We start from the raw sequence: 83,056 nt of genomic DNA on the forward strand, positions 1-83,056 counted from the left end.
TTCTGGGCCATACGCCACCACCGCCCTCTCGACTCGGATTCCTTGCGGCCTGAACAATCGCAAGTGTCCGGCGAGGGGCGGCTTTGTAAAGCCGGTTGTCCCCACCCGCATAGCGGGTGGTTTCTGATGCGGCGCGCTGCGCGCCCCGCACAGGCTAAAGCCTTTAACAAAAGAGCCCCGCTACCGTAATGGCAGCGGGGCTCTGTAAGCTATGAGCGATATCGCTTAGAGCTTGATGTCGATGTCGACGCCAGCGGGGAGGTCGAGACGCATGAGCGAATCAACGGTGCCCGAGGTGGGGTCGAGGATGTCGATGAGGCGCTTGTGGGTGCGCATCTCGAACTGCTCACGGGAGTCCTTGTTCACGTGCGGCGAGCGGATAACCGTGTACAGGTTGCGCTCGGTGGGCAGGGGGACAGGACCGGAAACGCGAGCACCGGTCTTCTGAGCGGTCTCGACGATGAGCTTCGCGGACTGATCGACGACCTCGTGATCATAGCCCTTGAGGCGAATGCGGATCTTCTGGGTAGCCAACTTAAACCTCCAAAGAGTGCGAGAGATGTTCTCGCGGATTACGTAACAGGGAGCTCGAACTTAGGCGTTCTTGCTCATGACCTCGTCCACGATGGACTTGGGCGCGGGCTCATAAGAGTCGAACTGCATCGTGTAGGATGCACGGCCCTGGGTCTGGGAGCGAAGGTCGGTAGCGTAACCGAACATCTCGCCCAGCGGCACCTTGGCACGGATGAGCTTGCTGTTCTTGCGATCCTCCATGCCCTCGATCTTGCCGCGGCGACCGGAGAGGTTGCCCATAACGTCGCCCATGTACTGCTCGGGGGTCTCGACCTCGACAGCCATGATCGGCTCGAGCAGCTGCGGATCGGACTTCTTGAGAGCGTCCTTGATAGCCATGGAACCGGCGATCTTGAAGGCGGCCTCGGAGGAGTCGACCTCGTGGTAAGAACCGTCGAACAGGGTGACCTTAACGTCGAGGACCGGGAAGCCGGCGATAACACCGGTGTTCAGGGCCTCCTGGATGCCCTTGTCGATGGACGGGATGTACTCCTTGGGCACGACGCCGCCGACGATAGCGTTGACGAACTCGTAGCCGAAGCCCTCCTCCATCTTCTCGAGCTTGATGACGGCGTGGCCGTACTGACCGCGACCGCCGGACTGACGGACGAACTTGCCCTCAGCCTTCTCGACGTCGTGACCGGCGGTCTCGCGGTAGGCAACCTGGGGCTTACCGACGTTAGCGTCAACCTTGAACTCGCGGAGCAGACGGTCGACGATGATCTCGAGGTGCAGCTCGCCCATGCCGGCGATGATGGTCTGGCCGGTCTCGTGGTTGGTGGACACCTGGAAGGTCGGGTCCTCCTCGGCGAGCTTGGTCAGAGCCAGGGACATCTTGTCCTGCTCGGCCTTGGTCTTGGGCTCGATGGCAACGTCGATAACGGGCTTAGCGAACTCGATCTTCTCGAGGACGATCTCCTTGCCCTCGGCGCACAGGGTGTCACCGGTGGTGGAGTTCTTGAAGCCGACGCAAGCGACGATGTCGCCGGCGGCAGCGTCGTCACGGTCGATACGCTCGGCGGCGTTCATCTCGAGGATGCGGCCGAGACGCTCGCGCTGACCGTTGGAAGCGTTGACAACGTAGGAGCCGGACTCGGCGCGGCCGGAGTAAACGCGGACGTAGGTGAGCTTACCGACGAATGGGTCGGTCATGATCTTGAAGACCAGGCCGGAGAAAGGCTCGTCGAAGGAAGGATGACGCTGGATCTCCTCGCCGGTGTCCGGATCGGTACCGGTGACGGCCTCAACGTCGAGCGGGCTGGGCAGGTAGTCGACGACAGCGTCGAGCAGCTCCTGAACGCCCTTGTTCTTGTAGGCGGAGCCCACGAAGACGAGGTTGAGCTCGTTGGCCAGAACGCCCTTGCGCAGAGCAGCCTTGAGCTCCTCGACGGTGAAGTCCTCCTCCATGAGGATCTTCTCCATGAGCTCGTCGTCAAAGCTGGCAGCAGCGTCGAGGAGCTCCTCGCGCTTGGTGGCAGCGATGTCGGCAAACTCAGCCGGGATCTCGTCCATCGGCTCGGGGTAGGTCATGCCCTTCTCGTCGGCCTTGAAGTCCCATGCAGTCATGGTAACGAGGTCGATGACGCCCCAGAAGTTGTCCTCGGCGCCCATCGGGACCTGAGCGGCCACGGCGTTGGCGTCGAGACGATCCTTCATGGTCTCGATAGCGTTGAAGAAGTCAGCGCCCACGCGGTCATACTTGTTGATGAAGGCGATGCGGGGGACGTTGAAGGTAGAAGCCTGACGCCAAACGGTCTCAGACTGGGGCTGAACGCCAGCAACGGCGTCGAAGACGGCGACAGCGCCATCGAGGACGCGCAGGCAGCGCTCGACCTCGGCGGTGAAGTCAACGTGGCCCGGGGTGTCGATGATCTGGATGCGGTAGTCCTTACCGTCCTTGTTCCAGAAGCACGTGGTAGCAGCGGAGGTAATGGTTACGCCGCGCTCCTGCTCCTGAACCATCCAGTCCATGGTGGCAGCGCCCTCATGGACCTCACCGATCTTGTGGGTCTTGCCGGTGTAGTAAAGAATACGCTCGGTCGTGGTGGTCTTACCGGCATCGATGTGGGCCATGATGCCGATGTTACGGGTATCGGAAAGCTTGTACTTAGGCTTAGCCATGTTAGTTCCTTACCTTAACTTACCAACGATAGTGAGAGAACGCGCGGTTGGCCTCGGCCATCTTGAAGACGTCCTCACGCTTCTTGACGGAAGCGCCAAGACCGTTGGAGGCGTCGAGGATCTCGTTAGCGAGACGCTCGGCCATGGTCTTCTCCTTGCGAGCGCGGGAGAAGTTGACGATCCAGCGGATGCCCAGAGCGGTGGAACGACGGGAGTTGACCTCCATCGGGACCTGATAGGTAGCGCCACCGACACGCTTGGGCTTAACCTCGAGCGTGGGCTTGACGTTGTCCATAGCCTTCTTGAAGGTAGCGAGAGCGTCGCCACCCTCGGACTTCTCGGCAACGATCTCGAAAGCGGTGTAAACGATGCGCTCAGCGGTGGCCTTCTTGCCGTCAAGAAGGACCTTGTTGATGAGCTGAGTCACCAGGCGGTTGTTGTAAACGGCGTCAGGCTGAACCTCACGACGATTAGCTGCTGCACGACGCGGCATGTGAAATCTCCTTAAGTGTCTACCGTGCGGCGCTCAAGACGGCACACGGCGAAAGTATCAAAACGTTATCTGGCTTATTTGGCCTTGGGGCGCTTAGCACCGTACTTGGAACGGGCCTGCAGACGGTTCTGGACCGGAGCAGCGTCGTAGGCGCCACGGATGACGTGATAACGGACACCAGGGAGGTCACGGACACGACCGCCGCGGACGAGCACGATGGAGTGCTCCTGCAGGTTGTGGCCCTCACCCGGGATGTAAGCAGTAACTTCGATGCCGTTGACAAGGCGAACACGGGCAACCTTACGAAGAGCCGAGTTCGGCTTCTTGGGGCTCGTGGTGAAGACGCGGGTGCACACGCCGCGCTTCTGGGAGTTGTGCTGCAGAGCAGCGTTCTTGGACTTCTTGGGCACGGAACGACGGCCCTGGCGAACCAGCTGGTTAATAGTAGGCAAAGCGTACTCCTTCTCGAATGATTCCAGCTTTCTGTAAAGTGCAACGGCTTGAATCGAGGGGTCAGCATCCCCCTACGAAACACGCAGTTCGATAGGATACGTGGCGTTAGCTGTGCCGTCAACAGACCACGCCGCCGGGCGTATCCCAAAATAGCTATATTTCCGCAAAGCCTCCATAAAAGGAATCCCCCGCCTGTGCGCAAGTGCCCATTCCAGCCGTCCATGTAACGCAAAAATGGCCGCTTCCTCTAGCAGGAAGCGGCCTCAGACCTTACGAATAGACGATGGTAAAGGGTACTTCTGTTTCGGTCTCTCCTGTTGATGTGTACCTCGTGCCCTCAAGGGTTACCGAGACCACTTGATTGACATTGATCAGCTTTGTCGGAACCGAGATGTTCTCCCCGCTATTGCGCGTCAGCGAAAAATAGGAATTGTACGCGCCTGCAGCATCGTCTTCGATAATCTGCTCCGATCCATCCTTGTAGGTAACGGTCAACTTTTTCGTGACTGCGTCAATGCCCAGATCATCGATGTGCGTCTGGATGGAAAACGGGCTGATCTCGAGAGGCGAGTCACCGGAGCGGAGTTCCTTTGTATCGACATACGCTCCAATATTGAACTCGGGTGTCGACGCCTCAAACTGCCTCGCACTCTCACCTTCACCCTCGGTCCAGTGGATATTCCAGGTGACCGCATGTTGAAAATCTCGCTCGCGATCCATAGCGGCAAAGTACATCGTACCATTAATGACCGTGTCGCTTGATGTGTCTTTATCAATGGTGCAGCGTGTATCAGCCCATTCCTCGCCGAAGTTCATGCTGGGTGTACTGACGCCCCCTTCTTCTTCACCATAGAGAACAAGTTCGCCAAGCTCTGCCGCCGGCTTGTAGTAGTTAACGCCATTCGGATTGGACAATGTAAACGTCACAGCACCGCAACCGTTCTCGTCGATTGCCATCTCATGAATGTCGAGCGTATAGCCGTTGCCCTCGACGGACAGATTGACCTTCTGGACTGCACCCTCCAGGCTTTGGGGCGCGATACCATCACCAAACTCTCTGGTGTAGGTATATTTCGTCCCCGACGAGCCGCCATTTGTCCAGGTAACGGACTCTCCGTTGCCATGGTTTCCCCAGGCAGAGGCAAAATAACTGGAATTGACAACAGCGTAGGCGACCCCTCCGGTCGCCAGCACTCCGGCAAGACATCCGATTACGGCAACATACAGAGGCTTCGCGTGACCCTTTCGGCGAAGCGGCTCGCCAGCAGCGGCATAAAGAACACGGTCAGCAAGATCGCTATCGGCTTGGACGGACTCGAAGGCCTGCTTGATCTGGTTGGATTTCACGGTCGCCCTCCTCTAGGATGAACTTGAGCTTCGATCTGCCGCGAGCTAAACGCGTTCGAACGGTCGCGGCTGGCACATGCAGTAACTCGGCAATTTCTGAAGTCGAGAAGCCCAGATAGTAATAGAGCACGATAGGAATACGGAATCGCTCCGGAAGTCGCATAACGTCTGACAGGACCGCCTTGGTCTCCTCCTGCGCCGTCGAAAGCGAATCGGCCAGATTCTCAATATCCTCCACGCGCCTCCACGGCTTTCGAAAGAGAGATTTACATTCATTGATCGTGACCCGGATAAGCCATCGACGAAGATGCTCCCAGTTTTCAAATTGCGCGTCGCTTTTGAGCAACTTAAGAAAGACGTCTTGAGCGACATCGTCGGCGTCAGCGCGATCACGCAGATACGTCAATGCGATCCGAAACACGACATCCCGGTGGTCTTCGACCGCCTGTCTAAAAGCTTGTTCTTCCATAATCACCTCCCGGTGACATTAATGGTTCTTGATGGGGCCCTCACCATAGATACGCTTTGACCGAGTGAAATGTTTCAAATCCAAGCAGGAAAAACCTACCAAAAAATAAATCCGTCACTTTTTGGCAAGGGATCAACGAAACGCAACAGGTTGAACATACGCAAGCGAGCGGCCCTCAGAGCGTACAAGGTGGCATGAAAAAGGCAGGGCATTGACCTTTTGGTCATGCCCTGCCTTTTGAATGACAGATTGTAGCTCTGGGGGCCGCGCAGCGACGGAGATTGCCGCCGTTCGTTAGAACGGCGGAACTAGTTACTCCTCGTCGTTGTCCTTGGCCTCTTCGGCGTCGTCGGTGTCTACGAGCTGGTTGAGTAGCTCGTCGAGGGAAGCCATGTCCTCGTTGATGGCACCGTTGGCGGGAGCCTTCTTGTCGTCGATCGGGGCGCCCAGGAGCTCCTCGTCGGCGTCGGCGTGATGCGTCGGCGTGGCGGAGGTGCCCAGCAGGATGTCGTCCGGACCGTCGGGGCTAAAGACCATCTGCAGCAGCTGCGAGAGGTCTTCCTCGTCGGCAACGTCGTCGTTGTTCTCGAGGATGTAGAGCAGGTCGTGGGCCTCCAGGCCGTCACGGAGCTCCTCGATCGCCTTGGCACCGATGCCATCGATGCGCAGCAGATCCTCCTCGGACTTGCCGACCAGGTCGCCGACCGTCTCGATGCCGACCTCGCTGAACTTGTTGGTCCAGCGCTGCGACACGCCCAGGTCGTCGAACAGGTACAGGCGAGCCTTCTCAGCAGAGATGGTGTGGCCGTTGCGGGTGAACGAACCGTCAGCACCGCCGAACTCGTCGTAGCCGACCCAGTCGAGCTGCTGCGGAAGCTGCTCGTCCAGGTCCTTGAGCTCCACAGGAGCCCACTCGGGCAGCGACTTGGCGTTGGGCGAAGCCGGACCATCGATGTCCACGTAGCCGTCGGCCGTGCGATACGTCAGCTTGGCGTTGGCGTACGGCTTGAGGCCGGTACCAGCCGGGATCTTCTTACCGACGATAACGTTGGACTTAAGGTCGAGCAGGTGGTCGACCTTGCCCTCAATAGCAGCCTCGGTAAGGACGCCGGCGGTACGGATGAACGAAGCGCTCGACAGCCAGGAGTCGATGTTGGACGCGACCTTGAGCGTACCCAGGATGACGGGCTCGGCCACGGGAGCCTGACCGCCCAGACGGGCAACGCGCTCGACCTCGTCAGCGAACTCGTAGCGGTCGACGTACTGACCAAGCAGGTACTTGGAGTCGCCGGGGTTGGTGATCTGAACGCGACGCAGCATCTGACGTGCGAGCACCTCGATGTGCTTGTCGTTCAGGTCGACGCCTTGGCTGGTGTAGACGTCCTTGACGCTCTCGACGAAGGTGTGCATCGTCGACTCGATGTCGGTCAGCTTGCGCAGGTTACGGAAGTTGACGAAGCCCTTGGTGATCTGGTCGCCGGCGCGAACCTCGCAGCCGTCCTCGATCTCGGGCATAAAGCGCACCGATGCGGGGACGCGGCGCTCGTCAAGGACACGGGTGTGGTCCTCGGAGTCGGTGAGCGTCAGCACGTACTCGGACTTCTCGGGCTTAATCGAGAGGTGGCCGGAATACGGAGCCAGCTCGGCCTCGCGACCCAAGATCTTCTCGTTGACGTTGCCGACGATATCGAACATACGGCTGACCGTAGGCAGACCCTGCGTAATATCGTCGACGCCAGCGACGCCGCCGGAGTGAATGGTACGCATCGTAAGCTGCGTACCGGGCTCGCCGATGGACTGGGCGGCAATAATGCCGACGGCAGTACCGATGGCGACCGGACGACGGGTGGAAAGATCCCAGCCGTAGCACTTCTGGCACACGCCGTACTTGGAGCGGCAGGTGAGCAGCGCGCGGAGCTTGACCTTCTTGAGGCCGGCATCGACCATCTTCTGGATGTCGGCGACCTTCTCGATGTAGCCGTCCTGCTCAAAGAGCACGGTGCCATCGGGAGCCACGACGTCCTCGATGAAGCAACGGCCGACGAGGTCGGTGTTGAGGTCGGTGGTGCCGGGGATGATGAGGTTGTAGGTGACGCCCTCGTGCGTACCGCAGTCCTCCTCGCGGACGATGACGTCCTGGGCCACGTCGACCAGACGACGGGTCAGGTAACCAGAGTCCGAGGTGTGGGATGCGGTATCGACCAGGCCCTTACGGGCGCCGTAGGTCGAAATGAAGTACTCGAGCGGCAGCAGGCCCTCGCGGAAGTTCGCCTTAATGGGGAGGTCGATCGTCTCGCCGGACATGTCTGCCATCAGGCCACGCATGCCGCCGAGCTGACGCAGCTGGGTCTTAGAACCACGGGCGCCGGAGTCGGCCATCATGTACAGCGGGTTCTCCTCGTCGAACATGTCGAGCATGAGCGCTGCAACCTTATCGGTACAAGCGGTCCACTCGTTAACGACTTCGATGTGGCGCTCCGTCTCGTTGATGAAGCCCTCTTCGAAGTACTCGTTGATCTGGTCGACGTTGGCCTGGGCGCGGTCGAGCAGCTCCTGCTTCTCGGCAGGGATGAGAGCGTCCCACACCGAGATGGTGAGGCCGGCGCGGGTAGCGTAGTGGAAGCCGGAGTACTTGATGGCGTCGAGGATCGGGCCGACCTTGGCCTCGGGGTAACGATCGCAGCAGTCCGCAACCAGCTTGGCCACGTCGCCCTTGACCATCTTGTAGTTCATGAACTCGTAGTCTTCGGGCAGGCACTGGCGGTTGAAGATGATGCGGCCGATAGAGGTCTCGAAGCGCGCGGTCTTGTTGCCGGTGACGTCGTAGTCGACGAACTCGTTCTTGCCGTTCTTGACGCGGAAGATACGGGTGCCATCCTCGTTGATGACGTTGGCGTTCTCGGCGGACACGCGGACCTGAATCTTGGCCTGCATATCGACCTCGGAGCGACAGTCATAGGCGTGCAGCGCGTCGTCGAAGCTCGAGAACACGTGGTTCTCGCCCGGCAGACCGTCGCGGACCTGGGTCAGATAGTACACACCGATGATCATGTCCTGCGAGGGAATGTTGACCGGCTTGCCGGATGCCGGCGAGCGCAGGTTGTTCGCAGAGAGCATGAGCACGCGAGCCTCGGCCTGAGCCTGGCTGGACAGCGGCACGTGGACAGACATCTGGTCGCCGTCGAAGTCGGCGTTGAAGGGCGAGCAGACCAGCGGGTGCAGGTGGATAGCCTTGCCCTCGACCAGCACCGGCTCAAAGGCCTGGATGGACAGACGGTGCAGGGTCGGTGCGCGGTTGAGCAGCACGACGCGACCGTCGATGACCTCTTCGAGGATGTCCCACACAAAAGTGGCACCACGGTCGATAGCGCGCTTGGCGCCCTTGATGTTCTCGACCTTGCCAAGCTCGACCAGGCGCTTCATGACGAAGGGCTTGAAGAGCTCCAGCGCCATGGTCTTGGGCAGACCGCACTGGTGCAGCAGCAGCTTGGGGTCGGTAACGATTACCGAACGGCCAGAGTAGTCAACACGCTTGCCCAGCAGGTTCTGACGGAAACGACCCTGCTTGCCCTTGAGGGCCTCGGCGAGCGACTTGAGCGGGCGACCGCCACGGCCAGAGACCGGGCGACCACGACGGCCGTTGTCGAACAGGGCGTCCACGGACTCCTGGAGCATGCGCTTCTCGTTGTTCACAATGATTGCGGGGGCGTCCAGGTCGAGGAGGCGCTTGAGTCGGTTGTTACGGTTGATCACGCGACGGTACAGGTCGTTGAGGTCGGACGCGGCGAAGCGGCCGCCGTCGAGCTGGACCATCGGGCGCAGATCGGGCGGAATGACCGGGATGACGTCCAGGATCATGTTCGCGGGGCTGTTGCCACCCTTCAGGAAGGCGTCAACGACCTCGAGGCGCTTAACGGCCTTCTCGCGCTTCTGCTTCTGGGAGTCCTCGTCGGCGATGATGGCCTTGAGCTTCTCGGCCTCGGAAGGAAGGTCGATGGCAGCGAGCAGGTCGCGGACGGCCTCGGCACCCATGCCACCCTTAAAGTACATGGAGTAGTAGCGGGTCATCTCGCGGAACAGCGGCTCATCGGAGATGAGGTCGCGCTCGGTGAGCTTCATGAAGGCGTTGAAGGCGTCCGTGCGGAGCTGCTTCTCGTCCTTGCACTCTTCCTCAATGTCGACGATGCCAGAGGCGATCTCCTCGGGGGTCAGCGGCTCCTCGTCGGAGAACTCGTCAAAGTTCTCGGGGTCGCCCTGCTCCTTGAGGGACTCAATCTGGCGGGCGCACTCGGCATCGATCTCTTCCAGATCGGCGGCGAGCTCCTCGCGCAGGTCGTCGGCGTCGGCCTCGCGAGCCTCGTAGTCAACCTCGGTGATGATGTAGCTGGCAAAGTACAGAACCTTCTCGAGGTCCTTGGACTTGATGTCGAGCATACGGCTCATCGGGAAGCTCGTGGGGCTCTTGAAGTACCAGATGTGGGACACGGGAGCGGCGAGCTCGATGTGGCCCATGCGGTCGCGACGCACCTTGGCCGAGGTGACCTCGACGCCGCAGCGCTCGCAGACGATGCCCTTAAAGCGGATGCCCTTGTACTTGCCGCAGGAGCACTCCCAGTCCTTGGCGGGACCGAAGATCTTCTCGCAGAACAGGCCGTCCTTCTCGGGCTTGAGGGTACGGTAATTGATGGTCTCCGGCTTCTTGACCTCGCCGTGCGACCAGGAACGGATCTGGTCGGCGGAGGCAAGGGAGATCTTTACCGAGTCAAAATCAGTAGCTTCGAAATCTGCCACAGTCAACTACTCCTTATCAGTGGTCGTGGCGGCGACAGCCTCGGGTGCCTCGGCGGTCTCGGCATCCTCGGCCTCGACGTCGGCGTCAACGCCGGCGAGCGCAGCCAGGTCGTCGAGAGCAGAGGTCTCCTCGGCGGTCACAGGGGCGGAGGCGTCCTCGTCAGCATCGTGCATGGGCTCGATGTCCAGTGCGAGGGAGCGGATCTCCTTGACGAGAACCTTGAAGGACTCGGGGATACCCGGGACCGGAACATTCTCGCCCTTGACGATGGACTCGTAGGTCTTGACGCGGCCCACGGTATCGTCGGACTTGACGGTCAGGATCTCCTGCAGGACGTTGGAAGCACCGTATGCGTACAGTGCCCAAACTTCCATCTCGCCGAAGCGCTGGCCGCCGAACTGGGCCTTGCCGCCCAGAGGCTGCTGGGTAACCAGACTGTAAGGGCCGGTCGAACGGGCGTGGATCTTGTCGTCGACCATGTGGCCGAGCTTGAGGATGTAGGACGTACCCACGGTAATGGGCTCGCGGAACTCCTCGCCGGTGCGGCCGTCGAACAGACGGGTCTTGCCGCGCTCGTCAAGCTGGGTGACGAACTCGGGGCGCATGTGATCGCCAAAGGCAGCGGTGGCCTTGTTGAGCATGTTCTTGTTGGCACGACGGATGACCTCGGCGATCTCGTCCTCCTTGGCGCCGTCGAAGACGGGCGTCGCGGTGAAGAACGGACCAGGGACGTACTTGTCGGAGTCGGCCTGCTCGGTATCCCAACCGCAGGCAGCAGCCCAGCCAAGGTGGCACTCGAGCAGCTGGCCGACGTTCATACGCGAAGGAACGCCCAGCGGGTTGAGGATAACGTCGATCGGGGTACCGTCAGCCATGTAGGGCATGTCCTCGACCGGCAGAACGTTACAAATAACACCCTTGTTGCCGTGGCGGCCGGCGATCTTATCGCCCTGCTGGATCTTACGACGCTGGGCGACGTAGACGCGCACCTGCTCGTTGACGCCGGGGGCCAGGTCGTCGCCGTTCTCGCGGCTAAAGCGGACGACGTCGATAACGCGGCCGTAAGCGCCGTGAGGCATCTTAAGGGAAGTGTCGCGAACGTCGTGAGCCTTGGCACCGAAGATGGCGCGCAGCAGGCGCTCCTCGGCGGTCAGAGCGCTCTCGCCCTTAGGCGTGACCTTGCCGACCAGGATGTCGCCAGGGCCGACCTCGGCGCCGATGCGGATGATGCCGTCCTCGTCGAGGTTGGCAAGCATGTCCTCGGAGAGGTTCGGGATCTCGCGGGTAATCTCCTCGGGGCCGAGCTTGGTGTCGCGGGCGTCGATCTCGTGGCGGGTGATGTTGATGGTCGTCAGCAGGTCCTCGGCCACCAGGCGCTCGGACACGACGATACCGTCCTCGTAGTTGAAGCCTTCCCACGGCATGTAGGCCACGGTGAGGTTCTGGCCCAGTGCGAGCTCGCCGTGATCGGTCGAAGGACCGTCGGCCAGAGGCTCGCCCTGCTCAACGGTGTCACCGACGCGCACGAGCGGACGGTGGTTGATGCAGGTGGACTGGTTGGAGCGCTGGTACTTGGCCAGGTGATACTCGTCCATGCCGCCGGCATGCTTGACGATAATCTTGGCGGCGTCGGCAAAGATAACCTCGCCGGCGTTCTTGGCCAGGGTGACCTCGCCGGAGTCCAGAGCGGCGCGACGCTCCATGCCGGTACCGACATAGGGAGCGGCGGGGTGAACCAGCGGCACGGCCTGACGCTGCATGTTAGCGCCCATCAGCGTACGCTTGGCGTCGTCGTGCTCAAGGAACGGAATCAGCGTGGCTGCGACGGAGAGCATCTGACGCGGCGAGACGTCCATGTAGTCGACGTCCTCGACGGGCACGTCGGCGGGAGCGCCGAAGGAGCCGTCGAAGTCGCGGGTACGGGCGATCACGGTGTGCGGGCGGACAAGCTTGCCCTCGGCATCGGTCGTGATGAACTCGTTGGTCTTGGGATCGAGCGGCGTGTTGGCCGGCGCGATGACGTGCTTCTCTTCCTCGTCAGCGGTCATCCAGTCGATCTGGTCGGTGGCAACGCCGTTCTCGACGCGACGGAACGGGGCCTCGATGAAGCCGTACTCGTTGACGCGGGCGTAGAGTGCGAGCGAGCCGATCAGGCCGATGTTGGGGCCTTCGGGGGTCTCGATCGGGCACATGCGGCTGTAGTGCGAGTTGTGAACGTCGCGGACGGCCGTCGGCACGTTGGTGCGGCGGCTGGAGCCCGACTTGTGGCCGGCAAGACCGCCAGGGCCGAGTGCGGACAGACGACGCTTGTGGGTCAGACCGGTCAGGGGGTTCGCCTGGTCCATGAACTGCGAGAGCTGCGAGGAACCGAAGAACTCCTTGATGGAGGCCACGATCGGACGGATGTTGATGAGCGACTGCGGGGTGATCTCGTCGATGTCCTGGGAGCTCATGCGCTCACGGACGACGCGCTCCATACGGCTCATGCCGATACGGAACTGGTTGGCGACGAGCTCGCCGACGGTGCGGATGCGGCGGTTGCCAAAGTGGTCGATGTCGTCGACCTTGAAGCCCTGCTCGCCGGCAGCGAGGGACAGCAGGTAGCGCAGCGTAGCGACGATATCCTCGTCGGTGAGCACCGTGACCTCTTCCTCGGTGGTGAGGTTGAGCTTCTTGTTGACCTTGTAGCGACCGACGCGGGCCAGATCGTAGCGCTGCGGGTTAAAGAGCAGGCCCTCGAGCAGGCTGCGGGAAGCATCCACGGTGGGAGGCTCGCCCGGGCGCAGGCGACGGTAGATCTCGATGAGGGCATCCTCGCGGGTAAGGGCGGTGTCGCGCTCGAGGGTGCGCTTAATCACATCGGAGTTGCCGAGCAGCTCGATGATATCGTCGTTGGTGACGGCGATGCCAAGGGCGCGCAGGAACATCGTGGCGCTCTGCTTGCGCTTACGGTCGATGGAGACCATGAGCTGGTCGCGCTTGTCGACCTCAAACTCAAGCCAGGCACCGCGGGACGGGATAATCTGGGCCTTGTAGATCTGCTTGCCCGAATCCATCTCGGAGCTGTAGTACACGCCCGGGGAGCGGACGAGCTGCGAGACGACGATACGCTCGGTACCGTTGATGATAAAGGTGCCCTGATCGGTCATCATGGGGAAGTCGCCCATAAAGACGAGCTGCTCCTTGATCTCGCCGGTCTCCTTGTTGGTGAGACGAACGTCGGTCAGAAGCGGGGCCTGATAGGTCATGTCCTTCTCGCGGCACTCCTCGACGGTGTGCGCGGGGTCGCCGAACTGATGCTCGCCGAAGGTAACCTCGAGAACATGGTTCTGGCTCTGGATGGGGCTGGATTCCTTGAACGCCTCACGAAGGCCCTCGTCCTTAAAACGCTCAAAGGATTCCCTTTGAACAGAGATAAGGTTGGGGAGCTCCATGGCCTCCGGGATTTTCCCGAAGCTGACGCGCTTGCGCTCAGTGGCAGTGTATGCGTAGGTCACCAGGTTTTTCCTCCTTCACGGAAATGCTCGGTGGGTTGGCGAGGCATGGCTTCGCCAGTTATCGCAACCTAATAGTTTATCAGGTACCGACCGTTGGGCAAGAAAAGCCTTGACGCGATTGAGTTTTTGGAGTAGCAAAGTTTTTCGACAGAAAACACGCAGGTAGATGTATGTGTATCGAACATCTGTTCATATATTTTCTGTGAACAGAGAGCCGGCAATCGCAGCTCTTATAAAAAACGGGCGCGAACCGAGGTCCACGCCCGTAAATGTCGGTGCCCGAAGGCTTACTTGCGCATCAATCCGCCGCGCTCGTCGATGGCGTCCCAGAAGGCATCGGCAAAGCGGGGGTCGTTTGCAGCCATGAGGGCGTTAGTGGCCATCCAACCAGAGGGAGTGCCGGTGTCGTAGCCCGACAGCGGGTCGATGACGACGGCATACATGGCCTCGCGGTCGAGCGAACGGGCCATGGCGTCGGTGAGCTGGATCTCGCCGCCCTTGCCGGCCTGCTGATCTGCCAGCAGGTCCATGACCAGCGGGCTCAGCAGGTAGCGACCGACGATGTACAGGTTGGACGGAGCAGCCTCGGGAGCGGGCTTCTCAACCAGACCGCCGATACGCCAAACAGCGCCCGGCTCGGCATCGGCAACGTCCTCGGCGCCCTCGAGCGAACCGACGCGCTCGCCGGCGATAACACCGTAGCGGCTGACTTCCTCGGGCGAGCAAGCAGCGACGGCGATAACCGAAGCGCCACCGTGCTCCTTGGAAACGGCGAGCATCTTGTCGCAGATATCGCGGTTAGGCACAACGTAGTCGCCCAGAAGAACCAGGAAGTTCTCCCCTGCCACGGCGTCGGCAGCAGAGCGAATAGCATGGCCGAGGCCCTTGGGCTCGTACTGATAACGGAAGTCGACCGGCATACCGCCAGCGTGGGCGACAGCATCGGCATAGGCGTTCTTGCCGCGCTCGCGCAGCAGGTTCTCGAGCGAACGGTCGGGCTGGAAGTAGTTCAGTAGCTCGGGCTTACCGGGAGAAGTAACGATGATGGCATCGTCGACCTCCTCGGGCTCGAGCGCCTCCTCGACGACGTACTGAATGACGGGCTTGTCGAGCACCGGCAGCATCTCTTTGGGCGTGCACTTGGTGCCAGGCAGAAAACGCGTGCCAAGACCGGCGGCGGGGATGATTGCCTTCATGTTATTCAAAGATCCTTTCGCAGGCGCAAAAGCGCCCCATGCGTGCGGCACACAGCCGCAGACCAAATTGCGATACCCAAGCATCTTACCGCTGGAACTATATGTCGCTACAAGGCAGAGACAATTCTTCAGCAGGTCAACGCAAATTATTGCTCGAATGGTGCAATTTTATTGCCCAACGGCAGGGCACCCGATACGACGCAAATCACAGAACATGGCAGTTTGAGCAACCGATGCCGAGGGACCGAAAAACAAAAAAGACGGGGCTCGCAATGCGAACCCCGTCTGCAAAGAAATCTGGCGAGAAAGCCTGATTACTTGAGGGTGACAGCAGCGCCAGCAGCCTCGAGCTTCTCCTTGGCAGCCTCGGCGTCCTCCTTCTTGGCACCCTCGAGAACAGCCTTGGGAGCGCCCTCGACGACCTCCTTGGCCTCCTTCAGGCCAAGGTTGGTGAGCTCACGGACGGCCTTGATGACCTGGATCTTGTTGTCGCCGAAGCCCTCGAGCACGACGTCAAACTCGGTCTTCTCCTCGGCCTCAGCAGCGCCAGCAGCGGGAGCGGCGACAACAGCGGCAGGAGCAGCGGCGGAAACGCCGAAGGTGTCCTCGATAGCCTTAACGAGCTCGGAAGCCTCGAGAAGGGTCATTTCCTTAAGAGCATCGATGATCTCATCGGTGGTAAGCTTAGCCATTTCTAAGTCCTTTCGGTTTCCGTGCGGATGCACGGAGATCAGTTAAAACACGGCGCGAATGCGCCAGGGGTGCGGCGTTGCCGCCGCGGGTGAAAACAGCAACTAGGCTGCCTTCTGCTCGGAGACCTGCTGGATCGAACGAGCGAGACCAGAGGAAACGCCGTTGACGCAGACAGCGATGTCGCGAGCGAAACCGGAGATGAGGCCGGCGATCTGGCCGAGAAGCTGATCCTTGGTGGGCAGCTCGGCGATAGCCTTAACATCATCAGCGGAAACGGCCTTGCCGTCGGAGATACCGCCCTTGATCTCAAGGACGCCCTTGGACTTAGCGGAGAAGTCCTTAAGGGCCTTAGCGGCCTCGACCGGCTCGGTCTCGTAGAACACATAAGCGACGGGGCCCGCGAGGATCTCGTCGATCTCGGGCTGCTCCTGGTTCTTGAGAGCGATCTTGACCAGGTTGTTCTTGTAGACCTTCATCTCGGCGCCGCACTCGCGAAGCTGATGACGCAGCTCCTGAGCCTGCTTAACCGTCAGACCGTTGTAGTTGACGACGAACAGACCGGCGTTCTCGGCGATACGGGACTCGATCTCTGCAACCTTGTCGATTTTGTACTGCTGGGGCATGAATTACACCTCCTCGAATTCTTTCCGGGCACGGTCCGCCACAAGGACGTGACGGGGGCATGTCCAAAAAGAAAGCCCCCGCGCTGCATGAGCGACGGGGGCGAGAAGACATATCTACTCGACCACCTCGGCTGGCGGGATATCCCATTAAGCTCGCGGGCGATGCCCGTTTGCACCGGCTGTCTCTGGCAGCGGATTCGTGCGTGAACCGAAAGTATTATGGCGGGGACCCCGGCGTCGGTCAACGGGCGCGAGGATTCGTACACAAACCCTGCATACGCTCCGGTCCGAGGGGCCGGGTTGAGATTTTCGCTCGGTCAAGTCCTGGCTCGCACGAAGAGCACATTAAGTGCTCTTCGGCTCGTGCGGAATCTACGAAAATCTCAACCCGGCCCCTCGGACCGGAGCTGCGGTAACTTTGCTGCGAATCCTCGTGTCCGTTGAGCGACGTGCCCCACTCATAATGCTTGGGTCGGTGGGCTGATGTGTTGCATCCCTGAGGGCTAAAAGGTTGAAATGAAGGTGGACAGGCGGTGGAGGCCTTCGTCTAGGTCTTTGTCGGAGACGCAGTAGCTTAGGCGGATATGACCTTCGGTGCCGAAGCAGTCGCCCGGGACTAGGGCTACGTTTGCCTCTTCGATGGCTTTGATGCAGAAGTCTTCGCTGGTTAGGCCGAACTTTTTGATGCTCGGGAAAGTGTAGAAGGCTCCTGCGGGCTCTACTACGTCGAGGCCCATGGCGTTTAAGGCTGCGAGTACGCGTTCGCGGCGGGCTCGGTAGACTTTGAGCATGGGGGTTGGGTCGACGGTCAGGGCTCGGGCTGCGGCGTCCATCTCGAAGGAGACGGCACTCGATACGAGGTATTGGTGAGCTTTGCCGATCTCGGCGATGACGGGGGCTGCCGCTGCGAGCCAGCCCAAGCGCCAACCGGTCATGGCCCATGGCTTCGAGAAGCTCTCGATGACCACCGTCTGCTCGCGTAGCTCCGGGTGGCGCTGGGCAAAGCGCTCGTAGTCACCCACATAGACCAGACGGTTGTATACGTCGTCGCAGACCACGTAGATGCCCGCCTGCTCCGCTACGCGCGCCACGGCGTTGAGCGATGCCGCGTTGAGAATGCAGCCCGTGGGATTGTTGGGCGAGCAGATAACGATGGCCTTGGTCGCCGGGGTCACACAGGCGCGAAGCGCATCCTCGTCAATCTGAAATTGCGCAGGCCCCGTATCCAAAAAGACCGCTTTGGCGTGATTGGCCACAACGATGCTCTCGTACAGGCCAAAGGCCGGCGTGGGAATAATGACCTCGTCGCCGGGGTTGAGCATAGCCATAAATGTTGCCGACAGGGCCTCGGTCGCGCCGTCGGTCAGGATGACCTCGTCGGCCGAAAACATAAGGCCCGCGTCCCCCATGTAGGCAGATAACGCCTCACGCAGGGCGGGGCGACCGTTGTTGGGCGGATAGTGCGTGTCGCCGCGGTCCAACGAAGCAGTCACCTCGGCGCTAATCACATCGGGCGTGGGAAAATCGGGCTCACCTAGCGCGAGCGCGATGCACCCCGGATGCTGGGCGGCGAGCGCGTTGATCCGGCGGATACCGGAGGGCTTAAGCGTGGCAAGCGAGGTGTTCATGGGCAGACGCATGACGTTCCTTTCGTAAGGGTTGCACTAGGATAGCGCGGCGGGACGCCGCCGGACGGTGTAACCTAAACGGAAACCAACCGGAAAGAAGGCGGCATGGAGACGACCGCACGCGGCGATGTACCAAAAACGCTGCAAACCATTGCGTATATCAGTATTCCCAAGAGCGCCGATCTTGAGTTTTTGCTCTGGGACCTGCAGGATGCCATCGCCGCCTATGCACAGATTTCCGGCACCGCACTCCCCCATCCAGTCGACTTGGAGGCGGATGATGCCGGCAGCGTTGCCGGTACCGCCGATGGCATTGTGTTCGCCGTTGAAGATGCACCCAATGATGAAGCGATGGCGCCCATTGAGCAGGTGCTCGACCGCTTTGGCGGCGCAGGGACGCGTGCCTACGTTGTTGTCCAGGCCGACATCGGCGGCCTGGAGCGAGCACACGGGCTCGTCGTGCGTCTGCGAGCGGCGTGCGACCTTCGTGGGCTGTCATGGTGCGGCGGCGTTGTCGCCTGTACCGGCAGCGGCTTCGCGGCGCTTCGTCACTCACCGCGCATGGGACTCTTGCGGCGACCGTTTTCGGAAGCGATGGACAAGCTCGTAGGCGCCGTTCGTATGGGCTGTTCGGTTGAGCATGCGCAGCGACTTGGTGGTGGTAATGCCGAGGACGTCGACGCCGACGGCATGATTTGCACCGAGCCAGCCGTGCCCGCGCCGATCTGGCGAGGCGTTCTGAAACGTCTGGGCGCCCACGCTCAAACAAAAATCTAAATTAAATAACAGCCCAGTCAACGGCTTCACTCCAACGCTCGACAAGCCGCTCCAAACGCCACGCCGCGTTGGCAGGGCTCGTCGACGGCAGCACGATGGCAGCTAGCCCCGTCCGCTCTTGTAGATAGCGTTTGTAGAGCCGCCCGGCCGCGCCGCCGTTGCAGATAACGACCTCAATCGGCGTGACATCGGTAATGCGCTCGATATGTGCCGGCACAACGTTGCGAATGCTCGCGTCGCTTGAGCCCTTGATGTCACAGCTCTCGATCACGTCCCACAGGGCCACACCGCCGTTGAGCAGCATAGCCCGCTTGGCAGCAACCGAGGCGTCGAGCGTCGCAGGCTCGCCGCTCGCCAAAGCGTCTCCCTCGTTGGGCGGCACGGGCACACCGAGGCACGCGGCCATCACGCGCCAAAAGCGGTTCTGGGAATTACCGTAATAGAAGGTGTTGGCGCGCGAGAGCACCGAGGGAAACGACCCCAGCACCAAAACGCGCGAGCGCCGGTCGAACACGGGCTCAAACCCATGCTCAATATGTTGATAGCCCTCGTCAGACACAGGCATGGGCTAGGCTCTCAGCAGATAACGCACCTCATAGGGCGCAAGTTCAAGGGAGCCCGGCAGCTCGACCGTGGGTGCATCGTCGGCAAGCAGGTCGACGAAGGAGCCGTTGAGTTCGCCGGCTCCAAAGGTATAGGGCTCGTTCACGGCATTGACCGCCATGAGCACCGTCGCATCGTCGTAGGCGCGCTCGAACAGCAGCTGCTTGTTCTGGATCACCACGTTGCGATAGGCACCATAGTTGAGGGCACGGGCCGCCGCGTCGTCTGCCGAGCGCAGGTGCGCGAGCTGCTTGATGAAGGCCGTCAGCTCGTTGGGCGCAGGCTCATCGAGCGCAGGTCGCAGCGCCCAGTCGCCATCGGGGCCACCCTTTTCGCCAGGAATCCCCCACTCGCTGCCATAGTAGACGCACGGAATGCCCGGCATGCCAAAGAGCATGCCATAAGCGGGGCGCAGACAGGACTTGTCGGTAAGGATGCTCGCCAGGCGCGGCACATCGTGGTTGTCGACAAACGACAGCAGATGCTTGCCGCGATAAATGCACCACGGGTCACCGCCAAACTGGCGATGCAGCGAGTGGGCGATCTCGAACATATTGACCGAGTTAAAGCTGGAGTACAGGCCCTTGTAGCACTCGTAGTTGGTGCAGGAGTCGAGCATCTCGTCGTTGACGATCTGATTGTAGTCGCCGTGGAGCGTCTCGCCGATGAGCACAAAGCCGGGCTTGAGCTCACGGGTAAAGGAGTGTAGGCGGCGTATAAAGTCGCAGTCAAGCATATAGGCAACGTCCAGGCGCAGGCCGTCGACGCCAAAGACGTCGGCCCAACGGCGCACGGACTCGAGCAGGTAATCGACCACAGCGGGATTTTGCAGGTTGAGCTTCACAAGCTCAAAATGGCCTTCCCAGCCCTCGTACCAAAAGCCGTCGCCATAGCAAGAATCGCCGTCAAAGCTAATGTGGAACCAGTCCTTGTAGGGCGAGTCCCACTTGCGCTCCTGCACATCGCGGAAGGCCCAAAAACCGCGGCCGACGTGGTTGAAGACGGCATCGAGCACCACGCGGATACCATGGGCATGCAGCGTGTCGCATACGGCGGCAAAGTCGGCGTCCCCACCCAGGCGGCGGTCGATGTGGCGCAGGCTGCGTGTATCGTAGCCGTGACTATCAGATTCGAGCAGCGGGTTGATGAGCACAGTGCCAACGCCGAGTTCCTGCAGGTAGTCGGCCCATTGGGCAATCTTCATGATGGGCGCATCGGGGTTTGGCGCGGCGTTGACAGCCTGGGCGAGCTCATCCTCGACAACGGGCGCGGCGTTTTCGCGCGGAGCTCCGCAAAAGCCCAGCGGATAGATCTGATAGAACGTCGTCTCGTATGCCCACATAGCAACCTCCCGGTAAGCTCAACACAACGACATCCATTGTATGCCCAGCAGGGTGGCTAATTTGCGATGAGAGACGTGGCTAGGCGACGGGCTTTGCGCGGCGTATGGCCGGGAACAGCACCGTAATGGCGAGGATAACGCCCACGACGGTAATCGCCCCGCCCGCGAAGCCAATCCAGGAGATACCGGGACCCGAAACCACGGCGCCGCCGATCGCGGTGCCCGTGCCGATGCCGAGGTTAAACAGGCCCGAGAAGATCGACATGGCGACGGCCGACGAATCCGCCGGCGTGTACTTGATGAGCTCGGCCTGAAACGCCACGTTAAAGGCCGTGGAGCAGCAGCCCCATAGCGCGCAAACAGCGAGAACGGCGACGAGCGACGGTGCAACCGGACCCATGAGCAGCAGAGCCACAGGCACGCCGGAGAGTGTGATAGCCAAGAACGGAAAGCGATGGCCATCGAACAGTCGGCCGAACAGCCAGCTTCCGAGCAGACCGGAGCAGCCAAACGCCGTCAGCGTCATGGTGATGGCGCTTGCGTCGACATGGGCGACCTGCGCCAGGAAGGGCTCGATATAGCTGTAACCCGCGTAGTAGCCGGTCGCCATAAAGACCGTGACCGCGTAGAGCGCGATGAGGAACGGGCTCTTGAGCAGCTCGGGCAGCTGTTTGACGGTAAAGCGCTCGCCCGCCGGCATGACCGGGAACACCGCTGCCTGGTACACCACCGCGACGGCAGAAAAAGCTCCGACCACGGCAAACGTCATACGCCAGCCCACGGCCAGGCCGATGGCGCGACCGAGGGGCAGGCCGAAGATCTGCGCGATGGACGAGCCCGTGGCGATCATGCTGATGGCGAGCGCCCCATGGCGGGTGTCGACCAGGCGCGAAGCCATGATCGAGGCGACCGACCAGAACACGGCATGCGCGCAGGCGACCACCAGACGCGCGCAAACCAAAATAGGATAGGTGGGCGCCAAGGCGGACAAGAACTGGCCGAGCGAAAACACGGCCAAAACGCCCAGCAGCATCCGCTTGAACTCAAAGCGCGAGGCAAACACCATGAGTGGCAGCGACAGCAGCATGACACCCCAGGCGTAGACCGAAATCATGATGCCTGCCTGGGCCTCGGTGAGCGAGAACGATGCGGCAATATCAGTCAGAAGGCCAATGGGCATGAACTCCGACGTGTTGAATACGAACGCGCAGCAGGCGAGCCCGATAAGCGGGAGCCACTGCTTGAGCGAGATGCCATCTTGTCTTGCCTGAGTCATGTAGGAAACCTCTCCGATTGTCTTGGGCGGTGGGCGATTATATAGCAACGGCCCCGCATCCGTCAGTACAGATGCAGGGCCGCAATCAACTCAATACACAGAGGTTGCGCCGTCAATAAATAGCTAAGCCAACCCCAGCAATATGCCCGCCGAATGCACGACAAACGCCACGATCCAGGCGACCGTCACCTGAAACGCGAATACAGCCACGGCATAGCGCGCGCCCAACTCGCTCTTGACGGCGCCGATGGACGCCACGCAAGGCGGGTACAGCAGCGTAAAGACCAAGAACACGTAGGCGGTAAACGGCGAAAACATGGTCGACAGCGCCGCGGGCGACGTTGCGCCCAAAAGCACCGTGAGCGTCGAGATGACGCTCTCCTTGGCAATGAGTCCGGTGACGAGCGCCGTCGAGGCGCGCCAGTCGCCAAAGCCGAGCGGCGCCAGCACCGGCGCGATGATGCTGCCGAGGCCCGCAAGCAGGCTTTGCGACTGGTCGGCGACCACATTAAAGCGGATATCGAACGTCTGAAGGAACCAGATGACCACCGTAGCGGCAAAGATAATGGTAAAGGCCTTGGTAATAAAGTCCTTGGCCTTATCCCATGCCAGCATCACCGTCGTCTTGATGCTCGGCAGGCGGTAGTTGGGAAGCTCCATGATAAACGGCACCGGGTCGCCCTTAAATGCCGTGCGGTTGAGCACCAAAGCCGCGATGCAACCGATCGCAATGCCAATCAGATAGAGCGAGACCATGGCGGGAACCGTCGCCTGTGGGAAAAACGCCCCGCACAGCAGACCGTAGACCGGCAACTTGGCCGAGCAACTCATAAACGGCGTGAGCATGACGGTCATCTTGCGGTCGTGCTCGGACGGCAGCGTGCGCGTCGACATGATGGCCGGCACGGTGCAGCCAAAACCGACGAGCATGGGCACAAAGCTGCGGCCCGACAGGCCAAAGCGGCGCAACACCTTATCCATGACAAAGGCAACGCGTGCCATGTAGCCCGAGTCTTCCAGAATGGAGAGGAACAAAAAGAGCACGACGATAATCGGCAGGAAGGTCAGCACGCTGCCCACGCCCGTAAGCACGCCGTCGACAGCCAGCGAGCGCACCACGTCGTTGGTGCCGAACGCCTTGAGACCCGCATCGGCCGAGGCGATGATGGCAGCGATGCCGTCCTCCATGAGTCCCTGCAACGCCGCGCCGATCACGCCAAACGTCAGCCAAAAGACGAGGCCCATGATCACCAGGAACGCCGGAATGGCTGTGTAACGACCTGTCAGGATGCGGTCAATCTTGACGGAGCGCACGTGCTCGCGGCTCTCGTGCGGCTTTACGACGCAGCGCCCGCACACGTCGCCGATAAAGCCGAAGCGCATGTCGGCCAGCGCAGATAGACGGTCGGTGCCGGCCTCGCCCTCCATCTGGGTAATGATGTGCTCGATGGCGTCAAGCTCGTTGCGATCCAGATGAAGTGCCTCGGTCACCAGCTCGTCGCCCTCAACCAGCTTGGTCGCCGCAAAACGCACGGGAATGTGCGCCGTCGCGGCATGGTCCTCGATCAGGTTGGCAATGCCGTGGATGCAGCGATGCAGTGCACCGCCGTCTGGACCATCGGGCGCACAGAAGTCCAGGCGACCGGGGCGCTCACGGAACCGCGCCACGTGCAAGGCATGATCCACCAGCTCGCCGATACCCTCGTTGCGGGCAGCGCTAATGGGGACAACGGGCACGCCCAACAGGCTCTCGAGCAGGTTGACGTCCACGGCGCCGCCGTTGGCCGTCACCTCGTCCATCATGTTGAGCGCGATGACCATGGGACGATCGAGCTCCATAAGCTGCAGCGTCAGGTACAGGTTACGCTCGATGTTGGTGGCGTCGATGATGTCGATGATGGCGTCGGGGTTTTCGTCCAGGATGAATTGGCGGCTGACGATCTCTTCGCCCGTGTACGGCGACAACGAGTAAATACCGGGCAAGTCGGTAACGCTCGCCTCGGGGTGGTTACGGATAGTGCCGTCCTTGCGGTCGACCGTCACGCCGGGAAAGTTACCGACATGCTGGTTGGAGCCCGTCAGCTGGTTGAATAACGTGGTCTTGCCGCAGTTTTGGTTGCCGGCGAGGGCAAAGTGCAGCGGCGCGCCCTCGGGCACGGCCGTCTTTGCCGCACGGGGCGAATACGTCCCCTCGCCCAGGGCCGGATGCTCCGTCGTGCCGATTGCGGCGTTAGCGCGCGGACCCGTATCGGTGTCGTGAATACCCACAAGCTCGATGCGAGCGGCATCGTCCTTGCGCAGTGTCAACTCGTAGCCACGCAGGCGGATCTCGAGCGGGTCGCCCATGGGGGCGTACTTCATCATGGTGACTTCGGTGCCCGGCGTTAGGCCCATGTCCAAAATATGCTGTCGGAGTGCCTGATCGTCCGATGCCACCGATGCGACAACGGCGTCCTTTCCAATCTCGAGTGTATCGAGCTTCACGCGCTCATCCTTTCGTTAGACGCGGTTAACCGTTTACCGGGGCTAACCAACTCGTAACGACAAATGATAGCGCTCTGAACTATTTTATAAAGTCAAATACCGATGTTTACCTGCGCAAACTTTATGCGGTGCGCCCCGAAAGCTCTTTGCGCATACCGCTCAGCGAGATCGAAATGGAACCCGACCGCGCGGTAGCAGTGAGTCGATCACCCTCAACCGACCCCGTGCATGTAAAGGGCGCCTTGCCCATCAAGACGTGGGAGATAGTACCCGAGAGCTCAAAGAAATCGCACTCAGCGCGGGCACCCGAGAGAGCGATATTGAGACCCCTGACGTTTAGTACTGCCCTGAGCGCGCCGTTCACCCCATGTGAAAACGTCACCTCGCCGCGCTTGCTCCCCACCGGCGTCTGGGCCAAAACCACATACGTACCCTCAAGCATGGCTCCTCCTCTAAGCAGACTTTTTGAAACGGGCAAGTAGTCTACTTTTACATATGGCGCTCCAGGAAACGGAAGGCCAGGCGGATCCAAGGACGGACTGCCACCTGCTTGTCCTCGTTGTCGACCGCGGTGTTGGCGTTGCCGAGCGAAAGGCCGTGACCGCCCTGGTCAAAGACGTGCATCTCGCAAGCGACGCCCTCCTCGGCCATGCGCTGCGCAAACGGATAGACCTGTGCGATCGGCGCTGTCTTGTCGTCGGACACGCCCCACACAAAGGTCGGCGGCATCTGGCGCGAAACATGCGTGGTAGGGCAAATGTCGGTCAGGTGCTCATCGGTCGCCTCGCCGCCCGTCACCATCGACAGATAGTCGTTGAGCAAATCGCGCCCTGTCTTGCCACCCGTCTTGGGCACGCGCAGGTCGATGCGCGGGTCACGCGTCTGCATATCGCGCACATAGGCAAGGTCGAGCAACGGATAGCCCAGCACCACGGCGTCGGGACGAATGTCGTCCGGACGCGCCCCGGCAAGTGCCGCGAAGGGGCCGGTCTTCCACTGCGTTGCCAGCGAGGCGCAAATCATGCCGCCAGCAGAAAAGCCCACGACGCACACGCGCTTGGGATCGACATGCCACTCGTCGGCATTCGCACGCACCGTGGCGACCATCTTGGCAAGATCTGCCTGGGGGTGCGGAAAGCTCACGTCACCCGTAGAACTTGTGACATAGTTGAGCACAAAGGCCTGGTAACCGTGATCCAAAAACGCAAACGCCACGGGATCCTGCTCATGCGGAGCGATATGCGTAAACGCACCTCCGCCGCAGATAATCACGGCAGGGCGGCGGCCATTCGGTTTATCGGGCAGCGGTTCGGCACCCAAATACGTAAACGTCGCCGGATATTCCTCGGTCGGCTCCTCGCCCCACAGCGCATGGTTCTCGACAATCATATGTGCTCCCTTCGCGCAAATTAAGCGCCATTGTTTTTCGCCTTCAAGCGTACCCCACTTGAACCCGTGACGCAGAAACACGCCAGCAATAAGTTTCCCTTCAACTGATATATCACATAATCCCAGCTCAGAGGTATCGCTGAGCAGCGTAGAATAGGGGGTGTTGACCAAGCCGCGAAACAGATATGAAACGTTTCCGGCAAACCAAACGCGCGATATGCGCCTATTTAAGTTGGAGGCAACTATGGGTCTGCTCGATTCGCTTAAGTCCACCTTCACCTCGACCGGCGAGGCGTCCGTTCCGCCCGCAGCAAGCTTCGCCACCCGCGAAGGCGTCATCTATGCCCCCGTCAACGGCGTGCTCGTCAGCCTGGACGAGGTTCCCGACGAGACGATCGCCTCGGGCATGCTTGGCCAGGGCTATGGCATCGAGCCCATTACCGGCACCATCTATGCGCCCGCCAACGGCCGCATCGGCGCCACCACTGTCACCAACCACTCCATCGGCATGATTACCGAGGACGGTCTGCGCGTATTCATCCATGTTGGCCTGGGCACCGTGGAAATGAACGGCAAGGGTTTTGCCCGCTTTGTCGAGATGGGCGATGTGGTCAAGGCCGGCCAGCCGCTCATCAGCTTCGACCGCGACGCTATCAAGGCCGCCGGCCACGAGGACATCGTGACCGTCATCGTCTCCGAGCTCGATCGTCTTAAGAGCATCGACCATGTCGGCGAGTCTGGAACGCTTATCGGCGGCAACCCGCTCGTCAAGCTTGGCGACCCGCTGCTGGTTGCCAAGACCAAGTAGCCAGGCCCCGCGCCACACAGCCAAAAGGCACCTCGTCAAGCGCCCGCGACCATTTGGCCGCGGGCGCTTTTCGTTTGAAAAACCATCCCGCCAATGCCTTATCTGTATAGCCCAAATGAGCCGAGCTGCTAGAATATCGAACTGTATGGATAACTATCATTCAACCGCTATGGGAGGATACGTGAACCGCACCAAAATCGCGCAGCTCTACGCCGACGCCGAGTCGCTCGGCGGCCAGACTGTCACCGTCGCCGGCTGGGTCAAGTCCGTCCGCGACATGAAGAACTTTGGCTTTGTTACGCTCAACGACGGCAGTTGCTTCCGCGACCTGCAGGTCGTCATGAACCGCGAGGCACTCGACAACTACGACGAGATCGCCCATCAAAACGTCTCGGCCGCACTCATTTGCACCGGCACCGTCAAGCTGACGCCCGACGCGCCCCAGCCTTTCGAGCTTTCTGCCACCTCCATCGAGGTCGAGGGCGTCAGCGCCCCGGATTACCCGCTGCAGAAGAAGCGCGCGACCGTCGAGTTCCTGCGCACCCAGCAGCACCTGCGCCCGCGCACCAACCTGTTCCGCGCCGTGTTCCGCATCCGCTCTGTCGCGGCTGCAGCCATCCACCGCTTCTTCCAGGAGCAGGGCTTTGTCTACGTCAACACCCCCATCATCACCACGAGTGACTGCGAGGGCGCCGGCGAGATGTTCCGTGTGACCACGCTTGACCCCAAAAATCCGCCCCTCACCGAGTCCGGCGAGGTCGACTGGAGCCAGGACTTCTTTGGCAAGCATGCGAGCCTCACCGTGTCCGGCCAGCTCAATGCCGAGAACTTTGCCCTGGCCTTTGGCGACGTGTACACCTTTGGCCCCACCTTCCGCGCCGAAAACTCCAACACCACGCGCCACGCCGCCGAGTTTTGGATGATTGAGCCCGAGATGGCCTTTGCCGATCTGAACGACTACATGGATAACGCCGAGGCCATGCTCAAGTACGTCCTCAAGGACGTAATGGCCACCTGCCCCGACGAGCTCAACATGCTCAACAAGTTTGTGGACAAGGGTCTGATCGAGCGCCTGAACCACGTGGCAAACTCCGACTTTGCCCGTATTACCTACACCGAGGCCGTCGAAATTCTGGAGCAGGCCGTCGCCGCCGGTCACCAGTTTGATTACCCCGTCAGCTGGGGCATCGACCTGCAAACCGAGCACGAGCGTTTCCTGACCGAGGAACACTTTAAGCGACCGACTTTTGTGACCGACTACCCGGCCGAGATCAAGGCGTTCTACATGCGCATGAACGAGGACGGCAAGACCGTCGCCGCCGCCGACTGCCTGGTTCCCGGTATCGGCGAGATTATCGGCGGCTCCCAGCGCGAGGAGCGCCTGGACCTGCTCGAGGCCCGTATCAAGGACCTGGGTATGAATCCCGAGCAGTACAAGTACTATCTGGACCTGCGCCGCTATGGTTCCTGCAAGCACGCCGGCTACGGCTTGGGCTTCGAGCGCCTGGTCATGTACCTGACCGGCGTGGGCAACATCCGCGACGTCCTGCCGCACCCGCGCACCGTGGGCAACGCCGACTTCTAATCGTCGGACGCTAGCTCGCGTCGCCACACGCCAACGCTCATCGCACAAGCGTCTCTCGACATCGGTCGAGAGACGCTTTTTTCAACAGCATCCGTCAAGCTTTTGGCAAGTTTTTGGTCAGTTGGGCAGGGCTGTTGAAAACTCGACCCGCCGCTTGCCGACGGCTACCGACCGCCCAGGGCGTCCTGCACCCCTGGGAAAGCCCCGCGTCCTAGGCTCCATACCGTCGCCACCCAAAACGGAAAGGACGTGGGCGCCATGACCGAAACCGCTGTTGAAACTTACGAGACCACGACGAGGGGCGCCGCCTCGATGGCAGCCTATCGCGCCGTTCGTATCTTGCAACTATTAAGCGAAAACACCGGCGAGGACAAGGCCATGCTTTCCGATGAGTTGATCCGGCGCCTCGCCCATCCCGACGACCCCGCCCGCATGCCCATCTCGGCGGCGCGGCGCAGCATCTACACCGCCATCTCCGCACTTCGCCATGCCGGATACGAAATTGAGTACAAGCGCGGCGTGGGTTATCGGCTCTTGACCCGTCCGCTCACCGACGAAGAGATCATCCGGCTCCACGGCATGGTCATGCGCAACCGCTCTACACCCATCGCCATTCGAAAAAGCATGGCGCAGCACCTGGTTGCCATGGCGAGTGCCGACGTTCGCGGCTACCTCGATGCGCCCGAGCCTGCTCCAAGCGCAGACGGCAAATCCACCAAGGCCACACGCACGCCCGTCAAGCGCATCGATGCCTGCGAGCTCATCGAGCAGGCCATCGACCACGGAACCACGGTGAGTTTTGATATTTCGAGTGTCACGGCACGCGGAGAGGTCGAAGTGGCGCGGATGACACTCCGGCCCTTTGCCATCAAGCAACGAGACGGCATCTCGTATTTGCTGGGAACGGTCTATGACGCGCGAGGCGCCGATGACACGTTGCGTACCGTAGAGATCGGCCGCATGAGAAACGTCACCACACGTCTCCTCGACGGCAAGAAGCTCTTCGCCGCCCTGGACGAGGACGACGCCTCCTCCGCCGCATAAGACCCTCCGCCGCCCATTCGACTACCCGTACCGCCCATCCGATTCTGTATTAAAAAACCCGCCAGGCTGTTGTAAAAATGGACATCAGCGCTACTATAGTCCCACTTGCACTTTGTCCCAGTGCAGTGTTTCCAGCCATTTTTATACTGGGGGTAATGATATGAAGGACATCACCATCAGCCGCAGGAGCCTTCTGGTCTCCGCCGGCCTGCTCGCGCTCGCCCCGCTCGCCGGATGCGGCGGCAACTCTGGTTCCGGCTCCGCTGCCGCCGGTTCAGACTACACCATCGGCGTTCTGCAGCTCACCGAGCACTCCGCACTCGATGCCGCCAACGACGGCTTTGTCAAGGCCATCAAGAAGAGCGGTCTCAAGGTCAAGATCGACCAGAAGAACGCCCAGAACGACCAGTCCACGTGTAAGTCCATTGCCGACAAGTTTGTGGGCGACAACGTCAGCCTGATTTATGCCATCGCCACGCCCGCCGCGCAGGCTGCCGCCGGCGCCACGGCCGATATCCCCATCGTGGGCTGCGCCATCACCGACTACGCCGCCTCCGGCCTGGTCCAGGACAACGACAAGCCCGGGACCAACGTCACGGGCGCTTCCGACCTCACCCCGGTCGCCGAGCAACTCGAGATGATGCAGAAGGTCCTGCCCGACGTTAAAAAGGTCGGCCTGCTCTACTGCACCGCCGAGTCCAACTCCGACGTCCAGATCAAGGCCGCCAAGAAGGAGCTCGACAAGCTGGGCCTCGAGTACACCGACTTCACCGTCTCGAGCTCCAACGAGATTCAGTCCGTCGTCGAGTCTGCCGTGGGCAAGGTCGACGCGCTGTACTCCCCCACTGACAACACCATCGCCGCGGGCGCTTCGCAGGTCGGCCAGATCTGCAAGGAGAATAAGCTCCCCTTCGTGACCGGCGAGGAGGGTATGTGCATGGCCGGCGGCCTGTTCACCCTCTCCATCAACTACGAGGACCTGGGCTACGCCGCGGGCGAGATGGCCGTTAAGATCCTGAAGGGCGAGGCCAAGCCCGAGGATATGCCGATCAAGCACCTCTCGAGCAAGAACCTGGTCGTCGTCAAGAATGACGAGATGGCCGAGGCTTTGGGCATCGACCTCTCCGCTCTGGACGAGTAGCAGTATGCGCGGCGATGTGCCTAGGGCCCATACTCGCGCCGTTGCCGTGTTATTCAATATCTGAGCCACAGGGGCGAACGCCAAAGACCGGCGTTCGCCCTGCTTGTTTCGGATGAGGCAAAACATCCGTCCGCCACTCTATTATGCATTGTTACCGCTATCATGGTGACTCGCGTGTCCACCCTATCCTAGGAGGTATGAAGCATGCTCATTGCATTGCAGGGCGCCGTTTCGCAGGGTGTCCTCTGGGGCATTATGGTGCTCGGCGTGTTTATCACGTTCCGCCTGCTCGACATCCCCGATATGACCTGCGACGGCAGCTTTGCCCTCGGCGGCTGTGTTTGCGCCGTGCTCATCGTCAACAATAACGTCGACCCCTTGCTCGCCGTGCTGGCCGGCATGTGCGCCGGTGCCATTGCCGGCGCCGTCACGGGCATCTTGACCACCGTCTTTGAGATTCCCGCAATCCTCGCCGGAATCCTTACGCAGATCAGTCTGTGGTCCATCAACCTGCGCATCATGGGCAAATCCAACACGCCCATCCTTGCCAAGGGCACCATCTTCTCATCCGTCAGCCACATGACGGGCCTGCCGCAGTCCACCGTTGCCATCATCCTGGGCATTGTGCTGGCCGTGGCCATCGTCGCCATCCTGTACTGGTTCTTTGGCACCGAGATCGGCTCGGCGCTGCGTGCCACCGGCAACAACGAGTACATGATCCGCGCCCTGGGCGTCAACACCAACACCACCAAGATGATCGCCCTCGTGCTCTCCAACGCCCTCATCGGCCTCTCTGGCGCGCTTATCTGCCAGAGCCAAAAGTATGCCGACATTGGCATGGGTACCGGCGCCATCGTTATCGGTCTTGCCGCTATTGTTATCGGCGAGGTGCTCGGCCGCCTGCTGCCCGGCGGTCTCACGCAGTTTAGCGTCCGTCTTGCCTCCGCCGTCTTTGGCTCCGTGGTGTACTTCCTCATCCGCGCCATCGTGCTGCAGTTGGGCATGGACGCCAACGACATGAAGCTGCTCTCCGCCGTGATCGTCGCCGTGGCCCTGTGCGTGCCCGTGGTTTGGGAGCGCTATAAGCTCCGCAGCTCCTACACGAAGGGGGATGAGGCAGATGCTTAAGCTCTCGCACGTCAAGAAGACCTTTAACAAGGGCACCGTCACCGAGAAGCGCGCGCTTACCGGCGTCGACCTTACCCTCAATGATGGCGACTTTGTAACCGTGATCGGCGGCAACGGCGCCGGCAAGTCCACGCTGCTCAATATGATCGCCGGCGTGCATCCGCTCGATTCGGGTGTCATTGAGCTCGACGGCACCGATATCTCGCGTCTGAGCGAGTCGCAGCGCGCCAAGTACCTGGGCCGTGTGTTCCAGGACCCCATGCGCGGCACCGCAGCCGACATGCAGATTGCCGAGAATCTAGCCCTCGCCAAGCGCCGCGGCCAGCGTCGCGGTCTTTCGTGGGGCGTCACCAAGGCCGAGAAGGACGAGTACGTTGAGCTGCTCAAGCGCTTGGACCTTGGCCTGGACACACGCCTCAACGCCAAGGTCGGCCTGCTCTCAGGCGGCCAGCGCCAGGCACTCACCCTGCTGATGGCCACGCTCACCAAGCCGCGCCTGCTGCTGCTCGACGAGCACACCGCCGCACTCGACCCCAAGACGGCATCGAAGGTGCTCAATCTGACCGAGGAGATCGTCGACGAGAACCACCTGACCACGCTCATGGTCACGCATAACATGAACGACGCCATCCGTCTGGGCAACCGTCTGATCATGATGCACGAGGGCCATGTGATCTACAACGTGGCCGGCGACGAGAAAAAGTCGCTCACCGTCGCCGACCTGCTGCAGAAGTTCGAGGAGGTCTCGGGCGGCGAGCTCGCCAACGACCGCATGCTGCTGAGCTAAACCTGCCAAAAAGGGACAGGTTTATTTTGGCAGGTTTTATCTCGGCAAACGTCAAAACCGCCGCAAAGGAGCAGATACCTTTGCGGCGGTTTTCGCTAACCCCCATATCGAGCACAGAAGCCCGTCCGAATTTGATCGGACGGGCTTCTTGATGGGTATCATGGTTGGACGATCATTAGGAGGTTTCTCTACATGGAATTGTTTGAGCCGATTCTTCATTTCTTTGCACAACGATGGGTCCACAACATCATCTGGACAGGTATCTTGGCCATCGGCACCGCCGTTGCCGCCAAGGTCGCGTCCAAGACCCTGTACCACCTGCTCAACCGCGACGATAACCCACTCCCTTCATCAAGCATCTTCATCAACATCGCGCGCGCCGTCATTTGGATGATCGGCGGCAGCTTTATCCTCGACAACTGCTTTGGCATTAATGCAAACGCCCTCGTCGCCGCTCTTGGCGTCGGCGGCATCGCCATCTCGCTCGGCTTTCAGGACACGCTGTCAAACCTTATCGGTGGCATGCAGGTGACCTTTATGGGCATCATCAAACCCGGCGACAATATCGAGGTCGGCGGCGTGTCGGGCGTGGTCCAAGATATCACCTGGCGCCATACGGCCATCGAGGACGCCTGCGGGCAGACCATCATCGTCCCCAACTCAAATATCTCCAAGAACACGCTCGTGCACCTCATGCCCTTTGGGCGCGTTGCCGTGCCCGTTGCCGTAAAGGACACGTCCAAGTGGGCTTCACTGGACGCGCTGGCAGATGAGCTCACCGACGCCACCAAGGCCGCGGTGCTTCCCATCTCTGGCTTTGACAAGGAGCCCTACGTGCTCTTTAGCGAGATCGGCGACTTTGGCATCAAGGGCAAAATCATCTTTATCGTCAGCGACGATAGCACCACCTTCACGGCAGCCGACGCCTGCATCCGCGCCATCGCCCCCATCATCGCCTAAAACCACCGCAAAGGGGACAGGCACCATTGTGGTGGTTTCGCATCGTGGTACCATGGTTCATATCGTTGTTTAAACGACTAAGGGAGTAGACACCATGGAAGAGGCCTATCGTCAAGCACGCAAGCGCGGCGAGCAGGGACGCCGTCGCGCCATCAGCCAAAGCGAGCATCCATATCTTACGGACCTCGACAGCTTGGTCGCTCAGCTTCCCTGCGGGCAGCGCGAGAACATCGGCCTGCGGGACATTCCGCTCGAAATGGTCGTCGGCACGGTTACCAAAGGTCGCCAGTCCGCCTTTTCGTGTAACTTTATGCCGCTGCTCCCCTGGAATACCGAATTCGCCCGCAAATGGTCCAACCTCTACGATATCCAAATCTCCGAGGGCTACCGCGACCCCATCATCGTCACCGAGTTCATGCACCGCTTTTACGTCCAAGAGGGCAACAAGCGTGTCAGCGTCCTCAAATTCCTTGACGCTCCGACGGTTTCGGCCAAGGTGACGCGTCTGTACCCCGGTAAGTGGGATTCCGTCGAGAGCCGCCTGTACGGTGAGTTTTGCGCCTTTTGGTACGTATGCCCCCTGTACGAGATTGAGTTTTCGCGCGAGGGCAGCTACGAGATGCTTGCCAAAATGCTCGGCCAAGATCTTGTCGAAAAATGGCCTCAAAAGAAGGTCGACTACCTACGTCACACCTTCCTGCTCTTTAAGCGCGCCTATCTTCGCGCGGGCGGCGACCACTTGGACATTACGCCTGCCGATGCCATGCTCGTCTACCTCAACGTCTACAACCAGGACCGTCTGCTGGATACGCCGACGGATATCGTCGTCAACCGTCTGTGCAAGATTTGGCGCGAGCTTGTCATTGCCGGCAAAAGCGACGAGGACAAAGTCGATCTTGTCGAAGCGCCGCAGCCCAACGAGAAAGAGGGCGCACCGACAAAAGCTACCTCGGGCGTGCTCAACTTCTTTATGAGCAAGACCGTCTACTCCACTGCCAATCCCATGCGAATCGCCTTTATCCACGAGTTTCCCTGTGCCACGTCGAGCTGGGACAGCCTACACGACCAGGGCCGCCGGTATCTTGATGAGCACTTTGGCGGCATCGTGCGCACCGAGGCGTTCGAGGACTGCCACGATTCGGACGTGTTCTACGCCGCCGTCGAGACAGCCGTAAAGCACGGGGCGAACGTCATCTTCTCGACCTCACACCGGCTCATGGAATACACGCTCAGGGCGTCAGTCGAGTATCCCCAGGTGCGGTTCCTTAACTGCTCAATCGGCCTTCCCCACCAAAGCGTCCGCTCGTACTTTGGAAAGATGTACGAGGCCAAGTTCCTACTGGGCGCCCTTGCCGCCAGCATGGCCGACAACCACCGTATTGGCTACCATGCGTCGGTCTTCGCCTCGGGCGCGCTGAGCGAAATCAACGCCTTCGCTATCGGTGCCTCGCTGCTCGACCCTCGTGCGCAGATTATCCTCACTTGGGGAGATGTTCCCGCCGGCGGTCTTGCCGAAGCCATGTGTCGCGAGGGCGTGAGCGTCATGACCGGCGCCGATATGTCCAAGTCTCTCGAGGACCCCACCGCCTACGGGCTTCACCGTCTGGTAAACGGCAAGGAAGTTACCGGTATTGCTATGCCGGTATGGAACTGGGGCCGTTACTACGAACTCATCGTACGCAGCCTACTGCACGGCACATGGGACGAGACCGCCGATGACCAGCAGGTGCGCGCCGTCAACTACTGGTACGGTATGAGCTCCGGCGTCATCGATATTCGCTACGCTCCGGGCCTACCCTATCAGACGCGTAAACTTGTGCAGCTGCTTCGCAACGGCATTGTCGAGGGCTCCATCAACCCATTTGGCGGCGAGCTCCACAGCCAGGACGGCGTGGTTCAGATTGAGGGCTTCCCTCCCCTGCCGAGTACGCAGATTGTCGAGATGAACTGGCTGGCTGACAACGTTATAGGCTCGATTCCGCAGCTCGATAACGAGCCGGAGGTCCGTGCCCTATGAATATCCTAGCCATTGCCGATGTAGAGGAGCGCTGCCTGTGGGAATGTTTTCGCAAGGAGCGCTTTGAGGACGTTGACCTGATTCTATCCGCAGGCGACCTGGATCCGGACTATCTTGAGTTTTTGGTCACTGTCATCAACAAACCGCTTGTGTACGTTCGTGGCAACCACGACGACCGCTACGCGCGCCATGCACCGGGCGGGTGCATTTGTGTTGAGGACAGCGTATATGTGTACCGAGGTATTCGCATTGCGGGTCTGGGCGGTTCCATGCGCTACCGCGACGGCGCGAACATGTATACCGAGCGCGAGATGGCAAAACGCATGCGCAAGCTATCGCGAAAAATCGCACTGGTAGACGGATGCGATATTCTACTTACCCATGCACCCGTCGCAGGCATGGGCGACCTGGACGACCTGCCGCATCGAGGATTCGAGTGCTTTAATGCGGCTCTTGAGTCTTGGGGTCCCGACTATATGATTCACGGGCATGTGCACCAAAGCTACGGCCCCAACTTTCAACGCGAGCGCCAACACCCATGCGGAACGAAGATTGTCAACGCCTGCGGCTATACCAAGATCGAAATTGACGAGGCGCGCTACCCCACGCGCGGTTGGAAGGCCGCTTGGCTCAACTCGCAAACCATGCGCCGCGAGCTCAAACGCCACGAAGCAATCGTGTCTTCAACCGCCAGAACCCCCTGGTAACTGCCAACAACCACCACGAAGGGGATAGGCACCTTTATGGTGGTTTTGCTGACTCGTCCGACCTGTCCATCACGGTGCTTGTGTAATTAACGAGAACACTCATTGTTTTGTAAGGACGGCGCTCACGTGCCGTCTTTTTTTGTCAACTTATGCAGTCTCGACCGTGTTGTATGTAGAGGGACCTCGCGAGACGCCTTCCCTATATCCACCACGACCAATTGGAGGTGACACTATGCCTGCACGCCGTAACCGCAATAGCACGCTCCGATGCGATGCCGATCAGATCGAGCGGGAAGCAAAGCGCTTGGTCGACACGTATTCCGACCTCATCCTTCGATTGTGCTATTCGGCCCTTGGATCCGCTGACGACGCTCAAGACATCTGCCAGGACACGCTGATCAAGATTCTCCAACGCACTCAACCGTTCGACTCGCTCGAACACGAACGTGCTTGGGTGATCCGAGTCGCACTGAACGCATGTCGCGATATCGGCCGTACGCACGCGAATCACCCGGTTGTCGACCTCGATTCGCTCCCCGATTTCTGCGCACCCGTAACACATACCGAGCAAGAATTCGCGCAACGCGACTGCGCCATTCTTTCCGCTGTCACGGCCCTGCCTCAAGCACAGCGCATCGCCATCTTTTTGCACTACTACGCAGGCATGAGCATCAGGGAAATCGCAGACGCCGTTCACGCGACGCCAGCTGCAACCGCCCAGCACCTTAGCCGCGGACGTGCGTCACTTCGGCTTTCCTTGAAAGGAGACCACAATGACTACGAATTCGAATGACTATCGCCACGCCCTGGAGCACATTTCGTTTACCGATAATGCGAAGCAGCACATGGCAAACTCGATTGCTCAGTCCGTCGCCTCGAGCGATGCGGCGACCGCTCAAAGCAACTTTAATGGCACGCGACGCAAGCCGCGCATCGCCCGCCATCCCGTAAGAACAGTCGCTCGCATTGCCGCTGTAACGGCAGTCCTCGCTATCGTCATTGGAGGCGCTGGCACGGCTATGGCAACAGGCGTCCTGCCGCTTCCTTCTGACATGCTTTCCGACATCTTTGACGGACCTGCTTCTCAAACCGAGATCATCGACCGTATTGGCCGGCCCGTCGGTGCTAGCTGCTCCAACAACGGAGTCACCGTGACCGCCGACGCCATCATGGGCGACAAGGATATGGTTACCATCGCCTATACGCTTACGTTCGACGATCCCGCTGCCCTGAAAAAGCTTTCCGAGCCGGGCGAGAACGGAACTATCGCCGGAAGTGTCGATGGAAACGTATACGTTGATGGCGAGCATGGCGGCCAAGGCCAATCATGGCTCATTGACAAGAACCCCAATGACTCCAGCATTCAATACTTTGCACAGTTCAGCGTTGAATCACCCGGCCTTATGGGCAGGACCGTCCGCACGCATATCAACTCTCTCGTTGTGCCACGTGCTGGCAAAGAGCTTCCCGAGTATAAGAAAATACTTACGGGCCCATGGGATCTTAAGTTCCAGCTGAATTACGAAGATACATCCGTTACGATTCCCGCGCCCAAATCGGTCAACTTTAACGGCACCAAGGCGACGATTCAAGAGGCCACCGTATCCTGCGTTGGCGTTTCAGTCCGCTACAACATAGATCGTTCCATCGAACACGACAACAACAGCGGCAAGATGTCTCAAAACATGGAGGAGTCTATGGATGCCGTTGGCAACATACCCCTCATCGTGACGTTCAAAGACGGTCATGTTGAAGACGCAACCAGCCACAGCGGCTATTTCGCAAATAAACTGGATAACGGCACCACTGATGTCCACAAGACCTGGCCGTTCTCGCAAGTTTGTGACACAGACAAGATTGCAAGCGTACAAATTGGCGATACGGTCATTCCCATGAATTCGTAACGCTACGCGGCTCGTATATGCACCCGGTTCCGCACTTCGCGTCTAAAGATGCGCTGTCATCGAGCAGCGTGAGCGCAAGGCCGCCCGTATGGTCGGCTGGGAACACCTCGTTGCGCTAAAAACCACCACGAAGGGGACCGGCACCTTTGTGGTGGTTTTGCTGACTCGTCCGACCTGTCCCAACGGTTTGTCTCAATCTGTAACAGGTAGGGCCCAAATAATCGGTTAGCTGTTACAGATCGAGACAGACCACGGATGCTCGGCCGAAAATCTCAATCTGTAACAGGTAGGAACGATTTTGCCCCTTAGATGTTACAGATTGAGATATTTGACAGCTTGAATCGGCATCGCCTACAGCGCGGCGACGACCTTGTCGCCCATCGTCGTGGTGCCGAGGATCTTATCTGCCGGGGTGTTGACATCGGCGATGTCACGGGTGCGCCAGCCCTCGTCGAGCACGCGCGCCACGGCGCTCTCGATCCACGCGGCTTGCTCGCCCATGTCGAGCGCGTAGGTCAGCAGCATCGCCACCGACAAGATTTGAGCCAGCGGATTGGCCACGCCGAGCCCCGCGATGTCAGGAGCGCTGCCAGCGCTCGGCCCAAACAGCGATACGCCATCATCCAGCGAGGCAGAGGCAAGCATACCGAGCGATCCGGTAATCTGAGCCGCCTCATCGGACAGGATGTCGCCGAACATGTTCTCCGTCACCACGACGTCAAAGTCTGCCGGTCGACTGATGAGCTGCATGGCGGCGTTGTCGACGAGCAGGTCCTCAAGCTCCACGTCGGAGTACTCCTCGTCTTGCACGCGATGCACGATCTCGCGCCACATGCGGCTCGTCTCCAGCACGTTGCGCTTATCAACGCTCGTCACCTTGCCGCGACGTTTGCGCGCCGCCTCAAATGCCTGGTGCGCAATGCGCTCAATCTCGTACTCGCGATACTCCATCACGTCGACTGCACGCTGACCGGCCGCACCCGCAGCGCCCGCGCAGGTCACGGATGCGGGCGCCAAAGTCCCACGGCATGTTGTAGCCCATCGTATCGGGGATGTTCACGACCGTGGCACCGGCCTTTACGGCCGCCTCGATAATGCGCACCAGAAACTCCTGATCGGAGCGGCCGGCATCCTCGGCATAAAACTCAACATCGTCAACGAACTTGCGAGCATGTTTGACGGCATGGATCGCTCACTCAATTGCCCTTTCCTCAGTCATATGGAGCTTGTCGCGCAGGTGACTGGTGCTCACACCCAGCCCTGTATGGATACGGGGCCTCTGGGCCGTTTTGAGCGCCTCTGCAGCCACTTCGATATCCCTGTCGACAGCGCGCGTCAGGCCGCATACCGTGCATCGGTCGCCCGCAATCTTGCCAATCTCCTGTACGGAGCGAAAGTCACCAGGACTCGAGATGGGAAAGCCCGCCTCGATAACGTCCACGTTCATGCGCACCAGCTGGCGGGCGATGAAGAGCTTTTCCTCGGTATTCATGCTGGCGCCCGGCGACTGCTCACCGTCGCACAGGGTGGCGTCAAAGATTGTGATTTTGCGGCTTATATGTTCCTCCTGATTGACCGTTTTATGACAGATGGCTTTCAGGAGAGAGAGAAGGCCTAGAGATAGAAAAATACCCGTGTCGCTCATCACGCCTGAAAGCGGCAGACGATAGCGCACCCGGGTACAACAAATCGTTATAGCGAGATTACAACCCTAGCGCGCTATCCAATCTAGTAGCGCTAGGCCTAGGAGCTGTTGCGTGTTCTTAAACATGTTGGGCTCCCTTCGGCCTCGGGTAGTACTACATCGCGCTAAAGTACAACACAAGTAAAACCACCACAAGGGTGCCTGTCCCCTTCGTGGTGGTTTCGTTGACTCAAAAGCAAGAGACCCGGTCCTGCACGAGGCAGAACCGGGTCTCTTTAGCAATGCTTGCTTTGCTCAGGCAGTAACTGTTAGTTACTCACCCAGGAAGTCGCGCTGGATAGCGGGATCGACCTTGACGCCAGGGCCCATGGTGGAAGACACGGAGATGGACTTGACGTACTTGCCCTTAGCAGAAGAGGGCTTGACGCGCAGGATCTCGGTGTACAGGGCAGCGTAGTTCTCGACGAGCTGCTGCTCGGTGAAGGACTTCTTGCCCAGGGGCACGTGGCAGATGCCGTAGCGGTCGGCGCGGTACTCAACGCGGCCAGCCTTGAGCTCGGAGACCATCTTGGCGACGTCCATGGTCACGGTGCCGAGCTTGGGGTTCGGCATGAGGCCACGGGGACCAAGGATCTTACCGATGCGGCCAACCTTGGCCATCATGTTCGGCGTAGCGATAGCGGCGTCGAAGTTGATCTCGCCCTTCTGAATCTGGGCGACAAGCTCGTCGGAACCGATGATGTCGGCGCCGGCAGCCTCGGCCTCGCGGGCCTTCTCGCCCTCGGCGAAGACGGCAACACGAACGGTCTTGCCGGTGCCGTGGGGCAGGGAGATGGAACCACGGATGTTCTGGTCAGCCTTACGAGTATCGATGCCCAGACGGAAGTGGGCCTCGACGGTCTCGTCGAACTTGGCGGTGTCGAGCTCCTTGATGAGCTTGGCAGCCTGAAGGGGGGTGTAGAGCGTGGCGCGGTCGATCTTCTCGGCAGCGGCGTTATAGCTCTTACCATGCTTAGCCATGTGCATTACCTCCTGTGGTCAAACGGGCGTGAGCCCTCCCACATCGTATCGTGTGCCCTATTGCACACATATAACGCGCGCCCCGGTCGGAGCACGCGTCATTACCTAAAGAAATCGCTACTCAGCGATGGTGACGCCCATGGAACGGGCGGTACCGGCGATGATCTTCTTGGCGGCGTCAATGTCGTTGGCATTGAGGTCCGGCATCTTGATCTCGGCAATCTTGGTGAGCTGCTCCTGGGAAAGCTGACCAACCTTGTCGGCCTGGGGCTTAGCGGAACCAGACTTGAGGTTCAGCTCCTTCTTGATGAGATGAGCCGCCGGCGGGGTCTTGGTGATGAAGGAGAAGGACTTGTCCTCGTAGACAGAGATCTCAACGGGGATGATGTCGCCCTTCTTGTCCTGCGTCTCGGCGTTAAAGGCCTGGCAGAACTGCATGATGTTCACGCCAGCAGCGCCCAGGGCGGGGCCGACGGGAGGAGCGGGGTTAGCTGCACCAGCAGGAATCTGGAGCTTAATGACGTTGGCAACCTTCTTCTCAGCCATGGTCATTCCTTTCGAATCACGAGTGTGAAGTACTTGCTATATCGTAAGCACGCACGTGTTAGAAGCACTCCTGAGATGAGCAGTCACAGAAGAAGCACGCTCGCGCGAACGGACAAAAACTTAAGCGATGACAGCGACCTGGTTAAAGTCGAGCTCGACCGGCGTCTCGCGGCCAAAGATCATCAGCGTGACCTTGAGCTTGCCAGCCTCGGTGTTAACCTCGGAGACCTTGCCATCAAAGTCGGTAAGCGGGCCATCGGTGACGCGGACGGACGTGCCGACCTGAATATCAACCGAGGTGCGCTTGGGCGAATCGCCCTTACCGGGACGACGAGTCATCTTATTGTACTCGTCACGGGAAAGCGGAGCGGGCTTGCCGTTGCCGCCCAGGAAACCGGTGACGCCAGGCGTGTTACGAACGCACGTCCAAGCGTCGTCATCCATTTCCATGCGAACCAGGACATAACCCGGGAAGATCTTAGAATCCTTGGTCTCACGCTTGCCACCCTCTTTAATCTCGGTGACGCGCTCCATAGGAATCTCGATATCAAAGATACGGTCCTGCATGCCCATAGTCTCGATGCGATGCTCGAGATCGGACTTAACGCGGTTCTCGTATCCAGAGTAAGTGTGAACGACGTACCAACGCTTAGACATGGTTTAGCCCCTCAATCCAGAGAACAGAGCAAGAGCCTCGCCAAAGCCAGCATCGAGCAGAGCGATGACGACGCCGACGACGATCAGAGAAGCGCAAACGACGACCGAGTAGTTCACGAGCTCCTTCTTATCGGGCCACGTGACACGCTTCATCTCGGACTTCACCGAAGCGAAATACTTCTTGGTGCGGGCGAAGAAACCAGGCTTCTCGTTCTTCTTAGACTTCGCAGCCTTCTCGCTCTTCTTGGCAACGGCCTTCTTGGCCTCAACCTTGGAGTTGGCGGCAGCGTTGTTGGCAGGTGCCGGCTGCTGTGCCTTCTTCTTGTTCTTCTTGTTGGCCATTTGGGTTACCTCCGCGCAATGCGCTTATACATGAGTAAACCGTAAGCCCCCAATTGGGAGCTTACGGAATAATGACTGGCACGCCAGGAAGGACTCGAACCCTCAACACTCGGTTTTGGAGACCGATGCTCTACCAATTGAACTACTGGCGTATGTGACTAGAGACTAGCGAGTCTCTTTGTGCAGCGTGTGGTGACGGCACCAGGGGCAATACTTCTTGATCTCCATACGATCAGGCATGGTCGACTTGTTCTTGGTGGTCGTATAGTTGCGGCGCTTGCACTCAGTGCACGCAAGAGTAACTAGAGTACGCATGTATCCTGAACCTTTCATTTCCGCCCCGTACGGGCACGAGTTGTTACTTTATCAGCTCCACGTAAGTGCTGTCAATGAAAACCTCGAGTCAATTGGTTCTCGGTGGATCCATTCATATTTGGAACACATCAATGAAGCCATCGAGATCTAATCAATCCCTCGCGCTTGGCTTATGGGCGAGCTAAGCGCAATCGGCAGGGAATAAGCCCCGCGTAGAAAAGAACCCGGCACCCTATAAGTGCCGGGTTCTCTAAGTCAGCTATATCAAAGAGCTTATTTACTCAATGATCGTGGAGACGATGCCCGAACCGACGGTGTGGCCACCCTCGCGGATAGCGAAGCGCAGGCCCTCCTCCATGGCGATCGGGTGAATAAGGTCGCCCTCGATGGTGATGTGGTCACCAGGCATAGCCATCTCGGTGCCCTCGGGGAGCTTGACCGTACCGGTAACGTCGGTGGTACGGAAGTAGAACTGAGGACGATAACCATCGAAGAACGGGGTGTGACGGCCGCCCTCCTCCTTGGTCAGAACGTAAATCTCACCGGTGAACTTGGTGTGCGGGGTAACCGAACCGGGCTTGCAGAGAACCTGGCCGCGCTCGATGTCCTCGCGCTTGATGCCGCGGAGCAGCAGACCGACGTTGTCGCCAGCCTCGCAGAAGTCCATGGACTTACGGAACATCTCGATACCGGTAACGACGGTGTTCTGGGTATCCTTGATGCCGACGATCTCGACGGGCTCGTTGAGCTTAAGCTCACCGCGCTCGACACGGCCGGTAGCAACGGTACCACGGCCGGAGATGGTCATAACGTCCTCAACAGCCATCAGGAACGGAAGGTCGTTGTTACGAGCAGGCGTCGGGATGTACTCGTCGACAGCGTTCATGAGCTCGCGAATGGCGTCCATCCACTTGGCGTCGCCCTCGAGAGCGCCCAGAGCGGAACCACGGATGACGGGGATGTCGTCGCCGGGGAAATCGTACTCGGAGAGGAGCTCACGGGTCTCCATCTCGACGAGGTCGATGAGCTCGTCATCGTCGACCATGTCGCACTTGTTCAGGAAGACGACGATGTAGGGAACGCCGACCTGACGGGCGAGCAGGATGTGCTCGCGAGTCTGAGCCATGGGGCCGTCGGTAGCGGCGATGACCAGGATAGCGCCGTCCATCTGAGCAGCACCGGAGATCATGTTCTTGACGTAGTCAGCGTGGCCCGGGCAGTCAACGTGAGCGTAGTGACGGGCAGCAGTCTCGTACTCGACGTGGGAGACGGAGATCGTAATGCCGCGCTCGCGCTCCTCGGGAGCCTTGTCGATGTTCTCGAACGCAGTGAAGTCAGCCTTGCAGCCCTCGGTCTCGGAGAGAACCTTGGTGATGGCGGCGGTCAGCGTGGTCTTGCCGTGGTCGACGTGACCAATGGTGCCGATGTTAACATGCGGCTTAGTGCGCTCAAACTTTTCTTTGGCCATAAAGCCCTCCTCTAAACAGGTCGTCCCCGGACGGGACTTTGCCTTTATACCATAGTGGCCTCTCAACATACTATTGAGAAGCCACCGTGTTACCTATGGTAGCGGTGACTGGATTCGAACCAGTGACGCCACGGGTATGAACCGTGTGCTCTAACCAACTGAGCTACACCGCCGGATGGAGCCTGCAACCAGACTTGAACTGGTGACCTCTTCGTTACCAACGAAGTGCTCTACCGACTGAGCTATACAGGCACTTGACGGGTGGGAGCTATAGGATTCGAACCTATGTAGGCAGAGCCAACGGGTTTACAGCCCGTCCCCATTAACCACTCGGGCAAACTCCCAATCGTTCAAGTATTCGCAGGTCCTTTGGTCTTTTGGACCGCCGCCCCCGCGAACGAAAAAGATAATACGATGCAACCTTGGGGGCTGTCAACGAAAACCTCTAGATACACGGTGCCGGGCGTATCTATATACCTTTGACCTGCGGTTTTGCTGTGTTTGGATATGAAGGACGGTGAATTTGCATGTAGCGGTGACATTTCCCGAGGGAACACTTTGTCGTAGTGGAGTACGCTGGCTGGAACGAACTTCGATAACGACCCTCTTGCACTATTACACAGGTTGCAATCGGGCTTCCACGGCACGATCGAGCGTGGATAATCTCCCGCTTTTAGCGCGGCTCTAAGGCCAAAGTGGCAGATTTTCCACGCTCATTCTCCAGGCGGGAGAACTATAGAGCCGCAACTACTCGGGCCAGGCCAAAGTAGACCCATAGAGCGGCTCCCCCTTGGTGCAGGGGTAGCGACTCAAGTAACACGACGATAGCAAGTCGAAGAAATAAGTCATGGCGTATTTCGAATAAACGCCGAGTCGGTCAATTCCGTTTCCCGCATTACCAAGACGATATACACGGTCAAAAGACCTCGATTTGTCATCGTTGCTAAACGCAGTTATTAGAATCTTCCTGCCCGAACGGCAATCAAGATACTCACGCGCCTGTGACGCAAATAGCCCGGAGACCGATACGAGAATTATCAATGACTGCGAAGCGTCTCCCATGTTTTTCAATTCCGCGACGTTAGCCCCAGCAACTATGCGAACTATCTTGCCCGCATAAAACATTTCCTGCTGAAATCGTACGAGATTGGCGCTCACATTATTGGTGCACCAGATTTCAACGTTTTTATGGCCATCAATTTCGTCGGCAAGGTGCTTAATAGCAATATCGGACACGCCGCTTTCAACCTCAGCGAACATCTCGATCATGCGAACGTCGAGCTCTGCCCTGTACTCCTCGTAGCCAAATTCCTCCTCTCGATGGCTTAAGTCGCTTGGAAAGACTGATTGAGTAAATGATTCTTTCAAATCGCTAAGAGACTGGTAGCCCAATCGATTGCAGAAACGACGAACAGCGGAACGGGTCACGAATGCATCGCGGGTTATTGCGGCAACATTGATTTCGCTCGAACGCCTAATGTGAGCGACGAGATATCGAGCGATGGCGGCATCGTTTGACCCAAACTCGCTGTTGATGATGGAGCTAATGCGATTGAGCACATCGAAGTCATTGATATTCACGTGATCCCTCTTTCCGCTCTCCTCGAAATCATAGTTCATTTATTGAATCAAACAGCTTTGGTCGTTCTCCTATGATTCAAATCAGTTGACGTCATCTTAATCGTAATTCCGCCACACGTATCCACCGTGTTGAATGATGGAAAGGGGATTCATGGGCAACGTGAACAACATGCCGTTTCTCTGGGGTTCCGCCACGGCGTCTTATCAGTGCGAGGGTGCCTGGAACGAAGACGGCAAAGGCCTTGGCGAGTGGGATTTCTTTAGCCACACAAGCAATAAGAACATCAACCATGTTGACGGTGATGTATCTTGCGACTTCTACCATCGCTATGAAGAAGATATCCGCATGATGAAAGAAGGCGGACAAAACACCTATCGCTTCTCTCTTTCATGGAGTCGAATCATCCCCACGGGTATCGGCGAAGTGAATGAAGAGGGTATCGATTTTTATAATCGGGTCATTGATTGCTGCCTCGAAAATGGCATAGAGCCCAACGTTACGCTGTTCCATTACGATCTGCCATTCACGCTTGCTTGCAAAGGCGGATGGCTGAACAATGACATGGCAGAGTGGTTCTGCAAATACGCCAAGATTTGCTTTGAGCGCTTTGGAGACCGCGTCAAAATCTGGGCTACCGTTAACGAGCCGCATTTCTACAGCTACTGCGTAAACATGTTGGGCAACTATCCCCCCAATCGATCGCTCGACGTTCAGTCGTACATGCAGTTTCAGTACAACCTGATGCGCGCAAGCGCACTCGCAGTCCGAACATATCGTCAAATGGGCTACGACGGCATCATCGGCGCCGTCCACGATGGCGGCGTTGTCGAACTCGACCCGGCAACCGAGCACCCTGATGACGTATTTCGATACGCAGACTTTTTCGCCAATCGCATGATTCTGGCACCAGCGCTTCAGGGTCAACTGCCGCCAGAAATGGACGAAATCCTTGAAAAACTTGGCGTCTCGCTCTATCGATCCCCAAATGACGTAGAAGAATTCAGAGACGGTAAAGTCGATTTTATTGGACTCAACGTGTATTGCCGAGAGTATGTAACCGACTGGCACGGTGGAGAGCTTGCCGTTTCGGCGAACAATAAGGGCGGTTCGAGCAAAAAGGTCGAAGGAAAATGCATTGCGCCCTTGTTTGAAAGCGCCCGCGACAGCAATGTTCCCCGCAATAAATGGGGCCGCGAAATACTCCCAGGTTGCATGTATTCAACCATCATGGATGTCCACGAGCGCTATGACGCGCCCCGCATCTTTATTACGGAAAACGGACATGGCGCCTATGAGCAACCAGACGCAGACGGAATGGTCCACGATGATGACCGCATCGAGCTTCTGGGCCAGTTCATCGAGCACATGATGAGGGCCAAGCGCGACGGCGCGCGCGTTGAGGGCTACTACCTCTGGTCGACGATGGATCTGTATAGCTGGATCAACGGCTACGAAAAACGATACGGACTTGTCCATATCGACTTCGAAAACAATCTGGAGCGCACCCCCAAAAAGAGCTGGTATTGGTACCGAGACCTTATCTCGAAGTATCAGGAGCAGGAAGGTTAGGAGAAAGAGATGAAATATCAGGCAATGTCCGAAACAGTCCTAAAGGCTGTTGGCGGCAAAGAGAACATTACATCGGTAACTCATTGTGCGACGCGCCTTCGCATCGACGCACGAGACACCTCGATCATCGATCTCCAGCTCGCCAAATCGGCCGATCAGGCGCTCGGGGCAGTAGTCAGCGGTGGCCAGCTTCAGGTGATCATCGGCCCCAACGTCACCGAGGCTTACAACGACTTCCTCGACTTCGCGGGAATCGAAGTCGGCGGTGGCACGGTTGCCGACGATGCCCAAACCGCCAAAGACCTTGCAGAAGGCATTAAAAGCGGTAACACCGCCATGGGCTTGATTGAGAAATTCGGGAACGTCTCTGCACAGGTATTCATGCCCATCGTCCCGGCGCTCATCGTTGGCGGACTCATTCTTTCGATCAAGAATCTCCTGGTCAATTATTGCGGATTGAGCACCGATAGCGGAACCGCCCAGGTCCTGTTGGCGATCTTTAGCGCTTCGTTTAGCTTCTTGCCCGTTTATCTTGGTTATCAGCTCGCAGCCGTCATGAAGATGCAGCCCATCATGGGCGCATTGCTGGGCGCGATCATGATCAGCTCGTCCATTAGCGGTGCTGAGGGTCTCGACTTTCTTGGCATCCCCATCCCGACGAATGACTACTCGAGCACGGTGGTGCCAATCGTACTGGGCGTCGTGTTCATGTACTTCGTCGATCGCGGTCTTCAGAAAATCATTCCCGACGTTACCAAACTGTTCTTGAAGCCGCTGCTCACCATGATCATCGTCGTGCCCGTCGAGCTGATTATCCTTGGCCCCGCCGGCAGCATGATGGGCTACGCGCTGAGCGATGCCGTCACGTGGCTTATGGACAACGTGGCATTTATCGCCACTCCGATCCTGGCAGCCCTTAACCCCTATTTCGTCATGCTCGGTCTCGATAAGGCTTACATCGCAATCGAAGTTACGAGCCTGGCGCAGCTCGGTTGGGCACCCATTATCTTTGGATTCATCTCGAACCTCTGCATTGGCGGCACGAGCCTCGCCCTGGCAACTGCCATGAAGGGAAACAAAGAGAAGAGGGGTATGGTCACCACGGTTGCCGTCACCGCACTCTGTGGCGTAACCGAGCCCGCGTTCTACGGTTGCCTCATCGAGCGTCCCCGCCTGCTTGTCGGCACGGCAATCGGCGCGCTCTGCGCTGGACTCCCTGCAGGCATCTTTGTTCTGAAAGAGTATGTTGCGGGAGCATGCCCCGGCCTTCTTTCGGCACTCATCTTTATCGCTCCCGATGGGTCCATGGGCAACTTCGTGCTGGCATGCGTTGTCGCCATCATCGCCATCGTCGTCTCCTTCATCGCTGCACGCGTGATCATCAAGAAGAACCCCAGCTATATTGAGTAGATGCCCGCTGTTTGCATTGGGGACATCCTCGGCAGACCATTAGCAAGAACCCAAGAAGTTCCTTAGGAGCTCGATTAATCCATTCGGATTCCTGAGGCACAAACGACCCCGATTCCACAATGAAATCGGGGCCGTTGTTTCTAAAGCCGTCGATAGACAATCGGTGTTTACCTTAGCTCCCTATCCAAGTTAATTATCCACGCTCGTTCTCCGGTCGGGAGATTTTCTTCGCTCGCGTGTCCAGAAATCCACGCTCGAACAGGACCCCATGTCCGCACCCGCCCTTGTCTCGATCTGTAACAGCAAGAGGCCTATTCCGCTTCTACATGTTACAGATCAAGATATTCCTAAAACACCCTAAGTTTCATCTCAATCTGTAACAGTTAGATGCCGAATATCGGTCTTGGTGTTACAGATTTAGACAAACTGGAGGACGAGACAAACCAAAAACGGGATGGGCGCTAACCCGATGGCGCACCACCTAAATAGAAACGGGCCCTGTCCCATCAGGAACAGAGCCCGAAACTCTCATGGAGCCAGTGACAGGAATCGAACCTGCAACCCACTGATTACAAATCAGTTGCGCTACCGTTGCGCCACACTGGCACACTTGGCGCTTTCGCGCGAAGCCTGTTAAGGATAAAGGAATTGAAGACGGGGCGCAACAGGCCCTTCGACCGACCACATCTCAAAACTATTCGCCAGAACGAATAGTTTTATCCGTTCGCCAAAACCAAAAACTATTCGTTTTGGCGACGGCAACCCACAGTCCATTGATTACAAATCAACGGGCCGGCCAATTGGGAAACGGGTCTCTATGGATAATCCCCTACCGTCCGCGCAGGGCCTTAAGCTTGGCCAGGGCATCGGGACTCAGGCGGCTGCCCAGAGTCATCTTGATCTGCGGGGCCTCCTCGGCCTCGTGAACGTCGTTATCAATCTGTTTGATCTCGTCCACCAGCATACGGCTCGAGATGCGCGTGACGCCCTTCCCCATGACGACAGCCTGGATCGTGCCGTCACTCGATACCACGGAGCACGCGCGGCCTTCCTCGCGTGCCTCGATGCAGAGCTTCTGCACCACGGTATCGGCAGAGACGCCCGTCGGCGAGAACTCGATGCGCACGCCGCGGGCCGGTAGGTTGGGGCGCTCGTTGGAGATGTTGCCCGCGCCGTCGAACACGATCACGGCCTCGTAACGGCCCTGGGCAAACGCCGCGACATCGTTGATAAGCGCAGTACGAGCCATATCGTGGACGTCGCTGGAATATGGATCGTCGGAATGGTCGTAGACGAGCTTTTCGTAGCGCGGCGTGCAGTGAATCACGTTGTAGCCGTCGACCACCAGCAGCTCGGGCTTATTGGAGTGCACCGTCGAGACCGGATCGGCGATAGCCTGCGCAAACGCATTGCCGCCCACACCGTAGGTCGCGGCCGAGACAATCGGCTTGGCCGAGCCTTCGCCAAAGCGCTTGGCCTTGGACTTGGCGCGGTTCTTCTTGGACATGCGCTACTCCTCCCCCATGAGCTCGCCGGCGTTGCGGCGTAGCCACTCAAAGCACAGCGCCGTGGTCGCCTGGGCAACATTGAGGCTCTCGGTCATGCCGCGCTGGGGAAGCTTGGTCAAAAAGTCGCATTTCTCGAGCACCAGACGCGAGATGCCGTCGCCCTCGGAGCCCATGACGAGCGCTACGCGGCCCTCGAAGGGAGCATCCCAGCAACTACCTTCGGCGTGCTCGGAGGCACCGCCCGCCCAAAAGCCAGCGGCCTTAAGATCGTCGAGCGCACGGGCGATGTTGGGCACCTGTGCGATAGGCAGATGCATGACGGCGCCGGCTGAAGTCTTATAGCTACCCACGGTCACACCAGCGGCACGCTTGTTGGCGATGATGACGCCGGCCGCGCCCACAACCTCGGCAGAGCGCACGATCGCACCAAAGTTGCCATCGTCGGTCACATGGTCGAGCACGATGACGAGCGCAGGTCCGTCACCCGCGCGGTCGAGAATATCGGCAACATCGGCATAGGGGAAATTTCCCACCTCGAGCGCAATGCCCTGGTGAGCGCCATGGCTCGACAGCGCATCAAGCTGCGCGCGCGACACATACTTAATGCGGACACCCGCGGCGTTGAGGTCATCGACCAGACGAGACAAAGCAGCATCGCGCTCCCCGCCCTCGGCGATGAGCGCGCACTTGACGGGAAAGCCGGTGCGCAGGGCCTCGGCGGCAGCACGGCGACCTTCGATAAACTCGCCCTTGGGGACCTGAATGTTGTCGCGGTTGCGATCTCGCTGCGGACGCGCAGCCTGGGCTTGGGAGCGCTCGCGCTGGCCCTTGGAAGCGGCAGCGCGATCATTTCGGCGAATCGGGCGCGAGCCAGAAGCAGCCTGTTTGCCACCACGAGGCGCACGCTTGCGATTGTCGGCCATAAAGCGACCTCCTAAATACAACTATCAAACGAAACAAATAGACCGACCGCCCGAGGTGCGGCAGATTGCCTTGAAAGAGGAGGGCATAAACCTTGAGGTCATGCCCGACGATTGAAAGGCAAGGTGCCGTGGCTCGGGCGGTCGGCACGGGTTTTCCAAGTGTCCGAGATGGCCGTGAAAGAGGAGCGACGCGTACTTGAGTACGCGAGCGACGGTTTGAACGGCAAGGTCGGGTGCTTGGGAAACCCGCGGGGATTAGAGAGACTTAATACGGGTGCCAGCGGCAGTATCCTCAATGGTGAGGCCCAGGTCCTTGAGCTGGTCGCGGATGGCGTCGGCCAGATCCCAGTTCTTGGCGGCGCGGGCCTCGGCGCGGGCCTCGAGAATCTTGGCAGCGGCCTCGTCCACGTCGTCACCCGTGTAGGCAACCAAACCGGCGGCAACGCCCAGCAGGCCCAGCGGCAACTCGACCTTGGGCTCGGGGAGCTCAACGCCAAACGTATCGAGCAGCTCGACCAGCGTATCGGCGGCGGCAAGCGCGGCGGCCTTGTCGGCAGCGTCGCCCGCCTGCTCCAGGTACTGGTTGCACTCGGTTACAAAGCCAAAGACGGCACCCATGGCACCAGCGGTGTTAAAGTCGTCGTCCATGCACTCCTTAAAGGTGGCACGGGTCTCGGCGGACTTGGCGGCAAACGCCTCGGATGCTGCCTCATCGGCATCGGCCGTCGCATGGTTCGCGGCCCAGCGCAGGTTCTCGACCGTACCGGCGATACGCGTGAGCGAATTCTCGGCACCCTCCAGGCGCTCCCAAGAAAAGTCGAGCGGCGAGCGATAACTCGTCTGCAGCATCAGCAGACGCAGGGCCGCGGCAGAGTGCTGCTCGAGCACCTCGGCCAGCGTAAAGAAGTTGCCGAGCGACTTGGACATCTTCTCGCCGTCGACCAGCAGCATGCCCGTGTGCATCCAGGTGTTGGAGAAGCCCTGGTGCCAGGCGCAGGTGGCCTGGGCGCACTCGTTCTCGTGATGCGGGAAGGCAAGGTCGGAGCCGCCGCCATGAATGTCGATCGGGGTGCCCAGGTAGCGGTGCACCATGGCGGCGCACTCGGTGTGCCAACCGGGACGGCCCTCGCCCCAGGGGCTCGGCCAGCTGGGCTCGCCGGGCTTGGCGGCCTTCCACAGGGCAAAGTCGAGCGGGTCGTTCTTGTCCTCGTTCTCCTCGATGCGCGCGCCAACCATCAGATCGTCGATGTTGCGGCCCGAAACCTGACCATAGTTGGGATCGCTGCGCACGGCAAAGTACACGTCGCCGTTATCGGCGGCGTAGGCATGGCCCTGCTCGATAAGCGTCTTGATCATAGCGATCATGGGGCCGATCTCCTTGGTGGCGCGGGGGCGCACATCGGGATCGAGCACGTTGGCGGCACGCATGACGCCGATGAACTTGTCGGAGAACTCCGTCGCGACCTCGGCGGCCGTGCGGCCCTGCTCGTTGGCGCGCTTGATGATCTTGTCATCGACATCGGTGAGGTTCTGGGCGAACGTGACCTCGTAGCCGCTCGCGATGAGCCAGCGACGAATCACGTCAAAGCTGATGAACGTGCGAGCATTGCCGATGTGGATGTTGTCGTAGACCGTGGGGCCGCACACGTACATGCGAACCTTGCCGGACTCGATGGGCTGGAACTCTTCCTTTTTATGGGTAGCGCTGTTGTAGATACGCATTCGTTACTCCTTAACGGTTTTCTGTAGCAGGCAGACGGCCCAGGCGCCAATTCCCTCGCCCTGGCCTTCCCAACCGAGCTTTTCGGTCGTGGTGGCGGCGACGCCCACGTTTTCGACGTCGACACCCAGGGCATGGGCAAGGTTGGCGCGCATGGCATCGCGGTGCGGAGTGATCTTGGGTTGCTGGCAGGCAATGGTGCAATCGGCATCGACAAACTCAAAGCCAAGCTCGCGCGCATAGTCCATCACGCGAGCGAGCAGCACCATCGAATCGGCACCCTCGTAGGCGGGATCGGTGTCGGGGAATAGCTTGCCGATATCTCCCCCGCGGCAGGCGCCCAGAATGGCGTCGGCCAAGGCGTGCGCGAGCACATCGGCATCCGAGTGGCCCAGCAGGCCGCGCTCGTAGGGAATGTCAACCCCGCCGATGATACATCGACGCCCCTCCACCAAACGGTGGACGTCGTAGCCGTGGCCAATGCGCAGGTTACTGAACATGGGGAAGGTCCTCTCCCTCGGCCATGCGACCGAGCAGAATCGCGGTTACGGGACGCAGGTCCTCGGGCACCGTCACCTTAAGGTTATCGCGCGGGCTCTGGACACAGCGGACGCGCCCGCCCATGCGCTCGACCAGCGATGAATCGTCGGTGCCGATAAAGCCCTCGGCGATAGCAGCGGCGTGAGCGCGCTTCATGGCGTCGACGCTAAAGATCTGCGGCGTCTGCGCGGCCCAGTACAGCTCGCGCGGCGGCGTCTCGACGATGTTGTCGCCATCGACGATCTTGAGCGTGTCGATGGCAGGCTGGCCGCACACGACGCCGTCGAGGGCACGGTCGCTCACGAGCACGTCGATAGCGTGGTCGATAGCCTCGGTCGTAATGAGCGGACGGGCGCCATCGTGGATGGCGACGTATTCAAAGCCCGCCGGCACCGCGTGCACGCCTGCGCAGGTGGAATCCTGGCGAGCCTCGCCGGCATCGGCAAAGCTGATGGGCGTGTTATACGAATACGGGTCGATGGCCAGGCGGCGCATCTCGGCACGGCGCTCGGCAGGGCACACCACCACGATGTGGCCGACCTTGTTGCTACGATCGAACGCACGGATGGACCAGCTCATGAGCGGACGGCCCGCCACGTTAACGAGCTGCTTGCCGCCGGGATTTCCAAAGCGCTGGCCGCTGCCGCCGGCAACGACCACGGCGCATACGGGCGCCATTATGCGTTCCCCTGTTTGGTGCCCTTCATGCGGTACAGGGAGTCCGCAAGAATGGCAGGGTTGTTGACGCCAAAGTCGCCCAGGCGCTCCGGATCCTCGCTGATGTCATCCATGAGCTCCTGCAGCGAGCCGTACTCGTCGACGATCTTCTCGGCCACGCCGTCGCGCACGACGGACACGCGCGAAAGCGTGCGCAGGCCCAGCGGCGTCATGACGGAGTCCTCGTCCAGGTCGTCGTAACCCAGAACCGCCGCCACATGCTGTGGGTCGGACAGGTCCTTAGGCGTCATACGGCTCAGGTTGGCGCGGATCTTTTCGGCATTGGCCTCGGAGGAATCGCTCGCATAGTCGCGAATCATCAGGTCGTACTCGGTATCCATGCTGGAGCCGGCGAGCTGCTCGAGCTGCATCTGCACGAGCTTGCCCTGGTTGCCCAGCTTGACAATGCAATCCTTAAGCTCAGTCTTTGCCTGCTGCATGATCTCGAAACTCGAGAAAATGCCGGTGATGTCGGCGAGCGTAACGTAGTCATCGAGCTCGAGGGCCGTCAGGCGCAGCAGGGAGCGATCGAGCGACTGACGGGTAGTCTGGAGCGTGGCGACGAGCTGGTTGACCGAGCTCATGATGGTGGTGACGGGCTGGATCTCATAGCTCTTGCCGTGAACGTACACGTTGACGACGGCACGACGGGCCGAGACCGAGATCACGATGGCATCGGTGAGCACCGACATGCGAGCGGCAGTGCGGTGACGCATGCCCGTCTCGCTCGTGGCAAGTGAGGGATCGGGATTGAGGTGGAAGTTGGCGCGCAGGATCTGGGTGAGGTCGCCGTCGATGACGATGGCGCCGTCCATCTTGGAAAGCTCGAACAGGCGGTTCGAGGTAAACGAAATGTTGAGCGGGAAGCCGTCGTTACCAGCAGCGAGCACGTTTTCGGTGTCGCCGACGCAAATAAGAGCGCCCAGGTGACCAGCAATGATCATGTCGAGGGCGGTGCGGATCGGCTGGCCGGGGGCAGTCAGGCGAATAGCCTGTTCCATACGCTTTTGCAGCTCGTTCTTATCCAAGGCATCGCTCCCATCGTATACGCTCCATAAACGCCAAATAGTTTCTCACGGTTTGTCCCCGCAGCGCTTGCGAAATCCGATGCTTACAGAATGAGCGAACACCGCTGGGGTAGCCAAAAGAGCCCCAACCCAAATGAGCTGCTTATGTGGTAGCATCGGGGTTCACATGAATGAGGGAGTAGTCGCGTGACCGGGTTCGCCTCCGGTGGCGCGGTAAGTCAACACACTGGCCGATGCGGCCTGGCTTGCCTTAATGAACGAGACTCGTGGCTGTGCGCGCAACGCGTACGCCACGGGTCTTTTTTGTTACTCCCCCAAGAGGTACACGCGGGCCCGCCCGCAGAGAGAGAGCCAGACTATGGGACTCGCAGAGCTCGTGCTGCTCGCCGTTGGCCTTTCGATGGACGCCTTTGCCGTATCCATCTGCAAGGGCCTTGGCATGAAGAAGATCAACCTTAAAGTCGCCGCGGTGCTCGGCCTGTTCTTTGGCGGCTTTCAGGCCGGCATGCCCGTAATCGGATGGGCGCTTGGCAGTCAATTCATGGGCATCATCGGACCCATCGACCACTGGATCGCCTTTATTCTGCTCGCCTTCATCGGCGGCAAAACGCTGTGGGAGGCCTTTACCGAGGACGAGGACGAAGGCGACAACAAGAATGCCGAGAGGATTGACCTGGGCGAGTACCTAATCCTTGCCATCGCCACCTCGATTGATGCCCTAGCCGTAGGCATCTCGTTTGCGGCACTCTCGGTCGACATCGTTCCCGCCGTATCGCTTATCGGCGTCACAACGTTTATCTTCTCTGTCGCCGGCGTGGCGATTGGCCACACCTTTGGCGCACGCTACGAAAAACCCGCCACCATCGTGGGCGGCATCGTGCTCATCCTCATCGGACTTAAGATCTTGCTTGAGCATCTGGGGATTTTGGCGCTGTAACGCCAAACGCAATCGCTCAAAACTCAACGCCAGTACAAGGCCTCATGCAAAGTTTTGCATGAGGCCTTTTCGTGCAGACTTTTGCATGTCATACTGATATGCAAAAGTCTGCATGTTGGAGATCGCCATGGATACCCTTCCCATCACCACACCACGCCAAGCTGGCATCTATGTGCGTCAGGCACGCGAGTCGCAGGAAATCACCCGTGCGGCCCTCGCTAAAAAAGCCGGCGTTTCGGAGCGCCTGCTCGCATCGCTCGAGCTGGGAGACGCCACCGGCATTCGACTCGACAAGTTGCTGTCCGTCTTTAACGCACTCGGCATAGGTCTCTTTGCGCAAAGCGATAACGACTCCATCGCATCGCCCTCCGAACATCCGACGACGATAGCGGACCTCCCTATCGCGAACTCGAATGCCCTGCCAAAGCCAAGCGTAGGCAGACGACCCGCCCGACAAGGAACGCCATCTTCCTATGGTGCCCTGCTGGCCCAAATCGCAGCCGAGCAAGGCCTTTCCGACACTTCAGGCCTCTCCTTTGGCTGTAAGGTTGTGAAATAAATGGCAGAGATGGAGCTTGCGACCCTCATTTGTGGCGAAATCGCAGGCACTCTCCGGCAAGACGAGCATGGACTCTGCAGTTTTGTATACGCCCCAACCTATCGCGGAGCACCACTATCGCTTACAATACCGCTTTCCAATCGCACGTATGGCCATAACATCGTCCGCCCGTTCCTATTTGGCCTTTTGCCCGACAGCCAAGAGCAGCGTCGCGCTATTGCCGCCGAGCATGACGTTGCATCCAACAACCCCGTCGCCCTCTTGTGCCATATCGGTCTTGACTGCGCAGGGGCCGTTCAGTTTTGTCGAACCGATCAATTAGGCGCCGCCCGCGGCAGGGTCTCGGCATACCGCCCGCTTACCAATTCTCAAATCGCTCACAAGCTCAAAGCAATTCGCGATAACGAAAGAGAGACATGGATGGGCTCCAACGAAAGCTGGTCCCTGGGCGGCAACCAAGGCAAATTTGCACTAGCTTGGCATGATGGCCAATGGTGCGAATGTCTAGGGTCATCCCCCACTACCCATATCTTCAAAAATGGCGTCGTTGGGTTCAAACATCAGGCCTTAAACGAATTCGTCTGCATGAAAACGGCTCGGCGTGTTGGCATTCCAACTGCCAACGTCTCCTATTGCACATTTGAAGACGAAGCCGCACTCGTCGTTGAACGGTACGACAGAATGGTCAATAGCAGCGGAAATATCGAAAGGCTGCATCAGGAGGACTTTTGCCAGGCGCTCGGTGTATTGCCAAGCCAGAAATACACCGACGACGGAGGACCAACCACACGAGACATCCAAGAACGACTGATTAACACAGTCCCCCACCACATGAATCTTGTGCTTTTTACCTATATGTTGTTCTATAACGCCATTATCGGAGCGCCTGACGCACACGCTAAAAACTACTCGCTCATCCTAGGTAAAGGCACAAACGCAGCGCTCGCACCCATGTACGATGTCGCATCGGGCTTGGCGTACGAGCGTATGCGCCGCCGGGCGCGCCTTGCCATGAGCGTTGGCGGCGAAAATCGAGTGGGGCGCATCGGTCCAGGCGCTATCCGCCGATACCACGGTATGGGCGACCCCGCGCTGGAGGCGGCGCTCACCGATGCCGGGCTATCCGAGAAGTTTTGCTTTGCGACCATGATGGACCTCGCCTACGAGGTGCCCATTTGCATGGAAGAGATCATGGACGAATACGCCGACCTGCCCGGCATGGCGGACCTGCGCGAGCACATGCTCGGCCCCGTCCGCGAAAACTGCCAGCGCACCCTCGACCTCATCAAGGCGGATATGGGCTAGGCGCCAATCAATCCACATTTCTTAAAAGAAGAGGGGGGCACCCGTCGCAAAAGTTCGGATGCCCCCTCTCGTAATGTCATTTGCAATCCGCTAGCACGTGGCTCGAACTGCTGCTAGCGCGACCCTTACGCGGCAAGGCGCTTGAGGACGTCGATGAGCAGCTCGTAGAAGCGCTCGGCAGAAGCGAGCTCCATGCTCTCGTCCGGGGTGTGGACATCGGAGAGCGTCGGGCCCACGGCGATGGCGTCCAGGCCGTGCAGGGCCTCAGCAAACAGGCCGCACTCAAGGCCAGCGTGAATGGACTCGATGCGCAGCTCGGAGCCAAAGAGCTCGCGATAGCTCTCGACAAAAACGTCGCGGACCGGCGAATGCTCGGCATAGCTCCAGCCGGGATACTCGAACTCGAACTTGGCGTCGAAGCCCAAGACATCGGCCAGCGTCTGCAGGCGGTCCTTGAACTCGTTCTGCAGCGAGGTGATCGAGGAGCGCGGGGACAGCATGATCTTGACCTGGTCGTCGGAAGTGGCGACCACGCCGATGTTGGAGGAAACCTCGACGGAGCCGTCGGTGGCGACGTTGCGGCGAATCACGCCGTTAGGGGCAAGACGCAGGGCGCGGATGAGGGCAAGCGCGGACTTCTGATCCATGGCCTCGACCTCGGCGTCGTCGGCAATCTCGACGGTGCAGGTAAAGCCGGGGTCGAAGACCTCGAGCTCGGCGGTAACGTCGGCGATGATGCCACGGGCGATCTCGGCCGCGGCCTCGGCGGCAGCGTGGTCGGCGTAGACCAGAACAGCCTTGCACTCACGGTTGATGGCGTTGTCCTTGGTGCCGCCGTTAAAGCTCACGATGGCGGGCTCGCCGGCAACCATCAGGCGGTCGATGATGCGGGCCATGATGAGGTTGCCATTGCCGCGCTCCAGGTGGATATCGCTGCCGGAGTGACCGCCCAGAAGGCCGGAGATGTCGAGCGTGAGGGTGCTACCGGTCTTGTGCTCGCGCGCGATCGGGCAGGTGTAGGTAACGACGACGCCGCCGGCGCAGCTGACGGTGGCAACGCCCTCTTCCTCGGAGTCAAGGTTAATCATGGTACGGGCGCTAATCTGGGACTTGTCGAGCGTCTCGGCGCCGACCAGGCCAGTCTCCTCGTCGGTGGTGAACACACACTCGAGAGCCGGATGGGCAATCGAATCATCGTTGAGCACGGTAAGCATCAGAGCGACGGCGATACCGTTGTCGGCGCCCAGAGTGGTGCCATTAGCGGTGAGGACGCCGTCCTTGACGACCAGGTCGATACCGTCGGTCGTAAAGTCGTGCTCAACGGAACCCAACTTGTCGCACACCATGTCGATATGGCCCTGCAGCATCACGGTCGGGGCATTCTCGGCACCGGCAGATGCGGGCTTGCGAATGATGACGTTGTAGACCTCGTCCTGGTACACATCGAGGCCGCGCTCCTTGGCAAACGCAACCAGGAAATCGCTGATGCCCTTCTCGTTGCCAGACCCGCGGGGGGTCGCGCTGACCTCCTCAAAGAAATGGAACAGCTGGGCGGGCTCGTAGCCGGTGATCTTGTAATCCATGGTGCCTCCTTGGCGCAACTGGTTAGACAGTAAGACATGCGCCTTGTATATTCCCAGACTTTGCGTGCATAAACCAGTCGAAAACGCCGAGCGCCCTCGCATCATCGGCTAACGGTGGACCGTATAGCGTAACGGTCACAATCACCGCAGCTCTACAAATCGAGGCGCCCTTGCCAGAGCGCCTCGATTGAGCGTATCAAATTGTCGCCACGCCCTACAGCGCGCCGGAGCCAGCTTGCATCATACCGCCGGGGCCCGAGGTCACGCCACTACTCACAGGCGCAGCGTTTCCGGTGTGCGGCGCTGCCGGAGCGGTATCGCCACCGAGCGTGCCCGCCGGACGCGGTGCCGGGATCTCGCCCGTACCATGGCTAAAGACAAACTTGCCGTCGGCCACATCGCACAGGACGGTATCGCCACTGCCCCACTCGCCGGCCAGCAGCTCCTCGGACAACGGATCCTCAATGAGCTTTTGGATGGCGCGGCGCAGCGGACGCGCACCGTTGGTGAGGTCGGTGCCCTCGGCCACAATCTTGTCGTAGGCCGCATCGGTGAGCTTGATGTTCATGCCGTTGGCAATCAGGCGCTGGCGCAGGTCGTCCACCAGCAGGTGAGCGATCTTGGTCAGGTTCTCGCCCGAAAGCTTCTGGAACACCACGATGTCATCGATACGGTTGAGCAGCTCGGGGCGGAACAGGCGCTTGAGCTCGCCCATCGCACGGCCGCGGATCTCGCTCGACGTGAGACCCTGCTTGCCGGTGGTGCCAAAGCCCACGCTCGCATCCTGCGCGATCTCGCGGGCGCCCACGTTGGACGTCATGATAATCACGGTGTTGCGGAAATCGACCGTCTTGCCCTGGCTATCGGTCAGGCGGCCCTCCTCCAGCACCTGTAGCAGGATGTTGAAGATATCAGGGTGCGCCTTCTCGATCTCGTCGAACAGCACGACCGAGTACGGATGACGGCGAACAGCCTTGGTGAGCTGGCCGCCCTCGTCGTGACCCACGTAACCCGGAGGGCTACCGATAAGCTTGGAGACCTCGAACTCGCTGCCAAACTCCGACATGTCGAAGCTGATGAGCGCGTCCTTGCTGCCAAAGAGATACTCGGCGAGCGTCTTGGCAAGCTCGGTCTTGCCCGTGCCGGTGGGGCCCAGGAAGATAAAGCTGCCGCCGGGGCGGCGAGGGTCCTTGAGCGGCGAGCGGCTGCGGCGCACGGCCTTGGCAACGGCCTCGACGGCCTCGTCCTGGCCGATAATGCGGGTCTTGAGCACGCTTTCGGCCTGCAGCAGGCGACGGCTCTCGCTCTCGGTGAGCGAAGACACCGGCACGCCCGAGGTCACGGACACGATGTCGGCAATCTGGGAGATATCGATGGTGAGCGGACTGGCGTCGAGCTCGGCCGTCCAGGCAGCCTTGGCCTCGGCGAGTTCAATCTCGGCAGCCTTCTGCTGCTCGGTGATCTCGGCGGCCTTGTTCATGTCGTCGCTCTCGGTAGCCTCCTGTGCGGCAGCCTTGAGTTCCTCGATGCGATGCTCGGCCTCGCGCACCGGCTCGGGTGCGCGATTCGCGGCGATGCGAGCGCGGGCACCGGCCTCGTCAATGAGGTCGATGGCCTTATCGGGCAGGAAGCGATCCTGAATGTAGCGGTTGGAGAGGTTCGCAGCGGCCTCGATGGCACCCTGCGTGTAACGCACGTGGTGGTGCTCCTCGTAGCGCGGCTTGAGCGCAGTCAGGATCTTGACCGTGTCCTCGACGCTCGGCTCCTCGACATCGATGGTCTGGAAGCGACGCTCGAAGGCCGGGTCCTTGGTGAGGTACTTGCGGAATTCCTCGGCCGTGGTGGCGCCGATAATCTGGAAGGCACCGCGCGCGAGCACAGGCTTGAGCATGGAGCTCGCGTCGATGGAGCCCTCGGCAGAACCGGCACCGATGATGGTGTGCATCTCGTCGATAAACAGGATGACGTCGTCGGCTTCGGTTGCCTCCTGGATTACGTTCTTGAGGCGCTCCTCAAACTCACCGCGATACTTGGCGCCCGCCACGAGGCCCGGCAAGTCGAGCGTCCAGATGTTCTGGTTCATAAGGTTCTCGGGCACGTTGCCGGCTGCAATCTGCTGAGCCAGACCCTCGACGATGGCCGTCTTGCCCACGCCGGGGTCGCCCAGAATGAGTGGGTTGTTCTTGGTGCGGCGCGAAAGAATTTCCATCATACGCTGGACTTCCTTTTCGCGACCAATCACCGGATCGAGTTCGCCGTCGCGCGCCTTCTGCGTAAGGTTGGTCGCGAACTGCTTAAGCGTATCGGTGCCACTCCCCTTTTGCTGAGAGGCATCCGAGCCGCTAAAGAACGGCAGGCCCGCACCGGGACGCCCGGCACCGGCACCGGCGAGCGGACGCTTCTTGTCCTGGTCCTTGGCGGTGAGTTTCTCGATAGCCTTTTTGATGGAGGCGGACGACACGCCCAAGCGCATGAGGATGTCCATGGCCATGCCGTTGCCCTCTTCGACGATACCGATGAGCAAGTGCTCAGTCGACACGTAGGTCTGGTTGTTCTCACGCGCCACGCGGAATGAACGCTCCATCACGCTAATGACGAGCGGCGTAAAGGCGAGCTTGGCCGCCTCGGTCTCCTCACTGGGCCCGGGAACCGTGGTCTGGACCTCTTTGAGAGTATCCATGATGTCATCGTAGGAGATGTCGAGCGAACGCAGTGCCTCGGCGGCAATGCCCTCGTCCTCCTTGGCAAGCGCGAGCAGCAGGTGCTCGGTGCCCACCTTATTTGAGTGTAGATCGAGCGCCTCTTGCTTGGCCATGGACATGACCTTGCGCGCACGATCGGTAAAACGGTCTAACATGCTAGTTCCTCTTAGACGAGCTAGTTTTTTCAAACGCAAAGCGCCGCCCCGCGGCAGCGCTTTGGTCTCTTTACCCATATGGAGTATATGTTAACCGTTGGGACCTTTCCCGCCCGTAGCCGCGTGACAACGTCTACAAAAAAGGAATCGCTTCGGTCCGCTTGGCGGTTTGGTTTTGCGCTGCTGTCTAGCAGGCGGGCTCGGCGTCCATGCTCTCGGCAACGTCATTGACGGCATCGGCAACGGGAGCGCCAGGCATGTGCACGAGCTCCATATGCCGCTCTTCAAAGACGGTTCCCATGGGGAAGGCGCGGCGGAAGACAAAGCGAGCAACCGGACCAGCCACCAGCAGGTTCCAGGGCAGGGCCATGATAAAGTTGCGCGGAATGTTGACGAGCCACATCATCGGCAGCGCTTGCAGGTTTGCGAGCGGGCCGCCGGGCATGTGGAACAGGCCCTCGCACGCACCGTAGAGCGACATGATGATGACCATGGGAACGACCATGCAGGAGCTGACGGCGAGCGTCATGGCAAGAGGAGAGCTCTTGCCCGGCGTGACCAGGAATTTAAAGGCGAAACCCTTGGCAAGGGGGCTGGCGACGAACCAGTCGCAGCACATGGCAAAAACGTAGGCAACGGGGAAGCCGAGCCATGTGGCGGCAACAACCTCGCCGTTGATGGCCCCATGCTGCAGGGCAACGTTGTAGATGCTCATCCAGAGCACCATACAAAAGCACATGATAAAGGTGAACAGCAGGCTCTCTCGTTTGTTGATAGGCATAAAGGGCAGATTCCTCTCTGTATTGTGCCGCGGCACCACGCAACAAAAAAGGGCGGGCGAGATGGAGCTGTTGGGACTTCATCTCGCCCGCCCGTGGTACGTGCGTCTGCGACTACTTATGTGGTGAAACCAGCCTAGCACGAAACGCATGCGCTTCGTAAGCGTTGAGTTTATGAAGATGCAGGGCACCAATAATCCCCCGACCCCCTAAGTTGCGGTGGAATACGGACTGTTTTGGCCCTTTAAGCGGCAATTCAGTCCCTATTTCACCGCAACTCATTTGGTGCAAAGCAACCTGTCCCCCTTGCACCAATTAGCTGGTGTGGCGCCAGCGAGGGTCGGTGAGCGTACGCGCCACACCCAGGCCAACGGGCAAAAACGCCACGATGAGCACTGCACGCACAAACCAGCCGAGCATATTGACCGTGTCGAATGTGCACATGTAATACATCGAGCGATACAGATACAAGCCCGGCACCATAATGACAATCGATGGCACCGTGAGGGCGATACGTGGGTAGGTGAGCTTGATTTCGGCTAAGCTCGCGAGCAGCCCCGATACCAGCGCGCCAATAAACGCTGCCGCCTCGGGAGGCATACCTACGCTCAGGCCCAGGAAGGGAAACAGCGCCGGCGCATCGACGAGCGTAAGGCGCAAGGTATTGGACACGGCGCCGATCAGCCCAGCTGCCGCGGCCATCTTTACCGGGCTGTTGAACATCACCGAGAAGCCGAATACGCCAACGAAGCTCATCACCACGCGCAGGAGCGTAAGGGCAAGCGGCGAAAGGCCGAGCGGGGCAAAATCATCCGGTGCCAGCCCCACACACTCGGCAACCATCCAGCCCACAAGGGTCGCCATCACAATAATCGACACGGCATACGAAAGACGCTCAATGCCGCTTCGCATATCGAGCTTAGCGATGTCGAGGCCTGCCGTAATGAGGGGAAAGCCGGGAATCACAAAGAGCATGGCGCCGATATAGCCTTCTTGGTGCGACATTGCCCCCGGTACGACCTGGCCAAGGCCGAGCAATGCCAGCAGATACGAAACGCAAGCGAGCGCAACGCCAATCGTCAGCGCGCTAAACTGGCCAAGACCCTGCTTGAGAATATGAGAGCGAGCAAAGTTGCCAACACCAGCGCCTACGAATGCGCAGGCCATCTCGATAGGGCCGCCGCCGAGCAAAAAGACGAAGGCGCCGCAAGCACAAGCTGCCGCAAGGCCCTGTTGCCAGGGAGAGTAATCGGGTTTTGAACTCTCAACGGTCTTGAGCATCTCGTGGTATTCGTGCACGGTAAACCGGCGCCCATACGTCTCGATTTCCTTTAGGAAGCTCTCCATCATCCAAATGCGATGGGTATTGACTCCCGTTGTGGGCAGGCTGACAACCTCGTTAAAGCAGTGGCCATCTTCGATGCAGGTGCACTCAAACGACAGAAGACTTAAGTCAACGTGGACGGTGACACCGAGTACGGCGGCGACGCGATTCATGGTATCGCGTACACGCCAGGCACCCGTTCCGCTCGCGAGCATAAGCATACCGGTGCGGCAGATGATGGATGACTTATCGGTGAGCGGCGCATCGACGGCAAGCTCATCGCCTGCCGTCACGATCTGGTGCCAGTCTGTTTTCATATGGAGTGCGCCGGCACGAACACCGTGGTGCATGGGGGCTCTCGAAAGCAGCGAGTCAAGGCGCGAAGACTGTGGGGGCTCCGTTGATTCGTCCTCAACCTCATCAGTCTCTTCATCGACCAGATCAAATGAGTCAAGCGATGCCGGCTCGCGACGATCGATTAGCTCCTCATCCTCATCGTCAAAGTAATTAAACTGATCGAGCATGTCCTCTTCGATTGCACGCTCGCTCGCGTCGTCCATATAGACGCTCCCTTCCTACCGACTAACCCCCATCCTAGGCAGCGACGGCTAAAGGAAACATAAAAGAGACGGCTGCCATGCGAGCCATGTGCTCAATAGCCGTTGGGTAGTCGTTTAAGAACGTCCCCAATGACTATTGACGGCCAAGGCAACGCCGATGTATTGGCAACGTCAGCGAGCGGGCCGCATTTGAGACAAGGTGACGTGAAACGAAAGGGCGCTGACCTTCTGGTCGCGCCCTTGAAATTGAACGTCAGATTGTCCAAATGCGGCCCGCGCAGCGTCGGCCGGTCCGCCGTTCGGTAGAACGGCGGAACCAATTAGCACATCTTTGCGCCGGCGGGGATGGAAGCGTCGAGCTGAATCAGATTGAGGCGCTCCTCGCCCTCCTCCTCGTGAATAGCGCTGATGAGCATGCCGCAGCTGGGGATGCCCATCATCTTGCGCGGAGGAAGGTTGGTGATGGCGAGCAGGGTCTTGCCGACCAGGTCCTCGGGCTCATAGTATTCATGGATGCCGGAGAGGATGGTACGGTCGGTGCCGGTGCCGTCATCGAGCGTAAAGTTCAACAACTTCTTGGACTTCTTGACGGCTTCGCACGCCTTGACCTTCACGGCGCGGAAATCGCTCTTGGAGAAAGTATCAAAGTCGACGAACTCCTCAAACAGCGGCTCGACGGCGATCTTAGAGTAATCGAGCGTAGGCTTGAGCGGCTTGACGAACGGGCTTGCGGCGTTGCCGGCCTCGGCGGCCTTGGCGGCAGCAGCACCGGACTGGAAACCCTTCTCGGGCTTCATGTGCGGGAACAGCAGGACATCGCGGATGGAGGCCTGGTTGGTGAGCAGCATGACCACGCGGTCGATACCGATGCCGATGCCGCCCGCGGGAGGCATGCCGTACTCGAGGGCGCGCACGTAGTCCTCGTCGTACTCCATAGCCTCGTCGTCACCGCCAGCCTTCTCGGCCATCTGGGCGGCAAAGCGCTCGGCCTGGTCGACCGGGTCGTTGAGCTCGGAGAACGCGTTGGCGTACTCGTGACCGGCGATAACCAGCTCAAAGCGGTGCGTCAGGCGCGGGTCGTCCTCAAAACGTTTGGCGAGCGGGCTGACCTCGATGGGGTAATCGCACACGAAGGTCGGGTTGACGATGGTGTCCTCGCCCAGCTCATCGTAAATCTCGGCGATGATCTTGCCAGCAGTCCATTCGGGCTTGATCTCCAGGCCCTTCTCGCGCGCGGCGGCAGCAAGCTCCTCGACCGGCGTGTCGATGGTGACTTTCTTGCCGAGCACGTCAGAGACAATATCAGTCATGGGGCGGCTTGCCCACTCACCGGAAAGATCGATGGTCTGGCCCTGGTACTCGATGACCTCGGGGTTGCCGATGGCCTTGTTGGCAGCCTTGATGACACCCTGGGCAAGCGCCTTCATGCCCTCGAGATCGGAGAAGGCACGGTAGGCCTCCATCGTGGTGAACTCGGGGTTGTGGGTGAGGTCCATGCCCTCGTTGCGGAAGATGCGGCCGATCTCGAACACACGCTCAAAGCCGCCGACGATGCAGCGCTTGAGGTGCAGCTCGGTAGCAATGCGCAGATAGCACTCCTGGTCGAGCGCGTTGAAGTGCGTGATGAACGGCTTAGCTGTGGCGCCACCCTGGATAGTCTGCAGGATGGGGGTCTCGACTTCCATGTAGCCGTCGGACTCCATGAAGCGGCGGAAGGTGGAGAGAATCTGCGAACGCTTGCGGAAGGTCTCGCGGACATCGTCGTTGGCGATCAGGTCGACGTAGCGCTGACGATAACGGGTCTCCTTGTCAGAAAGACCGTGGAACTTCTCGGGCAGCGGACGAACGGCCTTGGCAAGCAGGGTCGCGCTTTTAGGGGCAACGGAGAGCTGACCGCGCTTGGTGCGCACAACCACGCCGGTCACGCCCAGGATGTCGCCCAGGTCGAGGGACTTGAGCGTATTCCAGGCAGCCTCGTCCATGTCGTTGATGCGGCAGAACAGCTGAATCTCGGCAGTCGCATCGCGCACGACGATGAACATGATCTTGCCCTGACCGCGCTTGGCGACCACACGGCCGGCGATCTTCACGACGTCCTCGGTGTCCTCGCCATCGGCAAGCTCGGCGTACTTAGCCTCGATATCGGCAACGTAGTCCTCAAGCTCAGAGTGCTCGGGATAGGGGTCCTGACCCGCCTCGAACAGGGCGGCGCGCTTGGCCAGGCGGGTGGCGCGCTCGTCGTTGAGCGTCGATGCCTGATCTGCGGCGTTCTGGTTCTCTGCCATAAGTTAGCTCCTCAAACTAAAACGCTCCCCAGGATTCGGTCCCAGGGAGCGAAAACATACCTTTACGCGGGACCGTGGTCTAGCGTGCAATCTTGGCGATGGTGTAGACGCGAGTCTTGCCGGAAGGCGTAACGACCTCGACGGAGTCGCCCTCGCCGTGACCGATGATGGCGTGGCCGACCGGAGACTCGTTGGAAATCTTGTGCTCGAGCGAGTTGGTCTCGGTGGTACCGACGAGCGTGACTTCCATGACCTCACCGTTGGGATCAATCAGAGAAACGGTGGAACCGATGGAGACGGTCAGATCGCCCGTGGTGGCAGCAACCTGAGCGTTGGCGAGGATGGCCTGGATCTCGGCAATACGAGCGGCGTTTTGGGCCTGCTTGTCCTTGGCGGCATCGTACTCGGAGTTCTCCGAAAGGTCGCCGAACGCGCGGGCTTCCTTGATGTCCTCGACGATCTCCTTGGCGTAATCGCCCTCACGCCAAGCGAGCTCCTCAACGAGCTTCTGGCGGCCCTCAGCGGTCAGTACGATTTGGCTTGCGTCCATACGGATATCTCCCCAACTCTGATCAAACAATCAACTGTCAACAAAACGAAAAAGACCGGCTAGCCTGCGGGCAAGCCGGTCAGGTGCTCACCCCAAAGGGATGGGACTACTCTGCGTCCGCGTCGCTGTCCTCTGCCTGCTTCTTCTTGGCAGCAGCGAGCTTGGCCTCGAGCTCAGCGATCTCCTTGTCCTCCTCGGACTGCTCGACCACGACCTCCTCGGCCTGCTTGGTCTCGGCCTTATCGTCGCCCTCCATACCCTCACGGATATTCTTGACGGTAGAGCCGAGGGACTTGCCGAGCTTCGGCAGGTTCTTGGGCCCGAAGATAATCAGGACAACGACGAGAATAATGATGAGCTCAGGAGCCCTCAGTCCAAACATGTAGACCTCCACAATACAGCGAGACAAGCTCGAATGAGTATACCGCGGGTATCGCGGTATCACAACAATAGCTAAAAAAAGGGACCGCAAGAAGCGGTCCCTCCTCATGCTCTGGTCGGGTTGACTGGATTTGAACCAGCGACCCCTGCGTCCCGAACGCAGTGCTCTACCAAACTGAGCCACAACCCGTTAGCTCGACTATAGTAACAAAGATTTTCGCCGCGTGCTAGAGAAAATTTTATTTCTTTGGCGCGTCGATTTGAACCGTGTTGGGAATGAGCTCCGTCGCGCAGGACCACCAGCCGTTTTGCTGGGCAGCGTCGGCAAGCCTTTCGGCCGTGGCGGCGGTGTCGCAAATGGCAAATGAGCAGGCACCCGATCCGCACACATCTACAGCAACGGTGCCGTCCTGTTTACGCAGCCAATCGAGAACCATTTGAATCTGCGGCTCCATCTGTGCGGAAATGGCACCCAGGTTGTTGTGGACGAGCGCGTAGGCCGCCTCTGCGTCTCCCGAGCGAAGGGCAGATGCGATCGCGCCGGGCTTGTCTGCAGGCACCGGGGCCTCGTCAAAACGTCGATAGGCTTCAATTGTCGAAACGCTTGCCTCGCGCGGCTTGACCAACACGCCGGGCGTTGCGGGCAGCGCGGGATACTCAGTTGCCAGCACGTCTCCCCCACCTACGTAGAACGCAGGGCTCGCGTGCAAAAAGAACGGGACGTCAGCACCAATACCCCGCGCAATGTCGTCGAGCGCGGGGTCGGTGCGATCAATTCCCCAGAGCTCCGCCAAGGCGACAATGACCGCGGCCGCATCCGTCGAGGGGCCGCCCAAGCCGGCGCACAATGGAATGCGCTTCTCAATCATCACGCAGATGTTTGCCTCGCGACCATAATGCTCGGCCATAGCAACCGCAGCCCGATACGCCGTATTCTTTTGCATGGGAAAATCTGATGCCGGAACCGTCTGGACGGTCAGCGCCTGCGCCGGCGCGACCGTCACGGAATCGGAAAGACCGACGGCTGCCATCAGGGAATCGACCCTGTGGTAGCCGCGGTCATCGCGCTCGGTATGAACCCCCAGGTAGAGGTTAATCTTTGCCGGCGCGGAAAGGGTCAGGGACCGATCGGTCACCGTTAGTGCTCCTCGAGCTGATTGCCGAGCGGGGTAAAGATATGCTCGCCGCTCTCGGGGTCGAACAGCTCGACCTGCCCGGTGAGGACATCGATATACTGGTAGGACTGACGCGACTTGCGGCCGCGACGTTCGTCAACCTCGACGATAAAGACGGCGGGGTGGACGCTCTTGATGGTGCCCATGCGCTCGACGACGCGGGTGCGGCCCATGTTGGCCTTCACCTTGACGCGATCGCCCACCATATCGGTCAGCTTCTCGTGGATGTCGTCGACGTGATTGACTTCCATCTCTTCCATGAACAGGGCCTCCAGAAGGTGCAATTCAAAAAGGGGATAATACCCCTAAGATAGACAAAACTCTAATACTATAGCACCCTGCTGCCGCCATATGCAAGTAGCTAAATAAACCCCGTCCCAAATACGTACCAGACGACAACCTCGCATGACCAGTTGTTACGCGGTTTGGTAAAACCGCGTAACCTAAAGGTTGTCCGTGTCCAAGACGATGGTGAATGGGCCGTCGTTGACCAAGTCGACTTTCATATCGGCGCCAAAGATGCCGTGCGCCACGTGTTCGACATCTTGACGAACGAGCGTCAGGAAGTACTCGTAGAGCTCGTTGGCAACATCGGGCGCGCCTGCATCGGTAAACGACGGACGGCGACCGTGGCGGCAGTCAGCGAACAGCGTGAACTGCGACACCACGAGCACCTCGCCGTCGACATCGGCAAGTGCCAGGTTGGTCTTGCCGTTCTCGTCCTCGTTGATGCGCAAGCCCCGGAGCTTGCCCCACAGCTTATCGGCCTCGGCGCGCGTGTCGCCGTGGCCCACGCCCAGCAGCACCAGATAGCCGCGCCCAATTTTGCCCACGCACTCGCCGTCGACCGTCACGCCGGCGTTGAGTACGCGCTGCACCACCGCACGCACGGCCTACTCCTCGCCCGTCAGTTTGGCGGATAGGTGCTCGAGCGCATGGAATCGATGGCTGATGGCGTTCTTCTCGTCCGCCGTCAGCTCGGCCATGGTCTTGCCCGGCGTGTCGACCGGCAGGAACAGCGGGTCATAGCCAAAGCCGTGATCGCCGCGGCCCTCGTGTGCGATAACGCCCTCGCAGGCGCCCTCGCCATAGGTGACCAGACCATCCGTGTCGATAAGCGCAACGACGCTCATAAAGCGCGCGGTGCGGTCCTCGTCCGCCACGCCTTCCAGGTTAACGAGAAGCTTGGCGTTGTTGGCGGCATCGTCTCCGTGCACGCCCGCATAGCGCGCGCTATACACGCCCGGCTCGCCGTCAAGCGCGTCGACGACCAAGCCCGAATCGTCGGCAATGGCCATGAGCCCCGTCTCTTCGACGGCAGCCTGCGCCTTGATGATGGCGTTCTCCAAAAACGTCGTGCCGTTTTCCTCGGGGTCCTCAAAATCGCCCAGCTGGCCGAGCGCCACAAAGCGAACCTCGGGCATGACCTTGCCCAAAATGGCCTCGATCTCGGTGAGCTTATGGGCATTGCCCGTTGCCACGACGATGGTCGCCGCCGGGTCGAGGGTGTCGATATCGATCTTCTCTAGTGCCATGACTGGCTTCCTTGTCTCTATAGCAATGCCGCCCAAGGGAAACTGGCCTCGAGCCCTCTCCCCTCCCTGGCGACAGAAACCTTATACTTCGACGTTTTCCCAGATAAAACCTACCAAAATTAACATCCCTTTTTGGCAGGTTAGGCGAGGGCTTGGCGCTGAAGCTCGATGAGCTCGGCAACGCCCTTGTCGCCCAGGTCGAGTAGGGCGTTGAGACGCTTACGGTCGAAGGGCGCCTGCTCGCCGGTACCCTGAAGTTCGATCATCTCGCCGGTGTCGGTGGCGACGAGGTTCATGTCGACTTCGGCGTGGCTGTCCTCGGAATAATCGAGGTCAAGCAGCGTATTGCCGTCGACAACGCCCATAGAGATGGCAGCCACCTGGCCGGTAAGCGGGATGCGCTCGATCTTGCCTGCCTCGACCCACATGGCGAGGGCGTCGTGCAGCGCCACCCAGGCGCCGGTAATGCTCGCCGTACGCGTACCGCCATCGGCCTGGATCACGTCGCAGTCGACGGTGACGGTGTACTCGCCGAGCGCCTTCATGTTGACGACGGTACGCAGGCTGCGACCAATGAGGCGCTCGATCTCCATGGAGCGGCCTTTGCGGTTGGCGTGCTCGCGCTTGCAGCGCTTGCCGGTCGATGCCGGCAGCATGGCGTACTCCGCCGTTACCCAACCGGCCTTGGCGCCCTTGCGCCAGCCCGGCACGCCCTCCTCGATGGTGGCAGCGCACAGCACGCGCGTATCGCCAAACTCGGCCAGGCACGAACCGTGGGCGTGCTTCATAACGCCGCGAGTAAGCTTGATGGGGCGCAGCTCATCGGCGGCGCGGCCGTTGGCGCGGTTAACCTGCATGTACTCCATAGAAATATCCTTTCGGCAAAAGATGTGGCGAAGGCTTTGGCGGCTGCCTTACATCTATTTCAGCTCATCGATATCGATATGTTCGATGCTCTTGAGCGGCTGACCAAAGATAAAGCTGCCCGCCACCGCAAACTCGGCAATGTTATCGGCCGTCGTGGCAAAACGATGCTGCGGCTCGGCGGCGTCGCCCGCCAGCTGCTCGCGGCGCGTGAGGATATCGGTCAGCTCGCGCGTGGTCTCCTCGGCGGAACTTACGACGCGCACCCCAGGCCCCAGCGCATGCCGGATAGGTCCCACCAACAGCGGAAAATGCGTACAGCCGAGCACCACGGTATCGATACCGTGGTCGCGCAGCGGCTCAACCGTGGCACCCACCAGCGCACGCACGGCAGGCGTATCGAAGATGTCCTCGTTCTCGAGCCACTGTTCCTGCAGATGTGCACCCGAGGCGAGCTCGTGTTCGACAACCTCGACAAAGCTCGAGGCAGGACAACCGTATACATCGACGCCGGCATCTAGATCCTGAATGGCGCGCGTGTAGGCGCCCGAGCGAATGGTGAGGTTGGTGGCGAGCACGCCCACGCGACGCGAACGGGTGCTGTTGATTGCCGCACGGGCACCCGGCGCGATCACGCCGATCACGGGAACGTCGAGCACCTGCTGGGCCAGACGCAAGGCCGCAGCTGTCGCCGTGTTGCAGGCGATGACCATAATCTTGACGTCGTGCTTCGACAGCCAACGGCCCGCCTGCAACGCAAACGAGCGCACCTCATCCTCGGTGCGCGTGCCGTAGGGGCAGCGTTTGGTGTCGCCGAAGTAGTAAACGGACTCATGCGGCAGCGCCGTCGCGATGGCGCGCGCAACCGTCAGACCGCCCAAACCAGAATCGAACACGCCAATCGGGCGCGTGTCGCCTGTCGGATTCTCGATATCGGACATTACCTCACCAGTCTCTCTCGAAAAGACATGTCCAAGTGCGGCGACGCCGCGCTACGAACGCGCCGCGACCAGCAGCTCTGCCGTCGCCGCCCAACCGTCGACAATTTTGCCGCGCGTAACGAAAGCGTTCTCGCAAGCAGCCAGGAACTCGGGCGCGCCGGCGCTCGTCAGGCCATTCTCGACCAGGCAGAACGTGCCCACGTGATCGGCCATGTAGAAGTCGGACTCGGAATCGCCGAGCGCGAGCGTCTCCTCGCGCTCAATCCCCAGGTGCTCGCAGAAGCGCGCGATGGCAACGCCCTTGTTGAGGCCGGCGGGATTGATGTTAAACGCGCGACCGTCCTCGACGCGATCGAGCTCGAGCGTCGTCGGCTTGGACAGATGCGTCAGGTGACCGTTACAGGCCCACACCAGGCCGCAGCCGGCCTCGTCCAGGATGGCCTGGACCTCATTGTCGGGCACATCGCCGCGCATGCCGACGGTGACCTCGCGGTACTTGTAGCCGGTCGACATGTCGTTGTGATACTCGATCTTGTGCGGCCAGCGGGCAAGAATCTTCTCGCACACGCCGGTCTGCTCGATCACCTGGTGCGGAGTAAGGCCGCAGGCGGGGTCGTAAGGCATGTCGCCAGTCAGATACTCCCAATCGTTGGCTTTGAGGTCGTACATGACCAGGCCGCCCATCTCACCGATGTAGGAGTTGAGGCCGAGCACGCGCGCATCCTCGTGGATCATTGTACGGTTGCGGCCCGAGGTGGGAACCACCTGAATACCAGCGCGGGCAAGTGCCACGACGGCCTCGACGAGTTTGGTCGAGGGGTTACCGTCGTTGTCGCGCAGCACGCACGAGCCGGGCGCGAGCATCGTGGCATCCAGGTCGGTAAAGACGTACTTGACCTTGGCCAAGCGCTCGCGCATCTCGCCCGAAAGCTCGGCAACGGTCGGCAGGGTGTTGTGGGACATGGTTACTCCGTTTACGTAGAAGGGTTTGGACTTGGACGGCATGTTTTGATTGAGGGAACACGCTTATGGCGACAGCGCACTCAGGGCGCCGCCGCCATCATGGTTCATTAGTCAAACTGGGTAACATCGATCAGGCGATTGGCCAGCGAAAGGTCGCTCTCGATGGGCACGAACTCGTCGCCCACGTGCATGAGCTCCTCGTCACCCTTTGCCAGCAGCAAGACAATGGTGGGAGCATCGGGGTTGACGTACTCCTCGCGCGCCGCCTTGAACGCCGCATGCACAGCGGCTTCGCGGTCGAGGATGATCTTGTTCGGCGTATCGTCGGGAACATGCTCGGCAAGCTCGCGACAGACCTTCATCGGGTCCTCGTGAGCCGGGTCCTCGTTGGCAAAGATCATCAGGTCGGAATATGGTGCGGCCTCGCGCGGAAGCTGCTCGCGGCGCTCCTGCGCCTTGCCGCCGGCAGCGCCAAACACTGCAATGACTGGACTAGCGGGAAACGCGCGCTTGACCGACGAGAAAAGCGAACGGAACGAAAGCTGGTTGTGCGCATAGTCAACGACGCAGATCACGCGGCCGTCCTTCGACTCCACGACCTCCATACGGCCCGGCACACGCAGTTTGGAGAGGCCCTTCTTGATAGCTTCGATACCGATGCCGATCTCGTGCGCAGCGGCGATAGCGACCAGCGCGTTTTCCACGTTAAAGTCGCCCGCGATGCCCAGCAGGACCTTCTCCCCCGCCTCGGACTCGTCGGCACACAGGCCATGCAGGTTAAACTCGATGTTAAAGCCGACCACGCGGACATCGCTTGCCCACAGGCTTGCCTCGGGATGCTCGACGCCAACGGTCACCAAGCGCTCGGCCGTCGACGCTGCCTCCAGCACACGGTCAACCTCTTCGGTGCCCAGATTCACCACGGCGGTCTTTGCCTGGTCAAAGATCCTGAGTTTGCTCTCAAAATAATCCTCAAACGTGGGGTGTTCGATCGGCGAGATGTGGTCACGCCCGATGTTGAGGAAGCACGCCACGTCAAACGGCAGATTCTCGACGCGTTGGTACTTGAGCGCCTGGCTCGAGACCTCCATGACCATGGACTGGCGACCGGACTCACGGCAGTTGGCGATATGGCGCCAGACCTCGGGGGCCTCTGGCGTGGTATTGGTGCTCTCGTAGCACTCGATACCATCGTCGGTACTCACCGAGCCGATCATGCCGCAGGACTCGCCCGCCGCTTTGATAATCGACTGGAGCATAAAAGCGGCCGTGGTCTTTCCCTTGGTACCGGTGATGCCCACGATCTTGACGTCGTGGTCGGGACGGTCGTAGACCTCCGGCGGCAACAGGGCCATGGCCGTGCGAACGCTATCAACAACCAGCATCGCAGCACCGCTCTCCTGCGCCAGCGGCTCCAGAGACTCGACCAGCGACTCTTCGCACACAAATGCGACGGCGCCCGCATCGAGCGCCATGCTCAAAAACGCGGGCTTAAAGGCAGCGCCTTTGCAAAAGAACACGTCACCTGCCGAGACCGCGCGCGAATCAAACGAGCAGCCGGTCACGGCACGCTCGTCAACCTGCTCTGATGCGCGCAGCTCGCCGCACACATCGAGAAGCTTGGCAAGCGTATCGACCGTGGTCACGGTCGCGGAATCCGAATGGTGCATCTTTCACCTTTCTCAGCCATTTGGCAGGGACGGTTTTTATAGTAACTGAAACGCACCCACGCAAAAACGGCTCCCGGAGGAGCCGTTACGCGCAGGCGTTCGTAAGCCGAGGCTAGGCAGCCTGAACAGCGGGCTGGTCCTCGTCGATAAAGAAGCGCTTGTACCACACCAGGAACACGAGCGGCGTATAGATCTTGCGCTGGAAATCGCCCTTGCCCGCAAAGTGCAGATCGAGCAGGTGCATGAGCTCGTCGGTATCGAAGAACTCGCTTGCCCACGGCGCGGTGAAGTACTCCTTGACATAGTCGTACCACTTTTGCTCGCGCAGCCAGTAGACAATCGGCACCGGGAAGCCCACCTTGGGACGGGTGGCCCACTCATCGGGCAGCGACTTGTTGGCAGCGTGGCGGAGTACCTGTTTGTTGCCGTTCTCGTTGATGCGGTAGCGGTCGGGAATGTGCTCGGCGAACTCCATGACTTTGCGGTCCAGGAAGGGCACGCGCAGCTCCAGCGAGTGCGCCATGCACATCTTGTCGGCCTTGAGCAGAATGTCGCCCGGAAGCCACATGTTCATGTCCAGGTACTGCTTCTTGACCAGCTCGGGCTGACCCTTCACGCGCGCATAGATGGGAGCGGCAAGCTCGAAGGCGCCATCGCCGGTGTTGTACTCGGGCTTGAGCACGCCGTCGACCTCGCGCTCCGGCCATACCAGAGCCTGTCCCAGGAACGACTTCTCAGGGATCTCGGCACCCTTGACCAGGAAGTTATGGCCCTTGAAGTACGGCATATGCAGCGCCAGGTTACCGAGCGCGCGACGGATGGGCAGCGGCACCATCTTTTTGTACTTGCGGACTGGGACCGTGTCCTCGTAGTAGGCGTAGCCGCCAAAGAGCTCGTCGGCGCCTTCACCCGAAAGCACGACGGTGACGTCCTTGCGGGCCATCTCGGCCAAGAACCACAGCGGCACGGAAGACAGGTTGGACTGCGGCTCGTCCATGTGATACTGGATGTCCTCGAGCGCACCGAAGAACTCGTCGGCGGTTATCATCTTGCGGACATTCTCGACGCCGAGCTTGTCAGAAAGTTCCTTGGCGTAGTTGGTCTCGTTGAAATCCTTGTAATCGAAGCCCACCGAGAAGGTCTTGTCGGGCATGAGACAAGCGGCGATATAGCTGGAGTCGACGCCGCCGGAGAGGAACGAAGCGACCTTAACATCAGCGATGCGATGGGCCTCGACGCTCTCGTGCACGACCTCGTCCAGCTCGTCGACGTACTCCTCGAACGGCTTCTCGACGGCAGAGTAATCGCAATCCCAATAGCGCTCGATGTTCATCTTGCCGGTCGGGATGTCTACGGTAAAGTAATGCGCCGGCGGCAGCTTGTAGACACCCTCGAAGAAAGTCTCCTCGGTTGCCGAATACTGCAGCGTCATGTACGGACGCAGGGCCTTTTTGTTGACCGCCTTGTGGAAGTGCGGGTAGTCCAGGAAGCTCTTGATCTCGGAGCCAAAGAGCACGCCCGGAGCGCCGTCGCCCGCATCGGCCATGGGATAGTAGTAGAGCGGCTTGATGCCAAAGATATCGCGGGCGCCAAAGAGCTTGTTCTTCTTCTTGTCCCAGATGACGAAGGCGTACATGCCGCGCAGGCGATCGAGTACGGCCTCGCCCCACTCCTCGTAGCCGTGCAGAAGGCTCTCGGTGTCGGCGCCGCAGTGGAACTTGTAGCCCTTGGCCTCGAGCTCGGAACGGAGTTCTTGGAAGTTGTAGATCTCGCCGTTGAAGACAATGACGACGCTACCGTCCTCGTTGGCCATAGGTTGGGCGCCAGCCTCGGTCAGGTCGAGGATCGACAGGCGGCGGAAGCCGAGGGCAACGCGGCCGTCGATAAACTGACCGCCCATGTCGGGACCACGATGGACGATGCGGTCCATCATCTTGGTGAGCACCTCGGATTGGTTATCCGTCCCACCGACAAAACCGACAAAACCGCACATATACTATCCCCTCTGCTGTTGCTGGGCATCAAATCGAATCAGTAGCTTTTGAGTATACCCGAGGGCGTAAAGAGGGGCGGAATGTTCAGGCAATCTCAACTGAATCAGCTCCGCTGTGACACGCGTCGGTTACCTTTAATGGATATGAGGTGAATGAGGCGATTGTTTTGCTATACTCTCTCCGCACGGGCGATTGGCGCAACGGTTAGCGCAGGTGCTTTACACGCACAAGGCTGGGGGTTCGAATCCCTCATCGCCCACCATTGAATTGGAAACGGTCCTCGCAAGGGGACCGTTTTTGTTTGGGCCCAGCGCATGGGGTTCGAACCCGCCAGGGTACGGAGCTGAGGAAACGCGCAAGCGTTTTCCAGCGCAGCACGCGAGGAGCGGAGCGGCGAAGCGGGGCGCGGGCGGCGCCGGCCGCACGCGGACATCCCTCATCGCCCACCACTGAATTGTTAGGCCTCCAGCGATGGAGGCCTTTCCTTTTTCAGGCCCAGCGCATGGGATTCGAACCCGCCAGCACGTCTGTCACAAAGGCCGTGGCCAAAAAATGGCAAAAATGAGTACTGCTACCTTGCTTACAACATATCAAAAGATAGTATTTGCTTAAGTTACGCAACATATGTCCATTATAAGGACTAACAATTGGATCAAAATCGTACATTCATCGCCATTTCGACTAGCTATCTGGCCTTATTAGTCCAAAATTGCTGCTACCAAATCGATAACAGTACTCATATTTGATGTTTTTTGACCAGCAGGTCTCCCCGCCTTAGCAAATCTAAGGCAAAACGGGCTCCAGACCGCTGAATCATGCCACATAGGGCACGTCCGCAGTCCGGAACCCGGTCAAAGTTAAGTTATTTCGCTGTGTTAGGCCAAAACGTCCGACAGGATCTCGATCAGACTGTCCACGTCGGATTCGTCGCAGACGAGCGGCGGCAGGAAACGCAGCGTATGGGCACCCGTAGCGTTAATCACGGCACCAGCCCCCAATGCACGGGCCACAACGTCGTGTGCATCACCCGCAGTATCGTCCAGATCGCAGCCGAGCATCAAGCCGCGGCCACGCACCTCGGTCACGTTCGGCAGCTTGGCGAGCTTTGCCTCCATATAGGCGCCTACCTTGGCAGCGTGGTCGGCATAATCGCCGCGCACGAGTGCGGAGAGCGTCGCGGCACACGCCGCGATGGCCAAGCAGCTACCGCCAAAGGTCGAGCCGTGGTCGCCCGGCTTAAACACGTCGGCAATCTCCTTCTTTGCCACGACGGCACCCATGGGCACGCCATCAGCAATGCCCTTGGCAAGGCTCATGATGTCGGGTTCCACGCCATAGGTTTGGAATGCAAACGGCTTGCCGGAGCGGAAGATGCCGCACTGGACCTCGTCGGCGATAAGCACGGCGCCCACTTCGTGTGCCAGGTCGCGCGCTGCCGCCATAAACTCCTCGGTCATGGGGTGCACACCGCTCTCGCCCTGGATCGGCTCGAGCATCACGGCACAAATTTCGCTCCCCAGCTGCTTAAAGATCGCACGCAGTTCATCGATATCGCTGGGCGTGCAGGCCACAAAGCCACCCGGCAGTGGGCGGAAACTATCCTGCAGCCAATCCTGCATGGTGGCGGCAATGGTCTCGAGCGTACGGCCGTGGAAGCCGCCGCGCATGCACACGATGGTGTTGCCGCCGTTACCGGCACGCTTGGCGTACAGGCGCGCGAGCTTCATCGAGCCCTCGTTGGCCTCGGCGCCGGAGTTGGCAAAGAAGGTCTCCCACACCTGCTCGTCCGCAGCCGGGGCACCAAGAGCAGCTGCCGTGGTCTCATCGCCGGCGGCAATGGCATCGGCAAGCACGCGCGCACCACCTGCGTCGTCGTTAGCAAGCTTGGACAGCAGCGCCGCGACCTGTCCGCGCTGCTCAATGTAGAAGTAATTGGAGACATGCATGAGCTTTTTGGTCTGTGCCTCAAGTGCCGAGAGCACAGCCAGGTTGCCATGACCTAGGCTGCACACGCCGATGCCGGCAAGAAAGTCGAGGTACTCACGGCCATCGTCGCCGGTGAGCTTCATGCCGTGACCCTCGACAAACTCGACCGGAGAGCGGCCAAAGGTATGCATAACGTAATGGGATTCAAGCGATTGCTGAGCTGCAAGTGACATGGGATACCTTTCGTTGGGCGCCAGACGGCGCGGGGCTATGGGTGTAGGAATGGGGCGGCTGCGGGTCAGCTAGACCGTCTGAAGCTTCTCGACCTCGTCAAGATTCTCGGTCAGACGCGCAGCAAACGTCGAAAGCGGATGCGGATGCGTATCGAACTCGTAAGCCGTCTCGGTGGAATGGATCACGGTGCCGACGCCGGCATCGGTCAGCAGCTCCAGCAGCAGCGAATGCGGCGTGGTGCCGTTGATGATGTGAGCGCGAAATACGCCGCCGGCAAGCGCATCGACGGCCGCACGCAGCTTGGGAATCATGCCCTTATCGACCTCGCCGCCGTAGAGCATTTCGTTAACCTCGTCGAGCGTTAGGTTGGAGATGAGTGAGTCTTTATCGCTAAAGTCCTTGTACAGGCCGTCGACGTCGGTCAAAAAGATCGCCTTATGCGCATGCAGCGCCGCCGCAACGGCACCGGCGGCGGTATCGGCGTTGATGTTGAAGAAACCGCCGTCCTCCCCCGCCGCGACGGTAGCGATGACGGGGATGTACTCGCTATCGAGCAGGCGCTCGATATAGTCGGTGTTGACGTGCGTGACCTTGCCTACGCGGCCGAGTTCGGGGTCGAGTGGCTCGGCGATGAGCGTGCCAGCATCGCTGCCCGACACGCCCACGGCCAGGTTGCCGTGGTGGTTGATGGCGACAACCAGCTCCTGGTTAACCTTGCCGCCCAGCACCTCGCGCACGATATCCATAGTCGCCGGCGTGGTCACGCGCTGGCCGTTCTTAAACTCGACGGGGATGTCATAGTGGCTCAGCGCCTCGTTGATAGCCTTGCCGCCGCCATGCACGATAACGGGGCGCATGCCGATGATCTTAAGCAGGACGATGTCGCTCATCACGTCGCGACGCAGCTGCTCGTCGACCATGGCGGCTCCGCCATATTTGATAACAACCGTCTTGCCGGTCAGGTTCTTAATCCACGGCAGCGCTTCGAACAGCAGCTGCGCGGTTGCTTCGTTGGATTCGCTCGAACGACAATCGCGTGCGAATTTCATAGTCTGCCTCGTCTTTCGTATCGTTATCGCGCCGTGCTCCGCTGTCCGCAATCGCGGCAAGATGCGCAGCGTGCCTGGAATCTAGGAACGGTAGTCGCCGTTGATGGAGATGTACTCATGCGTGAGGTCGCAGGTCCACACGGTCGTTGCCGCGTCGCCTGCGCCCAGGTCGGCCGAGATCACGATCTCGGGCGCCTCAAAACGTCGTAGAGCCTCGTCCTCGTCAAAGGGAACAGTCAGACCGTCGCGACAGACAGGCATGCCCATCATGTCGATGGAAACGTCTTCCTGATTAAACTTCACGCCGCACTTGCCAAGCGCCATGGCAACGCGGCCCCAGTTGCAGTCGTGGCCGGCGATGCAGGTCTTAACGAGCGGCGAGTTGGCAACGGCACGGGCGGCGATATCGGCCTCCTCGTCGTTAGCGGCGCCGGTAACGTTGACCGTAACAAGCTTGGATGCGCCCTCACCATCGGCGGCGATATTGCGCGCCAGGCTCTCGCACACCTCGTGCACGGCAAATGCCAACTCGTCAAAGGCATTGGAGCCCTCAACGATAGGCTCGGCATCTGCGGCAGCGGCGCCGGAGGCAAGCATGATGCAGGTGTCGTTGGTCGAGGTGTCGGAATCGACCGTTACCTTGTTAAAGGTCTGCTTGACGGTCGAGAGCAGCAGGGCATGAAGTGCCGCAGGCTCGACGGGAGCATCGGTGGTGATAACTGCGATCATGGTGGCCATGTTGGGCATGATCATACCCGAGCCCTTGCACATTCCGCCTACCGTATAGACATTGCCCGCATGACCCGCGGCCTCACTGACGTAGGATACGGCGTACTCCTTGGAGTGCGTGTCGGTCGTCATGATGGCGCGAGCGGCATCGGCGCCACCGTGGGCGGAGAGCGCCTCGTAGGCAGCAGGAATGGCGGTCTCAAACGTGTCGATCGACAGAATCTGGCCAATCACACCCGTGGAGGCAACCAGAATCTGCTGGGGCTCGCAGCCGATGACCTGCGAGGCGATGTTGCACGTCTCGCGCGCGCAGGCAAGGCCCGTCTCGCCCGTGGCGGCATTCGCGTTGCCGGAGTTGATTGAAACGCCGGCGATGATGCCATAGCCCTTGCCCACACCGCCCAGGTTGGCGCGGCTCACCTGCACAGGCGCTGCGCAAAAGCGATTGGTCGTAAACACGCCGGCACCGGGACAGGGTTTATCGGGCACGACGAGCGCGTAATCCAAGCGCTCGGGATTCTTGCGAAAACCCGCATGAATACCCGCGGCCTTAAAGCCGGCCGCTACCGTAATGCCACCCTCGACGGCACGAATCTTGATATCGAACTGCTCTGTATTCATCGTCCTTACGACTCCTTATATCAAACAAAAAACGGACATCGGTTGGTGCGCCATGCCAGTCGTGATCATGAGACCAGCTTAAGAGTGGCGCCCCACTCGATGCCCGACTACCAAATCGTTAACAATCGAATGTGCTACACCGGGCACGCCACTGTGGGCAAGCCTCGTCGCTCGTCAAAGCCAAAGACGATATTGGCGCATTGGACTGCTTGGCCCGCAGCGCCCTTGCACAGATTGTCGATGGCGCCCGTCGCCACCAGCACGCCCGCGCGCTTGTTGAGCGCGAGGCCAATCTGGGCGGCGTTGGTGCCGACGACCGAAGCCGTCTTGGGCTGCTGGCCGGCGTCGAGCACGCGCACAAAGGTGCGTCCAGCGTAGAACTGCTTGTAATAGTCGACAACATCCTCAAGAGCCAACGTGTCGAGAGCCTGCGGCGCGAGCGGCAGCGTCACCGTGGAGAGCAGACCACGCTTGAGCGGTGCCAGGTGCGGGGTAAAGACGACGCGATCGGTCAGGCCCAAGATCTGCTCGATTTCGGGCGTGTGGCGATGCTTGCCCACGCCGTAGGCCTCCAAGTTCTCGTCGGCGCTGCAAAAATGGGTGCGGGCGTTGCAGGACTTACCGGCGCCCGTCACGCCGCTAATGGCATCGACAATCACGGGGCCGTTCTCGGCCACCCAGCCCGCGCGCACGGCGGGCGCGGCGGCAAGGCTCGTTGCGGTGGGATAGCAACCGGCGCAAGCGACCAGCACGGGTTTGCCGTCGGCATGGTCGGATGCGGCGGTCTCCAAGTCCTGGCAGAACAGCTCGGGCAGACCGAAGGCACGGGTCTTGAGCAGCTCGGGGCTCGTATGCTCGGCGGCATACCAAGCCTCAAAAACGGACGCGTCGTTCAGGCGGTAGTCGGCCGAGAGGTCAATGCAGGAGACGCCCGATGCAAGCAGCGCGGGCACCTGTACCATGGCAGCCGTATGCGGCACGGCAAGAAAAACCGCATCGCAGCTCTTGAGCTCGGGAGCGCTATGCGTGGTGAAAACCAGATCGCTCACGCCAGCAAAGCTCGGATACACCGCGGACAGCGGCTGGCCGGCATCGGCGTTGGACGTAATGGCAGCAAGTTCAAACTCGGGATGACCGAGGACGAGGCGAATGAGCTCGGCTCCGGCATATCCAGCCGCGCCGACGATTCCAACCTTCAAAGACATATCAGACTCCTTGTCTGCGATTTATGCACCGATGCGCATTTCGCAGCGGTCGTTATGAAGTGGGTTGAAACTTTAGCACCAAAAGATGCATGAATACGTAAATGGCTTGCATATTCATGCATTGAAACATTCCCGACACATTCGCTTGAAGGAATTGACAAATGGAGCGGGCCCCGTATTGACCGGCGCTCCTAACGGCGCCG

Annotated in this window: 69 protein-coding genes, 7 tRNA genes and 1 pseudogene; 18 read left to right on the plus strand and 59 right to left on the minus strand. The window is 59.8% G+C overall.

From position 1 onward, the window contains the following. Positions 1-225 precede the first annotated feature (225 nt). The 12 genes from rpsJ to PMX72_RS02510 form a co-directional block, all read right to left on the minus strand. Entirely contained in the window at positions 226-534 is a 309-nt protein-coding gene (gene rpsJ, locus PMX72_RS02455; RefSeq protein ID WP_022094184.1) for a 30S ribosomal protein S10, read from the minus strand. 60 nt (positions 535-594) lie between these two features. Continuing rightward, entirely contained in the window at positions 595-2,694 is a 2,100-nt protein-coding gene (gene fusA, locus PMX72_RS02460) for an elongation factor G (protein ID WP_022094183.1), read from the minus strand. Positions 2,695-2,713: 19 nt separating this feature from the next. After that, the gene (gene rpsG / locus PMX72_RS02465; RefSeq protein ID WP_006235013.1) at positions 2,714-3,187 is read right to left on the minus strand and encodes a 30S ribosomal protein S7; all 474 of its coding nucleotides are present in this window, start codon (positions 3,185-3,187) and stop codon (positions 2,714-2,716) included. A 74-nt stretch (positions 3,188-3,261) separates the two neighbouring features. Then, positions 3,262-3,639 carry a 30S ribosomal protein S12 gene (gene rpsL, locus PMX72_RS02470; protein WP_118225891.1) on the minus strand — a complete coding sequence of 126 codons (378 nt, stop codon included), beginning with the start codon at positions 3,637-3,639 and terminating at the stop codon, positions 3,262-3,264. Positions 3,640-3,910: 271 nt separating this feature from the next. Continuing rightward, the gene (locus tag PMX72_RS02475) at positions 3,911-4,987 is read right to left on the minus strand and encodes a DUF4179 domain-containing protein (protein WP_271729918.1); all 1,077 of its coding nucleotides are present in this window, start codon (positions 4,985-4,987) and stop codon (positions 3,911-3,913) included. Continuing rightward, a complete protein-coding gene (locus PMX72_RS02480) occupies positions 4,938-5,456 on the minus strand; it encodes an RNA polymerase sigma factor (protein WP_187364957.1) in 519 nt (172 codons plus the stop codon). The genes PMX72_RS02475 and PMX72_RS02480 overlap by 50 nt, the downstream gene beginning before the upstream one ends. 312 nt (positions 5,457-5,768) lie before the next feature. After that, entirely contained in the window at positions 5,769-10,247 is a 4,479-nt protein-coding gene (locus PMX72_RS02485; RefSeq protein WP_271729139.1) for a DNA-directed RNA polymerase subunit beta', read from the minus strand. Positions 10,248-10,253: 6 nt separating this feature from the next. Beyond that, positions 10,254-13,745, minus strand: a complete 3,492-nt coding sequence (gene rpoB, locus PMX72_RS02490) for a DNA-directed RNA polymerase subunit beta (RefSeq protein ID WP_199410622.1) — start codon at positions 13,743-13,745, stop codon at positions 10,254-10,256. 287 nt (positions 13,746-14,032) lie between these two features. Further along, positions 14,033-14,941, minus strand: coding sequence for a UTP--glucose-1-phosphate uridylyltransferase (locus tag PMX72_RS02495; RefSeq protein ID WP_117773462.1), 909 nt, complete (start codon positions 14,939-14,941; stop codon positions 14,033-14,035). 314 nt (positions 14,942-15,255) lie between these two features. Continuing rightward, positions 15,256-15,633: a 50S ribosomal protein L7/L12 gene (gene rplL, locus PMX72_RS02500; RefSeq protein WP_006235005.1), complete on the minus strand. Its 378-nt coding sequence runs from the start codon at positions 15,631-15,633 to the stop codon at positions 15,256-15,258. Between the two features lie 102 nt (positions 15,634-15,735). After that, on the minus strand, positions 15,736-16,257 hold the full coding sequence (rplJ, locus tag PMX72_RS02505) for a 50S ribosomal protein L10 (RefSeq protein ID WP_055250258.1): 522 nt from the start codon (positions 16,255-16,257) through the stop codon (positions 15,736-15,738). Between the two features lie 503 nt (positions 16,258-16,760). Continuing rightward, positions 16,761-17,897 (minus strand): pyridoxal phosphate-dependent aminotransferase, encoded by a 1,137-nt coding sequence (locus tag PMX72_RS02510; RefSeq protein ID WP_271729140.1) that lies wholly within the window; start codon positions 17,895-17,897, stop codon positions 16,761-16,763. Positions 17,898-17,990: 93 nt separating this feature from the next. Here PMX72_RS02510 and PMX72_RS02515 point away from each other — a divergent pair, with 93 nt between their 5' ends. After that, on the plus strand, positions 17,991-18,662 hold the full coding sequence (locus tag PMX72_RS02515) for a hypothetical protein (RefSeq protein WP_271729141.1): 672 nt from the start codon (positions 17,991-17,993) through the stop codon (positions 18,660-18,662). A 1-nt stretch (position 18,663) separates the two neighbouring features. On the opposite strand, the gene PMX72_RS02520 is transcribed toward PMX72_RS02515, so the two are convergent. The 6 genes from PMX72_RS02520 to PMX72_RS02545 all read right to left on the minus strand — a co-directional run bounded on the left by PMX72_RS02520 (position 18,664) and on the right by PMX72_RS02545 (position 25,756). Next, positions 18,664-19,227, minus strand: a complete 564-nt coding sequence (locus PMX72_RS02520) for a DNA-deoxyinosine glycosylase (protein WP_271729142.1) — start codon at positions 19,225-19,227, stop codon at positions 18,664-18,666. Positions 19,228-19,230: 3 nt separating this feature from the next. Then, the gene (locus PMX72_RS02525) at positions 19,231-20,607 is read right to left on the minus strand and encodes an alpha-amylase family glycosyl hydrolase (protein ID WP_271729143.1); all 1,377 of its coding nucleotides are present in this window, start codon (positions 20,605-20,607) and stop codon (positions 19,231-19,233) included. A 79-nt stretch (positions 20,608-20,686) separates the two neighbouring features. Continuing rightward, entirely contained in the window at positions 20,687-21,883 is a 1,197-nt protein-coding gene (locus PMX72_RS02530) for an MFS transporter (protein WP_271729144.1), read from the minus strand. Positions 21,884-22,006: 123 nt separating this feature from the next. Continuing rightward, positions 22,007-24,367, minus strand: a complete 2,361-nt coding sequence (gene feoB, locus PMX72_RS02535; RefSeq protein ID WP_271729145.1) for a ferrous iron transport protein B — start codon at positions 24,365-24,367, stop codon at positions 22,007-22,009. A 121-nt stretch (positions 24,368-24,488) separates the two neighbouring features. Beyond that, entirely contained in the window at positions 24,489-24,809 is a 321-nt protein-coding gene (locus PMX72_RS02540; protein ID WP_117786142.1) for a hypothetical protein, read from the minus strand. 47 nt (positions 24,810-24,856) lie between these two features. Continuing rightward, on the minus strand, positions 24,857-25,756 hold the full coding sequence (locus PMX72_RS02545; RefSeq protein WP_161156091.1) for an alpha/beta hydrolase: 900 nt from the start codon (positions 25,754-25,756) through the stop codon (positions 24,857-24,859). Positions 25,757-26,000: 244 nt separating this feature from the next. On the opposite strand from PMX72_RS02545, the gene PMX72_RS02550 reads away from it, so the two are divergent. The 11 genes from PMX72_RS02550 to PMX72_RS02600 all read left to right on the plus strand — a co-directional run bounded on the left by PMX72_RS02550 (position 26,001) and on the right by PMX72_RS02600 (position 37,837). Then, positions 26,001-26,564: a PTS sugar transporter subunit IIA gene (locus tag PMX72_RS02550; RefSeq protein ID WP_271729146.1), complete on the plus strand. Its 564-nt coding sequence runs from the start codon at positions 26,001-26,003 to the stop codon at positions 26,562-26,564. A 181-nt stretch (positions 26,565-26,745) separates the two neighbouring features. After that, positions 26,746-28,149 (plus strand): asparagine--tRNA ligase, encoded by a 1,404-nt coding sequence (gene asnS / locus PMX72_RS02555; protein WP_271729147.1) that lies wholly within the window; start codon positions 26,746-26,748, stop codon positions 28,147-28,149. A gap of 258 nt (positions 28,150-28,407) precedes the next feature. Then, positions 28,408-29,193 carry a hypothetical protein gene (locus PMX72_RS02560; RefSeq protein WP_195644183.1) on the plus strand — a complete coding sequence of 262 codons (786 nt, stop codon included), beginning with the start codon at positions 28,408-28,410 and terminating at the stop codon, positions 29,191-29,193. A 160-nt stretch (positions 29,194-29,353) separates the two neighbouring features. After that, positions 29,354-30,334, plus strand: coding sequence for an ABC transporter substrate-binding protein (locus tag PMX72_RS02565; RefSeq protein WP_271729148.1), 981 nt, complete (start codon positions 29,354-29,356; stop codon positions 30,332-30,334). A gap of 204 nt (positions 30,335-30,538) precedes the next feature. Then, positions 30,539-31,462: an ABC transporter permease gene (locus PMX72_RS02570; protein ID WP_117862242.1), complete on the plus strand. Its 924-nt coding sequence runs from the start codon at positions 30,539-30,541 to the stop codon at positions 31,460-31,462. Next, complete coding sequence (locus PMX72_RS02575) at positions 31,455-32,249, plus strand: ABC transporter ATP-binding protein (RefSeq protein WP_271729149.1); 795 nt, start codon at positions 31,455-31,457, stop codon at positions 32,247-32,249. Before PMX72_RS02570 ends, PMX72_RS02575 begins: the two co-directional genes overlap by 8 nt. Before the next feature lie 192 nt (positions 32,250-32,441). Beyond that, positions 32,442-33,209, plus strand: a complete 768-nt coding sequence (locus tag PMX72_RS02580; protein ID WP_271729150.1) for a mechanosensitive ion channel family protein — start codon at positions 32,442-32,444, stop codon at positions 33,207-33,209. 94 nt (positions 33,210-33,303) lie between these two features. Then, positions 33,304-35,226, plus strand: a complete 1,923-nt coding sequence (locus PMX72_RS02585) for a BMP family ABC transporter substrate-binding protein (RefSeq protein WP_118377409.1) — start codon at positions 33,304-33,306, stop codon at positions 35,224-35,226. Further along, positions 35,223-35,933 (plus strand): metallophosphoesterase family protein, encoded by a 711-nt coding sequence (locus tag PMX72_RS02590; protein ID WP_271729151.1) that lies wholly within the window; start codon positions 35,223-35,225, stop codon positions 35,931-35,933. The genes PMX72_RS02585 and PMX72_RS02590 overlap by 4 nt, the downstream gene beginning before the upstream one ends. A 232-nt stretch (positions 35,934-36,165) precedes the next feature. After that, positions 36,166-36,726: an RNA polymerase sigma factor gene (locus tag PMX72_RS02595; protein WP_117583099.1), complete on the plus strand. Its 561-nt coding sequence runs from the start codon at positions 36,166-36,168 to the stop codon at positions 36,724-36,726. Next, on the plus strand, positions 36,707-37,837 hold the full coding sequence (locus PMX72_RS02600; protein ID WP_117635373.1) for a DUF4179 domain-containing protein: 1,131 nt from the start codon (positions 36,707-36,709) through the stop codon (positions 37,835-37,837). Before PMX72_RS02595 ends, PMX72_RS02600 begins: the two co-directional genes overlap by 20 nt. Positions 37,838-38,188: 351 nt before the next feature. On the opposite strand, the gene PMX72_RS02605 is transcribed toward PMX72_RS02600, so the two are convergent. From PMX72_RS02605 to PMX72_RS02665, 13 genes and pseudogenes are all read right to left on the minus strand, one after another. Then, complete coding sequence (locus PMX72_RS02605; protein WP_271729152.1) at positions 38,189-38,854, minus strand: isocitrate/isopropylmalate family dehydrogenase; 666 nt, start codon at positions 38,852-38,854, stop codon at positions 38,189-38,191. After that, positions 38,763-39,482, minus strand: a pseudogene (locus PMX72_RS02610) (beta/alpha barrel domain-containing protein). The gene PMX72_RS02605 and the pseudogene PMX72_RS02610 overlap by 92 nt, the downstream one beginning before the upstream one ends. Before the next feature lie 312 nt (positions 39,483-39,794). Continuing rightward, on the minus strand, positions 39,795-40,502 hold the full coding sequence (rplA, locus tag PMX72_RS02615) for a 50S ribosomal protein L1 (RefSeq protein WP_271729153.1): 708 nt from the start codon (positions 40,500-40,502) through the stop codon (positions 39,795-39,797). 117 nt (positions 40,503-40,619) lie between these two features. After that, entirely contained in the window at positions 40,620-41,048 is a 429-nt protein-coding gene (gene rplK / locus PMX72_RS02620; RefSeq protein ID WP_022093893.1) for a 50S ribosomal protein L11, read from the minus strand. 120 nt (positions 41,049-41,168) lie between these two features. Beyond that, positions 41,169-41,705: a transcription termination/antitermination protein NusG gene (gene nusG, locus PMX72_RS02625; protein WP_006234984.1), complete on the minus strand. Its 537-nt coding sequence runs from the start codon at positions 41,703-41,705 to the stop codon at positions 41,169-41,171. A 3-nt stretch (positions 41,706-41,708) separates the two neighbouring features. Then, a complete protein-coding gene (secE, locus tag PMX72_RS02630; RefSeq protein ID WP_117840004.1) occupies positions 41,709-42,047 on the minus strand; it encodes a preprotein translocase subunit SecE in 339 nt (112 codons plus the stop codon). Positions 42,048-42,123: 76 nt separating this feature from the next. After that, a tRNA-Trp gene (locus PMX72_RS02635) sits at positions 42,124-42,199 on the minus strand. A gap of 13 nt (positions 42,200-42,212) precedes the next feature. Next, entirely contained in the window at positions 42,213-42,362 is a 150-nt protein-coding gene (gene rpmG / locus PMX72_RS02640; protein ID WP_022093895.1) for a 50S ribosomal protein L33, read from the minus strand. Between the two features lie 277 nt (positions 42,363-42,639). Continuing rightward, entirely contained in the window at positions 42,640-43,830 is a 1,191-nt protein-coding gene (gene tuf, locus PMX72_RS02645; protein ID WP_117563790.1) for an elongation factor Tu, read from the minus strand. A gap of 96 nt (positions 43,831-43,926) precedes the next feature. Continuing rightward, positions 43,927-44,003: transfer RNA gene (locus PMX72_RS02650), tRNA-Met, on the minus strand. Positions 44,004-44,006: 3 nt separating this feature from the next. Next, positions 44,007-44,082, minus strand: a tRNA-Thr gene (locus tag PMX72_RS02655). Between the two features lie 10 nt (positions 44,083-44,092). Further along, positions 44,093-44,174: transfer RNA gene (locus PMX72_RS02660), tRNA-Tyr, on the minus strand. Positions 44,175-44,577: 403 nt separating this feature from the next. Beyond that, complete coding sequence (locus PMX72_RS02665) at positions 44,578-45,411, minus strand: MurR/RpiR family transcriptional regulator (protein ID WP_158551291.1); 834 nt, start codon at positions 45,409-45,411, stop codon at positions 44,578-44,580. Positions 45,412-45,562: 151 nt separating this feature from the next. Between PMX72_RS02665 and PMX72_RS02670 the strand changes: the two genes are divergently transcribed. Together PMX72_RS02670 and PMX72_RS02675 are read left to right on the plus strand one after the other, a co-directional pair. Then, on the plus strand, positions 45,563-46,981 hold the full coding sequence (locus PMX72_RS02670) for a glycoside hydrolase family 1 protein (RefSeq protein ID WP_118065844.1): 1,419 nt from the start codon (positions 45,563-45,565) through the stop codon (positions 46,979-46,981). Positions 46,982-46,990: 9 nt separating this feature from the next. Further along, positions 46,991-48,391, plus strand: coding sequence for a PTS transporter subunit EIIC (locus PMX72_RS02675; protein WP_117646058.1), 1,401 nt, complete (start codon positions 46,991-46,993; stop codon positions 48,389-48,391). 531 nt (positions 48,392-48,922) lie between these two features. Here the strand turns inward: PMX72_RS02675 and PMX72_RS02680 are convergent. The 7 genes from PMX72_RS02680 to disA all read right to left on the minus strand — a co-directional run bounded on the left by PMX72_RS02680 (position 48,923) and on the right by disA (position 54,800). Beyond that, positions 48,923-48,997: transfer RNA gene (locus PMX72_RS02680), tRNA-Thr, on the minus strand. A 223-nt stretch (positions 48,998-49,220) separates the two neighbouring features. Beyond that, the gene (locus tag PMX72_RS02685) at positions 49,221-49,898 is read right to left on the minus strand and encodes an NYN domain-containing protein (RefSeq protein ID WP_055309418.1); all 678 of its coding nucleotides are present in this window, start codon (positions 49,896-49,898) and stop codon (positions 49,221-49,223) included. Between the two features lie 3 nt (positions 49,899-49,901). Then, positions 49,902-50,822, minus strand: coding sequence for a 23S rRNA (guanosine(2251)-2'-O)-methyltransferase RlmB (gene rlmB, locus PMX72_RS02690; protein ID WP_271729155.1), 921 nt, complete (start codon positions 50,820-50,822; stop codon positions 49,902-49,904). A 255-nt stretch (positions 50,823-51,077) separates the two neighbouring features. Further along, positions 51,078-52,544 (minus strand): cysteine--tRNA ligase, encoded by a 1,467-nt coding sequence (cysS, locus tag PMX72_RS02695; RefSeq protein WP_271729156.1) that lies wholly within the window; start codon positions 52,542-52,544, stop codon positions 51,078-51,080. A 3-nt stretch (positions 52,545-52,547) separates the two neighbouring features. After that, positions 52,548-53,042 (minus strand): 2-C-methyl-D-erythritol 2,4-cyclodiphosphate synthase, encoded by a 495-nt coding sequence (gene ispF, locus PMX72_RS02700; RefSeq protein WP_006234975.1) that lies wholly within the window; start codon positions 53,040-53,042, stop codon positions 52,548-52,550. Further along, entirely contained in the window at positions 53,032-53,760 is a 729-nt protein-coding gene (ispD, locus tag PMX72_RS02705) for a 2-C-methyl-D-erythritol 4-phosphate cytidylyltransferase (protein ID WP_271729157.1), read from the minus strand. The genes ispF and ispD overlap by 11 nt, the downstream gene beginning before the upstream one ends. Continuing rightward, positions 53,760-54,800: a DNA integrity scanning diadenylate cyclase DisA gene (gene disA, locus PMX72_RS02710; protein ID WP_369831362.1), complete on the minus strand. Its 1,041-nt coding sequence runs from the start codon at positions 54,798-54,800 to the stop codon at positions 53,760-53,762. The genes ispD and disA overlap by 1 nt, the downstream gene beginning before the upstream one ends. Positions 54,801-55,185: 385 nt before the next feature. Between disA and PMX72_RS02715 the strand changes: the two genes are divergently transcribed. The 3 genes from PMX72_RS02715 to PMX72_RS02725 all read left to right on the plus strand — a co-directional run bounded on the left by PMX72_RS02715 (position 55,186) and on the right by PMX72_RS02725 (position 57,628). Then, the gene (locus PMX72_RS02715) at positions 55,186-55,764 is read left to right on the plus strand and encodes a manganese efflux pump MntP (RefSeq protein WP_271729158.1); all 579 of its coding nucleotides are present in this window, start codon (positions 55,186-55,188) and stop codon (positions 55,762-55,764) included. A gap of 127 nt (positions 55,765-55,891) precedes the next feature. Further along, positions 55,892-56,323: a helix-turn-helix domain-containing protein gene (locus tag PMX72_RS02720; protein ID WP_271746132.1), complete on the plus strand. Its 432-nt coding sequence runs from the start codon at positions 55,892-55,894 to the stop codon at positions 56,321-56,323. Further along, positions 56,324-57,628 (plus strand): type II toxin-antitoxin system HipA family toxin, encoded by a 1,305-nt coding sequence (locus tag PMX72_RS02725; RefSeq protein WP_271729160.1) that lies wholly within the window; start codon positions 56,324-56,326, stop codon positions 57,626-57,628. 125 nt (positions 57,629-57,753) lie between these two features. Here PMX72_RS02725 and PMX72_RS02730 read toward each other — a convergent pair whose 3' ends face one another. The 17 genes from PMX72_RS02730 to asnB form a co-directional block, all read right to left on the minus strand. Next, on the minus strand, positions 57,754-59,211 hold the full coding sequence (locus tag PMX72_RS02730; RefSeq protein WP_271729161.1) for an aminoacyl-histidine dipeptidase: 1,458 nt from the start codon (positions 59,209-59,211) through the stop codon (positions 57,754-57,756). A gap of 214 nt (positions 59,212-59,425) precedes the next feature. After that, positions 59,426-62,068 (minus strand): ATP-dependent Clp protease ATP-binding subunit, encoded by a 2,643-nt coding sequence (locus PMX72_RS02735; RefSeq protein WP_271729162.1) that lies wholly within the window; start codon positions 62,066-62,068, stop codon positions 59,426-59,428. 187 nt (positions 62,069-62,255) lie between these two features. Continuing rightward, a complete protein-coding gene (locus tag PMX72_RS02740) occupies positions 62,256-62,849 on the minus strand; it encodes a DUF2798 domain-containing protein (protein WP_271729163.1) in 594 nt (197 codons plus the stop codon). 313 nt (positions 62,850-63,162) lie between these two features. After that, entirely contained in the window at positions 63,163-64,731 is a 1,569-nt protein-coding gene (locus PMX72_RS02745) for a threonine/serine exporter family protein (RefSeq protein WP_199407875.1), read from the minus strand. Positions 64,732-65,051: 320 nt separating this feature from the next. Continuing rightward, complete coding sequence (gene lysS / locus PMX72_RS02750) at positions 65,052-67,016, minus strand: lysine--tRNA ligase (protein WP_271729164.1); 1,965 nt, start codon at positions 67,014-67,016, stop codon at positions 65,052-65,054. A 79-nt stretch (positions 67,017-67,095) separates the two neighbouring features. Then, complete coding sequence (gene greA, locus PMX72_RS02755) at positions 67,096-67,566, minus strand: transcription elongation factor GreA (RefSeq protein ID WP_006234960.1); 471 nt, start codon at positions 67,564-67,566, stop codon at positions 67,096-67,098. A gap of 106 nt (positions 67,567-67,672) precedes the next feature. Further along, a complete protein-coding gene (tatA, locus tag PMX72_RS02760; protein ID WP_022094895.1) occupies positions 67,673-67,948 on the minus strand; it encodes a twin-arginine translocase TatA/TatE family subunit in 276 nt (91 codons plus the stop codon). A 112-nt stretch (positions 67,949-68,060) separates the two neighbouring features. Further along, positions 68,061-68,137, minus strand: a tRNA-Pro gene (locus PMX72_RS02765). A 49-nt stretch (positions 68,138-68,186) separates the two neighbouring features. Next, positions 68,187-69,083 (minus strand): 4-(cytidine 5'-diphospho)-2-C-methyl-D-erythritol kinase, encoded by an 897-nt coding sequence (gene ispE / locus PMX72_RS02770; protein ID WP_233506758.1) that lies wholly within the window; start codon positions 69,081-69,083, stop codon positions 68,187-68,189. 2 nt (positions 69,084-69,085) lie between these two features. After that, positions 69,086-69,382: a Veg family protein gene (locus PMX72_RS02775; RefSeq protein WP_006234957.1), complete on the minus strand. Its 297-nt coding sequence runs from the start codon at positions 69,380-69,382 to the stop codon at positions 69,086-69,088. A 183-nt stretch (positions 69,383-69,565) separates the two neighbouring features. Then, on the minus strand, positions 69,566-70,012 hold the full coding sequence (dtd, locus tag PMX72_RS02780; protein ID WP_089572532.1) for a D-aminoacyl-tRNA deacylase: 447 nt from the start codon (positions 70,010-70,012) through the stop codon (positions 69,566-69,568). 3 nt (positions 70,013-70,015) lie between these two features. Next, entirely contained in the window at positions 70,016-70,657 is a 642-nt protein-coding gene (gene rdgB / locus PMX72_RS02785; protein WP_022094898.1) for an RdgB/HAM1 family non-canonical purine NTP pyrophosphatase, read from the minus strand. A gap of 140 nt (positions 70,658-70,797) precedes the next feature. Next, complete coding sequence (gene rph / locus PMX72_RS02790; RefSeq protein WP_271729165.1) at positions 70,798-71,523, minus strand: ribonuclease PH; 726 nt, start codon at positions 71,521-71,523, stop codon at positions 70,798-70,800. Positions 71,524-71,577: 54 nt separating this feature from the next. Beyond that, a complete protein-coding gene (gene murI, locus PMX72_RS02795) occupies positions 71,578-72,462 on the minus strand; it encodes a glutamate racemase (RefSeq protein ID WP_271729166.1) in 885 nt (294 codons plus the stop codon). A gap of 51 nt (positions 72,463-72,513) precedes the next feature. Beyond that, positions 72,514-73,425 carry an HAD family hydrolase gene (locus PMX72_RS02800; protein WP_117635958.1) on the minus strand — a complete coding sequence of 304 codons (912 nt, stop codon included), beginning with the start codon at positions 73,423-73,425 and terminating at the stop codon, positions 72,514-72,516. 107 nt (positions 73,426-73,532) lie between these two features. Next, positions 73,533-75,095 (minus strand): Mur ligase family protein, encoded by a 1,563-nt coding sequence (locus PMX72_RS02805; protein ID WP_271729167.1) that lies wholly within the window; start codon positions 75,093-75,095, stop codon positions 73,533-73,535. 112 nt (positions 75,096-75,207) lie between these two features. After that, positions 75,208-77,088 (minus strand): asparagine synthase (glutamine-hydrolyzing), encoded by a 1,881-nt coding sequence (gene asnB / locus PMX72_RS02810; protein ID WP_271729168.1) that lies wholly within the window; start codon positions 77,086-77,088, stop codon positions 75,208-75,210. Between the two features lie 187 nt (positions 77,089-77,275). Between asnB and PMX72_RS02815 the strand changes: the two genes are divergently transcribed. Continuing rightward, positions 77,276-77,351: transfer RNA gene (locus tag PMX72_RS02815), tRNA-Val, on the plus strand. 613 nt (positions 77,352-77,964) lie between these two features. Here the strand turns inward: PMX72_RS02815 and PMX72_RS02820 are convergent. From PMX72_RS02820 to argC, 4 genes are all read right to left on the minus strand, one after another. Next, entirely contained in the window at positions 77,965-79,248 is a 1,284-nt protein-coding gene (locus PMX72_RS02820) for an aminotransferase class III-fold pyridoxal phosphate-dependent enzyme (RefSeq protein ID WP_271729169.1), read from the minus strand. Positions 79,249-79,317: 69 nt separating this feature from the next. After that, on the minus strand, positions 79,318-80,298 hold the full coding sequence (gene argB / locus PMX72_RS02825; protein ID WP_271729170.1) for an acetylglutamate kinase: 981 nt from the start codon (positions 80,296-80,298) through the stop codon (positions 79,318-79,320). A gap of 81 nt (positions 80,299-80,379) precedes the next feature. Then, positions 80,380-81,648, minus strand: coding sequence for a bifunctional glutamate N-acetyltransferase/amino-acid acetyltransferase ArgJ (argJ, locus tag PMX72_RS02830; RefSeq protein WP_117775895.1), 1,269 nt, complete (start codon positions 81,646-81,648; stop codon positions 80,380-80,382). A gap of 134 nt (positions 81,649-81,782) precedes the next feature. Further along, positions 81,783-82,853: an N-acetyl-gamma-glutamyl-phosphate reductase gene (gene argC, locus PMX72_RS02835; protein WP_271729171.1), complete on the minus strand. Its 1,071-nt coding sequence runs from the start codon at positions 82,851-82,853 to the stop codon at positions 81,783-81,785. Between the last annotated feature and the right edge of the window lie 203 nt (positions 82,854-83,056).

It is taken from the genome of Collinsella aerofaciens (assembly GCF_028207065.1).
Lineage (GTDB): Bacteria > Actinomycetota > Coriobacteriia > Coriobacteriales > Coriobacteriaceae > Collinsella > Collinsella aerofaciens_AR.

Coding starts and splice junctions, on each gene's coding strand:
- fusA (WP_022094183.1), bottom strand. CDS start 2,694: ATGGCTAAGCCTAAGTACAAGCTTTCCGATACCCGTAACATCGGCATC.
- rpsG (WP_006235013.1), bottom strand. CDS start 3,187: ATGCCGCGTCGTGCAGCAGCTAATCGTCGTGAGGTTCAGCCTGACGCC.
- PMX72_RS02480 (WP_187364957.1), bottom strand. CDS start 5,456: ATGGAAGAACAAGCTTTTAGACAGGCGGTCGAAGACCACCGGGATGTC.
- PMX72_RS02495 (WP_117773462.1), bottom strand. CDS start 14,941: ATGAAGGCAATCATCCCCGCCGCCGGTCTTGGCACGCGTTTTCTGCCT.
- rplL (WP_006235005.1), bottom strand. CDS start 15,633: ATGGCTAAGCTTACCACCGATGAGATCATCGATGCTCTTAAGGAAATG.
- rplJ (WP_055250258.1), bottom strand. CDS start 16,257: ATGCCCCAGCAGTACAAAATCGACAAGGTTGCAGAGATCGAGTCCCGT.
- PMX72_RS02510 (WP_271729140.1), bottom strand. CDS start 17,897: ATGCGTCTGCCCATGAACACCTCGCTTGCCACGCTTAAGCCCTCCGGT.
- PMX72_RS02515 (WP_271729141.1), top strand. CDS start 17,991: ATGGAGACGACCGCACGCGGCGATGTACCAAAAACGCTGCAAACCATT.
- PMX72_RS02520 (WP_271729142.1), bottom strand. CDS start 19,227: ATGCCTGTGTCTGACGAGGGCTATCAACATATTGAGCATGGGTTTGAG.
- PMX72_RS02525 (WP_271729143.1), bottom strand. CDS start 20,607: ATGTGGGCATACGAGACGACGTTCTATCAGATCTATCCGCTGGGCTTT.
- PMX72_RS02530 (WP_271729144.1), bottom strand. CDS start 21,883: ATGACTCAGGCAAGACAAGATGGCATCTCGCTCAAGCAGTGGCTCCCG.
- PMX72_RS02540 (WP_117786142.1), bottom strand. CDS start 24,809: ATGCTTGAGGGTACGTATGTGGTTTTGGCCCAGACGCCGGTGGGGAGC.
- PMX72_RS02545 (WP_161156091.1), bottom strand. CDS start 25,756: ATGATTGTCGAGAACCATGCGCTGTGGGGCGAGGAGCCGACCGAGGAA.
- PMX72_RS02550 (WP_271729146.1), top strand. CDS start 26,001: ATGGGTCTGCTCGATTCGCTTAAGTCCACCTTCACCTCGACCGGCGAG.
- PMX72_RS02560 (WP_195644183.1), top strand. CDS start 28,408: ATGACCGAAACCGCTGTTGAAACTTACGAGACCACGACGAGGGGCGCC.
- PMX72_RS02565 (WP_271729148.1), top strand. CDS start 29,354: ATGAAGGACATCACCATCAGCCGCAGGAGCCTTCTGGTCTCCGCCGGC.
- PMX72_RS02570 (WP_117862242.1), top strand. CDS start 30,539: ATGCTCATTGCATTGCAGGGCGCCGTTTCGCAGGGTGTCCTCTGGGGC.
- PMX72_RS02575 (WP_271729149.1), top strand. CDS start 31,455: ATGCTTAAGCTCTCGCACGTCAAGAAGACCTTTAACAAGGGCACCGTC.
- PMX72_RS02580 (WP_271729150.1), top strand. CDS start 32,442: ATGGAATTGTTTGAGCCGATTCTTCATTTCTTTGCACAACGATGGGTC.
- PMX72_RS02585 (WP_118377409.1), top strand. CDS start 33,304: ATGGAAGAGGCCTATCGTCAAGCACGCAAGCGCGGCGAGCAGGGACGC.
- PMX72_RS02590 (WP_271729151.1), top strand. CDS start 35,223: ATGAATATCCTAGCCATTGCCGATGTAGAGGAGCGCTGCCTGTGGGAA.
- PMX72_RS02595 (WP_117583099.1), top strand. CDS start 36,166: ATGCCTGCACGCCGTAACCGCAATAGCACGCTCCGATGCGATGCCGAT.
- PMX72_RS02600 (WP_117635373.1), top strand. CDS start 36,707: ATGACTACGAATTCGAATGACTATCGCCACGCCCTGGAGCACATTTCG.
- rplA (WP_271729153.1), bottom strand. CDS start 40,502: ATGGCTAAGCATGGTAAGAGCTATAACGCCGCTGCCGAGAAGATCGAC.
- rplK (WP_022093893.1), bottom strand. CDS start 41,048: ATGGCTGAGAAGAAGGTTGCCAACGTCATTAAGCTCCAGATTCCTGCT.
- nusG (WP_006234984.1), bottom strand. CDS start 41,705: ATGTCTAAGCGTTGGTACGTCGTTCACACTTACTCTGGATACGAGAAC.
- secE (WP_117840004.1), bottom strand. CDS start 42,047: ATGGCCAACAAGAAGAACAAGAAGAAGGCACAGCAGCCGGCACCTGCC.
- rpmG (WP_022093895.1), bottom strand. CDS start 42,362: ATGCGTACTCTAGTTACTCTTGCGTGCACTGAGTGCAAGCGCCGCAAC.
- tuf (WP_117563790.1), bottom strand. CDS start 43,830: ATGGCCAAAGAAAAGTTTGAGCGCACTAAGCCGCATGTTAACATCGGC.
- PMX72_RS02670 (WP_118065844.1), top strand. CDS start 45,563: ATGGGCAACGTGAACAACATGCCGTTTCTCTGGGGTTCCGCCACGGCG.
- PMX72_RS02675 (WP_117646058.1), top strand. CDS start 46,991: ATGAAATATCAGGCAATGTCCGAAACAGTCCTAAAGGCTGTTGGCGGC.
- PMX72_RS02685 (WP_055309418.1), bottom strand. CDS start 49,898: ATGTCCAAGAAGAACCGCGCCAAGTCCAAGGCCAAGCGCTTTGGCGAA.
- rlmB (WP_271729155.1), bottom strand. CDS start 50,822: ATGGCCGACAATCGCAAGCGTGCGCCTCGTGGTGGCAAACAGGCTGCT.
- cysS (WP_271729156.1), bottom strand. CDS start 52,544: ATGCGTATCTACAACAGCGCTACCCATAAAAAGGAAGAGTTCCAGCCC.
- ispF (WP_006234975.1), bottom strand. CDS start 53,042: ATGTTCAGTAACCTGCGCATTGGCCACGGCTACGACGTCCACCGTTTG.
- ispD (WP_271729157.1), bottom strand. CDS start 53,760: ATGGCGCCCGTATGCGCCGTGGTCGTTGCCGGCGGCAGCGGCCAGCGC.
- disA (WP_369831362.1), bottom strand. CDS start 54,800: ATGGAACAGGCTATTCGCCTGACTGCCCCCGGCCAGCCGATCCGCACC.
- PMX72_RS02715 (WP_271729158.1), top strand. CDS start 55,186: ATGGGACTCGCAGAGCTCGTGCTGCTCGCCGTTGGCCTTTCGATGGAC.
- PMX72_RS02720 (WP_271746132.1), top strand. CDS start 55,892: ATGGATACCCTTCCCATCACCACACCACGCCAAGCTGGCATCTATGTG.
- PMX72_RS02725 (WP_271729160.1), top strand. CDS start 56,324: ATGGCAGAGATGGAGCTTGCGACCCTCATTTGTGGCGAAATCGCAGGC.
- PMX72_RS02730 (WP_271729161.1), bottom strand. CDS start 59,211: ATGGATTACAAGATCACCGGCTACGAGCCCGCCCAGCTGTTCCATTTC.
- PMX72_RS02735 (WP_271729162.1), bottom strand. CDS start 62,068: ATGTTAGACCGTTTTACCGATCGTGCGCGCAAGGTCATGTCCATGGCC.
- PMX72_RS02740 (WP_271729163.1), bottom strand. CDS start 62,849: ATGCCTATCAACAAACGAGAGAGCCTGCTGTTCACCTTTATCATGTGC.
- PMX72_RS02745 (WP_199407875.1), bottom strand. CDS start 64,731: ATGGACGACGCGAGCGAGCGTGCAATCGAAGAGGACATGCTCGATCAG.
- lysS (WP_271729164.1), bottom strand. CDS start 67,016: ATGGCAGAGAACCAGAACGCCGCAGATCAGGCATCGACGCTCAACGAC.
- greA (WP_006234960.1), bottom strand. CDS start 67,566: ATGGACGCAAGCCAAATCGTACTGACCGCTGAGGGCCGCCAGAAGCTC.
- tatA (WP_022094895.1), bottom strand. CDS start 67,948: ATGTTTGGACTGAGGGCTCCTGAGCTCATCATTATTCTCGTCGTTGTC.
- PMX72_RS02775 (WP_006234957.1), bottom strand. CDS start 69,382: ATGGAAGAGATGGAAGTCAATCACGTCGACGACATCCACGAGAAGCTG.
- rdgB (WP_022094898.1), bottom strand. CDS start 70,657: ATGGCACTAGAGAAGATCGATATCGACACCCTCGACCCGGCGGCGACC.
- rph (WP_271729165.1), bottom strand. CDS start 71,523: ATGGAGTACATGCAGGTTAACCGCGCCAACGGCCGCGCCGCCGATGAG.
- murI (WP_271729166.1), bottom strand. CDS start 72,462: ATGTCCGATATCGAGAATCCGACAGGCGACACGCGCCCGATTGGCGTG.
- PMX72_RS02800 (WP_117635958.1), bottom strand. CDS start 73,425: ATGTCCCACAACACCCTGCCGACCGTTGCCGAGCTTTCGGGCGAGATG.
- PMX72_RS02805 (WP_271729167.1), bottom strand. CDS start 75,095: ATGCACCATTCGGATTCCGCGACCGTGACCACGGTCGATACGCTTGCC.
- asnB (WP_271729168.1), bottom strand. CDS start 77,088: ATGTGCGGTTTTGTCGGTTTTGTCGGTGGGACGGATAACCAATCCGAG.
- PMX72_RS02820 (WP_271729169.1), bottom strand. CDS start 79,248: ATGTCACTTGCAGCTCAGCAATCGCTTGAATCCCATTACGTTATGCAT.
- argB (WP_271729170.1), bottom strand. CDS start 80,298: ATGAAATTCGCACGCGATTGTCGTTCGAGCGAATCCAACGAAGCAACC.
- argJ (WP_117775895.1), bottom strand. CDS start 81,648: ATGAATACAGAGCAGTTCGATATCAAGATTCGTGCCGTCGAGGGTGGC.
- argC (WP_271729171.1), bottom strand. CDS start 82,853: ATGTCTTTGAAGGTTGGAATCGTCGGCGCGGCTGGATATGCCGGAGCC.